This is a genomic window from Nocardia violaceofusca NBRC 14427 (genome assembly GCF_963869435.1).
GTDB lineage: Bacteria > Actinomycetota > Actinomycetes > Mycobacteriales > Mycobacteriaceae > Nocardia > Nocardia aobensis.
Map to the genome: position 1 here is coordinate 1 of NZ_CAWMPM010000024.1, position 115,343 is coordinate 115,343.

A 115,343-nucleotide genomic window follows, 5' to 3' on the forward strand; every position below is an offset into this window, starting at 1 on the left:
GCCGACCGGCCCCGACGGCCGCCCCCTGCCCCCGCCGCCCGGCGCCTGACCGACGTCGTGACCGACCCGGAGCCGGGTGAACCCGCGCGACACGGCTTCATCGTCGTCGTGCCGCGACAAGCACCCGGTTGCCGGTAGGCGGCGGGTTCGCAGTCCGCTAACGGACGATGTCGTAGCGGGCACAGGCGAATTCACCGTTGCGCGCCAGTTCGGTCAGCTTCATCTCGACCCGGCGGGGCAGCAGTGGCTGTCCTGCCCCGAGTGTGATGGGCGCGATCGATACGCACACTTCGTCCAGCAATCCGTGGTCGGCGAACTGTCCCGCCAGCTCGCCGCCGCCGACGATCCAGATGCTCTTGCCCGCGGCGACGTCGGTCATCTCCTTGTGCACCACGGTGATCGGCTGCTGCGTGTACCGCACGTCGGCATCGTCGGTGCGCGGGTCGAAGTCGCGATGGGTGAAGACCCACGCGGGCATCGAGTAGGGCCATTCCATATCGGGATGATTGTCGACGATCCATTGATAGGTGTTGGCGCCCATGGCGATAGCGCCGATATCGGCGATGAACGCCTCGTACCCCATCGGGCCGTCGTTGTCGACCTGCCGGGTCACCAGCCAGTCCAGTTGGTGGTCCGGTGTGGCGATGAATCCGTCCAGGGTGGTGGCGGTGTAGTACACGGTGCGGGGCATGGTCATCCTCTCCTGCGCAACCACATGATGGGGTCGCCGTTGTCGTGTTCGGTTGTCCGATCGGGGAATTCGCTGTCGATCCACTGGCGCACCAGCAGTCGCCGGTAGGCCGAATAGGTGAGCACGTGGGCGATCACGGAGCCGAGGACGAAACTTTCCGGCGGCTCGCACAGGGCGTCGATCAGGGTGTCGTCCCAGCCGCCGCGACGGTCGATGTCGCGGACGGTATCCAGCCACCGCGGCACCGTCTCCTCGAATCGCCGTGTCAGCTCGGGGAGGTCGTCGGATCCGCGGTTGGGTTGCTCGGTGCCTTCGATGGCGGCCAGCCACACCTGTTTGGTCCATACCAGGTGTGCGAGGACGGTCGCGATCGACGCATCCGGTCCGTCCCACGCCAGTACCGCCGCGGTCGAACGCTGCCGCCGGTACCGGTGCTCGTCCAGGCCCTTCGCGATGTCGAGGAGTTCGCGCGTGTCCTCCACGTCGTGGTGCAGCAGCAGCGATGTCGGATCCATATCGTGTCTGCCTTTCGGTTCGCCCTCCACCCACAGCGACATCGGCGGGTGGAAATGGATCCCGTTCACCGCGGGGAGCCAGCGGGTGCGCGTGGCGGCCGGCGTCGCGCTCGGCGGATGTCCGTAGGCGCGGCTGTAGGCCCGGCTGAATCCCTCCACCGAGTCGTATCCGGCGGCGAAGGCGACATCCGTCACCGCCGCCCCGCCACACAACTGCCATGCTGCGCGCTCGAGCAGCACCCGCCGCCGCATCGCCACCGGCGACTCGCCGGTACCGCGCGAGAATTGCCGGGAGAAGTGATAGGGCGAGACGAACGCGCCCTGCGCCATCGCACTCAGCGTGGTGTTGTTCTCGTCGAGAACGGAATCGAGCAGTTCCCGTAATCGGTCACGTCCGGTCGTCACACCGTTCAGTGTGGTCGGCGCGGGTCATGGCGCGCTTGACCGATCTTGCGCATGTCCGCGTGAACCGGCTCCGCGCCGTGCATTCACACCCGGTAGTGCCGGCGGGGGCCGTATCCGGGCGGGCCGTATCCGCGGCGGTGATGGATGAACAGGAAGAACAGCGCCGGGAAGACGAAGAACGGAATCATATGGGTGGTGGCGACGATCACGACCGCGACCACCACGGCGGCCAGCAGCAGCGCCGGGAACACCGGACGCGCGCGCCGGGGCTCCCGCCGCGGTCGGGCCGGCGGGGCGGGTTGCGGACGCGGCAGGTCGCTGAAGAGGACGACCAAGTCGGCGGCGGTCTTCGCCGCGTAGGCACGGCTCACGCGCTCGTCGTATTCGTCGAGCTCGAGGCGTCCGGCCGCGAAGTGGTCGCCGAGGGCGGCCGCGGCCTGTTCACGTTCGGCCGTGCCGATGCGGACGCTCGGCGACCCGAACACCGCGGGGTCGAAATCGGTCATGGCAACCGCCTCACCGGGGAAACGAAATCACGATGCACCCAGCGTAGGACGCTTCGGCGAATCGTGCCTGCGTCCGCGGGCGTATCCGCGGCTACGCCCCGCGACGGATCGGCGTGTATCGCTCGCGCGGACGGTGCCGGCGAACCCCGGATGAGCAACGGAAAATACCCGGAAGCCTTGCCGTGAAACACTATTCACCGCATCGGCGCAGGCCGCGAAAGTGTCGGATTTCGCACAGCCGCAGGCGGCGGCGAGCTGCGGATTCCCTCGGTAGCGTGGCGGAAAGCCCGAGATACGAGCAAGCCCGACATACAGCCGTCGCGAGGAGTTGGAAGCCTTGGAGGAGGTACTTCGGCCGCTGGTGGTCTTCGCCGCGACACTCGCGGTCACCATTTCGATCGGCGCGGTGGTCGACCGCCTGTTGAGTCACGCCGCGCAGAAGCATCCCGCTAACCGACTGCCCGGTCTACTGCGTCGCATCCACCTGCCGCTGCAGGTGTTCCTGGCGACGATTGCCCTGCATTTCACCTATCCGATGGCAGAGATCAACCTGCGCCACGACGCGGTCGTGCTGAACGTCCTCGCCGCGGTGGCGATCCTGTCCGCCGCCTGGGTGGTGATGCGCGCCGTCGACGCGGTCGCCGAGAACACGCTGGACAAATACGCTCATCGCACCAGCGACATCGCCAAGGTGCGGCGGCTGCATACGCAGCTGACGCTGGTCCGGCGCATCATCACCACGGTGCTGGCGATCACCACCGCCGCGGTCGCGATCCTGCTGCTGTTCCCGAACCTGCGTACCCTCGGCACCTCACTGCTGGCCTCGGCCGGCATCATCGGCGTGATCGCCGGTGTCGCCGCACAGTCGACGCTGGGCAATCTGGTGGCCGGCCTCCAGATCGCGTTCGGTGATTCGGTGAAGATCGGCGACACCGTGGTGGTCGAGGGGGAGTGGGGCACCGTCGAGGAGATCACGCTGTCGTTCCTCACCGTCCGCATCTGGGACGACCGCCGGCTCACCATGCCGGTCTCGTACTTCAATTCCAAACCGTACGAGAACTGGTCCAAGGGTGGCCCGCAGATCACCGGCACGGTCTTCCTCTACCTGGACACCAGCACGCCGGTGGCCGAACTGCGGGAACATCTGCGCGACTATCTGCGCACCCGGGACGATTGGGACGGCCGCAGCTGGAATCTGCTGGTCACCGACAGCACCCCCTTCGGCATCCAGGTCCGCGCCTCCATGTCGGCCCGCAATGCCGACGACGTGTGGACGCTGCGTTGTGCGGTGCGCGAGGAACTGCTGGCCTGGCTGCGCAACGAACACCCGGCCGCCCTGCCGAAGATCCCGACCAGCGTTGTCGAACGCGAACATGCGATGGCCGAGTAGCCGCCTATAGAGTCGTGGAGTGCGCGAATTCCGCTTTGGAGTCAACTTCCTCAATCCCGGGTCCGCCGACGAGTGGGCCACGAAATGCCGGCGGGCCGAATCGCTCGGCTACGACGTGCTGTTGGTTCCCGACCACCTGGAACTCCCGGCGCCCTTCCCGTCGGTGCTCGCCGCCGCGCAGGCCGCCGAACGCCCGCGGGTGGGCACCTTCGTCCTGAATGCCGCGTTCTGGAACCCGGTCCTGCTGGCCCGCGACGTGGTCAGCACCGCCCAGCTCACCGGCGGCCGACTCGAGCTCGGCCTCGGAACCGGTTATGTGCGAGACGAATTCGAGGAAGCCGGCATCGATTTCGGCACCCCGCGGACCCGCGTCGACCACCTCGAGAAGACGCTGACCGAACTCCGGCGGCTGCTGCCCGAACCGCATCCCACCATTCTGCTGGGCGGCAGCGGTAACCGCATGCTGCGGCTGGCCGCCCGCCACGCCGACATCATCGCGTTCACCGGTGGCGAATCCGTCCCCGGCGCCACCGACGGCTCGATGCGCCTGTCCAGTGCCGAGACGGTCGACGAACGTGTTGCCGCGGCACGGCGTTTCGTCACCGAGTACGACCGCGATCCGGAATTCAACATCCTGGTCCAGCAGGTTGTGGAAACACATGACCGTAAGGCCGCCGCCACCGAGATCGCCGCGCAGATGGATCATTTGAGCGTCGCCGAGGTGCTGGACGCGCCGACCCTGCTGATCGGCACACCCGCCGAGATGGCCGATCAGGTGCGCGAACGCCGGGAACGCTACGGGTTCTCCTACGTCACCGTATTTGAGCCCGCGATGGAGGGGTTCGCCAAGGTGATGCGGGAAGTGCGGGGCTAGTGCACGACCGACAGGTGCGGACCGACCTGCGCCTCGCCGAGGACTTCGGCGAGAAGCCATGAGGTCCACCGCAGTTCGTCGGTGAGTTCGGCGCGCCCGAACCCCGCGCTGTGTGCCCGCGCCACGGCCTCCGCGAGCAATCCGGGGGCCTCGCCGGGATATTCGGCGACCGGCTCACGGTCGTGATCCAGCGTCCGGGTCGGTTCGAGAATGTGCATGCGGGGCCCTCGGTCCTGGCCGATCCGCCTGATCACCTCGGTCGGCACACCCCACTGCCGTGCCAGCGCCGCCGGGCTGGGGAAGTGGATCGGCGACGGAAACAGCTGATCCATGTCATCGGCGGGAACCAGCAGTTCGGCGGCGAACCGGTCGGCTTCCTCCGCCTGCGTCCGGTCTCCCGGCAGCGGGCAGGGGTGCAGTAGCAGATGGCCGAGTGCGCGCGCACACGCGAACCGGTAGCCGTAGACGCATTGCGTGTGCCGGGCGGCCACGACGATCAGCGAGCGCCCCCAGGTGTGCGCGGCGTAGGTGCCGACCCGAGCCATGGCCGCACTCGTCGCCGGCGCGAAAGCCACCACGATGCCGCGCGCCTCGAGTGTCGCGCCGAGATGCGCCAGCGGACCCGGTGCGATGCCCCAGTGGTCGCGGAGCAGGCGCGCGGCGTCGGCAGGCGCGGTTCCTTCTTCGAAGGCAGGGAGGTCGAGCGCCGGGAACCGCATCCGGCAGGCCAACGTGTACGCCAACTCCCAGAGGTATTCCGCGAATGCCACCGCCTTCGCCCGATCGGATGCGGTGGCCGAACCGGGATCGTCGAAATGCAGGTCCGCGGCGTCGATCCGGCACATCGGGCGTCCGGTGGCGAAGTAGTCGACGGGGACTTTCAACACCCTGGCCAGGTCGGCCGGAACGTCCGGATCGGGCTGTACGGCGCCGATTTCGTACTGTTCGACGACCGCGGCGGACAGGCCTGCCGCGTCCGCCAGTTCGCCGACGGACAGTTCGGCCCAGCGCCGCGCCTGCGTCAGTCGTATCGGCTCGAACGCCGACGCGACGAACCCGAACGGCTCGCCGGCCCGTTCGGTGAGGAGTTTCAGCCCGCGTCGGTCCTGCCGACCGTCACTGTCCACCCGAATTGTTTACCGCATCGCCGGTCGCTGCGGGGGATCCGACCCGAAGAAAAATTCGGTTTCCGGCGAAGCGGACAAACTGCTGCGCGGCGAATCCTCCGGCTATTCAGGACATTTCGCCCGGCATGACCGGCAGCAGTTCAGGGCGTTTCGCCGGCCGGCCGTCACCGGTCGACACGCCGCGCAGCCGCCGCCACACCCACGGGCGCAATGTCGCTGCCACCCAGGCGAGTTCGCCGACCGCACCGGCCGCGCGGAAACGCTCGGAGTCCTCCGGCGGCAGCGCCCAGTTGTGATCGGCGCCGTCGAGACCCAGTGCCTCCGCGGCGGCCAGCGCGAAGCGTTCGTGGCCCAGTTCGGAGCCGTGCAGCCGGTCCGCGCTCCACATGCGCAGATCGACCATCGACGCGGCGCCGAACAGATCGACCAGGCGCAGGCCGTACCGGCTCGCGCACAGGCGAATTCGATCGTTGATCAGGTCGACGCGTGGTCCGATGTAGCGGGCGGCCAGCGGCACGATGCGGCGCACATCGGGAAAGGTCGTCGTCACCACCGTTGCGCCGCAGGCGGTCAGCTTCGCGTACAGCTCCTCCATGAGATCCAGCGCCGCGGCGAAATCGGTGCCGGGAGCCGTGACATCGTTCATGCCCGCGCAGATGCCGATCAGATCCGGGTCCATCGCCAAGGCGGCGTCGAGTTGTTCGTCCCGGACCTCCGCGAGGCGGCGACCGCGCACCGCCAGATTGGCGTACCGGATCTCCGGATTGTCCTGAACCAGGCGCTCGGCCAGCCGATCGGCCCACCCGCGCAGACCGGTGCCGTCGTCGCCGTCCCACAGCCCCTCGGTCTGGCTGTCGCCCAACGCGACGAAGCGTTCGTAGCGGTTCGGCGATGCCGCCGGACCGTCCGAACGGGGCGAGGACAACGTCGTCATGGCAGACCTCCGGGACGTGAAGAGGGTGGTGCGGGCAGCGGCACGGCGGGTCCACGGCCGCCATCGCCACGGCCGACCAGGCTACATCGGCGCTGTTCGGCGGAATCGGGGCGTCAGGGCCGCGGTGATCCGCACCACCGGAACGCTCACCGGGTCCCGATGGCCGGAACGACGGCACCACCTCACCCGGGCGTGCGCTATTACTCGACCCGAGTGGGCCGGACCACCGCTGAATCGGCCCGGCCGCCTGTCCATCGGAAGGATTTCGCCGTGACCGAACTGGCCGAACTGCACCGCCGCCTCGCCCGGATCGAGGACGAACGCGCGATCGAGCGGATCATCGCCTCGTACGGCCCGCTGGTCGACGCGGGCAACGTCGCCGCCGCCGATCTGTGGTCGGCCGAGGGCACCTACGACGTCGAGGACTGGCAGATGCGCGGCCGCGCCGACGTCGCCGCGATGGTCGGCTCCGACGCCCATCAGGGGCTGATCGGGCGAGGCTGCCTGCATTTCCACGGGCCGGCGGTGGTCACCGTCGACGGCGACGAGGCGGTCGCGGTCTGCGAATCCGTCCTCGTGGTCCAGCACAACGGCCGCAATGTCGTGGCCCGCACCGGCGCCAACCACTTCACCCTGCGCCGGATCGACGGCCGCTGGCAGATCACCGCCCGCACCACCCGCACGGTCGACGGAGACCCGGCAGCCCGCGAACTGCTGACCGCAGGAATCGAGGGCGTGGCGCGATGAGTGGACAACTCGCCGGCAAGGTCGCGGTGGTGACCGGGGCCGCCGCCGGTATCGGGGCGGGGATCGCCCGCCGGTTCGCCGACGAAGGCGCGCGGGTGGTGATCACCGACCTCGACGAAACATCGGGCCGCACGGTCGCCGAGGAGAACGGCGGCCGATTCGTCGCGGCCGACATCCGCCACCGCGAGGACGTCGAAAACGTCGTACGGACAGCGGTTTCCGAATACGGCTCCATCGACATCCTGGTCAACAACGCCTGGGGTGGAGGAACGATCGGCCGCGTCGAGAACAAGTCCGACGAACAACTCGCGCACGGCATCGCCCTCGGCTACTACGGTCCGTTCTGGGCCATGCGCGCCGCCTTTCCGCATATGCGCAGCCGCGGGTGGGGGCGAGTCGTGAACATGTGCAGCCTCAACGGCGTCAACGCTCATATGGGTTCGCTCGAATACAACGCCGCCAAGGAGGCATTGCGCGCCCTGACCCGTACCGCCGCCCGCGAATGGGCGCCCACCGGCGTGACGGTGAACGCGGTCTGCCCGGCCGCCAAGAGCCGCAGCTTCCTGCGCGTACTGGGCGCACACCCCGAGATGGAAGCGATGGCGGACGCGGCAAACCCCATGGGGCGCATCGGTGATCCGTACGACGACATCGCGCCCGTGGTCGTATTCCTCGCCTCCGACGACTCGCGGTATCTGACCGGAAACACCCTGTTCGTCGACGGCGGCAGCCACATCAACGGCGTCGCGTGGACGCCGGATCTCGATGCCGCCGAACGGGATCGGCCGACGTAGACCGCTCACGCCGAGCTTCTCCGGCCGTATCCTCTGCACTCCCTCATGCGATGTAATACCTTGATAGACACAGGTTTTGGTAGCCAGGGGTGTGGCGGCTCCACCACGGACCCGCCCGGCTACGCCGGTAAGGGGGCCCGTGATGGCCGATATCGATTTCGAGCGGCGTCGCCACAGAGTGGCGCAACAGCTCGGCGAACTGACCGTACTCACGCCGGCCTGGCGCCGGTTCCTGTCGGTGCCGCTGATGCGCAACGGCTGGCATGTGCTCGTGGAACGCGAGAACAGCCGTTCGGATCGCTTCGACGCCTATGCCGTCGGCCCGGGCGGCGTCTTCGCCCTGGTCCTCACCGAGGTGGTGCCGTCGGCCGCGGAATTGCGCCGGATCCGGTGGCGTGCGGAGGAGACGTTCGCGAATCTCACCGCGGGCCGCACCCGGTATGTGCCGCATATGATCGAGGTGTTGCTGCTGATGGACGAGGCGTCCGACACTCCGGTCGAGGCCCGCTACGTCGCGGTCGATCCGGCCACCATCGCCGCGCGGCTGTTCGCCGAAGCGCGCCTGTCCGGCCGGAGCGCCCGGCAGATCGCGATGACGGTGGCCGAACGCAACACCTGGTTCGCACTGCTGTCCGCGGACAGCACTGCGGCGCCCGAAACCCTGCCCGCCGACGGGCTTTTCGAGACGACGACACTGCGTGCGGACGAACGAGCGCGAGCGTGGAAGCGACCTCTCAGCGAATGGATGACGTTTCTCGACCCGGCCCAACTCGACCTCGTCTACCGAAACTACAACGGCCCCGCGCGATTCAGTGGTCCGGCGGGGACCGGGAAGACCGTCGTCGCCCTGCATCGCATGGCTCGGATGTCCAAAGAAGGCGCCGGGCGGCAGCTCTTCACCAGTTTCGTGCGCACGCTGCCGGCCTATCACGAATCGGGCTTCCGGCGCCTCGCACCGCATGCGGGTGAGCGGGTGGAGTTCGCCGGACTCCACGCCTGGACCACTCAGTTTCTGCGCAGCCGCGATATCGGCTGCCGCCTGGGCAGCGGCGACAACGCCTTTTACCACGCCTGGCGCAACGCTCGCCGCCACCTCGAACCCCTCGAACCGAATCCGAGCTATTGGAAGGACGAACTGCATCGGGTGATCAAGGGCCAAGGTATCGATCGCGACCTCTATCTGAAGATCGACCGGGTGGGTCGAAACGGCCTGCGACTGGACAAAACGCACCGCGAGCTCGTCTGGGCTCACCTGTACCTGCCGTATCAGGCGGCGCTGCAGGACCTCGCGACGGTGGATTTCAACGACGTCATCGATCTGGCGATCGACGAACTGCGCGCGGCGCCGCTGGACGCACCCTATGACCTGGTGGTTGTCGACGAAGTCCAGGACTTCACGCTGATGGAACTCAAACTTGTGCACCAGATCGCCGGTGGTACCTCCACCTCGCCGCTGTTACTGGTCGGCGACGGCCAGCAGCAGGTCTATCCCGGCGGCTGGCGCCTGTCCGATGCCGGCATCCCGATCGTCGGCCGCGGCGCGGTGCTGCGCGCCAACTACCGCAATCGCGCGGCCGTGCACGACTACGCCAAGCGGGTCGACGCCACGAATACGGTCGACGACCTCGACGGCGCACCGGGCTTCGTCCTGCGCGACAGCGAGGTCGTAGTGCCGGGCGGTACCGCCCGCTCGGAAACCTTCTCGCGGTCGCGGGCCGAGGAGAAGGTGATCGCGGCGCTGACCGACTCCGGATATCCGCACTCCGACGTCGCCGTGATCACCGACACCGACCGACAGGCCGAAAGGATCCGAGCAGCACTGCGCCGCAAGCGAATTCCCGCGGTCTCGCTCGAACACTACGACGGCACCCAGCACGATGCGGTGAAGGTGGGAACCGTGCATCGCGCCAAGGGGATGGACTTCGCCGCGGTGTTCCACCTCACCGACGCGCCGACCGCACCCGTCGACCGTTTGCGCGGCAGCGAGCGCGACCGGGCGGAGCTGGCGGCGCGGCAGACCATGGTGGCGCTGACCCGCGCCCGCGACCACATCTGGATCGGGCTGATGAAGAATTGACGCCCACGAGTCGGTCTTTCTCAGCTGAATCGGTTACCTTCGGCATCCATGACCGACGCATCACCGGGTCCGGCCGGGCCGCATGCCCTGCCGGAATCGACGCCCACCGCACCCGCCCGAGATCGCCGGCCACGACGCCTGGGCAAGGTCCGCCAGGTGGTCGTCTCGGTGATGCTGGCGGTGATGACAGCCATGGTGCCGCTGGCCTTCGCGCCCGCCATGCCCGCCTCGGCGGCGGTGGCGAAGCCGGGTGTGGAGAATGCGCCGGCCCGCGCGGCCGTCACCGATCTGGTCGGCGACCACCCGTGGTCGGTGGCCCTGCCCGCTGATTTCGCGGCCGAGGCGGGCTATCGACCGGTGGTCGAGAATGGGATTCTCGTCGATCCCGACGGAGACTGCTCATCGCCGATCCAGCTTCCCGCCGAGTTCACCGAGGCCTGCAAGGCTCACGACCTGGGCTACGACATGCTGCGATACGCCGAACAGCGGCAGCAACCGCTGCAGCCGTGGGCACGCCAAGCCATCGACGCCACCCTGCAGCGCCGCATGCACGCCGCCTGCGATACGCGCGCCGACACCGCCGCCCGCGCCCGCTGCGATGTCCTGGCGACGGTCGCCACCACGGGCGTCGACCTGAATTCCCGGCGGCAGAACTACGCCACCCCGGACCCGGAGTTTCTGTTCGGCGCGCAACTGTCCGGCGAACGGCTCAGCGATCAGCTGCTCCACTTCGGGGGTCCAGCCGCGGTCGGAGCGGTCTCGGCGGCGATCGTCGGCATCGTGGCGTGGCGGCGCCTGCGGCCGGCTCGCCTGGCGGCCCCGAACGCCGTCGCGGAAGCCGGTGCCGCCGGGTGACCGCTATGACAGTGGAGAGCACAACCCCCCGGTCCGACGCGACGACGAAGCCGCGCCGCAATCGGTCCCTCCACGTGCGCCCGCGCATCGATACCGTCGTCGCCGTCACCCTCGCCGTCGTGATGTCGCTGCTTCCGGCAGTCCTGCCGCGCACCTCGGTATCCCAGGCCATCCTCACCGGTGTGCCGGTGGCACTCGCGATCGGAGTGGCCGGTTTGGTGCGAACGACTCTGGGCCACTGGCGTTTCGATATCGATGAACGCTTCGGCCGCCACCGCGTCCCGATCCTGCTGCTCTGCGGATTCGTGGTGACGGCGGTCGTCGTGCGTGCGGCGGCATGGCAGAACGGCCTGCACGCGGCCATGGGTGAGGCCCCGGTCGGCGCGGCGTACTGGCTGCGCTGCGCACTGGGCGCGGTGGCGATCGTGGTGTTCCTGGTCGGCATCGGACGTGGAATGCGCTGGGGGATAAGGAAACTCCTGCGACTCTGAGCCTGAAATCGCCAGGGTGTACCGTGAGAGCCGAATTCGCTGCGCCCGAGCTGACTTACAGCGCTGCCGCGACCTTCCATGCCGAGTGGATCGCGCCCTCGATGTAGTCGACCGATCCGGCGTCACCCACCACATGCACCTCGGGAGCCAGCCCCGCCAGCGCGTCGGCCAGGGGCGCCTGTGCAGAAACACCCGAGGCGACCACGACCATGTCCGCCGCCGCCGTCGAAATCCGGTCGCCGACGCGAAATTCGACGTGCCGCTCGGTGATTCGCTGCACGGTCGCGTGCCGGTGAATGGTGACGCCCGCCTCGCCGGCATGCCGAACGGCCGTCCACCGCCGAGGCATCGCCATCGGCACGCCCAGCTGCTGACCTTCCTCGAGTAGCGTCACAGCGCGTCCGCGTTCGGCCAGGAATTCCGAAAGTTCGAGTCCGACAAGCGAACCGCCGATCACGACCACGTTCTTGCCCATCGGCAGGAATCTGCGCGTCACCGATCGGATCGCGCCGGGGCTCTTCGTGACACCGGAAACCTTGCCCAGCTTCGCGACGGTGCGCAGCAACGGTGGCACCCGGGATACGTCTCCGACACCGGTCATCAAGGCGCGCAACGTATCACCGGTGTGCACGTGCGGCAGATCGCTGCCGGGGACCGCCGGTCGATCCCGCACCGCGCCGGTGGCGACAACGACCACGTCGGGATTCAGCGCCCGGATCAACGGCACGGTCGCCTCGGTCTTCAACCGGATATCGATGTCGAGTTGCTCCACTTGGCTCTTCAGCCAGTTCAGCAGGCGCTCGTTGTCGGGAGTGGTCAGACTGGAGAACCAGAGGGTGCCTCCGAGGCGATCCGCCTTGTCCAGCACCGTGACTCGGTGTCCACGCTCGGCCGCGAGACGGGCTACCTCGAGCCCGCCGGGACCGGCCCCGACCACGACGATACGTTTCGATGTCGTGCCGCGAACCAACGGAAGGACTCGCTCGTCGCCGAGTGCCGGGTTCACCGCACACAGCGGGGTGTCGTCCCAGAAGTTCTCCTGAACGCACACATAGCAATTGATGCAGGGCCGAACGTTCTGCGGTGTCCCGGCACGCAACTTGTTCACCAATTCCGGGTCGGCGAGCAATTGCCGTCCCATCGCCGCGAAATCCGCCTTGCCCTCGGCGATGACCTTCTCACCGATCTCCGGCAATACCCGGCCGACAGTGATCACGGGAATCGAGACGGCCTTCTTCACCTCGCCCGCCAATTCCGTATAGGCGCCGACGCGGTCGGGCAGCGGCCCATCGGTGAAGTTGGAGAACGGGTTTCGGCCCCAGCCGGTGACATGAATCGCGTCCGCGCCGGCCGCCTCGAACAACGCCGATGCCTGCTTCGCCTCCTCGGTGGTCAGCGCATCGTCCTCACCGAATTCACGCCCCGCGATCCGTACCAGAACCGCCAGCGCATCGCCGACCTCCGCCTTGACCGCGCGAATCACCTCGACCGCCAATCGCGCCCGATTCACCAGCGAGCCACCGTATTCGTCGGTTCGCTTGTTGTCCGCCCGGCTCAGGAAGCCGCCGAGTATGTACCCGTGCGCGCAATGAATTTCGACGGCGTCGCCACCGGCCGCCTGCACCCGCCCCGCGGCCTCCGCGAAACACCGCACGACCCAATCGATATCGTCCTGTGTGGCTTCGCGGTAGGTCGCCTGCTTACCGCCCGTGACAGCCGCCAGCTTCTGCAATTCTTCCGGGGTGTTGTCGGCCAGCGCCGACATATCCGCCGAGCCGCGCGGCGCCGACGGAACCAGCAGCGGCCGCCCCTGCACGGTATCGATCCGGGCGATCTTCCCGTGATGCGTCATCTGCACACATAATTTGCTGCCCGCGGCATGGACCGCGTCCGCGAGTGCGCGGAGACCTGGAATGAACCGATCCTCGGACAGCCCGGGTTCCTTGGTGCTCGCACAGCCCACCGGGTAGGCGACGGCACAGCATCCGGTGATGATCAGCCCCGTCCCGCCGGCCGCACGGGCGGCGAAATGATCGATATCGCCCTGCTCGATCTCGCCGTCGTCGCAGAGGTTCATATCCATCGCGGGCAGAACGACGCGGTTGGGGACCGTCATCGGGCCGATCGTCCCGGGGGCGAGCAGGTGGGGAAAGGTCTGGTTGCGCGGCACGCGTCGACGCTAGAACTCCCGTGAGCGGGCCAGGGCACACCTCCCGATCACCGAGACATCGACCGTGTGCCGTCGGCGCCGACCCGGAAACGCACTACCCGATGTGCAGCAGCGCGGCGGCATTCTCCGCGAGGACTTCCGGTGCGCGATCGGTGGGGAGAACAACCCCGCGTTCGGCGGCGTCCAGTGGCTCGAGCGTGCGCAGTTGCGAATCGATCAGGGAGGCGGGCATGTAGTGGCCACGGCGGCCGGTCATACGCTCGATCAATTCCTCGCGATTCGCGGTCAAATGCACGAAGAACACCTCGGGCGCGGCGGTCCGAAAGATATCGCGATAGCTCCGCTTCAGCGCCGAGCACGCGATAACACCACCGGTCTTCTCGACCATGCGCTCGTGCAACCAGCGCCCCACCGCCGCCAGCCACGGTCCGCGATCCTGATCCGTCAACGCAATACCCGCGGACATCTTCGCGATATTGGCGGGGGAGTGCAGATCGTCCGCATCCGCGAACGGAATGCCGAGCCTGTCGGCAAGCAGACGACCGACCGTCGATTTCCCGGTACCGGAGACCCCCATCACCACCACACAGGTCGGGCGCATACGGTCGGTCACCCTGGCACGGTAACCGACCCGGTTTCCGCTGCCGATCATGGGCGGACATTCGTCGAATCCTCCCGCAGGCCGGGGTGCGTCGCTCCCGATTTCGCCGGTGCGTGCGACCGGAGCTGATCCCGGTGCGGTCAGCGAGGTAGCCGATCTCCGCTCTCGCTCGGGTCCGTGGCGCCGGGCTGCCACCCTGGTGGCCCGAACAGATATCCGGCCCATTCGCGAATTCGTCTGGTGGAGCGTATATCTCGCCACAGCGCGCCGAATTCGTAGTACTGGAGTGTGAGGACGTTCGAGCTTTCGATGTTCTTCGTGAGCCCGTAGGTGGGGCGGAAGGTTTCGGCGCGAAAGGTGCCGAACATGCGGTCCCAGAGGATCAGGATGCCGCCGTAGTTGCGGTCCAGATATTCCCGATCGCTGGCATGGTGCACGCGATGATGGGACGGCGTGTTGAAGACGAATTCGAACCAGCGGGGCAGCCTCCCGATGGTCTCGGTGTGCACCCAGAACTGGTAGATCAGGTTGAACGACCAGGCCGTGAAGATCATCCACGGCGGCACGCCCAAGAGCGGCAGCGGCACCCAGGCCAGGAGTTCGAACCACGGATTCCACTTCTGACGCAGCGCGGTCGCGTAGTTGAAGTACCGGCTGTTGTGGTGCACCTGATGCGCCGCCCACACCACCCGGACGCGATGCGCGAGGCGGTGATAGGCGTACCAGAGCAGATCCACCGCGAGCATGACCGCCAGCCACGACAGCGGATTGCGCGGATCGACCTGCCACGGCGCGTGCACGTACAGCACGGCGTAGCCGATGAGTGCGGCGAATTTGGCGGCACCGCTGATGAACAGGGAGACGAAACCCATGGTCAGGCTGGTTCGCGCATCGGTCACGTCGTAGCCGGCGCGGTCTTCGGCATGACCGCGCAGGGCGGCGATCTCCAGGACCATCGCGAGTACGAAGAACGGCACCGCGTAGGTCACCGGCTGGTTGATCTGTTCCCACAGGGTCATCGCAGGCACTCTCCGGAACGGCTATATGACCCTACGGTCACTTCAATGGAAGTGACCGTAGGGTAAGTTCGGGCACATGTCAACGGCCGCCGGACTCGGAACCAAGGGCATGCCCGCGCAGGACCGCCGCGAGAAGATCCTCATCGCCGCCATGCGGGAGTTCGCCGAACGCGGGTTCGCCGCCGTATCGATGGTGTCCATCGCCGGGCGCGCGGGCATCTCCAAGGCGCTGGTCTATCAGCACTTCACCTCGAAGGAACAGCTCTACGCGGAGTGCCTGACCGCCGTGGCCGACCCGCTACTGGAACGCCTCGACGACGAAATGAACCCCGCCACAGCACCTTTCGCGATGCCGGGTAACGCACTGCGCGGCCTCTTCGACACCCTCGGCCCCGACCGCACCGCCTGGCGGATCATCCACGACCCGACCGCCCCGGCGACCGGCGCGGTAGCGGATCTGGTGCACGGCTGCCGCAACCGGATCGCCGCACACGCCGACTCGGGCGTGCGCCGGTTCCTCGGCGCCCTGGGCGACACCGACGAACGCGATATCGAAGCGCTCGCCGGCATCTGGACCGCCGCGGTCGACGCGGTAATGGCCTGGGCGCGCGCACATCCCGAAGAATCCGCCGACGACCTGACCACCCGCTTCACCCGCCTGATCGACATCGTCTTCTCGATCGGCGCAACACGCTGACGAGGCTCGTGTAGAACCGCGGTTCCCGGAGCGCGCGCGTTTCCGGTCCAGGGGACCCGAAACAGGGAGGATCCGATGACGGCAATGGGCCCGGACCCGACGGGCGCATCCCCGCAGGCAGGCGAGGACCGCTCGACAGGAATTCCGCCGCGGTATCGCATGCGCGACCTCTGGATCATCCGCCACGGCGAAAGCCGGGCCAATGCCGCGTTCAATGCCGGTGCCGACGAGCCCTTACCGGGAAACGACTCCGACGTCGAGCTGACGCCCACGGGATACGAGCAGGCCGCTCGGCTCGGACGGTGGCTGGCCGGCCTGAGGCCGGATCGGGCGCCGCAACTGGTGGTGTGTTCGCCGTATGTGCGCGCCCAGCAGACCTGGGCGACGATGGCCCGCGCCGCCGACGGCATCACCGAAGGGGCCGGAGCCGTACCCGCCGTGACCGACGAACGCTGCCGTGATCGCGAGATGGGGATCTTCGAATTGCATACGCCGCAAGCGATTCGACGCCGAGCGCCGCAGGAGTACGAGCGCCGCGCCCGCCTCGGCGAATGGTTCTATCGTCCGCCGGGCGGGGAATCGCCGGCCGATGTCGCGCTGCGGATGCGCGATCTGCTCACCGAACTCGACCGGACCACCGCCGAGCGGATTCTGATCGTCGCGCACGACGCGGTCGTCGTCACCGCCGCGCATGTCCTGGCCGGCGTGGGCGCGCCGCCCCCTGCCGAACTGCCGCCGGTGCCCAACGCCTCGATCACGCACTGGCACAACAGCGAGAGCCGTCTGCGGCTCACCACATGGGGCAGGGATGCGATGCCGGGGACGACTGCCGACTGAGCGACCGAATCCGCGAACGCGCGTTCAGGTGAACAGCTGGGCACGCGCCGCGGTCAGCGCCACCCTCGCGGCGGCATCGGCGGTGCTGTCGTCTACCCGCTCCCCGGTGATCAGTACGCGGAAATAGATCGGCGCCACAAGCGTTTTGATCATCTCCGCCGGATCGGTGCCCTCGGGCAGCTCCCCGCGAGCGACCGCCCGCGTCACGACCGGCAGCGTCTGCCGGATCCGATCGCGGAAGACGTGCCGTGCGGAGTTCGGAGGCGCGGGCAGGCCCGCCGCGGTGGACACCATCACCGCCAGAATGGCCCGGCCGGAGGCGCTGGTGGTCCACGCGACCAGGCTGCGCGCGAGCGCGCGGAGATCCTCGTCGACCGACCCGGTATCGGGGATGGGGATTTCCGTCGCGACACTCTCGGCCAGCGCCTCGGCGATCAGGCTGTCGCGATCGGGCCATCGCCGATAGACGGTGGTCTTGTGCACGCCGGTGCGCTGGGCGACGTTGTCGATCGTGAACGCGGCGTATCCCCGTTCGCTCAGCTCGTCGACGGTGGCGGCGAGCACGGCGGCGCGGACCTTCGGCCCACGTCCCAGAGGCGCGGACGAACTCATTGCAACTCCTAGTTGCGATATCGCGGACGGGCGGGCATCCTGACGATATCGCAACTCGATGTTGCGATATTCCGATGGGAGTCTCGATGCTGTCGAAGTCCATCCGGGGAGCCGCACTCCTGTTCCCCGGTCTCCTGGCCGGAGCGTTCGGCTACGGCGCCGTCAACGTGCTGTACGCGTTTCGTGAAGTGCCTCTCGAGGTCCGGTTCACGTTTCACGTCGCGCTCATGCGAGTCAACGGTCCGGTCATGCAATCGCTGATGGCGCTGGCGGTGCTCGCCACCCTGGTGCTCGCGGTGCGATCGCGGGGAGGGCGGCGCCGGGTCGCCGCGTGCGCCACCGTGCTGGTGGTTCTCTCGTTCCTGGTGACGCGATTCGGGAATGTGCCGATCAACCAGCAGATCAAACAATGGGCGGTGGGCACCGCGCCCGCGGATTACGCCGATACCCTGCGACGCTGGGAATTGTTTCATTTCACCCGAACCGGTTGCGCCGTAGTCGCATTCATTCTGGTGATCGTCGCGGTGGTCGGATTCACCTCGACCGACGACGGTATCCGGCCGATGCGGGAAAATCCGCGCCGGTCGCCCTCCGCGCGACGCGATATCCGCAATCGCATCGTCGTACTCGCCCATCGCATCGGCCTGCCGTTCGGCCCCATTCACCTGCTCACCGTGGCCGGTCGTTCGACGGGAAATCCCCGAACCACTCCCGTCGCCCCGATACAGCTGGACAGCGTCCAGTACCTCGTGCAGGCATACCCCGATGCCGAGTGGGTCGAGAATGCCCGAGCCGCCGGCCGTGGCGTCCTCACGCGCGGCCGCAAGTCCCGGACCGTCGACCTGATCGAAGTGCCCGAACAACATCGCGGGCCCGTGCTACGCGCCTTTCCTAAGCAAAACCCGAGGGGCGCACAGGCATTCGTCAGAAATGGTCTGGTGGAATCCGGCTCGCCGGACAGCTTCGCCGACGCGGCGAGCCGCTGCGCCGTCTTTCGTGTCGACGCCGTCGTGTGACGCCGCATATCGAGAGGGAACGATGATTCGCACTCCGTTGACGCCGATCACCGGGCAAGCCGTCGGCATTCTTGCCGACGGCGCGGTCAAAATACTGCTCGCCGCCGTCTATATCGTCGGTGCCGAATCGCTGAGTCATCGACTCGGCGTCGCCACCTGGCTGCTGATCGCCTGCGCCGCAACTCTGCTCATCGCCGGTGGCGGTGAACTCGCTTACCTGCGCAACCGCCCGGTGAGCACGTATATGCGGCTCATGATCGGCTACGACAGCGGCTGGTCGATCGTGACCGTCGTCGCGCTGCTGCTGGCATGGCAGGGCAACCGGACGGCCGGCGAGCTCTGGATCGGTTATCAGACGATAGCGCCGCTCGCCTTCGCCGCGCTGCTGATCGCGGCCGACGGCCGTGACTCCGCGCCGGAATGAACCGGCGGGGCCGACCGATGGTGACCCGCTGCGCCGATTCAGCCGACGCGCAAGCGCCGGCGGTTTTCCGCGATTGGGGAATACCTGCCGCGCAGTCTGTTTCGAATGGCGTGAGAGCGGACTCGGCTACCCTCGGGATACCGGCGGGTAACTCCATCCGCCTGTCCGCGGGTGGCGTCGAAGAATTGAGGCAATCGGTATTTTATTGTCTTGCAATGCTTTCGAGTGCTGTAAGGTACTGTGCTTCTGGCGCCGGATCGGTGAGGGCGCCGGTTCGCTCGGATAATCGTTGTCTTACAGTGGAATCGAGATACGTGCGTGAATCACAAGCTCTGGTTGCTCGGTCGTTCTGCCACCGTTGGTACCCGGATGCTGGGTGAGAAGATTCGCGGCCCGAGATCGCGCTCCCTGAACGACGTGCCGATCTCCGGAGACCACGTCACCCCCGAGTGGCTGACCGCGGTGCTGTGCCGCGATGTTCCCGGCGCCGAGGTGACGGGCTTCGAGACCTCCAACGGCAGTAGCGGCACCTCGACGAGGGTCGCGATCCGGGTCGAATACAACGAGGCGGGAAGCCAGGCGCAGCTGCCGACCCGGTTGTTCGCCAAGACCACCACCAGTTTCAGCCAGCGCATACTGCTGGGTGGCGGAAAGATGATCGACGGGGAAACCCGGTTCTTCCGCGACTTCCGGCCCGCCGTCGACATCGAGGCGCCGATCGGATACTGGGGCGCGTCCGACCCGGCGTCCTGGCGGTCGATCGCGCTGATGGAGGACATCGCCGCGACCTGCGGCGCCGTGTTCAGCGAGCCCACCGCCACGATCACTCGCGAACAAGCCGAGGATCTGGTCCGCAATCTCGCCCGGCTGCACGGCACCTTCTGGGAATCCGAGGCGATCGACGCCCTCAACACCCCGGCGTACATGCTCGACGTGTACCTCTCCGCGATCGATATGAAGAAGCGGTGCGAGGTGGGCCTTCGCCGCGCGGAGGAGGTCGTTCCGCCGGCCCTGCACGGCAGCAGCGAACGGCTGTGGGCCGGTGTCGAACGGGCGGTGTCCATCGCGACCGAGGAGGTTCCGCCGACGCTGCTGCACGGCGATCCCCACATCGGGCAGACCTACGTCACCAGCGCCGGCCGCATGGGTTTCGTGGACTGGCAGGTCGTCATGCGAGGCGGATGGGCACACGATTTCGCCTACACCGTCAACTCCGGATGCGAGCCGGAAGACCGCCGGGTGTGGGACAGGGACCTGCTCGCGGTGTACCTGGACGAACTCGGGGCGGCGGGCGGTAAGCCGCCGGCCTTCGACGACGCCTGGTTGCTCTACCGCCAGCAGTCGATGTTCGCTTACGCCGCATGGGCTTTCACCATCGGACGCGCGAGCTACCAGCCCAAGATGCAGTCGAACGAAACCTGCCTGACCCTGTTGCGGCGCATCACCACCGCCATCGACGACAACGATTCCCTGGGCGCCCTCGGCGTCTGACGCACCAACGCTGTACCACGAATGATCATCGTGCTGCCGATGGTCGTCCCGGCCAGGGTCGTCCGGGCGCGACCAGCGCAGCCTTCGACGCGCGCGACATCCCCTCGAGCAGTTCGATACGGCGCGCGATACGACAACTGGAGTGGTTGATGACTACGTCGCAGTTCCCGACCCGCCCGACGATGTGTCCCGTTGCCCACGGCTCGCCGACGAGTTCCGACGGCCCGCGCGTCCCGTTGTACACCCCCGATTTCTCCGACGACCCGCATCGGGTCTACCGCGAAATGCGCAGCAGATACGGCTCACTCGCACCCGTCGAACTGGCGCCGGGCGTGCCCGCGACCCTGGTGATCGGCTACCGCACCGCGGTGCGCATTCTCAACGATCCCGAACACTTTCCCGCCGACCCGCGCGTGTGGCAGCAGACGGTGCCCTCGGACTGCCCGATCCTCCCGCTGCTGGAATGGCGCCCGATGGCGAGCAGAAGTTCCGGCTCCGATTTCCATCGGTACCGTGAGGCCATCACCGCCGGTATCGACGCGGTCGATCTGCACTCGCTGCGCGCGGCGGTCGAGAAGGCCACACTTCCCCTGATCAACAGCTTCTGCCAGGACGGCCAGGCGGAACTGATCACCCAGTACATCTATCCACTGGCATTCGAGCTCGTGAACGTCATGCTCGGATGCCCGCCGGAGATCGGCGCGCAGGTCGCGGCCGGAACGGCCAAGCTGCTCGAAGGTGTCGACGCCGAACAAGGCAACCGCATTCTCGGCGAGGCGCTGATGGGCCTGGTGCGCCTCAAACGAGCCACCCCGAGCAACGACATCACGTCGGTCCTGCAACAACATCCGGCCGCCCTCGACGATACCGAGGTCTCGCATCATGTGTCGCAGATCTACGGCACCGGAATCGAATTCGAGCTGAACCTGATCGCCAACACCCTGCTGCTGGTACTCACCGACGACCGTTTCGGCGGCAGTGTGCTCGGCGGAAATCTCTCCTCCCGCGACGCGGTGGACGAGGTGTTGTTCAACGACCCGCCGCTGGCGAACCTGCTGATCACCTACCCCCGCCAGCCGATGCTGATCGACGACGTCTGGCTACCCGCCAATCAGCCGGTCGTGATCAGTATGTCGGCCTGCAACAACGATCCCGTCATTCGCAGCGACGATATGACCGGCAACCGATCCCACCTGGCCTGGGGCATCGGTCCCCACGCGTGCCCCGCCCAGTCGATCGCGTACCTGATCGCCCAGGAAGCAATCGACCAACTCCTCGACGCTCTGCCCGAAATCGAACTCGCAACCGACGCCCCGAGCTGGCGCCCAGGCCCGTTCCACCGAGCATTGACGGCCTTGCCGGTGACCTTCCCCCGCACCGAGCCACTGAATTTGAACAACAAGCCGGCCATGCCGGGGTGACACTCGCACAGTGGCCCACTGTTATTCGGACATGGAGTCCACGGCCTTGCCGATGCGACCGAGACTGGTCGCATAGCGTTCGTCGACACTCGTGCGCGCGCTGACGATCTCGACGATCTTCTTTCCGATGCTCTCGAGTTCCGCCAGGCTCGACAGGATGTCCTGCTTTCGCGCCGAAGCGAATTCGACGAGCGCGGGCCCGGTCTGCCAGCCTTCGTTCGCCTGCCGCGCCGGTTCGATCTCGTCGAATTGTTGCTCGACGCGGGTTCGGGATTCGTTGCTGTTGGTGGAGATGTCCACCCCGGCCTGTTGCGCCGTCGCGGGGTCGATGCAGACGTCTGTCATGGTGAGGTCCTGTCAGAAGAACGCTACGCACGGATGGTAGCGAGGCGAGATCGGTTCATCGGTATTCGGTTGCAGCAGTGCGGATCCCACGACCAGCGCGTAACCGATGCTGATGATCACCGCCGAGGCCGCGACAACGATCCCGAGGACCTTCGCCGGCGTCGAGGAGAAACGCGTGGCGGACACGAGGAACACCACTGCTGCCGCGGCAGCGCAGATCAACAGAACTGTCGCGGCCCAGCTCGAAGCGGTGGCCGCCGCCGGAACGGGAATGCTTCGCGCACAATGCGATTCGAGAAGCGCTTCGGCCCGCTCATTCAGCTTGTGATCGGCAACCGCAAGGAGGAGAACGGCAGCTGCGAAGCAGGCGAGGAACAGTGCGGCTGACACGATCGTGGGGCGTTTCAACTACCAGGTCTCCTTCGGCCGAATGATCCGGACGTTCTGTGTGCCGCCGTCCTGATTCGAGAATCCGATCCGGTCGGTCAGGCTGAAATCCTTCCCGTTCGTCGTGTGCTGGGAATAGAGAATGTCACCGTTGGGAAGTACGGCGGTCACGACCGCCGTGTGGTGCGCTTCGCCCGGCTTGTAGTCGCCGACGTTCTGCGTGTGCTCCCAGTACACGAGATCGCCTGGTTTCGCCCCGGCCGTCCCGACCTCCTGCGCTCCGTTGTTCAGGAAGAAATTCTTCTGCTTCTCCGCATTGAACCAGGTGTCGCTGTGGCTCAGTCCCTGCAGGGAGCCAGGCCCCGGCGGATCGAAGTCGATTCCCGATGCCCGGCTGCGGTTCCAGCCGTCCGAATCGGTGGTCAGAGTGCCTTTGTAATCGAGACCGGCCGACGCGAGAGTGGTGGAGACGAAGTTCGCGCAATTGTTCTGGAACTTGTCGATCGACGTATCGTTCGCGTGGTCGCGAGCGAACTGCACCGCCTTGACCGCGTTGTAGCCGTTGGAACCTTCGAGTTCCTTCTTCACGCTGTCGGGGATCCCGTTGAGATCGTGAAGTTCGACCGGCACCGCCAACATGAGTTGCTTGCGCCGATCGACGGGCAGCGAGTCCCACCATGCCTTGACCACATCGGCGGGCTGACCTTGCGGCAGGGTCTCGCGAATGGCGTCGAGCGCGTCGGCCACCGCCGCGGACTGCTGTTTCAGGGCGTCATCGAGCGAGCTGGTGTCGACGTTGATGTTCAGTTTGCGCAGCGCGCCGGCGACCTCCTGGTCGGCGCGATCCGCCGCATCGATCGCATCCTTGATCAGCGCGTTGTATCGCCGGCAGTCGTCCGCCGCGGTCTCCGGATCGTGATGCCCGGCCGGGACCACGAGAACATCGCCCTCGAGGTCCAGGCCCGCGACCGTTCCCGCCGTGATCGCCGAACCGGCCTGTGCCTGCGCGATCCGTGCCGCATCCTCGAGCGTGTCCAGCGCGGTGACGGCGCCCCGCAACAGGACACCGATCTCCTCCAGCTTCCCCGTGACATCGGAGATCCGCCCGCGCACGAGCTCGCCCAGATAGTCGGTCCAGGATTCCTCGAGCCGCCGCGATCCGTTGGCATGGATCTCGGCGACGGCCTCCTCGCAATCCTTGGCCGCCGCCAGCAGATCGTCGGCTGCGGCTTGCCAGCTGCCCGGATTCGCGTACCGAAGTTGATGTAGATCCACGACCGTCCCCCCGTACCTTCGATGGTGGTCTGAGGGTAGTCAAAACGCCAAAAACGGGCAAATAGAACAAATTTGGTGGCGCGGCGATCTCAGCTCACGCCACCCGGGGCTACTTGCGGTGGCGACCGGTGTATCCGTCGGTCGACGGAGAATCATGAGCCTCGTCCGGGTTGCCGTCGCCGCTTTCGGCACCGGATCGATCACCAGGACCTTTGCCGATTCGGCGCGGTTTGGCGATGCGACGGATTCCGGCGGCGGGGGCGCGTTCACCGGCTCGCTTCCGTCGCAATTCGTCGAGGTCGACGACGCTTGCGTCCTGATCGGCCGGGCCCGCATGAACCGATGCGGGACCTTCATCGGCCACTGCGGGGCCGGTATCAGCCACCGCGGGACCATGCCACGCGGTACTCGAATCCGCCGGCCACGACCCGGTCTCTCGCTGCAATTCCGACCGCATGACGGGCCTGGTCGGCGCCGGATCGTTGACCCGGGCGCCCTCTGAACGCCACGTCTTACGAGCAGGCTTGGCGTCGTCCGCCACCCGTCGGGGACGCCGCGGCAGCTGGACAACTTTCGGCGCGCCCGCCCCTGTTGTCTTCGGCGCGGATCGTGATTCCGGTACTTCGTGGTCAGACATCGAATTACCGGGCGACGAGCGCCGCTGTCCCGGTCGCGGCGCCGGTCGGGTCGCCGAGTCGATGTCCACGCTTGTGGCTGATGGTGGTGCTCACGTCCCCATTGTCTCAGAGTGTCGCGGGTGGGAGCGAGGTCGGTGCTAGCGGGCGCGAGATGGTGTCGAACCGGCTTCGACCGGAGTTCGCGGATATGGTCTGCGTGCACGGGCTCCCATGGCAGCCGCGTCGAATTGTCAGAGGCAGTGCGCGGGCGGAGCCGGGCTCCAGCTGCCTATGCATCCCGCGCCGATGTACGCGAGCAGATCGATCACCGTCGAGCCGGTTTGCAGGACGACTGGCCCGTTGGCAGTGATCTCCTCGGTGTTGTTGTACTCCAAGGGAATTCCGCTTTCAGCGCCGGCGATCCCGGCCGGGGCGATCCCGAAGGCGGCGACTGCGACTACGAGGACGGCAAGCCGTTTCATGGTGATCCTCCCGAACAAACTGCATCAGGTTTCAGTGTTCGAGCCAGCATAGTGTGAAGTGATCATGTTTCGGAGTGGATCGGCACGCCGGCTTTGCCGCTCCGGATGTTCACCGCGCCGGACATCCGCGCGGATCCGACCCACCTCCGAGGGCGAGGCTGGGGAGTTGTCACAAATGCTTACGAACCTCAGCGAACCAACCTGTGCGGCGATAGATTTGAATGGAAGTAATTTAATGTCCTTGTGGGGCGGGAGGATTCGTTGCATCGCATTCGCATGTCCGGACCAGTAGGCCGGGCTGTCACAGTCATGTCTGCCATCTTCGCGCTGGCGATGCCGAGCGCGGGTGCCGCAGCCGAGCCGGCTCCGGGGGAGCCGAACGCTTCACCGGCAGCCTGCTCGCTGGCCGCCACCTCGGAGACGCGCACCATCAACGACCAGCCGTACCTCCTCCGCGTACCCAGTGGCCTGACCAGTGCCGCACCGCTACTGATAGCTCTCCACGGCGGCGGGAGCAATCCCACTACGTATGAGAACCAGTCCGGCTGGACACCATTCGCCGCCCAGCACAAGTTCATCGTCGCTTATCCGCTGGGTGGCAAGAAAGACGTACCCGCACCCAACCGCAGCTGGTACTTCGAAAACGGCAACCGAACGGACGTGGACTTCCTACTGCAGGTCATTGCCGATATCGAGGGCTACCGCTGTGTAGACACCAAGCGGGTCTACATGACCGGACACTCCAACGGAGGCCAAATGACCTCCCGAATGGCCTGCGCCGCATCAGCCCAGCTGGGAGCGGTGGCGATGTACGCCGGCGGCTCGCACGGAGGTTGCGAAGATGGCGTACCGATCCGCAAACTGTCCTTCGGATTCTTCACCGCCGACAACGACTTCACCCAGGCCCCGGTCTACGCGGCGCACCTGCAGTGGCGCGGCACCATCGGCTGCAGTAACGACGCCGCCACCGAAACCGGACCCGAAGTCGCGGAAGGGTATCGATACTCCTGCGAGCAGGGCGCCAACGTCGTTTGGCGCAAATACAAAGCCGGCAGCCATGATTGGCCGAGCGGCGACCGCGGCGCCGATGTGCGGAATCGCATGTGGCAACTGTTCCAGAACCATCCGATAGCGTGACAGCTGGGTCCTGTGGACGGTTTATGCTGCGATACAAAGGATTCCAGCGATGTGAGCGCTGGCGGTCTCCAGCGGGGCGCGTTGACCGTCAATCGTTGATATCGTCCGATCCGGGATTGTCCTTCAGATGATCCGGCCGTCCTGGCCAATTGGGCGAAGTGACAGGTTGTCCCGTCCATGCATCCAGCGGGTGGATTTCGAATATGGAATGGTCGGTGATCCCTGCGGTATTCCAGACGGCTCGATTTCCGAACTGAACCTCAGGAGAGAAGCCTTGTGGGTTGGCGTCGACAAACAGTATCCACCCATTCTTGAACCCCAGTCGAACCGCTCCGGTCTTGAAGAATACGGCCGAAACAATCTTTGAACCCAGGAATTCTTCAACCTCAGCGCGGTTCCAATTATCGATTCGATGTCTGTCGGGGGAGTCCTTGGCGAGGGATCTGGCGGACAGCTCGGCGTCGTACCCGACGAAAATGCGGAAGTAGTTGTCGTCCAGGACGAGTTCGAGGTGGTCCGATTTCCACTCTATCCTGGTAACGGTTCTCCCGCGCAAGGGCTTGAACAGCCAGCGATCCTCGTGCTCAACGATGGCCCGAGGTGCCTCATCGGCTCCCATCAATCCTCCAGTTCGTCCAGGATGTTGCCGATACTATCCTCCGATGGCGAGCCGTCAGGCATCTTCACGTAGACCTCGCCGTCGTCCAAATCAACTACGATGTCAGGATTTCTGCTGGCGCCGTTACCTCGCCACGCGCCCTGGGCTTTAATTTTATGAATTGCGTCTCGCACGGCTTGTGGTGGAACGCCGTAGTGCTGTGCGATTTTGTTGACCTTTGTGGTCATCGAAGCCGTAGTGAATGCGCTCGTCGGACTGTCAGGGTTGACGTCCTCCGAGTTGTCGATGAGTACCTTCATGGCGACAATTGCAGCCAGTTTGACGGCGTCTTTTTCGAGGTCCGCGACGGGGACAGCTTGGAAGACTTTCACGGCGGCAACAGCCGTCACGGCGAGCGCGGTGAAGCCGAGGATTTCAGCCAGAGCGCTCGAGGCGAAGGCTTCCTGGATCGCTCCGACAGTCGCCGTGACGGCGGCTGCTATGCCTTCGCCGGCGGCTTCGACGGACATACCGACGGTGAAGATGGCGAGAGCAATGCCCGCGACGGCTGCAGCGGCGACACCTGCTTCGAGCCAGTTGATCTTGTTCGCAGTGTCATTGCCGAAAGCCACTGTGGCGTCGTGATATTGACCGACCGGTGCCGCGATGTTCTGTGCGCCGGTCATGACGTTGTCGGCACCGGTTTTGAGGGTGGCGAAGTGATCTTGGATCAGTTGCCGATTGGCGGCGTCGTCCATGCCGTCGAAAAGACCGGAAATGGAGGAGATACTGGCCGAGGCACCTGTAAGGGTCTGGTGGTTGGCGAAGGTGTTCCAGGCGGTGTGTGCCTTACTCAGTTTGGCGGCGTCGGCGTTCGGGAGCTTCCCGAACTTGTTGGCGACCTCGAGTATCAGCTTGTCGAAAAATTCTTTGATGCCGCCGTGGTCTTCGAACCCGCGTCCGCCATTTTTCGCGACCGAGGTGGGGAGGGAGACGGTGTATTCACCGACTTGACTGATATCGGGCTGCGGCGGGGGCGGGTTGGACTTGTTGGCGATCCCCCAGTTGTAGCCGTGGGCATAGAGTACGGCGCCGTAGTTGGTCAGGGCGTTGGCAAGGCTCGCGGACGTTTGCAGCGTGTGGTGGACGGCTTGGTCGTAGGAGGCGCCCCATTCCTTGCAGCCTGTCGCATCGCCGGCCATGCCGATGCAGTCATTGCGAATCGCGTCGTGAACGGGCTTGTCCGCTTTACGCAGTTCATCGGCGAGTTGGCGGCATTTCTTGGCAGCGTCGTAGTAGGTCTGCCAGTCGACGTTCATCTACTGCCCGCTCTGCAACATGCGGCGGTTGAGCTCCAGGGCACGGGTGTAGGCGGCGTGCGCCTCCCTCGCTGCGTCGCTCATCTCGCGAACACCGTCTACGAGTTCTTCTGCGCCGCTGATCCACTCGCTGTGAGCGTCATCGTAGGCCCGGGCAGCGACGCCTTCCCAGCCGGTGCCTTGCAATGATGCAACGCGCTGTCCGATATCGGTGAGGTGGTCGCCGATGAAGCCCGCAAGTCCGGACAGGCGGGTGACGATCTGGTCGAGATGATCGAGGTCGACCGAGAATTGTGACGCCATGGCTATGACCAGTTCAATGTCGGAATGCCTAGCGCCGCAGCGCTATCCGCATCCACGGCCTGGAACGTCTCAGCAGTAACGCCCAGCTTCTCTGCCAGTGTTGCCAAGGCGGCGAAGATCTGGCGGCCACCGTCGTGAACCTCGGTCCAACCTTCTGAGAACTCGTCGGCGTAGTCGCCTGTCCAGCTGCCATTGAGCAGCTCCGCGACGTCCTTGGCTGCGGAATCCAGAGCGCCGGAGAGAGTTTCGGCTAGACCGCGGATGTAGATCCCGACGTCGCGGACCTGTTCCGGGACTACTGAAAACGGCTGACCAGGCGCTGGAACGTTTCCCCCACTATCACTCACATGGGGATGCTAAACGACGTCGTTGCCGACCGTCCATCGGAAGTTTGTGGGGGCAACCTCGCATCGCCGGCGGAGGCGCGACGGAGACCGGAGCTTGGCGGATCGTCCGTGCGAGGTTTCGGACGTGCGGGTTCCGGCAACGCCGCAACCGGACTTCGGTGAGCGGGACGCCGCAATTCATCCCACGAGGTCCCTGGCCATGCTTCTCGCACGTGATGTGCCGAGGCATGAGCGGCAGAGTTTGCTCCGCCTGCTCGCGGTCCACGTCGACCCGCACTTGTCGCAGACGCATGCGAGGCCCGCCATGCGCAACCGTGTCCCGTTCGCTTGTCGGCCCGAGCGCAATGCGGCAACGAAGTCTTCTGCCGAGACAATCGGCTTCCCGTGCTTATGCGCCGTCTTCGCTTTGCCGGACATCGTCGCCGGATCCGCGGCGACCAGCACGTCGACCGCCTTGGTCACGGACGGCGCGGGTGTCAGACCGTATTCCCGCGCGAGTTCCTCCAGTTCCTCACGTGGACGCCCGTCATCGCCGGTGAAGCACACAACGGTTCCCGCGCCCAGATCCACGACGACGGACTCTGCGCGGTGCTGGCGCGTTCGCGCGGTGACCACCTCGGCGGGAAGGCCCAGTAGCGCCGCGACCCGCAGAAGTCGGTCGATTTCGTCATCGGTCACGACGGAGTCTTCGAGTGCCGCTTCTATTGCGGCGGTGAGGAAGTGGGTGTGCGCAGCGTGTACCGCGGCGTCGTCGAGCCCCAGGTCCGACGCGAGGCGTTGAAGTTCTGTCCGCTCCTCCGCGGTGAGCTGCAGATCGGCTAGAGCTTGGTCCAGCAGAATCTCGTAGGGTGCAACGTCCGCAGCGGTGTGCAGGCCCTGACTGATGTCGGCGAGGAAGGGGAGCGGCTGGGCGATCGATTCACCGTCACGGGCACAGACCCTGGCACTGTGTGCCTTTCGATACCGGGTGGCGGCGGTGGGGGTCCCCGGCTCCGGGAAACGACCTGCGATGGCCTGCAGCAGACCCGCGGTGGCGCGCGCGTCCCCCAGCGCCCGGTGCTGGTTCTCGTGCTGGACACCGTGTTCGACACAAGCGACTGCCAGCTTGCAGCGGGTCACCGCCAACGTGTCCAGACCCGAGCCCCACTGGACGTCGATGCCTGACCGCTCCATTTCGAAACCCACCATTCGCGTGTCGAAGGGCCGGTTGTGGGCGACGACGATTGCGCCGTCGAGGAGTTCCGCCACCGCGTGCGCGATCTCCCCGAATGTGGGTGCGCCGGCGACGTCGGCCGCTGTGAGACCGTGGATCCACGTGGGGCCGACATCGCGCATCGGGTTGACGACGGTATCGAAGGTGTTCGTGACTGTCCCTGAATGATCGAGGGTGAGCACGGTGATCTCCACGACGCGGTCCGTGTGTCGGAGGCCGGTCGTCTCCACATCCATCACCGCGAAACGTGAGGCGGTGTCGAGAAGCGAAGCCAGCTGCGGCGCAAGGCCGGCCGCCGGTCGGATGCTCGTGGGTGCACTGGCTCCGGTGTCCAGGGGCGCCGGCGGGTGGTGAGGTGCCGGCGGTTGTAGTGCGTCGGCCCACCGTTGCCCGTCGAACCAACGATAGGGCACCTGCTGCCAGGGGTCGGGATACCAGCCCGGGGCGTTGGAAACGGCGTCGGTCCAGCGGAACCCATCGAACCAACGCAGCGGCGAATGACGTGAGGGGTCTGGATACCAGCCGGGTTGTGAGGCAAAGCCATGGCTCATGGTCGACGATTCCTCTCGTCGCGACCCACCGGCCGGACGCGGTCAATGAACTCTGCCGGGAAGATCGCGATCGCCGGATTGTTCAGGTCTTCCGGCATGATCCACGGTGTCTCCCCGGTTCTCGGGTTGACCGTTCGGCGGAGCCGCTGCTCTTCGGTGAATAGCCAAGCCGTCCAGACATTTCCGACGTAGTTGGCGACTGCCAACGCGCGAAATCGGGGCTCGTCCTGCGCTGCGGCCGCAAGCTGTGGAACCGGCTGGAAAACCGGCACGACCAACTTCGACCGCTGGCGCCGGGAGTAGTCGTCGACGGCTTGGCAGATGCGTTCCTGATACGCGGTGGTCAGTTTGATCAGATCCGCGAAAAGGTCGACCTCGACAGCATTCTCGAAACACGGTGATGGTGTGGTGCCTTCGGTCAGCACCACCGATCGCCCCTTGACCAGCCACTGGACCTTCGAGTCATGGTCCGGATCGTCGTGCGGAATTACCACCGCGTTGGTGTTGCGGACGATGGTGGTGTCGGTGCGGCTGGTAAGCCATACCGCAGTGGTGTCAGCGGTCGGCTGTCTGTCGACAATGGCGAAGCCGAGCATTGTTCTCCCGTTGCGTCAGTGGGCTCTCCGGTTGTAACGGTGCCGATGCAGGCTCGTCGGACGCTCCGCGTCGAGCATGTGCGAGCTCATTGGACCGCGTCGAAGCCGTCCTCCACCGCCCTCCGCAACTCATCGAGTTGCGTGATCGATAGCCGCATCGAGGTATCCGCCCGAACTCCGGCTACGAATCGGAGGCCTTCTTGTTCGAGAATCTCTTTGGGATTATCGGTTCGGCCAGGCTCTACCCATCGAAATGAGGGGGACACCTCGCCCTGCGATGTGAGAACGCGGTGAGCATTTGGTGCGGGTGCGGTTGCCAGCCGGTTTCCCAGCGGCTGGGCCGCCGTTCCCAAGACTCTGGCGACATCGCCGTAGGTGGTCCAGTGTCCGGCAGGCAGTAGAGCGAGCAGCCGATTCATCGATTCCCACAGTGGGTTGTCGTCGCCGTTGGCCGTGATATCGGTGAGCGGTCCGGGCCACGCTCCGATGATCAGCTTGGCAAGCTCGCGGCCACGCTGCTCGATCTGCTCAGGACCCCATTCCGAAAAGGTGGCGATCGCTTGATTCATGCGAATGCTGCTCGCCCGGAGGACATCTCGTTTTCGATCGAAGGTGTTGTTGCCCAGGTTCTCGTTGTATCCGGTAAGTGTGAGGTTGCCCAGCGTGTGGACATGGCTGTCGTGCAGGTCGTCAACGTTCTCGATTCCGTATGTCGAACCCACCTCTTTGCGCCACTGCGCTGACAGAGTCTGTGGCATGACATGTTCGACCGTGAGCGATGTCGGCTCGACTTGCTCCTTGGAATTGAACAGCTGCTCGATCCAGATCAGCATGGTCTTGCGCTGCGCGGCACGTCCGGTGGTGTACAGCGGTGAAGTGAGTATCGCCTCGGTGAGCTTCTCGTCGGTGGCGTAGTGCTTGCGCCCGGCCGACAGATACCTATGCAGCGCCTCGTCGACAGGAAGGGATTCGTCGAGTTCCTGCACCGCCGCGGGAAACAAACGATTTAGCCCCTGGGTCACCCGCCCCACCAAGAACCTGCGGACCAGTAGCGACTCGATGTACAACAGGGCGCGGGCAACTTGATCCGAGGTGGCATCACCGCGGTCACGCAGGACCAGCAGATGTAGTACCAACGGTGCCGGAGCGGTGGAATCCCATTCGGCGAGGCGCATCAGACGCTGGCGGACGGCCAGGTCGGGCTCATCGGTTGGATGGAGCATCAATCCATAGAGCCGACCAAGGCCGGCGATCCTCTCGACTTCGGCCACTATCTCGTCCTCGTTGGCGAACCGGTCCAGCCTCGCCTGCTGCCCTGCAAATGTCTGCGTTTGCTTGACCTTCGCCGTGGTCTGCAGAAGGTCCAACCAGAACAGTGTTTCGAGGCGCTCATTGTCAGCAAGCGCGTCCTGGAGAGGACGCCACAGGGTGCGGTAAACCTCCTCGCTGCGGGTCGGCATCCGCATGAAGAGGTAATTTCGCAGTAGGTCGCCCTGAGTCAGCTTCAGTCCGGTGTTGTTCAGAGACTGGAATATTCGGTGGACGTTGTCACCCGGATGGGTGCTGATCGAAACCACCGACAGCCCAGATGTCACTGCATGAGCTATCTGCACCACGTCGTAGCCGAGATCGGGATCTATGGGCTCGGCCAATTGCGCCCGGAAAAAGCGGTACGCGGCCCCGATATTGTCGTCACCACCCGCAGTCGGCAGCCCGTCGATGACTGCGGTGTAGGAAGCCTGGTCCGCTTGCGTGGGTAGCAGTTTCAGCCGGTACGGGTCGTCCTCGTACTGATTTGTCAGCAGCTGATTGTGAATGCGATCCGTGTCGCGGCGCGTGGAAGTGTCGCGTTCGCGAAGGTGGTCACGGATCGCCGCCAGCAACAGGGTGAGGGTGGTGAGGCGCTGCTGCCCGTCGACGACCAGATATCGCGTGATCGAACCTGCGACGCTACCCGGAACCGGCGCCAGCACCACAGAACCGATGAAGTGTGTGGTCTCGACATCCTCGGCTCGGTCCTCGGCCAGCTGTGTGACGTCGCGCCACAGCTCCTTGAAGTTGTCCGGCCCCCACTGGTACGGCCGCTGGTACAGCGGAACGAGGTACTGCGAGGTGCCTTCGAGTATCTTCTGCAGGCTCGTTTCCTGTGCGGCGACCACGGTGGCATCTCCTCGGGAAGTGCGGCCGTGGACAGTGCCAACGGGCCGGAAAGTGATGTGGGTGCTGCCCCACGCGGACATCAACTCTGGCGCATATCGTCGGCGGGGACGTGGTTGTTTCACGATGGCCATGTCGTCGAACCTGTTGCGGCAAGCGGAGTTTGACCGACCAGTATGTTTCGGCTCGCATCGGTAAAGCTCGGCATGACTGCCTGCTGTCGAAGGTGGATCGAGGGAAGCGAGTTCGCCCGGGTGAGCACTCCACCCTTCCGTCTACTCGTCGGTCGGCAGCCGGAAATTCGTTGTCGTATGTGGAACCTCGGCAGGCGGTGTGGTTGCAGGCGGTTCGGGCGTGTCCGAGTCGTCCTTGGGTTCGACCCATCGCGCGACCGCAGTCGCGCCGGCGGACAGTTGCCGTCGGCCCGAATTGGCAGCAGCTACCGTGCGATCTCGAGCCAGTGACCAAGCTTCGCGGATGGTGGCGTTGTCAGCGCCTCCCCAGCTGCCGATCTGGAGTGAGCGGGCTTCGATGAACGAGTCGACCATGTGGCTCAGCGCATCTCGGTTCTTCGTCAGCTTGCGCCCAGCGAGTTGCCGATGCACCTCCGTCACGCGCAGCACCGTATGGCGGTCGCGTACCTCGCGCAATCGGCTTGCCAGGTCATGGTCAGCCTCTAGGTGTTCGCTGAGGGTCGCACGGGCGCTGGCCGCTGTTTGTTCGAGATACTCGAGCTCGGCGGACCGAACACGCTCCAGCCGCAGGCGTTGCCACAAGTACAGCGAATGCTGGGCGAGGAGAAGTAGTTTCAGCGTTTCCTTCAGTCGTCCTTTGTGAACGGCCGATTCGAGCTGGTCGGCACGTTTGTCCGCCGAGTCGTCCGGGTTGAGCTGATCGGTGAGCAGCAAGGCATGCCGGCGCAGTCGCTCGACTCCGACCTCCAAGTCGGCGCCGAGTGCGGCGATACTCGACCAATCGGTGTCGGTGAGTGCGACGCCCGAACCGAGCTCCTGAATGCGGCGTTGCAGGATGCGGCGGTGTCCGTATACGTCGCCGAGTCGTTGTGCGGCGGCCAGTCGGAGTACGTCGTCGACCTTGTCCTCGATATTGTCGAGACGTGCGATGATCCTGTCGGCAAACTGCTCGAGCGCCATCTGCACGGTCAATGCGGCGATGGCGGCCTGCCCGACTCCGGGTACCGCGGCTACCGGAGCAATCCTCGTGTTCGACAGAATCTTTCCCGACTCGGCTGAACGCACGGTCCGGTGGAAGGTGACCACCGTTCCGGGGCGCGGTCGTCCGGACTTCTCCCAAACATCGGCCCCCGGGAGGTAGCGGGCCACAGGTGCGCCAGTGGTGAGCAGCGCGGTCGTGACCGAACCGAGCGTCGTGCCGATCTGCACCGCGGGTAGTTCGCCTACTTCGACGCTATTGTGTTGGTCCCACTCGTCGGCGAAATCAGTGAGTGCATCATCGCTGCCGATGACCAGTGCGCCGAACTCATCGGCGATTACTGCAATCTCAGAGTGGTCCTGCTCATCGGAACCTGTTGCGGTATCGCCCATTTGCGTCTGCAGCCTTCTTGGTTCGGGTCTCTGATGGAATGTATCGGCTCCCACCGACACATGGGCGCCGAAATGCCCTGCGGTTTCGTGCGAGGCCTGTCAGGCTCCGGGGCGTATGTGCGAACCGATTCGGATGAGCGGTCCGTCCGCCAATCCGGCGGCGATGCATGATTCCAATCGCTCCCGGCTGGCGCCGGCGAGGCGACGCTGGTTGAAGATGGCCATGGTCGCGCGCATCAAAGGTTCCGACTCCAGTCCCGCACTCGAGCAGGCCGCCTTCATCGCATTGACGATCTCCTCCGGTGCGATTTCGTTCAGAGAGCGCGTCATGTCATCCGGGGTGGTGCGGTAGCCGGCCCACGTAGCCCTGTCGATCTGATGCGGCCACACGAACGTGCCGAGCGGGCCGGAGTGAACGAGCTCGGTGGGGACGCAGTCGATGACAAACGACTTGCGCGCCGCAGACACCCGGTCGTAGCCGAACCGATTCGCGACGACGCGCGCGAGTCGATCCAAAGCGATGGGTCCCTCGGTCTCCACGGTTTCTCGTACGGCATCGGTGATGATGCGCCGCACCGACGCCGAGTTGGTTCGGTCGAGATCCGTCCGATCGCCGAGCGTTGTCGTCGGTGCGGAGAGATAAGTGGCGCCGCGGCCGTTCCAGTCGCGCGCGGCCGGCTTGTCCACAACATTCGCCGCAGAGCCGAGGCTGCTCGCGATCGGTGCGCTTGCGACGAACTCCGGCTCATCCAGCTGCACCGAGCTGTAGGCCGACCCGACCGTCGAACTGTGTTCTGTCTCAACGGCTACCACATCGAGCTGCCCGCATTCGTCCGCGCTTTCGGCCGCGGCCTCCGCTTCCATCTTCGCGATGAGGGCCGCCCGCTCTTCCGCTGCCGCGGCGAGTTCGGCTTCGAATGCCTCATATTTCGAGCGCGATGTTTCGACCGCGGCGTCGATGCGGTCGAGCACGGCGCTGCGGTTGTCGATCCAATCCGGCAACCACACCCGCAGCGACGAACCCCAATGCATCATCGTTTCGAGCAGCCGCGGTGTCAGATCCCGGTCTGCGGCCGTCGGCCGTTCCGCCCACCGTGGGCCGTCGAGCATGATAGCCACTTGCCAATGCTCACATCCGGTTTCGCGTACGACGAGGTCGAGGACGAAGTCGGAGAGCCCGTAGTTCGTCTCGACCTCGTAGCCACGCTCGCGCAGTCCGGCGCAGATGTCTCTTTGAATGGGGTCGAGCCCGAGGCCGTCGCGGGGGTGTTCACCCGAGCTCGGTCCGTGCGACGCCATTTCGAGGTAACCGCGCAGGTGGGCCATACCAACGGATTTCGTCCGGGACAGGTCGATGTGCGATGGGTCGAACGAGGTGAACACGATGACCTTGCGGCGTGCTCGGGTGATCGCGACATTGAAGCGTTTTTCGCCGCCCGACCGGCTGAGCGGGCCGAAGTTCAGCGGTAGTTGTGTCTCGCCCGGCTTCGTCGAAAAGGCGGTGGTGAACAAGATGACGTCGCGCTCGTCACCCTGAACGTTCTCCAGGTTCTTGACGAATATGCCTTCTTCGGCATTCGGCCGCAGATTCTCGCGGACGAGCGGATCGTCGCACTCATCGAGCAGGTCCTCTACGAGAGTGCGTTGTTGGGCGTTGAACGTCACGACGCCGATGCTCTGGTGCGCCAGATGTGGTGTCGCCAAACGGGTTCGAATCTCCTCGACCACGGCTTCTGCTTCGACACGATTCGTGCGGTGCTCACGGCCACGATCCTCGCGGTTGAACTGCCCGGCGACGCGTCGCCATTCGACGCCCGCGGTGCTGTCTCCGCCGGGGGAGGGCAGGCTAGCGAGCCGCCCCTCGTAGTACTTCTGGTTGGAGAAGCTGATGAGTGTCTCGTCCTGGCTGCGGTAGTGCCACGACAACCACAGGCGCGGAACGCCCGACTCGACACATTCGGTGAGGATGCTGTCCAGATCCTCCGGGGCGAGTTCGCCCTCCTCGTGCGCGTCGTCGTCATCGGACGCGGTGACCTGACCGAATGAGGTCGGCGGCATCTGCTGCGAGTCGCCGACGATGACGGCCGACCGACCGCGACCCAGGGCGCCGATCGCTTGCGCCACGGTCACCTGCGACGCTTCATCGAATACGACGATGTCGAACGTCGCGGAACCGGGCGCTATGAACTTCGCGAGCGAGGCCGGACTGACGAAAACACACGGGGTGGCCGCCAGAATGTAATCGGCGTATTTGTTCATCAATTGCCGGAAGCTGAGGCCGCCGCGCTTCCTGTCCAGGGAACGTCGCAGTTCCCCGACCTCGCCGGTGAGCGAACCGGCTTGGAAGGGCCGCCGCTTGAGCAGCGTTGCAGCAAGGGCCTTGACCTGTTCGTCTCGCAGCAACTCCGCAGCGCGCACGAAGTCGTCGATTTCGCCATCGCGAAGGTCGGAAAGGAAGTTGTTCATGCCGGTCGATCGGCGACGTTCGTCCAGCGATGTAGCAGCGGTTCCACGAATGAAGGCCGCCGTTGCGTCGGCCGCCGGAATGCGCGCGGTCAGAAGTGCTTCCACGAACTCGTCGAGTCCTGCGCGGCGCAGGGGTGCGAGGTAGCTGGACATCCTGGACCAGTCGAGCAGGTGCCGCGCATTGAAAAGCTCGGCGTCTTCGATGAGTTCGCCACTCGTGCGCTTCCACGCGGTGAGCCAGTGTTCGCTGTTACGCCAGCGGGTCACATCGTCGTCGGTGGTGCCGAGACACTGTCGCAACTGGGTCCACGCGTCGCTCACTTCCTCGAGCAACCCGATCTCTCGATCGGCCGGGAAACCCGTAGTTTCGAGCAGACGCCACTCGTCGGGGGAAGAGTCGATGAATCGGAGCGTCGCGGCGATGTAGTCGAAGATCGGCCGCAGTTCTTCCGCGCTGCGGGGGGCGAGGGGATTCCAGCGCGCCGGCATGAAGGGTCCGAGCAGTTCCCCGGCGAGTGTCTGAGTTCGCGAAACGTGCTCGCGCGCACCAGGGATCGCCCGCAGCAGGGGCAGGACGCTCTGTGGTGCGAGATCGGCGCCTGGTTGAGCGAACGGAGCCATGTTGCGCTGAAACTGCTCGGCCTTCTTCTTCCGGCCGAACATCCCTTTGTCGCAGTCTTCGGCCTCGGCAACCATGGGGGCAATATCACCGGTTTCGACGAAAATCGGCGTAAACCTCGCCAGCAGCGGAGCGCAGTTTCGCTGCAGCTGTTCGATTTCCGCCATCAGCGCCTTCAGCGAGCCGGCGAATTGCGGGCCGCGCATCCAAGCAAGCGTGGACGCGTCCGGAACCGGTCGACCGAGCTGGCGCATTGCCGGTTCGATCAAGGAGACGAGCTGCTCAGGGCCGTCGATGGCCGCCAGTAGGGACCGCACGCGATCGCTCGCTTCCGCGGCATCGACTGCGTTGGCAAACCGACGCATGGCAGGCGCGATCTGCTCCGCGCCCACTGAGCTCGGAATGGCGCCTGCCAGAGCCCACGGCACACCGGGAGCGATATCCAGAGGACGGGCCGCCCGCGAGAAGAGGTCGAGGGCAGCCTTGACCGCCGACCAGTTCTCGGAAGGGCGAGCGACATAGGAAATCGGAATGGGGGCTACCGGACCGTCGCCGGTCTCGAGGATCTCCTCGAAGGCGCTCCAAAGCGAATAGTCGATACCGTTGCGCTGATGCAGTTTTCTCGGATAGTCGGAAAGGGGTGCGAGCCTCGCCTGAAAGTCCGCTAGCCGGGCGTCCCACGTGCGCTCGTTGTAGCGGATGGAGTTGTCGATCGCCGCCTTGAGCTGATCGCGAATCATGTTGGGACTCTGACTCTTGCCGTGCAAGTCGAGAGTGAAATTCTGCAGACCCACCCGTTCGAGGCGCCGTTTCACGACGTCGAGCGCTGCCTGCTTCTCTGCAACGAAGAGAACGGTCTTGCCTTGCCCCAAGGCGTGGGCGATCAAATTCGTGATCGTCTGGGACTTACCTGTTCCGGGCGGGCCTTCGAGGACGAATGTGCGGCCGGCCGCGGCGAGCGCGATCGCTCTGAGCTGTGAGCCGTCGGCCGGAATCGGCACGGGCACAGTACTTTCGTCGACCTCGAGGTGCTCCAGACCGGCATCACCGTCCGAGTTCGGGTCATGGAACGACTCGCCCGGATGATGCGTCAGATGCCGCACGATAGGACTCTGCTCGAGGATTTCCCAGCTGTCGCTGAGGTCCTTCCACATGCCGAACGTACCGAATTGGCAGATGGCGAGCGTTGCGACCTCATCCACCCGCAGATCGATGTTGTTCTCGACCAGAGCGCTCCGGATCCCGCGAAGGGCGTGGACGATATCGATTCCGCTGTCGTCCGTTTTCGGTGCTTCGAGTGCCTCGATCGAAACGTTGTGCTTCAGACGCAGCCACTCGACCAGGCAGTAGTTCGGACTCGCGACTTCGGTTGTGTTGGTACTGATTTGGAACGGTTTACGTCCCGTACCGCCAGTGATTTTCACCGGCAGAAGAAACAGCGGAGCCCGCGCCTCGGCGCCCGTGCTCGTGTGGTGGACGAGCGCGCCGAGCGTCAGGTAGAGGTTCGAACTGCCGGTTTCTTCGAACAGCGTCCGTGCGGTCCGGGCGAGCTCTTTGAACCTGCGCGTGTAGGCGGTGTTCGGAACGGCGGCGTACAGCTGGTGGTCCTCGGAGAGATACGCCCGCAGTACATCCGGGTCGATCTCGGCGGCACGCCGCGCACCTTGGAGTTGATGAATGGACGCGAGGTCGTCGTGTGGCGCCAGTGTAAGAGGAGTACCCGCATGAACGATGTCGTCGAGGATCGGCAGGCCGTTGTGGGGGACATGCAAGTCGATTACCTGAGATGACGCCTTCAGGTTCAGCAACCTGTTGCGGGTGCTCAAGTCGAGGAGCGATCGCTTCCACTTTCGGACGCGTGCCGGAGCGGAGTCGGTCGTGTCCAAGATTTCGTCGTTCTGATTCTGAGCCCGAAGCTCATCGGGCAAGTCCAGAACGATTCCGCCGATTTTCGTCGGCTCGGGGGAAGCCGCGGCGGCGACGTCATCGGTGCTGGGCAGGGGGCGTACACCGCTTCTCCTGGCAGCAGCGATGTCGACAACTCCAGCCAGTGCCTCGGGGTTACTGAAGTGTTGTCGCGCCGTCGCTATGGCGCTGGTAAAGCTGCCTTTCGACGACTCCTCGTAGAAGACCGCCTCGACCGGCACGGCGATACCCGACTCGACGAGATTGACGAGAGCGTTCCGCTCGGTCAAGGACGGATGAGCCAAGTTCACTTCTTCACGCAGAAAGCCGGCGAAGGCGTGACCGGTCACCAACCACACGAGCGGGCGCAGACCCGATGCCTCGAGGCACGCCGCATAGGTCACGGAGAGATCGATGCATGTGCCGAACCGCTCGTCGAGAACGCCTGCGGTGGTGCGGATCTTCTGTCCGGTCGCCTCGAACGAAGCAGGAGGGTTGATGTAGCGGATGCGCCGTGCGCGCAGGACCTCGTAGATCGCGGCGGCAATGAGCGCGGCTCGCTCCGGGCCCGCTTGGTAGCCGCTGATCGAGGAATCCCCGGTGTTGGTACGCAGAAGCTCCGCGGCATCATCCAGAACCGACTGAACGGATTTGGTATTCGGTTGGACGAACGCCGCAAGCGAGTCGTAGAAGATCGGCGAGTTGAACCACTCGTTGTGTGCGAGAACCCGGATCGGCGCCGTGAGATGGACGTCGGGTCCCCACATTCGGGTCACGGTGACACTCAGCGTCGCTGGGTGACTTTCGTTCAGCTCCCGGAGGTAGGAGGTCTGCGGCGCGAAGGTGCTGAAATCGTCCCAGAACACGTCCGCGCCGTCGGACAGGTCACCGTCGTAGGTCCGCTGCCATGCCGGGGTCAGTTCGGCACCGTCGCCGTGCAGGCGGACGGTCACGGTCATATCGACCACCGACGAGCCCGAATTGTTCGTGACACGAATTCCGGAGATCAGCGGCACGCCGTTGTGGACGAGCGCCAGATTGATCGCGGGTTGGGTCAGAACCTGAACGGTCAGCCCGGACTCCACTGCGGTGGTGTCCTCCCACAGCGCGGTTTGCGCCACCTCTACCTCCTCTATGCCCCAGAACTCTTCGTAGGCTCGGCCGCGCCCGGATGCGCTCCGGCGATCACCCCAATTGACATCGGCGGATGACCTGAAAATGTGACAGACGCAATCGCTACCCGCGTGTCCCGATATCTCACGCCTGCGGTTGACGCGACGAAGTAGAACACGTTGTAGCGCAACGGTTACCGGCTCGTGCCGGTGTGTGCGCACACTGCCGCGTCGATCGCTGCCACTACACGCTCGGAACTTTCTTGCCACCGCCGCAACTGCTGCACGGTCGGGTTCAGTTCGTAGTCGTGATGATGAGTGACGACCGACAGCTCCGCCCACAGGACACGCGCCTCGCCGGCAGCCTGCGCACCGATGTACTTGGGAAGAACCAGCAGTTGGGCACGCCGCGTTACCGAGGCCATCCGTGGCGATACCGATTTCCACAGTTCGTCGATGGCGTGCTCGACGGCAATGCGCAACATCCATGCTGATGCCCTAGGCCAGAGGCCGTCCAGGTCGGCCGTGGCGTCGGTGATGAGCATGTCGGCAGTGCCGAGCCTGGAGCGGACGAGCGTCAGTTGCTGAGCCATGCCGTGATCCTCTCCGCGCGGTTGATGAGGTCTTCGAGGTCGCCGCGGGTGCTGCCATGCGCGCCGCGATTACACGCCTCGATCACCGACGATGCCCACGGGGCAAGTTCCCGGTCCAGGCGTGCGAGGGCTGCGGCTTCTTTCGATCGGTCCAGAAATAGGGCGAGTGCGAGCTTCTGTTTGGTTCGTTCGGCCGCCGCGAGCTGCTCGTCGATGGCGATCTGGCTGAGGCCGTTCTCACCCAGTATCTTTCGGACTTTTGCGGTGCTGGCGGACTCGATCGCTTGTCGGCAGCACAATGCGATCAGCTCATTGGCTTCGTCCTTGGGCAACCGCGGCGTCGACTGCAATGCGCGGGCATCGGCGAGGTTGCGGCGGATCGGGTCGACCGACACCCGGACTTCCACCACCGACCGCTCCCGCCGCTGTACATCGAGAATGGTGGCCGGAATGTGCAGGCGGCGCACGGCTTCGGACAACCGCAGGTCGTGTGTGAAAACGACTACCTGCCGGGATCGCGCCACCTCGTCCAGCACTCGGGCCAACCCGTCGACCTTGGCGGGATCCATGGACTGAACCGGGTCGTCGATCACCAGGAACCGGAACGGACTCTGCGCCGCCGTGGCACGCGGCAGGAACAGCGACAACCCCAGCGAGTGCAATTCGCCCTGGCTCATCACTCCGAGCGCGGCACCGGCCACACCGTCGACCGTCACATCCAGGCTCACCCGGCGCTGCTGCGCACTGCCCGTCAGCACGACTCCACCGAGCTCGACATTGCTCTGCTGACGCAGCGTGGTCCAAATATGTTGCGAGAGCTCGGCCAATGGTCGCATGCGCTCGGTACGCAGACCGGCGGCGGCATTCTTGAGCCATGCCTCGGCAGCCTTCACGGTCTTCAGTTCATCGGCCGCGGTTGCGGTCGACGTAGCCCGCTCCACCCAGGCGGCGATCCGTACCGCCAATGGCGCCCAGACCGTGTCCAGGCGGGACAGCTCGGCGCGCGCTCGCCCCTGCAGGTCCGACAGCGCAACGGTGAGTCGTTGGTAGTGGTCGCGCATCAGTGTCGGCAGTTGTGCGGCATCTGCGGTGCGCAAATCCGCCCATGCCCGCCACTCTCGCAGCGTGTCATCGGCATCGATCGGGCAACTCGACAGTGCTTGTGGGACAGGTTGAATCAGGCTGCGTGCCTCGGGCACCGCCGCGTTGTGCGCGCGCCTGGCCGCCGCGAGGTCGGCGGTGCGCCGTCGGATGTCGGCGATCTTCTGACCCGTCCGCTCCCTCCACTGCGCGTCGAGTTGCCCTTCCCCGCATACCGGGCAGAGGCAATCGTCGGCGGCGTAGGTGGCGGCGAGGTCCAAGATCTCCAGAATCGCGGTGTCCGCGTCGGCTTCTGCTGTCGCCGCACTGGTCAATTGTGCTACGGCGGCGTCGAGACGGCCGGTGGCTTCCGCCAGCAGAGTTGAGTCGGGGAGCCCGAGCGCAGCAATGCCGCTGAGGGCCGTCGCGGGGCCGGAAGCATCCTCTTCGGCACCGAGCACCGCCTGAGAGATGGCAGACAGGTTGTTGATGCGCCGGTCGAGCAGCTCGAAGACCGCGCGCGCACGGTCGTCGTCGACGGCCGACAATTCCGTCAGCAAAGCCTCTTTGCCTTGTTTGACTTCCTTGGTGGCTTTGTCGATCTCGAGTCGTCGCCGCTGTAGGTTCTGCAGCGCGACGCTGAGATCGTCGAGACCGAGCAGGCGGTGCAGCGCGTCGTACATCGCGGTCGGCGTGCCGTCGATCAGTGAGCCCAGCTCGCTGTAGGACAAGAATGGACGGAACAATTCCAGCGGCCGGGCAAGGTCGTCGCGGTCCAACGGCATCGGCTCACTTGTTTTGCGGCGGGTGGTCCAGCTGCCGTCGTCGAGTCCCGCTCCGGCGCCCCAGGTACCGGTGATGGTGAGCGGGTTCTCTGCGGACTCGGTCTGCAGTTCGACTTCGATGGCTGGTGCCTCGCCGTCGTGCAGATTCCGCCAGCCGTCACGCCAGATTCGGCCGCGGTCGGACCATCGCTTGTTGTCGCCGGTGATCGCGAACTCCGCGGCCTCGGCGAAACTGGATTTGCCGCAGCCATTTCGGCCGACGACGAGCGTTAGGCCGGGTGCGGGCTGGAGGTCCAGCGTTGTCTTCGGTCCGATACCTCGGAAGCCGTTCACCGTGATCGATCGCAGGAACATTCCGGCCAGTACACCGCCGGAGCCGGGGCCGGCGGGGGCGGTGTCGGGGAAGGCTGCCAATATCGTTGCAGCTGCGTCTGGTTGGACCGACATGTCGGCGGAGATCTCGTCGGATACCAGGTCGCGCAGGCACTCTGCGTCGATGTCGGAGACTTCGACCGTGGATGGTGTGCTCTGCATAAAAGATCCCCCGATCAATACGAATGCTTATGTCGCACAGGCGAGGAACGCAGACTCGCCGAACACGCGAGAGGTAGAAGTCTATCGAGAATTCGGCCGCCGAGGGGCGGTTCGACCAGCGGGGCCCAGTTTGCCGACCTACACTTATCGACCGGGAACGCAGCCCGCCGGTGCCTGATAGGCGTTGTAGCCGAGGGCGGCGCCGGTTCCGGCTCCGATAGCCATACCGAGCGGAACGGTAAGGGGCGCAGCGAGTCCCAGAGTCATGGCGCTCGAACCGGCTCCTGCCGCCGCACCTGCCAGCAGGCCGAACGCGAGGCCGAGTCCCATCGATTGGTTGCGCTCCAAGATCGCCAGAGGCTCGGGCTGGCCCGGTAGGTAAGTGCAGCCGGCCGCAATGGATTCGATGGCCGCGGGAGTTGTTGCCGTGTTCGGTTCCGCTGTGTCGGAGTATGCAGTTGCTGTGGAGACGCCCACCGCGGATCCGCCGATGTGGTCGGCATGCGCCGGCGTAGCGGCGATGGCTGTGGCGCCGGTGACGATGGCGGCCAGAGCTGTGCTGGATGCGATCTGCCTGATATTCATCGGTCCTGCTTTCCGTTCCGAATCGATTGGCACGAGCCAACATTCGGGTCAACGAGTGTCGGCGGACATCCGGGCGGCTCGCCCGCTGCGATTCGTTGTATAACGTAGATTAGGGTGAAAACATTGTCAACGAGTTTCCGGAAAAGCAGGCTCTAACAGAGCCGTCGAGTTCACATCAGCCGGATGGGCGGCGCTCGTGGGAGATCACACCTGGGTAGGCCAGGCGTCCGGCATGCCGGGCCGCCCGAACCTACCCAGCTCCGAGGAGTGCCGAGGCCTGCCCGCTCCACGTCACGACCAGCTCGTCCCGAGCCCGGCTCGCCGCCACATACAGCAGTGACCGCTCCCGCAGTTCCGCCTCCGCCCGTTCTTCTTCCGGGACGGTCCGCAGGGCCGCCTGCGACGGGACATGGGCGTCGTCCACCCCGGCGAGGATGACCCGCGAGAACTCCATGCCTTTCGACCTGTGCATGGTCAGCACCTGGACGTGCCCAGTCGTCGCCGGATTGTCGTCGAGTGCGCGGGCTTCGATCCCTCGTTCGCCGAGTGCCCGAACGAACTGTGTGCGTTCGTTCTGGCCGCGGGTAAGCACCGCGATCGTTTCGGGTTCGGTTCCTTCGTCGAGCCACTGTCGGACAATCCGTGCCACGTAGTCCAATTCATCTGCGAGGGAGGAACATTGGTGGCGATCGGGGTCGGGTCCCAGGCGGGCGGAGCGGTAGCCGAGCGTGGACTCTTCGCCTTCCTCCAGGTCGTGATAGTCGGCGCCGGAGAGGATTCCGACCGCGAAGTTCAGATTCTGCGCGGTGGTCCGGTAGTTCAAGGTGAGGCGGCGCGAACGGCCGACGATCTTGATTCCCATCCGCCCCAAGACAACCGGCTGCCCGTAGATACGCTGATGCGAGTCTTCGGCGATGAACAGATCGTTGCGGCCCTCGGGCACGAGTGCGCGCAGCAGCGCCCAGTGAGTGGCATGAAGATCCTGGGCTTCGTCCACGAGCACGTGGTCGGCGACGAAGGATCGGCCGGCCGATTGTTCGAGAGTCAGGTGTTCGGCAGCGATAGCCAGGATTTCCGGGAAGCTGAGGCTGCCGTCGGTTCGGCTGTGCCGGCGGAACGCTTCGATCAATTTCCAGACCGCGATGCGCTGTGCCCGGCTCAGCCGTACGCCGCGCCCGGCGCGCGCAACCCGGAGGTACTGTTCCGGTGTCGTGACCTTGTTGGCCAAAACAACTGAGACGTACTCGTTTTCGAGGAAAGCCGGCGTGGCCAGCCGCTGGTCGAGACCACTGCCGCCGGAATGGACGATCTCACGCCAGACGCGGTCCTGGACTGTGCGTTTCGAGGCGACATCGACGGGCGCGCCGAAGATCGCCATGGTGGCCGCGGTCAGATCGCCCGCTCGATTCACGATGTCGTTGGCGAGCTTATCGATACCCGCGACATAGATCCCCGGATCGCCGGGACGCTGTGCGATGGTGACGCCAGGATCGAGAATTCTCAGATCCGCCTCGAGCCCCTTGGCGAGCGTTTTGTTGAACGTGGTCAGGATGATTCGCGCCTGCGGGTCGTTCTTCCACAGCCGGTGCGCGCGATGGATCGCGACGACGGTCTTACCCGTGCCCGCGCCGCCGGACAGCCGAAACGCACCGTTGAAATCCTTCTCCACGTAGGTGCGCTGTTCGGGATGCAGGAACGTGCGCCATGCGGCGAAATCGCCGCCCTCGATTACCCGGCGAAGTTCTTCGGTGTCGTCGATGTAGGTGAACTGCATCCGCGAGGCGGGCCGATCGAGCGCGGCGACGATCCGACTGTCCTCGTCCAACGTCTCGTCCGCGGAAACGTCGGTGAACGAGTACTTTTCACGAATGTCGTCGATGGAGGTGCCGCAGGCGAGGTCCAGCAGCGCATCCGCCTGCCATCCGTCGACGGCGGCCGCGATCTCATTGATCGCGTAATCATCGGCCGCTGTCAACGCCCGCTCGGCGAGGGCGGGATCCAGTCCCAGCCGATCGACGAGGTCGGTCACGGTGAACCCGGCATCAGCGAGGTAGGAGGATTTGTCGGCTGCGGCGGCAACGCGAGCTTCGGAACGGGGGAACGGGGAACGCCTTTCGACGGCACCGTCGATCTCCCCGATGATGCCCTCGACCGTGCCGTTGATCTTGTTGACCCGCAATGTGGACTGCTCGGCGAGCTTGTTGGCCTCGTCGTGCTTCCACGTTCCCATGTAGACGTAGGTGGTGTCGCCGCCTTCGGGATCGAGGCGGAACAGGATAGCCCGATAGTTCAGATCCACCCGCCCGGTCCGGACCCGCGCATCGCGGGCTCCCTTGATGGGCTCGATATGCAATCCCGGTGTGGCGTCGTCGTTTTGGAGCTTCTCGAGAAAGTCGTACACCTTGCGCTTGACGGAGCCATCGAGCTTACCCATGGCCTTGGTCTTGGTCGCCATGACGATATACGGCATTACTTCACCCCGTTCGTGTTCAGCGTCGCAACGATTTGCCCGGGGTCGGGCGGGCAGACGGTCCAACCGTCCTCCGCCATCAGCCGCGCGGTTTCGGATTCGGTGTCGAAGAACATCACGACCCGCTGCTGCGGCCACGCGATGTCCAAGACATAACCGTCGTCGTTCTCGCCGCCGATGACCGGCAGCGGTGTCTGGGCGGCGGCGAGAGCGAGCACCAACTCCTTCTCGGCGGGGGAGAACGCCTCGCCGTAGACCTGCTGCCACTGCGGCGACAATGCCGATGCGGTGAGCGCCGGCTGCTCCTTCGGAATCTGCACGTCGGTGGCGAGCAGGCTCCGTGTGGTGATGGTGTGGTTGTCGCACAGCCCGAACCAATTCGACAGTCGCAGCCATTCTTTCCACGCCTGACCGTCGAGCGTCTCCAGCTTCTCGTCGCGATCGTCGAGGGCAAGCACGGCGTGCATCGTCTTGGTATCGGTCCGCAGGGCGGCGGTAATGGCAAGGGGCCCATCGGCATAGGACCAGCACGCGTAGTTCCCGTCCGGCACCGACGGCGTCCGCCCGTCCAGCAGATCGAGAGCCCACGGCACCACGGCGGTCAGATCGCCCGGGGTTCTGTTCTTGCCCATGAACATCATCGGCAGCCAGTGCCCGACGGCTTCCCACGCCTCCAAGTCGGGGTCCTGCATGAACTCCAGCAGCTGGGTGATCGGGTCCGCGGTGATCAAATTGAGCAGCGCGGGCCGCAGGTTGCCCTGCTGCATCGTGGCCTTGGCCATTCTCTGCGAATACCACGTCGGAGTTGCCGGCGTGCCCTCCTCGAATCGCACCACATCGTCGTAGCCGAACGACCACACGATGTGGTTCGCGGTCCGCAGGTTTTCCCGTTTCAACGCATCGTCGGCGACGCGATTGTTGCCGGGTGTGGCGTGAAAGCGGCGGCCATCGGCGAAGATGGCGATGATCGGAACGCTCGAATCGAATGTGCTGAGTTCGTAGTCGGGAAGACTGTTCTCCATCCGCACCTGAGGTTTCAGTTTCCAGGTGCGAATCACCTTGCCCGGCATCGTGATCGTCGCCGCGGGGCTGTAGGTGCCGGGCGTCTCCTTGATCGTCGCGCCCATATTCCGCAGTCGCTCGAGGAAGGCGACGTAGAACCTGCCCTCGAGCGCCGACTCGTCGCTCTCGACCCGCCGCCGCGGCTGCTGGGTGGTGAGCACGTTCTCCCAATCACTCCATACCGGTTCCGATTCCTGCTCGACACCGAGCAGCTCATCGAGAATCCGTGCGGCGGTCTTACGCGACACGTGGTCGAGTTCGTGGGGTGCGGCGAAGGGCAGCAGGCATTTGTGGCAGGCAAGGCGCTGTTGCTCCGCGCATTCACAGGTGTGAACGACCTCCCGCGCTGCCCTCAGCACCGACCACACCTTCGCGGCGTCGGCGAACTCGGCGAGATATCCGGTGCCACCCGGCACGGTGTCATGGATCAGTAGGGCCTGCTGACTGGGCGCATGCAGGGCATCGGGGATGATCGCGACATCCAGATGTTCCGGCGACCCACCGATAACCTCCCGAAGACCCAGAAGGATCGCGGTCTTGAGGCTCGGGTAGGTGAACGAGTCGTATCTGAGCCAACTGGGGACGTGCAGCAGTACAGCTTGGGTGTTCAGGGTGCGAGCGAGCGCGATCTCGCGCACGTGCTTCTCGTCGGTCGCGTTGCGGAATTTGCACCAGCTCCGATGTTCGTGGGTGCGGTTGTGGCCGGCGATGCGATCGAGTTGGCCGCAGCCCGAGCACACCCGGAACAATGCGCTGGTGGTTTCCTGACCGGCGATTTCGCGCTTACCGCCTTGGGAGGTCCGCTTTCCCATGTTCAGCCAGCGAATGTCGATGCGCTGCAAGTATTGCGCGCCGAAATCACGGTCGGTGACGAACCATCGCTGCGCCACATCGTCGGGATTGATATCGGCGGCCGTGATGACGTTGAACGATTCGCGCTTGCGATCGTCGCGGGCATCGTTGATGGACGCTTCGTCCCGGCGAACCTCCGCCGAGACCCGCGACATCTCGACGACCTGGAGCTGCTGGCTCACATCGGCGATGGCGGGGGTGTTGCAGCGCGGGCAGTGCGCCGGTGGCGGGCTGGCGTCGGCGGCATGGGAAATGCCGGCCCACCCGCATTGCGGGCACATTCGCCAGGTATGGATATTCGCTTCACCGGGGCCGAGGTCGACCGCGTCGATCTGTACCGCCAGGCCCTGCGCGTAAAACGTTGCGCCCGGCGCCAATTCGGTCAGTGCGACTCGAGAGCCGCGCTGATAGCTGTGAGTGTCTCCGGCGTACTGATTGGTGTCGGGATCGATCCAGGTGATTCCGACATCCAGAGTTACCGAATCGTCGAGCAGTGTGTAATTGGGCAGGACGCCGTAGCGTTCCAGAACACCGACCCAATGCTCGGTGGTCAGATCCTTGATGTGCCGGCCGAGCAACCGCAAAGTCCCTCTGGCCGTGCGTAGTTCACGCCGGTCGTCGTCCGTGGCCGCGGGCGAGGCGGCACGCTTCTCGAATTCGGGTATGGCCGCGTCGACGGCCTTGCGCCGGTTGGTCAGTTCGGTGACGTCGCGATTCCAGCGATGAACCACTTCCCGCAGATGTGACACCAATCCGCTGGGCGCACCGTCTGTCTCGCTGGTCGCCCAGGTGCGCAAGATCTCTTGCGCGCGGGTGTCGAGCAGACCCTCGAACTGGGCTAGGAAGCTGTCCAGCAGTTGCTTCGATTCGGTGTCGGCGAGGGCGAGAAGCCTTGCCATCCAACTACCTTCGTCGAAGGTGCCCACCACTGTCCGGGCCTCGATGGGGTCTTCCGCACCGGGTTCGCGCGCGATTTTGTCGATGATATGCGCGACGTACTGGCGTTGCAGGATCTCCTCGGCCGTCAGGAAGGTGGCCGGTGGACGCACCTCTCCCTGGATGACGGAGGTGGGGTCGTACAGCTTCGGCAGGTGTTCACCCCGTCCGCGCACGAAGGCGAGCACCAGCGAATTACCGGTGAGACGTCCGGCGCGGCCGACGCGCTGCAGGTACGAGGACACGGTGCGCGGCATCGACCCGAGCATCACCGTGGACAGATCACCGATATCGATGCCCATCTCCAGCGTCGGGGTCGCGACGAGCACGTTGGGCGCGGTGGGATCGGAGACCGCCTGTTTGAACTTCGTTTCGTATTCCAGCCGAACATCGGTGGGCAGCAGGGACGTGTGCTCGCGGGCGACGACGCGTTTCATCTCCGAGTCGTCGTAGAGCTTGCGGTAGAAGTTCTTACCGCGTGGTGTGCGGTGCAGGGTTCCGGGGCATCGGTCGAGCAGGCAGCATGCGCCGTCGAGTTGTGCTGTGACCGTGGCGGTTCCGGGGTTCGGTGTCTGGCACACATCGCAGGTGAGCAGGTTTCCCCCCGCCTCCAGATCTTCCAGCTCGGTGGCGCCGACGAGGACCGACGCCGAACCCAGTTGATAGACGGTGAGATCCTTCTCGCTCGTCGTCGTGGTGAGGATCCGCTGCTCGGCCAGCGCCGCGAACAATGCCCGGGCCGCGAAACCTCCTTCGAAGGCCGAGACGCCCAGGCATTTACTGGCCCAGCGGGCGTACCAGGAGGCGGGGGAGGTGATCGCGTCGAAACCTTCGGGGATCGTCCGGGAGCCGAGGGCCGGAAAAGCCGGCGCTGGTCGGCCCTTCGGAAATGCCGGCATCCCTTCGTGTTTGGGCCGCCCGCCCCACACCCACCGCCGGTTCGCATCCTTGGCGATGTATTTGTCGAGCCAGGGATGGGCGAGCGCACCCTGCGTGCGCATGCGCTCGACGGTCCCGCGTACCCACTGGGTCACCGCGGCGGGATCGATCTCGGCGAAGGTCAGCTGGTGCTCGGTATTGCCGAGCGCGAGCATGCCCAACTGAAGCACTCGTTCCGGTGCTCCCAGATCTACTTCCGCGACAACACTTCCGGTGAGCTCCAAGGTGCGCCCCAGCCGCGACTGCAAACCGAACTCGAGGTTGATATCGAACTGCAGTCGCTTCCGCACCAAGCGCAGTGCTTTGGTCCGTGCGGCCGACGGGGTCCTGTCGTCCCAGAATGCCCGGAACTCGTCGCGTTCGACGATATCCGGCGCCAGCAGGTGATACCGCCGCATGACATCGGACTGCGCCCGGTCGATCACCGCGTCGCACAGATCCGTCAGCGGCACCAGCCCAGTGCCGGAAGGGGTTGTGCCGAGGGCATTTCGGAGCGTCGACCGAAGACTGAGGGTATGTGAGCGTGCCTGCACGAATCCGGCACGGTGGGCCGCGTCCTGCACGCTGTCGGTGAACATCAGCGCCTTCTTCTCGGCGGCGTCGAGCCCGGCATCGCCGAACATGCTCGACAGCGCGACCGAGAGTTGAGTGGCCACCGCGCTTCCGAGAAACCGGATTCCGTCCGCGGACCGGCAGGCCGGGCACATATCCTTCTGCGAGTTGTCCTCGGCGTCGGGTCCGGTGAGGATCAGGATCGGCAGTACCCGCCCGTCCAGAACTTCGGGGCCTTCGGGATCCGGTGTGTCGTCGGTGATTTCGCGTTCGTCGACATGCAGCCACCGCAGGCCTTCGACATCCTTGCCGAGTTGCGCTTCGACCGGTGCGGAGATCAGCGCGCGGAAGCGCTGGCCTCCGGCTGCATGCTGCCGGCGGATATCCTCGTCGGTGACATCGAGGGTCATACCGGTCGGCGCCAGCCGCGCACCCCATCCGGAACGTCCGCAGTGCCGGCAGTACACGGCCGGCAGATAGGTGGTCCCGGGCGTATCGACGGCGCCGTCGTCGGCCCAGTGAAAGACGGTGGCGGCGGCAAGGTTTCGGTCGATGCGCGACAGTTCCCGAACCCACAGGTGGACATCGACGTTCAGCGCACTGCGCCCGATTCCGGCGCGCAGATGCGACAACGCCGCGAACAGATAGTCGAGATAGCGTTGCCGGCGAGCGATATCGCGCGGTTGCTCCCGGGTGCTGGTGGTGGTCTCCAGGACGGTGTCGGCCAGCTCGGCCAGCGAAACCGCCTGCACGCTCGTGCGGAGCAAGCTCCGGAACAGGTCGTGGCTTTTCAACAGGTCGAGAAGTTCGGTATCGCCGAGCTTGCGCAGATCCGAGGCGCGCTCGCCTAGCCCTCCTTCGAGGCCCACCCGTTCGAACAATGTCGCCAGAATCAGTGCGGTCGCCGCGGTATTGTTCGGCGCTGCGTTGACCCGGTCCTCCAGATCGCGCAGATTCGCCTCGTCCAAAGCCGGATAGCGGATCGGGCGATACAGATGGTCGAGAGCGGGACTGCGGTCGGCGAGCCATTCGTCCGGCGTCAGCCTGGTCTCGCCGACCACGGCGTCGGCGGTGAAAACCTCCCCGAAAACCGTGTGCGCGAAGTCCAGCATCGCGGTCGGCGCCTTCTCGGAGCCGAGCGTCGCCGATGTCGCGACCGGGGTGATCCGCCCCAGTGGACGCGCGCGGTCCGCGTCGGTGACAGCCGAGTCCGCGGTCCAATACGACTTGATGGTCAAACCGAGGCGCCGCAGCAGCATGGCCACATCGGTGCCCTGGGCACCGTCGTAGGTGTGGAATTCGTCGAGCACCACGTACTGCAGGGATTCCGCCGACTGCCGCCACATCGGCGCCCGATCCGGGCGCAGCAGCATGTGGTCGAGCATCTTGTAGTTCGTGAGCAGGATGTCCGGCGGCGAATCGTGCATGATCCGGCGGTCGGTGATCAGCCCGTCCGCCGAAACCAGTGTTCGGGAACTCGACGACGCCTCGCCGGTGTAGAGCCCGGCCGTCACCCCCGAGAGCTCCGGATTCTTGATGATCAGCTCGGCCAGACGCCGCTCCTGGTCGTTGGCGAGAGCGTTCATCGGATAGATGATCAGCGCTTTCATACCCGCGACGCCGGCCTTCTTCGCCCGCAGCACGTGATCGAGGATCGGAATCAGGAACGATTCGGTCTTACCCGAACCCGTGCCGGTGGTGACCAGCGTCGGCTGCGGCCTCGACTGAAACTTCGTCGACAGCCGCTCGAACGCCTTGGCCTGGTGCCCGTAGGGCACCCACCCTGGCGGCAGCCAGTCCAGATGCATCCCCCAGTTGCCCGTGGCCTGCGCGAATGGCAGTCGCAACCGCACATAGGGCCCTTTGAACATCCCATCTCGCGGATGATCGATGAAGTCGACCAGCGCACCCTTGGTATCGGCATCGGTCAGAGCGAAAGTAGTGGCGAGGTAGTCGGTCAATCCCTCCCGCAGCCGACTGGCCTGCAGTGTGGGGAGTAGTGCCCCCATGATCGACTCCCCTCCGCTGTCCGGTCGCTGTGTACGTTTGCTGTGACTTGGATTCGCCGTATCCATGCCACGAATAGCTTTGTGGGTCAATCCTATTCGGTGCCCCGCCGGGCGGTCGCCCGAACAGGCGTGGACCAGTCTGCAAACACATCGTTCGGCGCGCGGATTTGGTTACGTGTGCTCACGAAAGGCGGGCACAGTGTTCATCCGCAAGGTTGCCGACCACCTACACGATGCCGGATGTGCCTTGGCTGAGGTTGACGATGCATGCCTCTGGAACCGATCACCCGCCGAAACCGTCCTATAGTTTGTACGCGTTGATCATGAGGTCCGGACAGGGGGAGCCACGTGGCAGACCGGGTGAACGCAGATCCCGCTGCGATGCATGCGACTGCGGACTGGCTGCAGGGCACTGCCGACGAGCTCGCCGATGTAGTGGACACGCATATGCGTGCGGTGTGGGCATTTCTCGGTGGCGACTGGCAAGGCACGGCGGCGGGTTCGCATGAAGGGCCCTGGTCGGAATGGGAAGAGGGGGCGCGCAGGATAATCGGTTCATTCTTCGCTGACGTGGGAGCTTTGCGCAGCGCGGCGAGCGTGCTCGCCACGACGGACTCCGGCTCGGCGGAATCGATCGGCCGCGCGAGCGCCACGGACAGCCCGGGGCCGCAGTAATGCCGGCGAGCTACCGGGTAGATCTCGATGGTATGCAACGGCTGATCGACGCCACCGCGAGGCTCGAGGCCGCGCTCGAGACGAAGGCCGATGAGATCGCCCGGCGCATCGACGAGTTGCACGTCGATTGGACTGGTGATGCGGCGAAGGCGCACAGGGAGGCGCATGACGCACGGATTGCGGCGGCCGCCGAAATGCAAGGCGCACTTAAGGCGCTACGGCAGAAGCTGGCTGCCGCTCGAACGGCCTATCACGGTGTCGGACCTGCCAATACCGGAATGTGGCCGCAATGAGCCCGCCGACGGTACCGATCATTGTTTGCCGTGGCGATGAATATCAATCGGCCGCTGAAGTTTTTGGTCAGATGGCCACCGACACTCAGACCACCCACGGTGGTTTGATGACCGTTCTGTCCACGTATGCGGGTATGGCTGGTGACGACAGTGTCGGAGGGCAGTGGGCGGCGTCGTACGATCAGGCTGCGCAGCTCGCGGTCTCGACGTCGGCCAAGTTGGCGACAGCTTGCGGGCAGACCCGGGATCTGATCGCGATAGGTGCCTACAACCATGAGGTGGCCGAAGTCGCTGCAGATCACCGCGACCTGCCCCCACCGACGCAACCACAGCTATTTCCTGACCCGTGTCTCGCCGAAACGGTGCCGTCTGCGGCGGGTAGCGGCATCCCGGAGCCCTTCGGCTGGTCATTCATCAAAGATCTCGTCGGTTGGACATGGCCGAACGGGCATCAGGACCAGCTGAACTCAGCGCAGACGGCCTGGCATACAGCAGCGGCTGATTTCCGCACGATCGCCGGCGAGGAACAGCAAGCCGTCGACCTCCTCAACAATCAGCAGTCGCCCGAGATCGAAATATCCGTTCAAACGTGCAGCGATCGAAAGGACGATTTCAACGCTCTTGCCGATGCATGCCAGACGATTGGCGATGCGTGCGGAAACTATGCTCACTACCTCGACGAGGCACACCACAAGATCCTCGATGAACTCAAGGAATTCGCGATCGAAACTGCCGCATGGGAGGTAGGCTTCGCAATTCTTGCTCCGATTACCGGATCGTTGTCCGAGTGGGTCGGAAACTCGGCTCTCGCCGGGCGGGTCGCAATGAAGGCTCGCCGTGTCGCCACGATCATCGCTGATCTTGCCGGGAAGGTAGCAAAGATTGTCACTGATGCAGTTGCCCCGCTGATCGAGCGGATGAAGCCGCTGCTCGAGCGCATTCGGAAATGGGTCGAGTCCGCCAAGACGAAGCTGCCTCGACCGGGTGGCAAACCGCCTGTGCCGCGGACAGGTCCCGCAACGACGGCGGCGGAGCGGGACGAGATGATTCGGCAACTGGAGCAAGAGGGGGTCAAGTTCGACCCTGACAAGATCGTGCAGATCGGACGTGATGCGGACGGAAAAGTGATCTTCCTGGAAGAAGGCAACAAGAGGGCAGGACTTCAACACATCCTCTCCCATTCCGGAGACTTCGCGAACAAGGGTGTGCCCGAGGGAGACATTCCTGAGTTGGTGATGCGGGCGGTCACGGAGGGGGAGAAAGTTGGCGTCTCGGGCCGCGACCGCCCCATTTACCAGATCATGCACAACGGCACTATGCTGAAAATCGCTGTTACCGTTGGGAGTAACGGGTTCATCGTGGGCGCCAACCCCGTTTCGTAAGGAGCGCAATGCAGCAGCTGAGGCTTCGTCCTGAGATTCAGTGCTATCCGACCTGGGCCTACCGGAACGGGATGTATGACAACGTATCTCCGGAGTCCTTGGGGATCTCAGTCGATCTTGCGCATGCTCTGAACGAGTGGGCGGATCGGTGGGACGCCACCTACGACCTGGCGAATGACCCTGGAAACCCGCAATTCGAGTCGCCCTCCGACGGGCGCCTTTTCTGGGAGGACGGCGAGCGGCTCGCGGAGCGTTTGCGGGCGGAGTTGGGATCGGAGTGGGCGGTCGACTTCAATCCCGAGAGTTGATCGGACCAAAGGAACGACGGTGAGCGAGAGAACTTAGGTTCGGAACCAAGTCGAGGAGTACGCCGTAACGCTGATCGGCGGGGTGACATGACAGATTTCAAGTCGTGGGAACAACAACTGCAGCAGAGCCTCGAGCAGCTTCGTCGAAACGGTCAGCAGTTGGCAGAGGCTGCGGCCGCAATCCGGGGTCGTGGTGAAACCCAGGGCGTCTTGGTCGAATTGGATGCACAGGGCGACATCACCTCGTTACAGATCGCGCCCGGTGCGATGCGCTGGAGCAGTGCACAGCTGACCAGCGCTCTGCTCGACTGCCACCGCAAGGCGCGTGCCGAGGTCAAGGTGAAGGTTGACCGGCTCATCGCCGCCGCCGATCCGCGTATCAAGAAGCAGGTCGAGCGGGTTCATCCTGCCGCAGTCGGGCCTAGCGCCCAGCGATCGTCCATGACCGATGAAGACATCGTTGCGGCCGACGATGCGTACTTCGAACGGCGAAACCGTTACGGCGGTTGGACCGGCGGATAGCGCAACCTCAGGAGCAGGCCAGCGCGAGCGCTGTCGCGCGAATGCCGTTCGACTTTGGTCAGAGAGGCGGATTCGAATAGGTGCTCGCTGTTGTCGATGTCGATCAGAACCTCATGGACCACGTGCAACTGGTGGTCGTCCGCGGGATCATCGGGACGATGCACGGTCGCTGTCGCTATATGGCGAAATCGCCAAGTGTCGCCGTATGACGACAATGGGATCGGTCCGGCCTACCGCTCGCACGCGATCCCGTCGCTGCCCCGGTCCGGCCCCAGCCGGTACCAACCTCGCCGCCGTAGCGGTTGCCGCACCGGCCGCGTTGGCTGCCCTCAGGCGACGTTCAATCCCTCGCCTTCAGACTTCTTGGTTGCGTTGGCAGACAACGGCGTCTCATCGAGTCATTTTCGCTTGTTGGATTTCGGCGAGGACATTGATCCGGCGCTGCAGATACCGCGTCTGCGACGCGAACCATGCGGGCGCCCAGAACCACGTCACGAAGGGCGACACACGCACATCGGATCCAACCTGCGTGTGAGCGTCGTTGAGTAGCTTCGCCATTCGATGAAGCCCGATCAGGTTATAGATCGGGATCAGCTGCGCCCACCACTGCGCCCATGCCGCATGTGGCCTGTCGGTGAATGCCGTCAGCTCCAATCCGGTGCGGCGATACCAGATGAAGTAGTAGACGCCCAGGGTGACCACGCAGAGCCACCACAACGTCCACGCGCCGTGACGTCGAATCGGTGGCGGTGACTCGGGGTGTAGCGGAGGAGTGTGACGAGCGTTACACCACCTATTAGCTGGCGCCGGACTGGGGCGGGGTGCAGATCCCGCGCAAGATCGAAAATGCGAATCGGCGTGGATGTCGGTGGTGGTGGAGCATCACCCTGACCTCGGCTGTTCGCTCGAGTACCGGTCGATTTCGGCCAGGGACGGGTATTCGAAGAGGCGTTCGCCGGCGTCGATGTCGACCAATACCCAGCGGTTGCTCTGGTTGGGTTCGGCGATGAGTTGGTAGCCGGCGCGGCGGGCGCGGGCCATCGGCGTGAGGTCAGGCTTCGCGTGTGCGCCGATGTGTTGTTCCCGTTCGTGCAGATCTGCCATCGGACGGGCGCTCCTCCTCACCGAGTGGAACCGGATTCGGGGCTGCTACCTCAGGCGCCACTCCTTCGAAGTATCGATAACAGTCAAGAGGCCGCCTGTCCCGCGCCTTCCGTGCTGCGCGAGGACGTGAAAGTTGCGGTGATGCGACCACTTCTGGAAGTCGCCGACAACGACGAGCCGCCGACGGGCGCGGGTGACAGCCACATTCAACAGGTTGGGCGTCTTTGCGGCCCACGTGCGCGATCCGTCCTGATCGGCTGCGGTGCCCAGCACCAAGATCACGATGTCGGCCTCTTTCCCCTGGGTGGTGTGGACCGTGCCGACACGGTCCGCTCCCTTGGGAAAGCTTTTGGCCACCGACTTCTGTAGCGTTTGCGCAATGTCACGGAACGGGCTGACGATGAATACGGCCGAAGCGAGGCGCCGGGCCAACTCATCGGCGCGCTCCGTATCGTCGACCGCCCATTCGGGCAGTTTCAGGCCCGCGTCGGCGAGTTCGTGGTCCATTTGACGGGAGATCCGCTCGACAATTCTGTTCAGCGTGGCATCGACATACCGACCCTCCAACGGATTCCATTTACTACCGCTCGGTCGAGCGCCGACGTCGAGCCACGTATTCTGCGTGAGCAATTCGAACGGCTTGCGTTCGGTGACGCCGTAAACCATCAGACCGTCGTACGCGATCTCGTTGCTGACCTCGAACATGAGCCGATCGCAGCGCCGGTGTACCCGAAGCGGTGACCCGACCCAGGTATACCCGGCATCGCCGGTGTTGGGAATCCAGGTGCCGAATCGATTGATTCGGTCCGCGAGTGACTGGACCGACGTGTTCTGCGGTGTCCATTGCGGGTCGACTCCGAAGTGTCGACACAGGCGCTTCTGCCCCGACCAGGGCAGATTCACGACCGGTTCCAGTTGGAGCGGATCTCCGACCATCACCGCGCGTTGTGATCGCCAGAGCGCACCGACCGCTGCCTGCGGCGCGGCTTGACCTGCCTCGTCGATGAAAAGCCAGCCCAACGACTCGCGTCCGAGGGAGGTGAACATGCGCGACATCGAGGCAAAGGTTGTCGAAATCACCGGCACCACGAAGAAAATCATCTGCCACGCGGCGAGCTTGATCGCGGGTCGCAGATCGGATGGTGCGGCACCGCTGACAACATCCATCGCTGCCAGGAGATTGCGCCGTGCGCGGGCCGGCTGAGTGGTGAGCGCTGCGCGATGCAAGTCCAACGCAGCGAGGAAGGCTCGTGACCGCGCGTCGGCGAATTCGGCATCCATCCACGGCGAGGACGTTTCCCGATACTCCATCGCGCCGCGATCGTCCGGATCGGCTGTCCATTCCGCTCCCGGCACAGAGCGGGGCCACCGGCGCCGCGCCTCATCCAGAAGGTCGGCGTCTCGACGGAGCCGTGCTTCTCGATCGGACACCGCTCTGTCCGCCGAGCGAGCGTTCTCGGTTGAGCGCTCGATGTTTCGGTCGCATTGCGAAAGTTGTTGGCAGTATTGGCGTTCCGTCTGAATCTTAGTGCTGAGGGTTCGCCTTCGTGCGGTCAACGCGGCCTCGGCAGCATCGAAGTGCGCCTCGGCGCTCGACAGTGCGGCGTCGGCGATCGCCAGTGCTTCTTTGAATGGACTCGCTTCCTTGTTCCACTCGTCCAAAGCATTGCGTGACCAGAATCGTCGGAGCCTCCCCGGCTTTCCCGCGAGATGTGTATTCAACTGCGCACTGGCAAATTGAACCTTTGTGTTGGCGCACGCCACACCGTTGGCCGCGGCATCCCGCGCTTCGAGCGCATTGCTGAGCTCCGCTTCGGCTCGTCTACGTTCTGCCTGGGTGTTGTCGGCGAGCCGTTGCAGTTCGTCGCGATACTGGCGAAGACGGGCGACGTAATCATGGTGTCCCTGCGCGTCATTGCGCAGTGCGATGAGTCGAGGATCCGACTCGGACTCGCGAATGAGGATGTCGGCGATGCGTTGACGTTGCTGCGCAAGCTGTTTCACGCTCTCGAGCGCGGCATTGAACCGGTCGACGGCCTCGTTCCATGTCGGCAGATTCGAGTCTGACTCCACTGAGACGGAATGCTCGAGATCCATCAGGATCTGATGCAGCCCGACCAGCTCGGAGGGTTCCTCCCGGTTCTTACTCCGCTTGTCCGTCCCCCACCAGAACCGATCCACGAAATCTTGCCGAAAACTTCGCCGGCCCAATCGGGCGGCGACTGCGCCCCAGCAGGAGGTTCCCGTCAGGATTGTGGCGGGGCCGGCCAAGTAGTCGGCGTCCGGGAACGTCTCCAGATCAATAGTTTTCGACGCTGGTACCTCTAGTGTGATGTTCTCTACGGCGCCGTTGTTGGAAGACGCGACCACAATCTCGAAGCCGGTCAGATCGGCACGCAGCGGATGCAGCTTCCGATGGTACTTCTTGACGGTTTCCTCGGTCGTCCATGCCAGGGGCGTCTTCTGGAACACTTCGGATGCGGACTTCAACCGTGCCAACCTGGTCGCTCGCGCCACGACGATCGCGGCGATCAGATCCCGGAGCATTGTCGTCTTACCTGTTCCGGGCGGTCCGTTGACCGCGTACAAGCCACGAGCGGCTGGATCAGCAAGGCTGTTGAAGATCTCGTTTATGGCGAATTGCTGGCTCAATGCCAGTGGCTCGGTCGGCGGGGAAGGCCAGCGCCCGAGGGGCATGGCGTCCGGCGCCAGCGTACGCAACACCGTTGCCGGCGATCTCCGCAGGTCGACACGTTGTGCCATATCGATCGATTCGTCGTCGCGGAGATAATCGGTGAGTGCTTTTCCAGCGTCTCCGGCGGCCAGTGAGTTTGCGACCAGTTCGAGGTCCGGGGCGTAGAAACTGTTCAGGAACTCATCGCCCGCCGCATCGTCCGCTGTGCGCAATGGGATCTGGCGGCTCTTGACACGAATGTTCCTCGGCTCCAGCGCTTCTGCCAGCCCCAGCGTCTCTGCAACCCATCGGGTGATCGCGGCAAGGTCGTCGACGGTGAGCACTTTGGTGCCGAGCCCGGTCGGGGCTGAGCTGTCATCACCCTCGGGGCTTTCAGGTTCCGTGTCTTTCCCGTTCCTGCTCAGCTTCGGTTTGACGGTCGCGTTGATGGTGTCGTTCGCGTCCTTGGCGAGCGAATCGCCGATCTTCTCGATCACCTTCGCGGCGATCGGGCCGACCGTCGGTGCGGCGATTGTGCCGACCACGGACGGTAGCGCCGAGATTCCGCCGGTTGCGACATCGAGCGCAACCCGTGCTGCTGTGCCGGCGACCAAACCGAGTCCGCGGCCGGTAGTTTCTGACGTCGAACTGATCGGAATGCGGCCGTCACCGATTTCGAAGAGATAGCCCAGCAGCTTCTCCTGGTCGTCGTCGAAGCCGTCGAGCCACGCATCGTCGTCCGGGCCAGGGGTGAGAGTTCGGCTCACTGCCCACGCACACGAGGACAACGTGATGCTTTCTTTGATCAGATGGCCTGCTTCGTCGACTCCGAAACTCAGCAGCGCACTCGTACCTTTGACCCGGCCGTCGAGATCGTGCTCGGATTCGGGCGCGCGCAGCGCTTCCTGGAGCACCTCGCGCACCTTGCGCGTTTCGAAGATTCCGGCGTACACGGTGTGTCGCCAAATTCGGTCCTTGCGCGGGGTCGCCAGCACCCCCGCCTCCCACGGAAGCGGGCGTCCCTTGCTGACTGCTCGAACGTCGTTCTTGGGGTCGACCGCTTCGACTTTCGGTGGGCTGAAGTACTCCACGGCGCGCCAGTACCGCACGATCTGTGCTCGGCTCTCGGCATCACTACGATTGTGCACGCTAACCCCCACCGGCTCGAAACCTGTTGTTGCACTGTAGAAAAGGTACCTCATCGCAGATGGGTGGTAGCGGTGATCGCGCAACCATGGTTCCTCGACACGGGCGGACTGTGAGAAGGTTGTGCCGGCCCGAGATCAGCCCGTGTAGCAAGTCCCCGCGTGCCCGTCCCACCGCCCATGTGCTGTCGCGGTGTGAGAACCGTTGTGCACCTTCGTTTCACATGCTGGTAGTAACACGCGGCCGTGGGATCGGGGGCCTTGTCGCGCGGCTATTTTTCACGACGTGCACCTGGTGGTCGTCCTCGGGATCATAGAGTCGATGCACAGTCGCTGTCGTCATATGGCGACAGCGCCAGGTGTCGCCATATGACGACAATTGGATCGGTCCGTCCTACCGCTCGCGCGCGCCCCCGTCGCCGTCCCGGTCCAGCCCCGGCTGGCACCCCGGCTCGACGCCGTGTAGCGGTGCCGCACCGGCCGCGTTGGTTGCCGGCAGGTGACGCTGAATCCCTCGACTTCAGACTTCTTGGTTGCGTCGGCAGACAACGGCGTCTGTCCTGGCTCGCGACCGAATGCCGTTGCGACTCGGGCGGTTCGATTGTGGAGCAGATCTGCACCGAGTGGAACCGGATTCGGGCTGGTTGTGATCGATTCGCCGGCTACAATGTGCGTATTACGTCCCCGGGTTCTGCTCGTTCGGATATTTCTCGGGAAAACGCAAACGAGTACTGGCCGGAAGGGGAGCGGTGAATCTCAATACCCACCAGAACGCCCTGAACGGTTGACTCATCTCCTTTGAGTAGCTCGACCTGATCTCCGACCGAGAATTTGTCGCCAGTTCTGCCGACAATAATCGGATTCGGGCGAAAGCTCACCCGGTAGATGTTATCGACCCGGAATTCGCTCAACCGAACGCCCTTCAAGTCGACTCCCGCACGGCGAGGGTCGGCACCTCTCAGTCACCACTGAACCACAGGTAACCCTGCTGCCGGATCGCCGATTCCGATGCTCGCCGCAGGACGGAGAAAAGTTCTCGCTCCGCGTCGCTCTGCGGATTCGCGGAATCCAGCTCCTCCAGAAAGAATTTCAACTGGTATGAATTGAACATGGTGTCGGCGTATTTATGAATTCCGCGCATCATCGGACCCGTGGGTGAATCCAAGACTATATCCGAGAGCGTGTCGGCGACAGCGCCGAAGAATGACTCTGTCTCGTTGTGGTTCATGTTCTGCACGCTGATCGTTATTCCCAACGCATCCTCCTTATTCGGGGAACATGTTTATGACGGTACCCCACCTGTCCGTGATCACCTTGTACTTGTTTGTCGGTTGGCCGCCGTTGTTCTGCGACCTGTTTCCGACCGGGTGACCGGCATCCACCTCGCGTTCGTAGTTGCCGTAATCGTTCGGTCCGCGAGCTGTGACGTTCTCCGCGGCCTCAGCCAGTGCATCGAGGTCGGTACCCTCGGGGAAAGTGCTCTTGTCGGGCGTGACGTTGTCGCCGCCCCGAACATGCTTCCCCTTGATGTACTCCTCGGATTCATCGGTGAGGCCGCCGAGTGGAATGCCCGGAGCCTGCGGCAGATCTTCGTATTTGGTCGCCACGGTCATCGCGCCGTCCGCGGCGACGATGACCTTCATCGCGATGATGGTGGCGAGGTTGGTGGCGGCCTTGTCCAGGTCGATCGTGGGCAGGGCGTGGAAGGCGTCGATGGTGCCGGTGGCCCCGGCGGCGAGGGCCGCCAGGCCGATCACGGTCTTCATCCGGCTGGCTTGGTAGGCGGCCTGAATGGCCTCCATGGTGGTGACGACATCGGCGTCGATGGCCGCAGTCGCGGCGACCGCGGAGGTACCAGCGCTGAACAGAGCCAGCAGACCACCGGCGATCGCAGTGATCGCGATGGTCAGTTCGAGGGTGTTGATCTTGCTACTGGTGTCGCTGGCGAGCGCCACCGTGGCGTCACGATAGTCCGCGACGGGAGCAGCCATCTGCTGGGCGGAGGTGGCGACGGTGTCAGCGCTGGTTTTCAGGGTGGCGAAATGGTCCTGCAGCAGACCCCGGTTGGTGGCGTCGTCCATCCCGTCGAACATCGCCGAGATTCCTGAGATACCGGCGGCGGCGCCGGTGACGGTGGCGTGCTTGGCGAAGGTGTCCCAGACGGTGTGGGCCTTGTCGAGCTTGTTTTTATCGCCGTTGGGGAGCTTCCCGAAGGTGTTGAGCACCTTGGTCAGCAGCTTGTCGAAGAATTCCTTGACCGCACCGTGATCGTCGAGGCCGGGGCCATTGGGAGCTACGGAAGACGGGAGGGAGACCTTGTATTCGCCGACCTGAGTGACATCAGGTTGTGGCGGGGCGGGATTGGATTTGTTGGCGACCCCGTAGTTGTGGCCCATCGCGTACAAGACCGCACCGTAGTTGGTCAGCGCATTGGCAAGGCTCGCGCTGGCCTGCAGCGTTTGTCTGGCAGCTGTGTCGTAGGCCTTGCCCCAGTCCGCGCAGCCAGGGGCGTCGCCGGCCATGCCTAGGCAGTCGCCCTTGATCGCGTCGTGGACAGGTTTGTCGGCCTTACGCAGTTCGTCGGCCAGGTCGCGACATTTCTTGGCGGCGTCGTAGTAGACCTGCCAGTCGACGATCACGGTTGCCCGCTCCGTAACATCCGCCCGTTGAGTTCCACTGCCGTGCTGTACGCAGTGTGGGCTTGTCTGGCAGCGTCGCTCATGTCCTTGACGCCTTCGACGAGTTCTTTTGCGCCACTGATCCATTCGCGGTGAGCGTCGTCATAGGCGCGGGCGGCCACACCCTCCCAGCCAGTGCCCTGGAGGGCTGCGACACGGTGTTCGATATCGGCGACATGGTCAGCAATGAAGCCGGCCAGACCGGACAGTCGGGATACGATCTGGTCGAGGTGTTCGAGGTCGACCGAGAACTGCGAAGCCACCGGACTACGTCCAGTTCAACTTCGGGATATCCAGCGCCGCAGCACTGTTCGCGTCCACCGACTGGAAAGTTTCGGCTGTGACTCCAAGCTTTTCCGCCATGGTGGTCAGTGCCGCGAAGATCTGCCGTCCGCCGTCGTGGACCTCGGTCCAGCCCTCGGAGAATTCGTCGGCGTAGTCGCCGGTCCAGCTGCCGTTGAGCAGTTCGGTGACTTCCCCGGCCGCGGAACTCAGAGCTCCGGACAGGGTGTCGGCCAAGCCGTAGATGTAGATCCCGACATCACGCACCTGTTCCGGGATAACCGAAAACCCCTGGCCAGGACCTGGAATGTTCCCCCCACTATCAGTCACAGTGCGATGCTAGGCGATCAGCGGTCCGTCCGTCCATCATGATCGCGTGTGCCGACCGACGCGTGAACACGCAGCTGATCGGCCGCGCGGTGATCGGCTTCGACTGGTCACCAGGGCGCTTCGAGACGGTCGATCGGCGCGGGAGTCCGCCTGGAGGACACGGTCTTCCGGAGTCGCCGACCCGGGCGGCACATCTACCCTTTGGCTACGTCGGGGTTCCGCTCCCAAAGCGGATGGCCGGGGCCGCCACCCGCGCACTGGCGGCCCGCCGGCTTTCGTCCCATGCCGCTTGGTAGGCGTCGAGTACCTGCCGCACAGCGTCGGTGACGGGTGGATCCTCGGTGAGCGCGGTCCAGGCGTAGGCGTCGTGTTCTTGCAGCTGCACGGGTTCGGGTTTTTCGACGTCGACGGCGAAGTTGAATTGGCGCGATGGTTTCCCGCTGCAGGATCGGTAGTCGAAGCTGCCGAGGAAGGTGCGCACAGTGGTGACACTGAGCCCGGTTTCTTCTGTGACCTCGCGGATCAGGGCTTGGGTGAGTGTTTCGCCGGTTTCGACCTTGCCGCTCGGCAGTTCCCAGATGCCGCCCATGAAATCGTCTTCGGGGCGTTGCAGCAGGAGGACTTTGCCGTCGTGGTGAATGACGGCGCCCACAACGAGTTGCTGTATGCCGTCGGTCGAAGCTTCTGTGGTGAGTCGCTCGATCAGGGCTTCGTCCATGGTCGCTATCCTTTCAGTTCATCGATGTGGTGGAACACTTTTCGGATCGCCTCGACATAGCGCATCGTGATCGCTACTCGCTCAAGTACCGTTCGACCTCGGCCAGGGAAGCGGTTTCGAAGAGGTGTTCGCCATCGTCGACGTCGACCAAAACCCAGCGGTTGCTCTGTTTGGGTTGGGCGATGAGTTGGTAGCCGGCGCGGCGGGCGCGTGCCATCAGGAACCGCAGGCGCGCGGTGTCCGGGTTGATATGGCGGGCGGTCATCGTGTCCGTCGGCTCTCTGTGCGGGGGCGCCAGTCGCGCAGGGCGTCAGCGAATCGCGTCAGTGCGGCGATGCTCGGGGTGGGTGGCTGGGGCAATCGGTAACGGGGGCGTGGAATTTGGGTGCGTCTGGGTTCACGGCGGGGGAGTTGGTCGTGCACGATTTCCTCCGTGGCGTCGGTCAGTAGCCCATGTGCGGCCGGTTGGCGGGGATCATGCGTTTGGCGGCGACGAGGTGGGCTTTGGCTTGCTGTTTGATCGGGCAGACGGTGATGGGGCAGTCGATATGGCGTTGCATGATCGAATGGGCGAGCGTGGTGGTCATGGCCGGGACGCGGTGGTGATCAGTGACGGGTAGCCCGAATGGCTCCGGTGTCGTGAACACACCGACGTGAAATGCGGGCATCGGCTGGTCAAGGATTGTCAAAGCGCTTGTCCCTTCGTTGTTTTGAGATCGAGCGGTGGTCACTGTGTGGCCTCGATGTACTGTGCGGCGAGCCGGAATCGGGGGCAGCCGTGCTTGGCGTGGTCGGCCATGACATTGATGGCGTGGGCTCGTCCGCGGATGGGTTCGGTGTTTCGGCAGGCCGCCGGAGGATCGAGGTGGCGGAGGCCGGCGGCGACGCGTTCGAGGAGGTCGCGGTTGCGGGTGTGCCACAGGCGTAGGGTGGCCGCCATCGACCTGTTATGCGTGCGCCGGGGAAGTTTCGGGCGGTCCTGACGCATGCACTCCTCGACCGGGTGGCCGCCGGTCGGGGTCGGCTCCGCGTCGATCGGTCCACGGGCACTCGTGGCGGGTGTAGGCATTGCGGTCGGCTCCGGAATCTGTCGGGGCGAATGTCGAGCGTGCGCCTGTGCGGTAATTGGTTGCTTCCAGCTTTGCCGTGTCGCCGCGTCGGAACGACGCACCGAACCCGTACTGAGCCCGTACCCTGGCGGTACTACAGCGGAGGGGAGAACGCCGAGAGATGACGATCGTCAAGTGGACCGGCCTCGAGGTCGCCGCGCTGCGTACAGCATTGCGAGACACGCAGATTCAGTTCGCGGACCGGATCGGGTGTTCGCTGGAAGCGGTCGGCAAATGGGAACGCAGAGGTGCCAACATCACATTGGGCACGAAGTACGCCGAATGCATGGACACCGCGTGCATGAGGCTCGATGATGAGCAGAAGGCGCGCTTCGATCAGTTGATAAAAGGAGGAAGGTCCGTCTGGAGGGGACGGAATTCCGGAGCTGACGGTGGTCCTCCAGGTGACACATCTACCCCTGCGGTCGCGTCGGACTTCCGCTCCCGAAGCGGGGGCGGGTTCGCCGTTGCCGACGTCGTTCCTGATGGTCACGTCGGCGTGGAACCAGGAATTCATTTGCGCGATGGAGGTGATCCCACGAACCGTCGAGAAGCGCTGCGCGTGTTCGGCATTTCCGCAATGTCCGGTCACGTCGCTGGCATGGTGAACAACGCCGCGCGGGAGTCTGCGGAGTTGATGAGCACGATGGAGCGCCCGCCCGTCGATCCGGATCTGCTTCACGATGCGGCCGCAGACCTGTACCGGCTGGCGTCGGATTATGCGATCGATCCGGATGTGTCGCGGATCTTTGTTCGGCTCACGGCTCTGCGTGACCAGATCGCAGCAGCGATCCACCGGACGGGCCGCGTCGCCGATCTTCGTGATCTGTACGTCCTGTTTTCGGCCACCTGCGTATTACTGGCATCGGTTTCCCACGATCTCGCTGAGCCACAGGCAGCGATGACGCAGACGCGGGCCGCGGCCTGGTTCGCCGAACTCGCCGGCAACCGCTCGCTGCTGGCGTGGGTGTACTGCACTCGGGCGATGATTACCTCTTGGTGGGGTCGACCCGAGCAGGTCTTGCGCGAGACCGACAGGGCCGGCGCCAAGTACGGTGTCGCCAGTCTACGGTCGGGCGGCCTCGAAGCGCGCGCTCATGCGCAGTGCGGCAATCGTGAACCGGCATTGGCGGCGCTGTATGCGGGTCGAATTCAACGGGAACGCTTGTCCGACGTAAGTGAGTTGGCCGATCTCGGTCCGATCTTCACTTTCTCGTCCGCGCGCCAGCACTACTACGACGCAACGACTTTCGCGAGCCTGCACGATTGGACGAATACCGAACGGGAAGCGGAGGCTGTGATCGGTTGCTATGGACCGAACTTCGACTCGTCCTGGCCGGTCACCCTCACCCTGGCCCAGACGAATCTGGCACGGGCGCGGCTACACCTCGAAGGCCCGCGCGCAGCTTTCGATACTTTGCTGCCCGCACTGAAAGTCCCAGTGGTTCAGAGTCTGCCGCAATTTCACGCCGCACTCCGAGCGATACAGAGCGATCTGGCGGCTCACCCAGCTGCAACCGGTCCCGACGGGCGGACGATGCAGGAAGCCATCCGATCGTTCGCGATGGATACGACAAGGTAAACGATGGCAGATTCGGTCGATGTGGCACACCGGCTACTTGCGCCGCGGATCGCCTACCTGATCGGCACGACGGACGAAAACGGCAACGCCAACCTGATTCCCGTTTCCAATCTGACATCGGTGTCCACGAAGCCACAGCAGGTGGCGCTAGCGGTGCTCAAGCAGTGGCGGACGTACGAGAACTTGTTAGCTGCCGACGGATTCACGGTGACAGTCCCGACTATCGAGCAACTGGAATCGGTGTGGAAACTGGGTGCGCGTTATTCGAAGTTCCCGGTGGTGGATCCGGTCGAGAAGTTGGCATCGTGCGGCCTAGAGTTGGACTACGACGCGTCGTCTTACGGACCGATAGTGCCCTCCGGGATCGGTTCGCTGAGTTGCCGAGTGGTGGCGCGAATCGATCTGAACGGTGACCACGGCATCACGGTCGGCGAGGTTGAGCAGGTGTGGTTCAATGCGGAATATCTCACGGCGGAGGGCAAACCGAAGGCGACGACGCACCCGCTGATGCAGCAGACAGGCAATCTGTTCACGACTTCGGCGGAGGCAATGGCAACGGTGGATTACTATTGACAGCTATTGTCGTTCGGCTGGACCACATGGCTGCTTTCAGCATTGTTGTGTTGTCGCGTCAGACACGACCAGGAGCCCGCATGAACCCGTACTTTGACGGTACTCAGCGGAGGGCAGAACGCCGAGAGATGACGACCGTGAATTGAACTGGACTTGAGGTCGCCGCGCCCTGTATAGCCTTGCGGACAGTCGGATTGAGTGTGCTCATCTGGTTCGGGTGTTCGCTGGAAGCGGTCGGCAAATGGGAAACGCAGCGGCTCAGGCATCATCACCTTGGCGCGAAGTACTCCGAATGAATGGACACGGTCCACAGACGGCTCGGTGACGAGCGAAAGGACGGCTCGGCGACGAGTGAAAGGCGCTTCGATGCTGCTGCACTACTCCTGCAAGCTCCAGTGCAAGTTAGCATTTCTGCGCCTTACATATCCACGGCCGCCAAATGCTCGACACTATCATCGAATAGGTTGAGGTCGACCCAGGCTGCCAGCGGTCAGCGGGCCAGTTAATATTCAGGAAGGTAACGTGGAACTTGACACTATTATCTGCTCTGCGATGAATCGAATCAATGTCACCTCTCGTATCAATTGTTTATCATGCGAGAATGGAACGAACTTTGCCTTGGATCCGTCTTTACTGTGAACTAGCGCGTTCCTAGTCTTATATATTCTCCTAGCTAGTGCGGCAAATACAGTCAAGGAGTCGGATCCGGCGAGGTCAACGAGGTCTCCTTCGCAGAAATCCACTGTATTATCTGCGTAATATTGAACAAGTCCGCTTTCGAACTCGTCAAGGTCCGACATTAGTGTCCCCAAATCTAGGTAGCGCTGTAACGTAAGCTTCAATGCGACCTCTTCGCTAATGATGAGTTCTTCTTTTCGAAGCTGCACCGCCTTCGTTACAGTGCGAATTACACGCCGCATGTCTGCCGTTCGCTTGTATGAGAAGTTGGGACCAGTAATCTGAGCCTGCAGTTTCGCAACCAAATCTTCCTCGAAAACAGACTCAAACCAGTGCTCGGCAACATGGTAATATGAGATATACTCAAGCATCGGGCTTTCGACCGAAACTCCGAGTTGATAGTGATAGACCAAGTCTGGAACATAGTACCGTCGCGGCGCATCCAAGTCGTTAATGGTGGAACGTCGCAGGCGGGAAATCCGGGACGGGCGTATAAGCTCTTCGACGTAACGCTCCTGGGTTATTGCCACATCGAGGTTGTATCCAAGTTGAAAAAAGAATGCATCGGCATACCGCTGCCATTTATCAGATGGTGTCGCTGACTTCGATTCCAGCCTCAATGTCATAATCTGCAGATACCGCCCAAGTACCTCCAAAATGTCAGTCGGTGGATTCTCTTGCCGGTGAAGTCGATCCATGAACATATACAACGGTAAGGCGGAAGTTCGAAGGTTTCGAAGGTTAGCGCCTTCTGGAATGTTTAGCAGCAGAAATATGAGATACGCGTCGCTTGCCAGGCTAACTGTATATGATATCCCTTGTTGGTCATCGGAGACAGTCAGGGCCTCTCGTCCAGGTCGAAGCAAGTGTCGTGTATTAATCGAGCTATCTCGCCTAAGGAGGACTTCGAAACTCTTTCCAAGGACTACGGCAGTCTCGTCAACCTTCTTGTAGGACTGTACGTGGGCAAGCGTTTCAGTCAGGCGTTCATGACTGAGATTTAGCAGAGTTTCGTGCCTATCGATGCGGAATTCATAGCCTTCGTCAATAGCGCGCGGCGGTGTGCGAAATATTTCTCCAATCATCTCCGCGACGCGGTCGTGCGATATATTCATTAACTCCTCAATCTCCTTCACTTGAAAACTTTCACGACAGCCCCGCGCTGCGCGTATCTCTGGGTCGCTGGAACTGATTGTGAATAGCTCGTGAGATCGCTGGCAACCATGGCTCTCGGGCCAGTCGGAATCTCAATCGGATACGGTCGCTCGGGTCATTCTGTAACAGGCGATATGGCAGAGAAGTACTTATGGGCGAGTTGCATGTCGCGCTCGCGGTCGACGCCGACGAACGGTTCGGCGTAGGTGATGCCGGCGACGGTCAGTTCGGAGTAGTTGAGGTTGCCCTTGTTACAATATTCGGAGGCTAGTTTGGTGGGAAGTTGGCGGCCGTTGGCGTCGTAGAGGGCTTCGCGTTCGTATTTTTGTAGGACGGGGAATTGGGTTCGGTAGATGGTTAGAAGTTCTTCGGCGGTTATGCCGAGCATAATGGCCACTATGGCGTCGATTTCTACCTGAGCTTGCCGGCGGTCAGCGGGTTTGCGGAGGGGGGTTTGCCAGGCCCACTTGTTTTCGACATCCCCAAGGTTTCCCTTGCTGGGGTAGGCGGTGCCGATGTTGGGGATCCAGGAATCTTGCTGCCATTCGTCTGAGTACAGCCCCTCCCAGAGTGGGGCGTATTCGCGGACCATGCAGTTGAGGCGGAGCGTGCGGAGGATGAGATGGGGTTCCAGTGGATGGTTGCGTATGAGGGGGATTCGGCCGACACTGGCGGCCTTCAACTCAGACATGCCGGCCACCTTGACGAAAAAGTCGGCGACAATTGACGACCAGATTCCGCTGGTCACAACGAGATCCGCAAATGTTGGGAAGGCCGCGCTGCGGAGAAGATCGACGTGGCATGGGCCGGGTGGGATGATGGCGCTGTGCAGTGTCCGTACGGTGGCGGGATCAGCCATGCGACGCCAGGCGAGCCGGAAGTAGGTCGAGCTGGGCTCGTTGTTCCACTTCGGGTAGGCGGCCAGGTAGTCGGGGAGGGGGCGGGCGACCTGGTAGTTGGTTCTCGGGATGAACGTTTCCGGGATCGACTCCAGATCGATGAGGGAGTAGTCGACGTTGCTGCGCATCGTCGGGTTGCCCTGTTGGTAGATCGGGGTGGCGACGGTGAGGTGTGGGCCCTGGAGGATCGTCTCCTGCCAGGTTGTGGGGACGGCCGAACGCGACTCGAAATAGCCGAGTTTGCGGTCAGTCGTCTCGTTCCATCCGGAGGTCCAATCGAACTTGATATCACCGAGTCGTGGTGCGGCGGCGATCTTGTCGAGCACGGCGGCGCTTGCCCGGTTGACCGGATACAACATGCGCGCGGTCTCGGCGGCTGTGCCTGGTTCGTCGACGAGTGCTGCCCAGGCGGCGAGCTCGGTCTCGGTGACCTCGATGATGCGTTCCGGGTGGGGGCGCACGTCCCAGTTGCCTTCCGGGTCTTTCACGCCGGGCGCGATATCAGCGGGGGCATGACCGGACTCACTTGCCATGAGTGACCGGGCGGGAACGTCAGGGTGGTACAAAGCGGAGCCCTGGAGGAACCGTACGGGAGAGTCGGCGCCATAGACGTGAACGCCGTACTGGCGGGTGTTGTTGATCTCAGAGAAGAGTTTGAACTCATTGCGAAACTGCCAGTGGCGCTTCAGGTGCCGGTACGTGGAACGTCGAAGTTCTTGGGCCCGGGCTTCGGTGAAATGGCTCTCTGGATGAATCAGGGAGACGATGCCCTCAGCGCTCGCGGACCGCCAGGTGCGCTCCATGAAACACCGATAGAGGTCAGGACGTAGTCCATCAAGCACCGGACGGTCAACCGGCGATCCTAGGTGAGCACTCTGTGCGGCTTGGGCAGCCCTCTCGTCCAGAAACATCTGACGGACCGCTGGAATTGTCAGCGCTTCCTCGGCCTTCCGCTGCTTCTCCGCCTCCGATGGTTTGTGCGCCAACTGCCACCACGGATCATGCTCGGCCAATACCCCGGCCTCATCCCAGTCAGGCCGCACCCAGGGCGGATTACCGACCTGAAGATCGAAACCACCTCGCGCAAACACGGGCGCGAAGTCCAGTTCCCAATGGAAGTAGCCGTCCCGCTTGGAGATGCCATCAGCGACTTTGAGCCACTGGTAGCGATCGAGCGCGGTTGCGATCGGCCGGGCGCCGGCGAAGGAGAGATCCACTTCTTCGGATTCGTCGAGGCCGTTCCAGTCGAGGTCGCCGACGAAGTTCATCTGGTTTGCGGACGGTGCCTTGTGCTTGGGCACATTCGAGGTCTTGCCGTGGGGGATCTGGCCGAGGATGGCTTCCAATCCGCCGATCCAGGAGTCCCACGAGGGCGGGGCGATCTCGGTGGTGAGCGGCCAGGACCACAGGGCGCACCAGGCGTCCATTGCTCGGCGCAGGCGTTGGAAGACTCCGTCGGGGTCGTTGAGGACGGTTTCGATCTGTTCCCGAGTGACGGCTGGCGTGTGGGGCGTGGGCTCGGAACCCCATAGCTGGATGTCGCGGCGGATTTCGGATTCGGCGATGGTCAGGCGGCGTTGCGCGAATTCCCATAGCGTCTCCACCCGTTGCGCCAGGCCCTGCAACCTCGCGACTTGATCCTTTGCGGGTGACTTGCGAATCTCGTTGCGCCACAGCCGAAGGGCTTCGCGTTGGTCGGGTGCGTAGGTCTTGGCTTCGCTGGTGTCGACCACGGCACCCCACCCCTCGGATGGGAGTAGGAAGTGGTGGATGCCCGCCCCGACCTCGGTGCCGAGCGGAACGTCCTTGGGGACGGTCTTGAGCCATGCCTTCTTGGCGAGTTCGTTCGGCATGTAGACCGCGCGACGGGCGCCGATCAACGAGTTCCCTCGGCGCAGGTGCAGGCCGAACCAGGGAGCCTGCAGACCGGCGACCATCGTGTCCAACCACAGCGAGATTTCGGCCAGCTCGACAGCGGTCGCATTGAGGTCGACTCCGTACACCTGGTGAAGAGCGATGTGCGCCTTCACCTTCTGCAGCTCAACCGGATACTGATCCGCCTCGATCAGCTCCCCAAGCTCTTCCTGCTTCCGCGTGAGATATTCACCCGCAAGCTGTCGGACGGCCTCGATGGCGAATGCGCCGGACCCGAGCGCCGGTTCGCAGATGGTGAGCTGAAGGATCCCGTCGGCAGTGGTACGAGTGTCGTTCTGGTCGAGGAGTTCCTCCAATGCCTGAGACACAACGAACTTCGTCAATACCTCGGGCGTGTAGTACGACGCCGACTGCTGGCGCTCGCGGCCGGCGAGGCGGAAGACAAAGGTGCCCTCGCGGTGGATCACCGGCTTCAGCTCATGCGTATCCGGATCTTCAGCGCGGACGAAATCGGATTCGGAGAGGTGGTCAGCGCGGCCGACGGGAACTACCCACGAACCCTTCTCGGGATCACCGTTCTTGGCGACCTCGTACAGGTCCTCCTCCGCGAAGAACCCGGTGTAAGACATCAGCCCCTCATACACCGCCCCCAGCTGGTTGATGCCGAGTTCGGCGTAGCTGATGAAACCGCGGTCGCCGCCTTTGCGGCCTTTCGACTCCTTCGTGAGCAGCAGGTGTTCCAGCACGCGTTGGGTGGCTTCGTTGCCGAGGCCCACCTCGTCGATGAGCGCGGTTGCCTTGGGGGAGAACAGGTCCGCGCGCAGCGGGTTGAATTCGAGACCTGGCGCCGGATCGTCGAGAACGTTCTCCCGCACGGCGGGGGCATGGCCGCGATCAACTAGGTCGAACAGCTTCTTCAGCGAGTCGTACAGATGCGTCCCGTTGCGGGCGCGGTGGGAGACCAGTTCGGTGAGGGTGAGTTCGCGCAGCCGGTCGAGTCCGTACCCCTCTTCGTATTCGGCGGCTCCGGTCGGCAGCACCTGCATCTCCGGCGACGCCTCCGCGTACAGCAGGAACAGGATTCGATACAGGAACCGCAGCGAGTGTTTGGCGAGTTCGTTGCCGTCGATGCCGTCCATCGTGAGCTCACGCTCGCGGCGCCGCCGCACCACCTCGTTGGCGATGATTTCGATGGAGAGCCGGATACCTTCGCGGAGGTCCTTGGAGACGCCGACGGTGTGTTTGACGGAATCTTCGAGGACGCCGGTCCACCAGATGCTGCCGTCGGCGTCGGCCTTCAGGGACTGGTAGCCGAAGATGGCTGCGGCGCGGTCGATTTCGCCGCCGCGGGCTTCGTGTCGGCGTTCCACCACGACCAGTAGGTCCACGGCCAGGTAGCGACCTTCGGCCCAGCGTTCGGCCTCGGCGAGCAGCAGCCATTGGCCGGCTTGGACCACCACGAAGGCGGGGGGAGTGTCGGAGCGGAAGGCGGCCGATACTGCCTTCGAGGCCGACTCGATCGGTTTGCCGTCCTCGGTGGCCGGGGTGATCAGCAGGCCGGTTTCCGGCGCCAGCAGATCTTCCAGGGAGTCGACCGGGTTGGCTTGCAGGAATAGCACATCGGGGATGTCGGGTAGCTGGGCGTCGGGGATTTCCAGTTCGGAGCCGGCGCGCTCGGCGGTGAACGAGGTGAGTTCTCCCTGGTAGCCGAAGGCGGCGCGAACCTGGGCGTGGGCCTTGGGGGCGGCCTCGGGGTCCTCGGCGAGGGCGGCCAGTGCGGTTTGCAGGTCGCGGGCGGCCGCGAGCAGGGTGCTGCGGACCGTCGAGCGTCCCTCCTTGGCTTCGGCGTCCCAGGTTTTGCGCAGCTCCAGGACCTTGCCGTGGAAGGACTCCTTCACCGAATCGGTGGTGAAGTAGTGCTCGCTGATCCAATCCTCGCCGACGACGATGGAATCGAAAGAGGGCATGGTCACTGATCCTTTTCGGGGACGATCACGAGCAGGGGACGCACCAACTGCTGTGTGGGAGCGAGGGACTCGGCGAGACGCTGTTCCTCGAGGATGCGCTGCGACAGTTTCTCGACCTTCTTCTTCTGGCCGCTGAACAGCTCCAGCTGTTCGGCTCCGGCGTGCCAGCGGTCGGCGCGTTGCCGCCAGGCGTTCAGGCGCTCCTGTGCGGAGGCCTTCTGTTCATCGAGAACCACCTTCATCGACTGGGCCGCCTCACGGACCGCCACCGGGATGAGGGGTTGTAGTTCTTCGAGGTCCTGGAGTGGTCCCGGATTCGAGGTGCCGGGCCGCAGGCCGGTGTCGGTGGTCAGGAAGTTCAGATCCTCGATCGGTTCCACCAGGCAGAAGGTCGGGTTGGCAGGGTTGGGGAATTCGGCGGTCGAGAAGACTCGGGAGACGAGTTGGCCGCGCCGGTTCATCAGGGTGCCCATCAGCAGCACGGTCACCGCGTCGACTCCGCCGCGGATGGCGAAGATCTGGTTGCGGCCCAAGGCGCTTAGCGCGCGATCACTCGCCCAGTCCAGGACCGGGTGCAGCGGCCCGAGGAAATGGGCCTCCGGCCACGTTGTGTCGTTGACGCCCTTACCTTCTCGCGCCGCACGCAACTGAGCGTCGCCGACTGCGGGGGAGGTGGCGAGCTTCAACCGTTCCAGCACGCGGCCATCGGTGAGATAGTTCTGCGGGAGCTGGCCCAGCCGCTGCTTGAGATCGCGGGGCGGAATCAACTCGGCGATACCGTGATTGGTGTGCCGCGTCCAGCCGACGCCACCGGCGGCGGGATCGGCGTGCGGGACGTCGTGGAATGCGGCACGCAACGCCTCGTCCAGGAAGCTGATGTCATCGGCGTACAAGCTGTGGCGCGGTTCCTCGGGGAGGGTTTCGGGTTCGTCGTCGGTCAGATCGAATTGGGCGAAGAAGGCGTCGAGATCGTTCCCTTCGGCCACCTCCTCGATGTCGCGGACTGTCTCGTCCAAGCTGGACTTCCCGGCCAGGACGTCCCGGATCGCCGATTCCTCTTCCCCCACACTGTGTTTGCCCATCAGCGATGCCACATCACCGAGGGTGCCGTGCGCCTGATTCTCGCGTTCGAGCAGACGTGACAGCACCCGCAGATCGCCGGAGAACTCCGGATCCGAGGGCGCCAGGATCAGCGACGAGATCACCGGCGGATGCTTCTGGCCGTAGCGGTCGATACGGCCGTTGCGCTGTTCGATGCGGATCAGCGACCACGGAATGTCGTAGTGGATGAGGTGATGACATTGTGCGTGCAGGTTCACGCCTTCGGAAGCCACGTCGCCGGTGACCAGCACGCGGATCGGCGAGGTCTCCAGTTTGAAGCTATCGACGATCTGCTGCTGCTCCACGTCGGAGAGGCCGCCGTGCAGCATCGCGACCGCCTCGGGCTTCAGGCCCAGTGCCGTGGGCAGCAGGTCGGTGAGCCATTTCAAGGTCGCCACGCGCTCGGCGAAAACCACTGCGCGCGTGCCGGATTTCGGACCTACTCCGATTTCGCGCAGACGATCGACGAGGGCTGCTTGCTTGCCGGCGGATTCGGTGAACGCTTTGTCGTTGAGGTCGGCGAGCCGGTTCAACGCTTCCAGTTCGGCGCGCTGCTCGGGGGTATGCGGGCCGCCCTTCTCGCGGAGTTTGTTGCGGCGCTGGTTGATCGATTCGCCGAGGGCGGCAGGGGAGGACAGGAATGCCTTCGCCAAGGTCCAGGGGAACAATGCCTTCGTTTCACCCGAGTACGGCGAGCGGCCCGACTCCGGATGCAGCCATACCTGCGAAAGCTCCTGCGCCACCAGCTCTTCCACGGGTGAGGGCGTCACCAGACGGTGCACCGGCTCGGCGCGTTCGGCCCAGTCGCTACCGACCTCCGCGGCTACCTCGGAATGATGGCGATGTCGGCGGATCAGCAGTGATTGCACGTCGTCCTTGGTGAACGAACCATCGGCCGCGACCGCGGTGGGGTCCAGGAGACGCAGCAGTTCGGCGAAGGACTCCTCGCGCCCGTTGTGCGGAGTCGCCGACGCCAAGATCAGCGCCTCGGTGTTCGGCGCCAGGATGCGAGCCAGCTCGTTGTTGAGCGTGCCGACGTTGGTGAGGTTGTGCGACTCGTCGATCACCACCGCATCCCAGTGCTGGCGTTCCAGATGTGCCTTGTAGCGGGGGCTTTTGAGGGTGTCGATCGAGATGATCGCGCGCTTGTAGTAGGTGAACGGGTTGCGGGTCGCGGGCAGTTTCTGCCGGACCTTCTGAATGCCCGCCGAATCCAGGCGGACGAACGGGAGCGCGAACCGGCACCACAGTTCGTGCTGCATCTGCTCGAGGACGTGGCGCGGGGTGACGATCAGGATGCGTTCGCCACGTCCGCGTCTGACCAACTCGGACAGGATCATGCCGATCTCGAGCGTCTTACCCAAGCCCACGGCGTCGGCCAGCAGGATTCTCGGTCGAATATGTTGCGGGTCCAAAGCTTTCGCCACCGCAGCACGCTGATAGCCGAGGGAGTCGGCGAGCATGCGGGTCGAGACCGTCAGCGTCTGATCGCCGTAGGGGAACGGCGTCTTGCGGAGCAGCGACTCCAGCCACAGCCGGGAGTCGCGGTAGCCGGAGGAACCGTCGGGGACCACCTGCGCCTTGGCCGGATCGAGGACTTCGATGTCGTCGAGACTGCGGTAGAAGGTGGCGGTGGTGTCGGCGACCAGCTCCGACAGCCCACGCACCCGCAGCACCCACCCATCGGAGCCCTGTTCGGCCGAGGTCACCAACCATTCCTCATCACGGACCACCACGATCGAGCCGGGGGCTACCTCGAAGGTATCGGGCGGTTCGACAGTGGTCATCGACAGTGCTCCTGGGGTCGGGGTCGGCGGATCAACCTAGTATCGGCGGTGACGGGCGGGATGTGACACACGACCGGTCCTATTCGGCTCGCGTTGTGGCCCGAGTGCCGAACCCTCGCTACAGCCGCGGGGGAGGTGGTTGCGTGAATTCGGTCCACTTCTGGCCGTCGAACCACCGCAGCACACCAGCCTGATCGGGATACCAACCCGGCGGTGGCCCCGCAGCCGACTGCGGCGGCAGGCCCACCGGCGGTGGCCGCTTGTCACCGACGCGCACCAGCGCTCGAATCACCAGCACCAGCAACGCGATCGGTGCGGCGGCAATCGCGATAAGGATCAGCGCGTGCGCCGGCGACATGTCCATGTCGCCGGCGAACCAGCCGAGTGCGGCCAGCCCGGCCCCGATCACGAGCAGCTTGACCCACCACTGTGTCGGCCCTGTCGGGCGGTTGGGCGGAATTGAATTCGACATATGGGCTACGGAAAGTCACGCTGGTTGCGATCAGGAGCAATCTCCCGGTTCGCCCTTCTTCACCACCGACAGCACGGCGTCGCCCTCACCGATCGGGACGCCGGCGGCAGGGGTCTGTGCGACGACGACCCAGTTGCGGTCGAGAATCTGCATTCGGCCGGCTCCGGTCGCATCCTTGCTTCGAGAGAAGAACACTCCGGCTTTTTGGATGAGGTCCTGTGCGGCCTGCAAATTCATGCACACGACATTCGGCATCGGCACTGTCACGGCTTGCGTGGCCGCCGGCGCGCTCGAGGGCGCCTGTGCCTGGGGTGTTTGTGTTGGAGGTGTCGTCGTCGGCACCGGGACAGTGGTCTTCGTATCGGCGATCGTCGGCTGCGTGGTCGTCGTTTCCGTCGCTCCGCAGGCGGTTGCTGCCCCGATGGCAGCGATAGCGAGGTATGTCGCGATTCTTTTCAAGGCACGGTTCCTTCCGGCGGGGGATGTGTCTCAGTAGACGAGGTATCGGTGGGGAGCGGGTCGCTTCGGGCTCGGCGCCGGGGTGGGCGCGTGGGTGCCCACCCGGCGCCGATCACCCGGTCAGCGCAGCGAAACCGTTGCGCCGCCGGAGAACATGGAGTCGTGCAGAACGATCCGGTCCGGTTGGGAATCGGCCGGGAGGTCGAAGACGACTTTGGCGGTAATCGTGTTGCCAGGGTTGATGTTTGCGTACATGCTCGTGTCGGCTTGCAGATTGATCGCGGCCGCGGTGTCGTTGCTGAACTTGCGGTCCTGGGTGTCGTAGAGGTCCTGGTTGCCGGGGGAGAAGCCGTAGGGGACCTTCGAGGTGTTGAGCACCGTCATCGTGACGATCGTGTACGCACCCTGGGCGGTGCGGCGTAGGTAGGGGTTGTCGCCGACCTCTTTGACGCCGGTCTGCACGTCGGTGACGGTGAATTCGAATTTGCCGTCGCGGACCGGAGTATTGATGCCTGGTGGCGGCGGCTTCGCGGCCTCCGGCGCGCTAGCAGAGTCACCCGCGGTGGTGCTGTGCTTCGAACCGGCCGAGTCCTTGCCACCGAGGCCGGCGATGCAACCGCCGACACCGCACAGCAGCACAATGCCGACAACCACGATCAGTAGCGCCTTCGGCAACTTGGACTTCTTCTGCTGGATTACGTACTGCGGCGGTATCTGCGGATGCGGTCCGGGTTGGTAGGTCATCGCGTCCGCCCTACTCGTGGGTCCAGGTGCAGCCCTCGACGTTGATCACGTCGCCGGCCCGTAGTTGTACGTAGGAGGCGCCCGAGTACGACTCCATATCGGTGGCCTCCGAGGATTTCGCGCCCTTGTACGGCAACCACGTGATGAAGCAGTAGCCGTAGTCGTCGGCACCCGGGCCGGAGGTGTAGTAGGTGCCCTCTTCGACATCGGTGCCGACCACCTGCATGCCCTCGTGCAGGGTGGTGGCGGGCGCGGCGGATGCTGTGGCGGCGGCGACGGTCAGGGCCGCCGAGGCGATGAGCAGTGCGGGAAAAGTTTTGCGGAACATGGTCGTAACTCCTTGATCGTGGGGGAGAGGATCAGAGCTCGTACTGCGGGCAGTAGGCCTCGATGGCGGCGTCGAGGAAGATGTAGGGGTACTTCACGGCGCCGCGGGATTTCTCCGCGAGCACGATCTGGTTGTGCGCGGAGTTGCCGTAGGCGTCCAGCCAGTGGCACTCCGCCTGCGCGAGCTGGATCGCCGAGTCCTGGCCGCTGCAGGTGTCGTCGTCCTCGGCGTAGTTGCTGAGGAAGAGATTGTCGGCGCCGCTGCGCGGACCGCAGCTGCTACCGGCCGAGCCCGACGCGGAGCCCGAGGAGCCGGTGTCGGGGGCTGCGAACGTCGCCGGCGCGGCGACGGTGAGAACGGCGGCGGTGGCGCCGGCGGCCAGGAGGGACGCGACGATACGAGCTGTGTTCATGATGCTTCCTGATGGTGAAAACGGCTGTGGCCGTGCTGGTTCGGGGATGAGGTTCAGCTGTTGTCTGCGAGCAGGTAGTGGACCAACCAGATCGGCGACCACAGCCCGCAGGTGATGAGGGTGAGCACGAGATGCAGCCCGTGCGGGAAGGACCGTTTGACGACGATCTGTGCGCCCGGCGGGTACTGCTGGATCACGTGCATGATCGGCGGCGAAACAGGCTGGGGGACAGCAGTTTGCGGGTATCCGGTGAGGTGATCCATCGGGTGGTACTGCGGGGCGGCCGGAGGAAACGGCGGATACGACTCGCTCAGCGATCCCGCACTCGGAGGGTAGGGCGGCATCGGCTCCGATGCGGGCCGCTCCGGCGGTGATGGGGCCGGCTTCGGGGGCTCCCATACATCGATAGGTGTGTCGGGTTCGTCAGTCATGGGGAAGTCCTGTCGTCTGCGAGCAGCGTCGATTCGCCCCGCGGAGACGGGACTGCTGCGGAGGGGCCGGGGTGGTGCGGTGGTCCACCGGCGCGCCTTTCATTTCTGAGGCTGATGCAAACAGTAGAATGGAGTGAAAACATTGTCAACAGAGTTAGGAAGATTGATTTTTGCTCAACTGTCCAGCAGGGTGTGAGCAGGCCTATGAGAGGAGGGGTATGTCGAAGCCCGTGTCGAAGGTGAGTGCCGCGGAGATCTCGCGCCTCGCCGGTGTTACCCGTGCCACGGTCAGCAACTGGCGCCGCCGCCACGACGACTTCCCCGATCCCATCGCCGGGAGTGAGACCCGGCCGCTGTTCGATCTGCACGCGGTGCGACAGTGGCTGGTGGAGCACAACATCGAGACGGCGCAGTCGCCCGAGGCGGAACTGCGCACGCTGGTGCGATCTCATGCCACCCCGCTCGCCGTCACACAGGTCATGCAGACACTGCGGCGTGACGGTGACGAGTGGACGGCGCCGGACGCGCACGATCAGGAGCTCGCCGCCCAGGTGGCGTCGGCGTTGCGACTCGCATCGACAGCCGAGGGCGTCCGCACCGCCTTGGACATCCTTTCCGAACACGCGATGGGCGACGCGACCTCGACCGGTGTTTACATCACGCCGCAGACGGTCGCGACAACGATGGCCGCGTTGGCGCGTTCGTCGACCACCCCCGAGGTGCACAGCGTGCTCGATCCGGCCTGCGGCAGTGGATCACTCCTGCTGGCCGCGGCAGATGATGGTGCGGGCGAGCTGTACGGCCAGGATGTGGTGCCGGTGCAGACCGAGCGGACCCGGCTGCTGCTCCAGGCGCAGACCACGGTCGAGCCGGACGTGCGGACCGGGGACAGCCTGACGGCGGACGCCTTCCCCGACCTCCATGTCGACGCGGTGCTCTGCAATCCGCCTTACGGACAACGTGATTGGGGATCCGGCGAACTCGCCTTCGACACTCGATGGGACTACGGACTACCTCCGCGCGGCGAACCGGAACTGGCGTGGGTGCAGCATGCGATCGCGCATCTGCGGCCGGGTGGCATCGCGGTCCTGTTGTTGCCGCCTTCGGTCGCGACTCGAACCTCCGGACGAAAGATCCGGTCCAATCTGGTGCGCACCGGAGCCCTGCGCGCGGTGATCGGGCTGGCGCCCGGGGTCGCGCAACCGCGACATGTCGGTCTGCAGATCTGGGTCCTGCGTCGACCGGAAACGGATGCTGCGGTGGCGGATTCGATGCTGTTCATCGACAGCACCGGATCGGCGGTGCATGCCGAGGGGGACCGGCTGGACCGCGACGCTGTAGTCGAGATGTGGCGCGCTTTCGACGGTGACAGTCCCGATTCGGCGCAGGAATCCGGAGTCTCGGCAGTGGTCCGCCTGGTCGATCTGCTCGATGACGACATCGATCTCACCCCGGCCCGCTACGTCAGGTCCGCCTTGGACTCCGGCGCGATATCCGAGCAGATCGCCGCGTCGCTCGACCGCCTGACCGCGGCGGCATCGGAATTGAATTCCGTGGTGACGACGGTGCCGGACTGGTCGGAATCGACGGGAAAGTCCTGGCGCTTCGTCACTGTCGCCGATTTGGCTAATCATGGTCAGCTGCAGTGGTTCCGGGCGGCCCCGCCCGGCGACGAACCGGCCGCCGGGAGCCGCCGGGTATTGACCGCACCCGATGTCGCCACCGGGAATCACGCGTCGGGAACCATGGATATGGTGCCGGCGGTGCCCGTCGAGGTGCGCGAAGGTGATGTCCTCATGCCGGCCGTGCGCAGCGATCGTGGTGGACGCAGCGCGCGGGTCGCCACACCGGAAGACGCCGGTGCGCTGCTCGGGTCGCATGTGCATGCGCTGCGCGTCGATCGCGACCGTCTCGATCCGTGGTTCCTCGCAGGATTTCTGACCGGCGCCGAGAATGTCTCGGCCACAAGAACATCCACTGTGCGATTCGACGCCAGTCGCCTCCGGATACCGGTATTGACGCTGGGCGAGCAGCGACGATACGGCGCATTGTTCCGGCAACTGTTCCTCCTGCGCACCGTGGCGCGGCGGGCTTCCGAGACGGCCGGACACACCGCTGAGCTCATTACCACGGGACTCACAGCGGGCGCCCTCGAGCCGGGTCCGGAATCGATCGGAGGAGAGGAGCTGTGACCGGCCGGGCTGCGCACGGATATCCCGAGTTGCGGACCGAATTGCTCGAGCTACCGGTTCCCGCGCCGCCGCCCCTCGAATCCGAAACCGTTGCGCACGATACTGTTTCGCTGGAAGACCTGGTCGCTGCCGAGGCGCTGAGCGTGTACGAGGCGCCACCGTCCGTTGGCGTCGGAAACGGCGAGACGCCGATGTTGACGGCCAAGGATGTTCGGCTCGGGCGCCCGGCATCGCGCACCGGCAACGGGGCGGTGGCCGGTGCGGTCGTCGTCCGTGCCGGGGATGTGGCCGTGGTGATGGGTTCGGAGCCGGCCGTCCACGTGTGCCCCGACGATGGGGCGCTGTTGGGTGCCGGTATCCATCTGCTGCGCGGGAAGGCATCGGTCGTCGACCCGGACTTTCTCGCCGGGGTCCTGCAGGCCGCGATCGAGGAGGGACCGGTCGACCTGTACCGGGTGCGGATACCGCGGGTGCCGCCGGCCGAGCAACGCCGGATCGGCGCCGCGTTCCGGCAACTGTGGGAGCTGGAGGTGGCGTGGCAACGTCGGCGCACCGCGATCGAGCAGCTGGTGCGCACGGGCGTGAGGGGCCTGGCATCGGGCGGTCTGCGACCGGCTACCGTCGACGAGTAGGTTGACGTGTCGGCTGTTGGAGTATTCACGGAGGTAGCGGTGGAGAAACCGCAGATCGACGGCGGCCGGTACGAACTGGTCCGGGAGATCGGCGCCAGCGGGATGGGGCAGGTCTTCAAAGGCTACGACAGCCACCTCAAACGCCGCATCGCGGTGAAACTCACCCATGCCAATCTCGACCAGGACCCCAACTGGACGAAGAGGTTTCTGCGCGAGGCCGAGCTGATGGCGCAGCTCAGCCATCCCGGTATGCCCGCGATTCACGACGCCGGCATCTCCCTCGGCCCGCCCGAACGCCCTTATCTCGTCATGGAATTCGTCGATGGCATTACCCTGGATGCACTGCTCGCGCGGCGCGGGCCGCTGCCGGTGGGGGTGGTCGCGGCGCTGGGTGCCCAGGCGGCCGCCGTACTGGCCGCGACACATCGCAACCGGATCTATCATCGCGACCTCAAGCCGTCCAACCTCATGCTGTGCGCGGACGGGACGGTGAAGGTCCTCGACTTCGGCCTCGCCGTCACCACCGACACCGACATGACGCGCTACACCAGTACCGGAAACACGCTCGGCACACCGGCATTCATGGCGCCGGAGCAGGTCGAGGGACGCGCCGTGGTGGCGCAGACCGACCTCTATGCGCTCGGGCTGGTGTTGTACGAGCTGCTCACCGGCGACCGCGTGATGACAGGAAGTTCGCCATATGTGGTGTGGCAGAACCAGGTTCACTCGGTCCCCGCCGAGATTCGGCGGGAGCGGCCCGAGGTTCCGGCGGACATGTCGCGGTTGATCATGAGCATGCTCGCCAAGTCGCCTGATCGTCGGCCCGAGGACGCCGCCACCGTCCACACCGTGCTGATGCGCCACGCCAACGGCCTTGGCGACCTGGCGGAAGTGGGCGACTTCCATGGTCCCGCCCGGATGTATTCGGCCGCGGTGAGTGCGGCCGCCACGTCGCGCACTGCAGCGACGATCGTGGCACCGACGAAGATCATCGCCGTCGACGAAACGACTGCCGCCCCGCCTCGCAGCACGGACTTCAGCCGGTCCGACATCCAGCGCGCCATCCGCCGCGCTCGCGATCTCGCCGCCGAATCCCGCTACACTCCCGCCATCAGCGACCTCGAAACCGTTGTAGAACAGGCAGTTTCACAGTTGGGCGCCCGGGACGCGGACGTGGTGGAGGCACGGCTGAGCCTGGCAGCTCTCCGCTTCGACAGCAACGACTTCGCCGGCGCCGCAGCACTTTTCCGCACACTCGTCGACGACCTTACCGCCGAACGTGGCCCCTACGACGAACAAGTCATGCATTGCCAACGTCAGCTGGCCACCTGTGATGTGCAGAACGGTGACATCGATGCGGCGCTGAAGCGGCTGCGCCGGCTGCATAGCCAGATGGCGGTGCGGTATGGGGAGCAGGATCGGCGGGTGGTTGATCTGGCGGCGCAGATTCGGCATATCGCGGCCGGGTGATCGGTGGGGAGCGCTGCGGGTCCGGCAGGGAATCCAACCGACGAGATGCAGCCGGGAGCTGATTTGCTCGGCAACCAACGGCAGGTCGATGCTGACTCGAACCGCCGAGGCGTCGATGGATTGCGGGCTCGCTGCTGAGGTTCGCTCGACGCTGCTCATCTGCTGTCGAACACCCTCGCCAACATCGGATTCCGACAGCGTCGGCCGACGCCAAGTGAACGTGGGTATGGAGCTGCGGTCTACGATGGTGTCCTGTTGTGTCGAAATTGGTGTGTTCCAGGATGTTTCGACTGCGCACAGATCCGAGGCTGGATCGATGTTCGAACGGCGATGGAGTACTTGATGCAAGAACCCGACGGCACAGTCGATTTCGCTCGGCTTCATGAAATCGGCAGCCTCCCTGGCCTGGACGTGCGTGGCCGGTGGACGCGAACCGCCCCTTGGGGGCGGTTGAGCACGCCGATCGGAGTGGCGATGAACGGTGCGCCGGTGGTGCTGGATCTGAAACTCGGCATCGATGGGGGCGACGGACCGCACGGCTTGGTATTCGGTTCTACCGGATCGGGCAAGTCCGAACTGCTCCAGTCGATCGTGCTGGGTCTCGCCGTCCAGAACGCTCCGGAGGAAGTGAATTTCATACTGGCTCAGTCCATGGGCGACGACACATTCCATTCCATTCGTGGCCTGCCCCACGTTGCCGGCTATTTCCCGAACTTCGACTGCGACGACGAGAACCCCGACCTGGGGAAGCGCCTGCTCGATACCGTGGCGAACGAATTCACCAGCCGTATCGAGCACGTGGATTCTTGTGGAGACTTCGACACGTTCACCGAGTACCTTTGGGCGATGAAGGCCACAGGGGCGGCGAAGGAATCAATTCCGGCGCTCGTCGTCGTCATAGACGAGTTCTCGATACTGGCGCGAACCCACCGCCGCCACTTCTTGGATCTGGTCGCCGGCATCGGCCGGCTGGGCAGGGTCGCCGGCGTGCATCTACTGCTCGCCACGCAAGGCTCGAATCCGGAGGCGCTGCGCGCGATCAGCGACTTCCTGGCCTATCGCGTCGCTCTGAAGAGCTTCTCCCGCAACGCGTTCCGAGAAGTTCTCCACGATGACGGTGCGGTCGATGTGCCGACAGTTCCCGGCGAGGCGTACTTCCGATGTGGTTACGGGCCGTACTCGCACTTCCGCGCGGCCTACGCGTCCTACCACATCCACGCCGCGGACACCGACGACGGTCATGGCGTTCCGTTCGCGGCGGCCTTGTCGGCCACACTCGCCCAGGCGCACAGCCCGCTCAGATGACTAGGGTGAACCGCCGCGATGTGATCACGCCATCGGCTACCTGCGTCGGGATGTCTCCGGCGTGCGTCAACCGTGGGATGAGGCCCAGATCCGTTCGCTGGCAAAACGACTCGGCTACAACCTGCGCAAGATCCACACGTTTACGACTGAGGTCGACAACGTCGGGCTTCGGGTCCGCAACATCGCCGAACGGCTCGGAGTCGAGGCCGTGTTCGTGCCCAGCGTCGTCCACTTCGAAGGCGGTGTAGTCCCCGCCAAGCTGGTGGAAGTTGTCGATGTAATCACCGTCGAACCCGAATACACTTATGCGCGATGGGCTAACGGAGAACTGCCGGCCGAGATCGGGCGCGACCAGTGACGGCAACGTTAATGCGCGGCCATGGCTCGGTCCGCTCCAACAACGGGGTGCCCCTGGCGAAGGTTTCGAGGTGCGTTGGTGGGTTTGCCTTGGCAAGTGCCGGTTACCCGCCTAGCCGAATGGCGTTCCGGGGCGCGCGGGTGATTCCTCCAGGAGCTGATCGAGTCCGGGCCGGGTGACCATCAGGAGCCCGTGAGTCGCGCGAGTGCAGGTGACGGCCCATCGGCCGAAAGCCGAGTCGAATTCGTCGAGCGCCGGTCTCGATCCGCTCGGTGTTCGCGTATCTGCTGAGGTCGAGGCACAGGGTGCGGGCGACTCAGCCGGAATCGACGCGGAAACCGAGACGGTGGCGGGGCTTCCAGCCGCTATCGCTGCTCGGGGCGATGGCCGGCCACACGATTGCGTTCGCGCACATCTCGCCACCGGACGGCCGTCATGAAGTAATTTTCGTCGTCGTCAGGGCCGATGCCGTCGCCGAGGATGGCCAGCGGGAGATAGGCGTGGAACAACCAGGTGGCCAGGAGGCGGCCGAAGGTCGGATAACGATCGGTATCGGGTTGTATGGCGACAAGCCCGAAGATCGCCTTACCGACGGTGGTGTGGACGATCGACTGGATGACGACGCGGTCTACGAACGACGCCGCCAGCCAGCAGCCGAGGGCGATAAACGGGTTGAACTCGATCTGCTGGATCTCGTGGGCGCGCAATGCTTCCGGAGAGAACCCGGGCGCGACCACCAGCGCTATCGCGATGCCGGAAAGCAGATGTAGCGCGAAGTCGACGATGAATGCGCACGTCCGCCGCAGCTTGCGAGGAGACGGATAGCCGGAATCCTTCAGGCTGCCGTATCTGATCCGCGGTGGGGTGGATTCCGCGGTCGGCGGCTTCATGACCACCGTGCCATTTTCGCGGCTCAGTTGGTAACCAGCGCTGTCGGGAGTCGAAGGATGTACTGGGCCACGCCGTGGTCCCTCGGCGCGATCGGTGAATGTGAACCGCGGTGGTTGCCTTGCCCTGGAGTAATAGGCGTAGCGCAGATCCTCCCCGCCGGGCCGGGAAACCACTCCATACTTTTTCGGATCACCGGCGAACCAAACCTCCGGAGTGTTGTGGTTGATCAACTTACCGAGGTCTTTCGGCCAGGTACTGAGAATGAGGGCCGAAACAGGGGTCCGATGGTGATCGAGTAACGTGACCCATTCATACCGTCCAGCCCTGGTGTATTGGATTTCCCATCTTGTCCACGCGTGGCGCGAAACCGACCGTCGGCGCCGGTGTCCGATCCAGACGAAGGTTCCGCCCAAGATCGTGCATAGCGTGAATATGACGGCGGTGGGCGCGATGAGCAGTCGGCCGATTCTTTCCGCGCCGTGGATCCCCGGCCGGTCGAACTCGTTGATGAGTAGGAGACACAGGCCACCACACGCGATGCCGATGAGTAGGAGTGGCCAGCGGAAGAACCAGTTCCTTCGCAGGGCGGCGCGGGTAGCGGGCCACTCGATGGCCGGACTCGATTGTTGCCCGGCCGCCTGATCGAGAGGACTTTCCATCGGCGATCAACCTTCGTTTCACATGTTCAGCGTGGAGGGTCGGCTTGGTGTCTTGTCGAGCTTTGCCGACGTCGCGAGCAGGAAGAACATATCGCGGAAGTTCGGACCTTCAGACACCGAGATGGTCGAGAACTCGATGGCGGCAATGGTGGTCCCATCCTCCGAAGGGATGAAAGCTTCGAGCTGAAAGACGGCTGTAGAACCTGATTCTGTTGCCAGATCAGTGATTTCAGGTTGCGGTTCTGTTCGGATCGACTCTGTGAACAGGGTAGGTCGGCCTTCGATGTCGACCGGTTCCACGATGAGGGATGGATCTTCCCACTTCTTCGCAGTCGCGATATCGGCCAGAGTCAGTCGAGGATTCTGCGGTTTGCCGTACTTCATCACAGAAATTACGAGCCACGAGGCGACACGTTCCCCCGTGTCCGAGACATGCTGTCCGAGGCCACAATAGCGAGTGTTGCCGGCGACCAGAGCATTGAGGAGAAATTTCAATGTGCCCATGACGTCGGCGACGGCATCTGCCGGTATCCCGTCGCTGAAATTCTCGACAAATGGAAGAGCCGCATCGAGATGGTTATCGATGTTGTGCAGGGGGAGTTCGAAATATCCCGGAGGAATCTCGATGGCGACTTCGTATTCGGCGGCCGAGCCGACGGGCTCCTGCACTTATCAGTCCTCTCGCCATTGGTTGTAGCCCCAGTGTCCGATATCGGACACCGAGGTCTTGACTCCCTTCAAGACCTTCAACGCGACCGCTGGATCGGGGATGCTGTGCGCCCCTTCCACTTTGGTGAATTGCAGCACTTTGTGTACGCCCGTTGCCGCGCCGGAGTTGTTGATCGTGTCGGCAAGCCCGAACCAATTGCCGTCGATCGTCTTCTGGTTGAGCCAGCCGGGTGCGTGCGCTGATTCGGACCAAGCGCGTGCCATCCCCTCGAACCTGCCGACGTCACCCGCTGCGTCGCCGAGAAGCGCGACCTTTCCGGCCTTTCCCAGCGCGCCCACACCTGGGATCAGGCTCATCGCATCGCCTCCGATCGTTCCCGCAGCCTTGAGCTTCTCCTCCCAGCTGCCGTGCAACAGGGCGTCGCGCATGTCGGCGTCGGTCGCGTCCAGGGCGAGGGCGCCGGCACCTGCTGCGAGTGAGACACCCAGTGCGATCGCATCGATCGGTGGCGGCGTGACGATTGCCAGCAGTCCGGAGACGGCCGAAATCATGGAGAGAGCTTCGTGTAGGCCTTTCCGATGGTCGTCGATCCACTTGCCGACATTTTTCACCGCGTCGGTGATCGTGTCCCAGATGCTCTTGTCGGGCGGAGTCGGCGCGAAATCCTTGGCGTCCGTGTCCAATTCGGCGGCGATCCGTTTCGCGAGCCCGTCATGCTCGGTTTCGAGATCGTGTGCCCGTTTGATTATGGCGTCGATGGTCGCTTGTGCATCACCTACGGCGGTGCCGGCGGTGCGGACCCGCGCGGTTGCCGCGTCCAACCGGCGTTGAGCATCAGCCAACTGATTGTCGTCGGCAAAGCTCATATTCGCCAGTCCTAGATCAGGATTGGCCTGAGCCTGCTGGAGAGCGGTCTGCGCCTTCGAGTGTTCGTTGCGCGCTGTGGCCGCCTCGGTCTCGAGGCCCTTCGCGGTTTCCTGGTAAGCCACCAGTCCGGTGTGCCATTCGTCGAGCAGGCCAACTGCGCGCTCGAGCGAATTCTGGGCGTAGCCGAGGTCCTGCGCGAGCGTCGCATCGAAAGATGCGCGAAAGGCATCGCCGCCTTCTCCGACCCACACGCTGTCATTACTGTTGCGCAGCCGTGTGAGCAGGCCGTTGGTCTCCTTCACCCCCTCGTACGCCGAGTTGATCTGGCCCCGTAATCCGGCCACGTGATCGGCCGCACCGGGGACCGGGTTGAACCCCAAGTTCGGATACGGGTTTGCGGCCGCCTTCACGCCGTCGTCTCCGGCGTTGTCGCCTGAGGCGGCGCCGTCTGCGCGATCAGCTGGGCAAATTGCGTATCAACCTGTTGGTACGCGTCGTGGCACTGAGATATGCCATCCGCGGTTGTGGTGGCGGCCTCGCCTATACGCTGGATTCCGAAGTGCCATCTGCGTTGAAAGCTGTCAGCGGCGTCGTCGAGCGTTTTCGTACCGATATCGGTATGGCCGTCGTGGGCCATAGCCTTCATGGCATCGTTCAGCATCTGCTCCGAGTTGCGCAGCAGCTGAACCGCTTTGCCCAGCGCCTCGATATCGACTTGCAAGAGCCCGGCCACCGGACACCTCCTCGTCTGCCGACAGCCCGACGACGGGTGTCGGCAGGCGAGCGGACGTTATGGTCGCTCGAAAATGAAGACGTACGCAACTCCGGAACGGTTCCGCAGGGAGACAAGTTGATCTCCATGGAGGAGGGTGGCAAGCACGCGTACTCAGAACGCCGAAACCGTTCGGCGGTTGGACCAGCCGATAACGCTACCTCAGGAAGGACCCGAGCGTGTAGCGCTATGCGCGCGAGTACCGTTCGGCTTCGGCCAAGGTAGTTGGTTCGATTTAAGTTGCTGCACAGTAATATTCACGTGCCCGTCTACAACAGACCTGATTCCTCGAGTCCGGCACGCAGACGTTCCTGATGCTCCGGCGGGCCCTGCCGGTATGGCATACGCAGCGCGTCGGAGGAGATGACGCCGAGCATCTTCATCGCCGCTTTGGACTGGATGGCGCCTTGTGAGACGTGCATGATCGCGTCGACTGCGGGGATGAGACGGCGGTGGATCTCGCGTGCTCGAGACAGGTCGCCGCGGTCGACGGCTGCGATCATCTCGGCGTAGTGATCGCCCGCGACGTGGCCGACCACCGACACGATGCCCGTCGCGCCTTGGGCGAGGTGTGGCAGGTTGACGACGTCGTCGCCGGAATACCAGAGCAGGTCGGTCTGCGACATGAGCCTGCTGGCCTCGAAGAAATCGCCCTTGGCGTCCTTGACGGCGCGCACAGCGGGGATGTCGGCCGCGCGGCGAATGGTGTCGGTGCTCAGTGCCGTCCCGGTTCGGCCGGGGATGTCGTAGAGCATGACGGGCACACCGCCGCCGGCCTCGGCGACCAGGCGGAAGTGTTCGAGGATGCAGTCCTGCGGCGGCTTGTTGTAGTACGGCGTGACGACAAGAAGGGAATCCGCCCCGCAGGCGACCATCTCGCGCGCCGCGCGAGTGGAATGCTCGGTGTCGTTCGTACCGCAGCCGGCCATCACCTGGACGCGGTCGCCCACGGCCTCGACGACCGCCCGCACGCAGGCGTAGTCCTCCTCGTCGGTGGTGGTCGCGGACTCGCCTGTGGTCCCGTTGACCAGCAGTCCGTCGTGGCCGTGGTCGGCGAGATAGACGGCGAGGTTCTGCAGGCCGTCGTAGTCGATCGAGCCGTCGGCGTGCATGGGCGTCACCATCGCCGTGACGACTCGGCCGAAGGGGGTGTCCACCATGATCATGAGATTACCTTCGCCCAGCACCTCACTACTGTCCTGGTCGAGCGCGGCGTAGGTTGGTAGCTAGAGGTTTGCCTCATGCGACAGCGATGGTGGATGTGGATTGCGGCGTTCCTGACGGCAATGGGGATGTGCGCTGTAATCGGGTGCGTCAGCGGCACCCGGCCTGAGCATGCCGCCCCCGGCTCGGACACATCCTCCCCGGTAGGGGGCTCGGGCACATCCTCCCCGGCAGGCGGCTCGGAAGCACCCTCCCGGGTAGGGGCCCCGGTGTTGGTCGTGAAGGTGGACAACAGTCCGCAGGCACGGCCACCGGTGGGGCTCGGAGCCGCCGATGTGGTGTACGTCGAGCCGGTCGAGGGTGGTTTGAGCCGGTTGGCCGCGGTTTTCTCGAACAACAAACCCCCGGTGGTCGGACCTGTCCGAAGCGCGCGGGAGACGGATCTGACGCTGTTGGCGCAGTTCGGTAACCCGACGTTGGCATCCTCTGGTTCCGCACCTGAGCTGATTCCCGCCATCGATGGCTCCTCGCTCCAGAACGCCTCGGCCGATCGGCAACCCGCGGCGTACTTCCGCGACTACAGTCGCGAGGCGCCGCACAACATGTTCGTCCGCCCCGATCAGTTACCCGAAGGCGGCGGCTGGCCGGCGGCTTCGCAACTGCACTTCGGTCCTGCGCCTGCCGGTGGCCGGCCCGCGCAATACGAGGAAGCGCGGTATCCGGGCGCGGTGATCGGTTTCGACTGGTCACCCAGCAACCACGGGTGGCTGGTCTCCATGGATGGTGATGCCTACACCGATGCCGATACCGGACGGCTCACGGCAAGTACGGTCGTGCTGCAGAGTGTGCCGGTGCAGAACTCGGCCATCAGCGACGTCGCGGGCAGCGTCTCACCCCGGGCGCAGACGACCGGTAGCGGTCAGGCACGCGTACTTCGCGACGGTCGAGAGTTCCCGGCCGTGTGGTCCCGGCCCTCCCCGGAGGCGGGCACGACGTATACAACACCGACTGGTGCAGCCATCCCCTTCGCGCCGGGGCAGGTCTGGACTGTTCTGGTTCCAGAGCAACTCTGGTGAGCCCTGTCCTCGCGGTGTGACCGTTGAGGCCGAATTCGGAGATGTCAGCGACGTACCGACCGCGGGCCAGGGGAGTGGGCGCCAACGCTGCTCCGACCCGAGGGCTGCGGCGAGATCGAGTGTCCGCCGCATTCGATGTCGCGCATCCCGCTCATGTCGAAGCGCTGCGGAGATTCCGAGAGTGGTACTGGTTTGCGACCTCATGGTTTGTCTCATCGTCGGCCAGTGTGACCACCAGGATCAGCATTGCCAGCGGCGCGCCGATCGCGAGGACGTGCTGATTGTCAGTTCGACGAAAGTCTCCGATCCCGGGCGCGGTGACCGAGCGCTGGGCTGTGTCCTGCGGAGACCGAGGAGACTTCATGGCGGGCAGTCGCAACCGACAGAGTTCGACTCCACCTGCCTATGCCAATGCTGTTGGGGCCAGCCCTGTCGCGTGCCTGGATCACCAGGAACGTCTGGTGTCCGTCGTCGCGGACGTGCGAGGCGCGGATCCGGCCGAGCCTTTCAGCGACGACATCAGGTGAGGTTTCGCGTACGAGTATGGCCCCGGAATGAATCGTGACGTGTGGGGCCGACAGGAATACTCACCATCGACATCGGCGCCCGTGCATACTTGAATCCTGGTGTCATTAGGGGGTTTTCGATGCTGCCGGGAAGTGAGCGCGCTCGGATTCTGATCACCGTGAAGGCTTATCCTGCGCCGTCGGAACGGTACGGCGAGACGGTGTGCGTCGCGGGTGTTCGTATCGACCGACTGCCGCCGACGTGGATACGGCTGTACCCCATGAGATTCCGTGGAATGGGGCAGGAATTTGTGTTCCACAAATACGACATCGTCGAGGTCGACGTTCGGAAACGTCGCGGGGACGATCCACGAATCGAGTCGTATCAACCGGATCAGCAGTCACTGCAGGTCGTCGGGCACGTCGATACGAACGGTGGGCGGTGGACGCAGCGGCGGACACTGATCCGGCCTCTGATCGGCGCGACGTCGACGTGCGAGCTGATTCGCGCGAATCCGAAAGGAGAGATGGCCGTGCCCGCGCCGTCGCTGGGCATGATCAAGCCGATCGTCGACGCCGTGACGGTTGAGCGCGGAAACGGCTGGACACCACAGCAACGGAGGAAGGCGCAAGCGGCGGCCGCGCCGAGTTTGTTCGACGATGCGCAGCCGGTGCTCGAACCGATGCCGTATCGGGTCATCTACCGCTATCACTGCACCGACATTGAATGTCCCGGTCATCGGCAGCAGTGCTTGGACTGGGAGATCGGTCAGGCGGGACGGAAATGGCAGCAGACGTATGGAGTTGCCGGAGCTCAGCAGAGGTTACGAGAGAAATGGGAGCAGGAGATCTGTGCTCCTGATCGGGATCTCTACTTCTTCATCGGGAACCAGGCTCTGCACCGTAGGTCGTTCGAAGTGCTGGGCGCGTGGTACCCGAAGGTGAGTTCCGGTGCCGAGCCCGACCAGCTGGCCATGCTGTAAGCCGTTGTGTCACAGCTGAATTACTCCGGCTGTGGCATCCTGTACAGCATCGGCGACCATTTGTCGGTGGCATGTGGCGTTATCGTGCTCGAAGCAGAGCAATGCGACCGGGCCCTGCGCCATGAGCGTCCTGACCGAGTGCAGCGCCTCGGCTCCTTCCGGGCTCTCGAGGACACTCGCATATCGGTCACGCGCATCGGCGTCACCGACGCGGAAACCGTCGCGATTGTCTCGGGGATTGCCGAGCTCCCTGAGATGCACGTAGCGGATGCCGGCCTGGCTCAGGGCCGCCGACAATTTGGTCTTCGACAGGCCGGGCTTGCGCGAGATGGGGGTAAGTCGCACGTCCACGACGGTCGCGACGCCGGCCTCTGTCAGGATCGCGACGAGCTCGTCCGCTCGCCGACCCTCGTAACCAACGGTGAACAGGCAATTTCGTGTACTAGCGGGGCTCGCTACAGGCACGTGGTCATACTTGCACGTCGCGCCCGGAGTGGAGTGGTCGGCTCGGTTACTGCGCAGCCCAGGTTGGGCAGGACTCTCGCCAGTCGTCCAGTCATCCTCCGTTGCGTCGCGGACGTAAACAACTCTCCCTCCGATTTCTCGGGTGTGGGCCCTTCTGAGCACGTGGCCTGGGCCCGCCGGATGGTTATCACCCGCTGCACTGCGGCAACGGCGACACATCTGACGAGTGGCCGGGAACCCGTGCCGTTTGGACGTCGGGCGGCTGTCTGCACCGTAGTTGAGTACTGCCCGGCATTCGGGCCGACGGCGCACCTGTCACCCCACAGTTCGATCCCGATCCCATACCTGGGTATGACATGAAACGAGAACCCGGCCAATAGCTTTGGTGTATCGAAGTCGCCACACCGACCCACTGACCAGTGCCCGCCGAATCTCCAGCGAGTCGGGCATCGAGGGCGGGCCGAGGTGGTATCCGCGCCTGCTCTGAGGGAGAACTATGACGACACCGGCCTTGGTTCCACACTCACGCTCGCGGCGCACCGGAGCCGACGGTGATTACGCCGGACTACTGCGTCGTGTCTCCGACGCGGGCTTGATGGACCGCCGTCCCGGCTACTACGTCATCCGGCTCGGCCTCGTCGGGATTGCCTTCGTGGCCGGCTGGGTGGCGTTCGTGCTGGTCGGCGACTCGTGGTGGACGTTGATGGTCGCGGCGTTCATGGCCGTCACGTTCGCTCAGGTCGCGCTCGTTATGCATGATGTCGCGCATCGTCAGGTCTTTCGCCTTCGGCGGCCGACCGAGATCATGGGTCGGGTCGTGGGGAATGCGGGGATCGGGCTGGGGTATGGGTGGTGGCAGGACAAGCACACGCGGCATCATGCCAATCCGAATCATGAGGAGCTCGATCCTGATGTCGCGCCGGACATTCTGGTTTGGTCGCAGCGGCAGGCGCGGGGTAGTCGTGGGTTGCCTCGGCTGATCGGGCGGGCGCAGGCATTTCTGTTCTTCCCGCTGTTGATGTTGGAGGGGCTGAATCTGCATGTGGCCGGAGTGCGTGCGCTTCGGAGCCGGGCGGTCAAGCGTCGCGTGTTGGAGGGGGCGTTGCTCTTCGGCCACTTCGCTGCCTACCTGGGCGCACTGTTCGCAATCTTGCCTGCCGACAAGGCTTTTGCGTTCTTCGCTGTGCATCAGGCGTTGTTCGGTCTCTACATGGGATGCATCTTCGCGCCGAACCACAAGGGGATGCCGACCTTCACCGGGGACGACCGGCCCGACTACTTGCGCCGACAGGTGCTGACCTCGCGCAACGTGCGTGGTGGTGCGTTGACCGATATCGCCCTCGGCGGGCTCAACTATCAGATCGAGCACCACCTGTTTCCGAGCATGCCGACTCCGAATTTGCGGCATGCCCAGGTCATCGTCCGTGATTACTGCGCCGAGATCGGCGTGCCGTATCACGAGACGGGGCTGCTCTCCTCGTATCGGGAGGCGCTGAGGCATCTGCATCAGGTGGGTGCGCCGCTGCGCAGCGGTGAGGCCGCCCGCGAAGCCGCCGCCCGGGGCGTTGGGTCCAGCGAAGATGCACACCGGGAAGCGGATGAGTGAGCGCCCCGACGCGGCGGACCGGGGTGGGTGAACTAATCGTGCAAACCTCGCCCATTTTTCGAGTTTTCTCGCATTCTTGTGGAGGTTTGCACGGAAAATTCACCTCCCGCGATCCTTCAGCCACCGGAGCCGGGCAGTTCGGGCGCGAACCCGTCGTCGGCTGCGTGACGACAGCCGCCGAATTCCGGCAAGCGCACAATGGGCCGTGCGAGGATCGGAGCATCCAACCACGGGAGATGTGATGACGACACTGGAACAGGCGGTGGAACTCGGTCGTGCCGAGAAGGGGCTTGCCGTCGTCTCCACCCTGAGATCCGATCAGACGATCCAGTCGACGCTGGTCAACGTCGGGTTGTTGGCTCATCCTTCGACGGGTGAGCCGGTTCTGGGGTTCGTGACCTACGGCAAGGTGAAGCTCGCGAACCTCCGCGCTCGGCCGCAGGTGAGCGCCACGTTCCGGCAAGGGTGGGCGTGGGCGACGGTGGAAGGGCGGGGGCAGATCGTCGGGCCCGACGACCCGCAGTCGTGGATCGACGCCGAGGGGTTGCGCCGGCTTCTGCGTGATGTGTTCACGGCCGCCGGCGGCGAGCACGACGACTGGGACGAGTACGACCGCGTAATGGCGGCGGAGCGCCGCGCGGCGGTTCTGGTCGAACCGACCCGGGTGTACAGCAACGGCAGCTAGTTCGACGAAAGGGATTGGGCCATGCGGGTACTGAGAACCCTCGACGAGCGCTTCGCGGGACTGCCCGACTTCCCGTTCGAACCGCATTACGTCGAGGTGCCGGCCGACGACGGGACCACGTTGCGGGTGCACTACCTGGACGAAGGGCCGCCCGACGGTGAGGTCGTTCTGCTGTTGCACGGTGAGCCGTCGTGGTCGTATCTGTATCGGCGGATGATCCCGGTTCTGGTCTCGGCCGGGCTGCGGGCGGTCGCGATCGATCTCGTCGGATTCGGCCGCAGTGACAAGCCGGCGGACCGCGCCGACTACACCTATCAGGCACACGTCGACTGGACCTGGGCGGCGATCGACGCCATCGGCCTCGACCGGATCACTCTCGTATGCCAGGACTGGGGCGGCCTGATCGGGTTGCGCCTGGTGGGTGAGCATCCCGAGCGTTTCGCGCGTGTGGTCGCGGCGAATACGTTCTTGCCGACCGGTGATCGCCATCCCGGCGACGCGTTCCTCGCCTGGCAGCGCTTCAGCCAGGACACCCCCGACTTCCGAGCCGGGAAGATCGTCAACGGCGCATGCCAGACCGAGCTTGCTTCCGAGGTGATCGCTGCCTACGACGCCCCCTTCCCCGACGACACCTACAAGCAGGGCGCCCGCCAGTTCCCGCTCCTGGTTCCGACCAGTCCGGAGGATCCTGCCGCACCCGCGAACCGAGCCGCGTGGGCAGTCCTGGAGACGTTCGAGCGGCCGTTCCTGTGCGCGTTCTCGGACTCGGATCCGATCACGCGCGGCGGCGACAAGGTCCTGTGGTCGAAAATCCCTGGCGCCGCGGCGCATGCACCGGTGACCATCACCTCGGCGGGGCATTTCCTCCAGGAGGACAAGGGCGAAGAGCTCGCTGCAGTGGTTGTCGACTTCGTCCGTGCGACGCCACTGGACAAGTCGCCTGCTTGAGGTAGCCGGATCGGTGTCGTGCCGACTCGGCCGCTGCCGCTGTCCGCGTGCAACCGATGGCCGCGGTCCGGGGCGGCGAGGTCGCCTACTCGCGTGCGGTGCGGCCACCGAATCACATTGCCGGGAAACGTCTGAGGTGTGCCGGTGCCGAGCTGTGCGATTCACGTCAGAACTACCGACGAAAAGTGCTGGCCGACAAAGCCATACGACGTTCATGGCCGTTAGATGTGAAGCCCTGCGCCTCTGCAGCCGTCGTAACGCGCCATGAACGATGTGTTCCCTCGCAGGTTCGCCGACAGCGACGGAGCGGGCGCTGGGGGCGCATGCATCCGAGCGGGTTGACCGGCGACCACGCAATGTCGAACTCTACGGTGAACCGCTCGACGGCGGCGCGTACGCGGTGATCCACTACGGTGCGGGTGCGGGTTCGCAGCGGCCGAGACCGATTGCGCCGCATACGATCCAAGCGATCTCGACCGCCGTGCGATGCAGCTGTCGTCTCCCTCCGCGTCACGCTGCGGTGCGCGGAACCGTGCGGCCTGCACACGCCCCGAGGCGGAAAAGACAAGTTTCCTTGACATTGGATGTCAAACATCCTTAACATTTGTCTCGTGGTCGGCGAGCAGCAGGAGCATCCGGTACGTACGCGGCGGCGCGAGTGCCGGATGACCCAGGCGCAGTTGGCGGCAACTGTCGGCGTCAGCCGGCAGACCGTGATCTCGATCGAACAGGGCGACTACGCGCCGAGTGTCTATCTCGCACTGCGGATCGCCCGTGCGCTGGGAACGACGGTGGAAGACATTTTCTGGACCGAGGATCTGGAGGGGACATGGCCAAAACCACTGCATTCGAAGACATCTTCCTAGCGCCCGACGAGCCGGCCTGGGGAGACGAACGCGCCCGCGAGGAGTTCTATCGGGGCTCGACGATGGCGCTGTGCGCGACGATCTACGGCTGCTATGCGATCGCGATCGTCGCCGCGGCGGTGGATGCCAAGTGGGTCTCACTCCTGATCTTCGTGCTTCCCAGCCTCACTTCGCTGCTGCTGCTCCGCTATTGCGCGCGGCGCGGCATTGATATGCAGACCCTGCTGAAAGGCTTCCCGCTGCGGCGCAGACGGATCGCCTATGCCACGACGTATCCGTTGATCGCCGCATGGCTGATCGTTTTCCTGTGGCGCACGTTGCCGTCGGATTCGTTGCCGCAGAGTCTGTTGGGCGCGGTGGTGGGCGGTGCGATCGGCGCGGGAGTTGCCGCAGCCATCGGCAGACGATTTCGCCGGCGCTCCGCAGCCGAGAATCTGCCGGAGGACGACAGCTTCGACTAGCGCGAGACGGGCGTCACAACCACGCCGCCTACCCGATCTGCACCTTTGAAGCGGGCGGCGACGTGCCCTGGTTCGATCCGATCCCTTCAGAGCTGCGGAAGTCAGCGCGAAAGCTCAAGTGCCGCAGCGCGATAACGACCCGGAGGAGTGCTGTACTCACGCTTGAATGCCTTGGCGAAGGCGAATTCGGAGGTGTAGCCGACTCGTTGGGCCACAGTGTGCAGCGGCGTGTCGTCGGAGCGGAGCAAGCGGCCGGCGAGGGTCATGCGCCACCAGGTCAGATAAGCGAGTGGGGACCGGCCGACCGTGGCGGTGAAGCGGCGGGAGAAGGCGGCGCGCGACAGACCGCCGAGGGCACCGAGTTCTTCTACGGTCCAGGGCTTTTCGGGGCTGGTGTGTATGGCGCGCAGCGCGGTGGCGACGGGGCGGTCGGCCAAGGCGGCCGCCCAGCCGTTACGAGGGGTGCCGTCGTCCTCGGTGTCCAACCACCAGGCGCGCAGAATGTAGAGCAGCAATGTGTCGAGCAGGGACGTCACGATGGCGTCCGAACCGGGCTGAGACTCTTCGAGTTCGGTGCCGAGTAGTTCCACCGCCGCACGCAGGGAGCGGTGGGTGCCGACTCTGGGGCGTAGATGGACCACATCGGGCAGATCGGTGAGCAGGGGATGGGCACGCCGACGATCGAGTTGGTATGCGCCGCACAGTAATAGCGTGATGGGCGCGCCTGGTGTGTGCGGGTCGGGTGCGGGTGGTGGCCAGGATCCGTCGGGCCGCGGGTTCACCGCTCGCAGCGGCGCCGTCGGACCGCTGGCCAGGGCGTGGCCGCGGCCGTGCGGCAGGAAGACGATATCGCCGGGGCCGAGCGGAGTCGGCTCGCGGTTCTCGAGGATCAACCATGCCGAACCTTGCAGCACGACATGGAATCCCGTGCCGTCCGACGCGGGGAAACGCATTCCCCACGGGGCCGACTTGTGCTGACGCGACGAGTGTGGACGCCCGGTTCGCATCGTCGCGACGGCATCGCTGAGTACGTCCAAGCCCATATCCGCATGGTAGCCGCAATCCTGGTAGCGAGACGAATGGACATTTCCGCAAGACTTTCACGCATAGATCATCTCTCCGCTGGTGAATAGCGTCAGTGGCATGACAACCGACGCGATTACCGCACGCACCGTCGTCTTCCACGAACTCGGTGATCCCGAGGTCTTGACCATCGAAAATCTCGATCTGCCGGCGCCCGGACCGAAGGAGGTACTCATCCGCATCGAAGCGCTCGGACTCAACCGGGCGGAGGCCTTGTTCCGGGCCGGCACCTACTACTACCTGCCGACACTTCCGGGATCCCGGCTCGGCTACGAATCCTCCGGAGTGATCGAGGCCGTCGGCGACGGCGTCACCGAATACGCTGTGGGAGACAAGGTCTCGACGGGCCCGAACATCGAGATGAGCTCGGCCGGAGTGTATGCCGAGCGGGTGGTGCTGCCGGTGGAGTCGGTGGTCCCGCGTCCGGAGGGCCTCGACGCGGTCACCGGTGCGGCCACCTGGCTGACCTACTCCACCGCATACGGCGGCATGATCGAAACCGGTGGCCTGCGTCCGGGCGACCACGTCCTGATCACCGCGGCGTCCAGTGGCGTCGGTATCGCGGCACTGCAGACCGCTGCCCGCATCGGCGCCATCCCCATCGCGGTCACCCGAACGGGCGAGAAGAGCCGATACCTGCTCGACAACGGAGCAGCACACGTCATCGCCTCGGCCGATACCGATGTCGTGGCCGAGACGCGACGCATCACCGACGGCGTCGGCGCGCAGGTGATCTTCGATGCCGTCGGCGGGCCCGGCCTGGCCGAATTGAGCACGGCCGCAGCGCATAACGGCACGGTGGTCGTTTACGGCTGGCTCGACCAGCGCCCGATGGCCATGCCCATGAACTGGCCGCTCCGAATCCTCGGCTACGCCAACATGGAACTGTCGGTTACCGCCGACGGCCGCCGCCGCATCAATCACTGGATCGCCTCCGGCATCCGCGACGGTGTGTTCCGCCCCCACGTCGGCGCGGTCTTCGACGGCCTCGACAGCATCCGCGAGGCCCACCGACTGATGGAGTCCAGCACCCACACCGGCAAGATCGTCGTCAAACTCTGAGAAGCCCTTCGTTTCGCCTCGCCACCGGATTTCCCCGGCAACCGTCACCGGGTCGCCCGGAAGCACCCCGGCCCCGGCGAAACTGGTGCGCTGTGCGATGTCTGCCCACAGCCCTTCGAATTGCGGGCTGGACGCCACGCAGGGATTGGGTGATCGTCGTAGGGGTGGGCGGAGGGAACACAGCACGAGAGCAACGCCGCTTCGGCCTTCGCGCATGGTGGTTGGGCGGTGCTCTCGTGCTCATCGCGGCGGTGGTCTTCCGCGGCTGGTGGTGGGAGCTGTGCGTGCGGTGGTCACGCGGCCCGCTGCCCGAAGCGAATCTTCTACTCGGACATTCGGTTCTTTTCTGGGGTCGTCTCGGGAAAAGTCTTCAGTTCGTGGCCGGCCTGCCAGTGATCTTCGATCTGATCGGCGCTGCCGCGTTGAACGAATTCGGTAGACGGAACGTGAAGCGTCTGAGTAGAGCGAAAAACAGAATCACGGCAACCCGCGACGCGGCCCGGTTACTCGAACGCCTGCGCGCACTGGAGTGTCGCGTGAAGTCGGACCTTACGGTAGGGCAACGAGGACGCGATACTCCGGAGTACGAGTCGCTGCTGGCATCGCTGGTCGAGACATTCGACGGCGAGCTCATCTGCGCATCGTGCAGGTATGCCATGCCCCCGGTCTCGGTCGCCGACGACATTGTGGTCGTCGGGCCGGATCCGGTTGTATACAAATGGGAATGTCAGCATGGCCAAAAGATTTTCGAGAGCCGGGTCGAAGCGGCTTTCGTCAACACGTTGGACGGAAGCGAGAAAACAGCGTGGCGTAATGCCGAATACGTCGACCGGCGGGTGGAGCGAATCGGCTCGGTCCTGCTGGGAGTCCTCGTCCTCGCCGCCCCGACTTATCTCATCGCCCAGTGGACGGTGGGATCGCACCTGCCAGGGCTCATGGTGGCGATCGCAATCGGGCTGGTGATACTCGCGCCGTTGACGTACCTGACCACGCAACCCGATCAACGTCACCGTGCCGGGGCTGTTCTGGCGTGGCTCTGGGCGGTCGTGTGCTGGCTCCCGGTCCCGATAACGCGTTCGATCGTCTGGGTCATGCACCGCGAACATCCGGCCCATCCTCTGCGCTGGATTGCCCTGGGTCTGTTCATCTTCGGCTCCCTGCTCGACCTGCTGGCCAGCTAGGTCGAAGGCTTACAGCGGCCGGTCCGGTCCTCGGAGGGCGCAACGACGCGATCGATGTCTTAACCGGGAAAACCCACGACTGAAAGCTCGACCGTATCGGAATGTGGAACCGCGCGTTCTAGGTTGCGAATCTGCCGGAGACACTGGGGATTCGGCGGTGCACCCCGATTGCTGCCTCGGAGTAGCCTCGTCGCAGGAGGGGCGGGCGAAAGGCGAAATGTATGTCCAGCGGGAATGGGAATATGTTCAGCGTCTACGGGCGAATGACCGCTCTGCCCGGGCGGCGCGACGAGTTGATCGCGGTGCTCCTCGCCGGACTTCGCGCCGGCGGTGACGATAGCGGCCTGCTCCACTACAGCATCAACACCGCATTCGACGACCCGGACACGATCTGGCTGACCCAGCTGTGGCGCGATAAGGACGCACACGATGTCACCACCCGTTCCGAGCCGGTCGCCGCGGTCTCCCGCCAGGTTCCGCCGCTTCTTGCTCGGCAGCCCGACGGCGGTTACGGCAACGCCGTCCATGTCGGCGGCCGAATCACCGAGGAGTGATTCGTCGCCTGTGCGGCCCGCTCAGCCGCGAATCGCGAATCGCGACAGCGCAAATCCGCGCTGCGCCGACTTCGTATCGGTTGGGCTCCCGGCTCGACTGCGCCCTGGTCAAGGGCGAAAACCGGCACGATGCGGGCGCCGACCACGGCCGTTCCAGAACCCGCCCGCGGGATCGCCAGGGCACAGGAACGGTAGAACGACCGGAACAGTACGACGGTCGTCGCCTGACAACGAAGGACCTACGCGCGGATCGCCGTGGTTGCCGTGTACCCCTTCGGATCTCGCCACGGCCGGCCCGGATTGGCTGCGAACCAGCGGTGCAACTCGGCCTCCACCTCGGCTCGGACTTCGGAGTATCCGGGCGCGGCCGGTGCGACGCCGTAGAAGCCGAACAGCGACTCCGCGAACCGAATTGCGGGTTCGGGTTCCGGGATGACCAGTGCGTTGTCGAACGATCGGACTTCGGCGTTGCCGAAGACGTCTCGCATCATGGCGGGCACGGTGTCGGAGTCGACGGTGGGGTTGAGCATCCCCGGCGGCTCTCGAAATCCGTAGCGGGCGGAGACGGCGGCCACGAGGTCGCAGGTCCGTGCGCATGCTCTGGCGTGGTTGACGACGACACATACCGTGCCACCGCAGCGGACGACCCGCCGGAACTCGCGGAGGGCCCGGAGCGGATCGTCCAGGTGATAGAGCATGTGCCGGGCTGTCAGGCAATCCCATGCTCCGTTGCGAGCGGGTATCCGCTCCGCTGCGGCGCGGATACCTGCCACCCCTGAAAGCCGGGCTGCCGCGCTCGCGGCCGAGTGTGAGGCATCGAGTCCGCACAACTGCCCGGCGTGCCCACGCTCAGCGAGCAGAGCGAGGAACTCACCTGTCCCGCAACCGATATCGATCAGCTGCTCAGGTTTGCGTACTCGGAGGTGAGCGATGGAGTCGTCATCGGTGCCTTTCCGGATCGGCGCTTCGGCCCATTCTGCGGCACCGATGCGGTAGCGAGCTGGAAGTTCGGTCGCTCGGCTCCTGGCCCGGGACCGGAGAATGCCTCCGGTGCGATCGAAGCCCCATCCGACGAACCGCGTGTTCGCGCCGGCGGGTAGTACGCGGTCACGGTGTCGACACCGCGACCACCGGTCGGTAGAGCAACCCACGACTAAAATCGCCCATTCGTGGTAGCCGGGGTATATGGCCACGCACGTGAACGAAAGGGAACGGAAGTACCAGTTGCCGATCACGGGTGGGGTGCCGCTGGATGATGTGCCCGGTATGACCCTGGACCCGCTGAGCGAGGAGCAGGTACTGGACGCCGTCTACCACGACACCGCGGATCTGCGGTTGGCGCACAAGGGAATTACGCTTCGGCGGCGGACCGGTGGGGAGGATGAGGGGTGGCATCTGAAGTTGCCGGTGGGGGAGGATACCCGTGAAGAGATTCAGGTCCCGCTGGGACGCGGGGGCAAGTCGGCGCCGCAGGAGCTGACCGACATGCTCGCGGGGATCACCCGGGGCCGGCCGCTCGCACCGGTGGCGCATATTCGGACGAAACGGCGGAAATGGCGGCTGTCCGACGATCGGGGCGCGGTCGCGGCGGAGATCGTCGCCGACAGTGTGTCGGGTCAGACCCTCGGTGAGTCGTCGTCGGTGATGTCGTGGGAGGAGATCGAGGTCGAGTTGACCGGCGGTGGTCCGGATGTGTTCGACACCGTCGAGAAGAGACTGGGCAAGCCGTCGGACGCGCCGCCGAAGGCACTGCGCGTCCTCGGTGTCCGTACGACGCCGCGTCCACCCGAGCGGGGTCTGCAGGGCTATATGCGCAAGCAGGCGGACAAGATGATCGAGCAGGACATCCTGATCCGGCGCCGCAGCCCCGACTCGATCCACCACATGCGGGTCGCCGGTCGTCGGCTGCGCAGCATTCTGCAGGCCTTCAAGGGCTCGCGAGATCTGCGCAACGAGTTGAAGTGGCTCTCCGGTGTCCTCGGCGATATGCGTGATCTCGAGGTTCTGCACGACCACCTCGTCGCGGAGGTCAGGGCCCTGCCGGACGAACTGGTGATCGGCGAGGTACGCCGGCGGCTGACCGAGTCGTTCGTCCCACGCCGATCGGCGGCCCGCACCGACGTGCTCGAGGCGCTCAACAGCGAACGATACTTCGCGCTGCTGGACTGCCTGGAAACCAGTCACCGACTCCCGCTGCACCGCAAGAAGGGCAAGGGGCTGCGCAAGACCCGCCGCCGCGTCGACCGTGCGTTCGACGACATCGGGCGGCTCGGCACCGATCGCGGCCTGCACGAGGTGCGGAAGGCGGCGAAACGCACCCGCTACGCGGCCGAGGCGACCGGCAAGAAGAAGCTGGCCCGCCGCATGAAGAAGTTGCAGAAATCCCTCGGCGTCCACCAGGACGCGGTCGTCGCGCGCGCCGAGGTGCGCACCCTCGGTGTCCAGGCGCACCTGTCCGGGGAGAACGCCTTCACCTACGGATTGCTGTACGGCAGGGAGGTACAGCGCGCCGAGAAGGTGCGGCAAGCGCTGCGGCTCGGGGAGCGATAGGTCACCTATCAGACGTCGGTTTGCGCGAAGCGGGCGATGGCTCGGGCGATCGCTTCGCTCATGGCGGGGCTGCCGGTGTGGCCTGAGTCGTCGATGACGTGCAGGCGGGCCTCGGGCCAGACTTTCGCCAGTTCCCAGGCGGTTTCCAGGGGCGCGCTGAGATCGAGGCGGCCGTGGATCAGTTCACCGGGGATTCCGGCCAGGCGCCCGGCCTCGCGCAGCAGCACGCCCTCGTCGAGCCACGCCGCGTGCGCGAAGTAGTGGGTGCAGATCCGGACGAAGGTGAGCATGGCCGCGTCCGGCTTGGCGCTGTATTGCCCTGGGCGGCCCAGGGATTCGTGGGCGATCACCGCGTCCTCCCAGCGGCACCACTCGATCGCGGCGCTGCGGCGCACCTCCGGGTCCGGGTCTTCGAGTAGTCGCCGGTAACCGTCGACCAGGTCACCGTCGCCGGGCAGCCCGGCCCGGAACCGCTCCCACTCGGCGGGCAGCAGCTGTGCGACACCCCGATACAGCCAGTCGATTTCGCGGCGGCGAGTGGTGGTGATGCCGACCAGCACGATCCCGGTGACCCGCTCCGGGTACCGCTCGGCGTAGGCGAGGATGAGCGTCGAACCCCAGGATCCGCCGTACAGCAGCCAGCGGTCGATGCCGAGATGGGTGCGCAGCCGCTCCATATCCGCGATCAGGTGCTCGGTGGTGTTCACCGACATGTCGGTGGCCGGGTCGGCGGCGCTCGGAATGCTCCGGCCGCAACCGCGCTGGTCGAACTGCACGAGGCGAAAAACGTTCGGGTCGAACGACTTTCGTGGCCCCGGACTGCTCCCGCTGCCCGGTCCGCCGTGCACCACCAGCACCGGCCGGCCCGCGGGGTTGCCGCTGGTGCACCAGTACACCCGATTTCCCTGGCCCACCTCGAGCAGGCCGTCGGCGTACGGGTCGATCGGGGGGAAAGGGGGCACGGTCGCCGAGGTTAGCGGAACAGGGGTGCCGGCGTCGACGACTCAGTCGGGGATCAGCGCATACACCTGCACAACGAACTCCTGCGTCGCGCCGGACGGGTCGGCGATGTAGAAACCGCGGCGCGACAACGACTTCCGTTCCAGTGGCATGCGGGTTCGGCCGCCGGAGACGATGTTGGAGAGGACGCGCTGGTCGTAGTTGGCCCGGACGTCGACCATCACGCTGAATTTGATCACTTCGGTGCCGGGGCCGGTCCGCCAGAGCAGTTCTTCCGCCTCCGCCGGCACGGACGCGAACGAGAAGTTGTCACTCGCTCGCGCCTTCTGATTGCGCCGTGGCTCTGAATCCGACCGGACTTCGGCGACCAAGACCTCTCGCATCGCTGCCCTCCCTGTATGTCTTGTGCCGCTTCGGGGATGTTCTCGAATCTTAGCGGCTGCGGCTGTCCGATCGTCGGTTCGTGATGTCATCGGTGTCGTGGGACCGCGCGAGGGCGGATGAGCGTCCCGGATTCGTACTCCTCCATCGCGTGAGCCAGCCAGCCCGCCGTTCGCGCGACGGCGAAGATGATCTCGCCCGCACCGGGAATCATGCCGAACACCGTGGCGAGAACGCCGAGGCCGAAATCGCTGTTGACCGCGGGTAAGCGCCGGTGCCGCAGTTCAGCCGAAATTGCCTCGGCCACAAGCAGAGCCGGATGATCCGGTGCGAGCGTGCGGATCGCATCGACCAGGTAGGTGCCGCGTGCGTCGCCGGAGCGGTAGACGGCGTGGCCGGCGCCGGGAATGCGTTCACCGCGACGCAGACGCTCGTCGAGCGCCGTGGGTACGGCGCGGGGGTCGGTGATATCGGCGAGCATCCGCTCCACCGCCAGCGAGGCGCCGCCATGCATGGGACCACCGAGAACCCCGAGACCGCAGCCGACGACGGCGTACGGGTCGGCGTGCGCCGACGCCGCGATCCGGGCCGCGAAGGTGGAGGACGCCAGCTCGTGATCGGCCAGCAGCACCATTGCCGCGCACAGTATTCGCAACTCGTCGTCATCGGCGGGCGCGGTGGCGGACAGTCGTGACCAGAGCATCGCGGCGGCGGAGCGGCCGACCGGGAGGGACAGCTGCGGGAGGGCCCCGATCATGCCGGCGATCACGGCGCGCGCGATGGTGACCACGGTCGCGCGATCGCGGTGGAAACGCAGCGGATCGCCGACGGCCAAGGTGGTGACGATGAGTTGCAGCCGGTCGATCGGCAGCAGGCCCTCGGGCAGGCCGGCCTGGGTAGCGCGGGCAGCTGCCACCGCCTTCTCGGAGGCTTTCCAGGGGCCGCTGTCGGTGAGGTCCCCCTCCCACAACCACTCGGCGACGGCCTCGAAGCTGTGCGATGCGGCCAGTTCGACGGCGTCGCGACCGCGGAAGTACGGCCGGTCGGCGCCCAGGGTGGTGATGCGGGAGGCGATATCGATTTCGGTCGGCGCGGGCTTACGGCGCGGTTTACCCCGCCGGGCCAGCTCCTCGATCTCCGCCGGATCGAACAGGCTGCGCCGCCGGACCGGGTCGTAGCGACGTTTCAGCACCCCGCGGCTGACGTAGGCGTACAGGGTCGCTGGCTTCACCCCGAGCCGTTCGGTCGCGTCGGCGGTGTCCATCCACTCCATGGGTTGACCATAATCAATATTGATTACGGCTGTGCGGCGGCGCACAGTTCACTCATGCATCTGGTATCGCAATTCGAGTTGCAAGCCAAGGCCTGCGACAAGCTCGGTTCACCGCTGTACGGCTCCCTGCTGCGCGACATCGCGCGCGATATCGACGATCGCGGACCCTGCGCCGCGGTTCTGGAGGGCTACGAGGACATCGACTTCGATTCCGCGGTGCCGTTGCGCTTGCTGGCCGGCGTGCACGCCTTGGTATTGTCCGGCGCCGCAAGCGATCTCGCTCCCTTCTATCCGAGCTCGGGAGCGTCGGTGCGGGCCCACGATCCCGCCGGCGCGTGGGCTCCGTTCCGGCAGGTCGTGGCCGATCGGGCCGAGTGGATTCGCGACTGGCTGACTCGTCCGCCGCAGACCAACGAGGTCGGGCGGGCCGTTCCGCTGCTGGCCGGGCTGCTCGCGGCGGTCGATGCGATGCCGCTGCCGATCCGATTGCTCGAGCTGGGTGCCAGCGGCGGACTCAACCTGCGCGCCGACCATTTCCGCTGGGACAGTGGCGATATCGGCTGGGGGCCGCAGGATTCACCGGTCACGATCGCGGACGCGTGGCGGGGGCCGGTCCCGCAGTGGCTGGCCGGTGCGGTGCGACGCCATCCGCAGGTCACGGTCGTCGAGCGACGCGGGTGCGATCCGACGCCGCTGGATCCGTTGTCGCCGCGCGACGCGCTCGCATTGCGTGCCTATGTCTGGCCGGATCAGCAGGCGCGGGCGGCCCGGCTCGACGGAGCGTTGCGACTGGCGGAGAAGATCCCCGTCGATATCGCCGTGACCGGGGCCCGGGACTTCCTCGCCGGCATCGAGGTGGAGCCCGGCACGCTGACCGTCGTGTGGCATTCGGTGATGCGTCAATACGTCGGCAAGGACGAATGGCAGGCGGTCTCCGCCGAGCTGGACCGGCTGGCTGCCGCCTCGCGCGCCGACGCCGGATTCGCTTGTGCGGCTTTCGAACCCCAGAACAACTCCGACGATCGCAACGGCTTCCGGCTCACCGTCCGGATCGGCGACAACGAGCCGGTGATCCTCGCCCGTGCGATGCCGCACGGCGTCCCCACGTTCGCCTACCCGCTCGACGATCCCGGCACGGTGTAGTGGTGGGAGACGGCACGGCCGGCCCCTTCGGCAGGGCGATGCGGCGCTCGGTGCAGCGCGGCCGCCGCCCATTCCCCGGCTGCACCCCTCCGGCAGCCGAGGAGGCGGCTGTTCCATTGAACGGGAAATACTCAGGCCCCGTGAGTGTTTCGCACCGAATGATTCGCGTGAATGACATCCGCGGCGTCCCAGCGGTCCTTCGCGGCTACCCATCGCGGCAGGTCGGAGCCGAACAGGCGCTCCGGGGCCGCTGCGCTTTCGGTGAAGCTGCTGATGTCACGATCCGATCGGACGGTGGCGACGGCAGCCGTCAGCGCCCGGAACCCGGTTGCGGCCGCTTCGGCCGCGCCCGGGGCGGGAACGACGGCGACGGCGAACAGGAGTGCGGCGGATCCGCGGGTCGGGCTCGCTTCGGTGCGGTCGAGGGCGCCGCCGAGGTGGCGCAGTTCGATCGAGGTGAGTATGTCGGCGGGACCGTCGGTCACCGCGGTGACGATCGCGTCCACCACCTCCGCGGGGAGCGTCCGGAGCAGCGCGCTGCGCCCGAGTGCCGGGACCGGAACCGGCGGATCCATATGCAGACCGGCGAGCGTCGACGGTGCGACGACATCGAATGTGTCGACAAGCGGGGACAATTCACGTAGCGGCGCGAGCAGATCGTGTGCCGTCGCCGCGTCGGCTTGTATGACGGCCTCGATGATCGCGAAGGCCCGTCCGGCGAACATCGGTGGGGCGTCGGGAGCGTCGGGGAAGCGCAGTACTCGAACCACGGAGGTCACGGTTTCGGGCATCGTCGCGGTCCATGCCGTCCAGGCGTGGAAGATGTCGCGGGTCGATTCGACCGGCCAGAACAAGGCGCCCGCGACCACGTCATCGATGGCGTGCAGTCGCAGTGTGAGCGCGGTGATCACCGCGATATCGGCGCCGGCGAGGGCCGAATCGAACAGGTCGTCGCCGGCGCGAACACGGCGGATCACCCCGTCGCCGGTCACGAGTTCGAGTTCGAGAACCGAGGCTCGGGCGGGGCCGTGTGAGCGCGCGAACCAGCCGAGGCCGCCGCCCAGCACGAGGCCGACCACGCCGACGTCCGCGGCGAAACCGCCGATCGGTACGAGGCCCGCGGATGCCGCGGCGGCCGTGAGATCGGCGCAGCCGGCGCCGGCGTCGACATGTGCGATGCGTGCGTCGGCGTCGATCTCGATCCGGTCGAGTGCGCCGGTGCGCAGCAGGATCGTGCGTGTGAGGTCGCCCAGCGGGGTGGCGTTGTGGCCGGTGCATTGCGGCGCGACCCGCAGTCCGAGCGCTGCGGCGGCGCGGACGGTGAGTGCCACGTCGTCGGTGGTCGCCGCGGTCACCACGGCGATCGGTCGCTGGTCGGCCAGCAATTGCCATGCGGCGCGGGCCTGATCCCATTCGGCATCCGCGGGTCGGATGAGGGTGCCGGACAGTGCCGCAGCGAGGTCGTCGAGGCCGCGAAAGATGTTCGGTAACTCAGCGTTTCGATCGGCGACGCCGGGTCTGCTGTTCGCGCGGCGGAGGGCTTCGTGTGGGAGGGTCATGATTTCTCCTGTTGGGTTGCGGTCCGAAAGGGTGCGACGGATCGTCCGGCCTGCTGCGGAAAGTGCGGGTCGGATGAAGCGAAAGATCATGTGGTCGAGTAGAACTGGCCTTGTGCGGCGATGTGAGATATGTGGTGCCTTGCGATGATCGGTTTGTCGCAGGTTGCACGGCTGGACGGGCAGCATCGGCCGTGGTGATTCAGGGCGGTTTCGAGCCGGGAGTCCTCGCGAAAGGATCGTCTACGTCCGGGCGCGGGCCGGCGCTTCTGAGGCGGGAGAAGAGGATTGGGAAGCAAGCGGGGGACAGTACGAGTGGCGGACGCGTAAACCGCGTGGGGTTCTCAGTCCGGTCGGCTGGGCGTCGAGCGACCGGATCCAGCTTCCGAGGCTGATTACTCCGGTATTTCACCGACTCGTAGCAACCAGGTCCGCGCCGCCATGGCCGGTGATCTCGAACGCCGCCACCTCGACTTGATAACCGGACGCCGGTAGCTCTACGCCCGCTGCCGGCCGGCGGACCGCACAGCGTCGGCGATGATGTCATGCACGGCGTCGGGACCGGGCGACCGACGAATCGAGTCGCCGATCTCCTTGGCGCGCAGACGATAACGCTCGTCGGTAAGCGCGGTGCGGACCGCGGCGGCGACCTTGTCCGGCGTGGGATTGTCGGTGCGCAGGTCGATGCCCACGCCGGTCCAGGCCACTCGCGCACTGACCTCCGCCTTGTCCTCGGTGCGGCCCGCGATCACGATCGGTACGCCGTGCTCGAGCGCGTAGTGCACCCCTCCGTAGCCTCCGTTGGTGACGAAGACGTCGGTCTGCGGCAGCAACCGGTCGTAGGGAAGGAATTCGGCGACGCGCACATTGGCGGGCAGGTCGTTCGGCAGTGTGTCGACCGGTCGTCCGCCGGTGCTGACCACGACGATCACAGCGTCGTGGGCGAGTGCGCGCACCGTGGGTTCGATCAGATTCCATTCGCCGGTGGCGACCGTGCCCTGTGTCACGTGCACGACACGGCGGCCGGCGAGATCGTCCCACCACTCGGGCACCGGGATCGCCGACGGCCGCGACCGGGCCACCGGCCCGACGAAATGCACGGTGTCGGGCAGGCCGCGGCGCACGTACTCGAATTCGGGGACGGTGAACTGCACGATGTGGTCGGCTCCGGCCGGCCAGTCGAGGAAGAACCGCGGCAGTGCGCGACCGGTCTCGGCGCGCGCGATCTCGTTCGCGAAGCGCTGAACGGGAGCGAACACGCCCTTCTCCGCGCCGAGGGTGAGTACCGCGTTGCGCAGGCGCCCCAGCGGTCCGCGCATCGGTGCGATCCCGAGACCGAACGGCGCGACGTCCGGATGCTTCAGCGCGAGCGGCAGAATGCCCAGATTGACCAGCAGTGGCCGTTCCGCGCGCGGAATACCGCTGAACACCGCGGCGGCGGCGAACATCGACTCGGCGAGAACGGCATCCGTGGGCTCGGCGGCGAGGGCCTCGCGGACCGCTCGCAGCTGGGCGGGCACCGGACGGAGGAAGATCTCGATCATGTCGTAGCGAATGCCCGCGGGGCCCGACAGTCCGCGACGGCCCGGGAAGGCCGCGTCGATATCGCGATCGTCGTAGTCAGCCTCGGGTGGAAGGGGCAGGAATTCGGCGCCGGTGGCCAGGACGTCGTCGCGGAAGCGGGTGCCGGTGAGGAACCGCACGCGGTCACCTGCGGCGATGAGTGCCTCCGCGACGGACAGCAGAGGCGTGACATGGCTGCGCACGGGTGTGGCGGTCAGGAGAACGGAGGTCATGGGCAGGTCTTCCCGAGTGTGAAGCGAAGTAAGATTGGTGACACCAGTGAAGTATTCACTACCTCGCCGGGGTAGTCAATTAGGAATTGAGATGAGCGACAAGACCGCAACACGGACCTATCGATCCGCCCTGCGCAGCGAACAGGCCGCGGCCACCCGCCGCCGTGTGCTCGAGGCCGCGGCCGCCTGCTTCGTGGAGCGCGGCTACAGCGGCACGTCGCTGTCCGATATCGGGTCGCGCGCCGGAGTGTCGACCGAGACCGTGAAGGCCAACGGTCCCAAGCGCAATCTGCTGCTGGGCGCCTTCGAGCAGGCCTTCGCGGGCGAGGAGGGGGAGGCGCCGGTATCGGACAGCGATGCCGCGGCCGAGGTCAACGCCATCGCCGACCAGGAGGGTTTCCTGCGGGCGGCCGCCGGGTTCGTCGCCGCGGCCAACGCCCGCACCAGCGTGCTGTGGACGGAGTTCCTGAGCGCCGCGAACGCCGATACCGCCGTCGCCGAGGCGCTGGCCGGACTGCTGACGCGCCGCAAACAGGACTACCGCAACGTGATCGGCATGTTGCTCGAACGCGGAATTGCCCGAGACGGCATCGATCCCGAGACCGCGGCCGACGAGCTGTCCTTCCTCTGGTCGCCCGAAAGTCACCAGCAGCTCGTGCTGCAGGGCGGATGGAGTATGGAACGCTACGAACAGTGGCTCGTCGCCGCGGTCCGGCGCCAATTCGGCTGAGGTTCGAAAGCCATTGCTGTGCAGTGATCTTCGAGTCGGGATCGGGTTGCGTTTCGATAACGTCTGCTGCCGCGGCGATTACCGGCGATGAATTCCGGGGACCGGATCCGTCTATCTCTTCGAGGCCATACGTCTCGTGGAGATAGGAGGGCGCGATGTCGTCAACTGACCGGGAGCCGACCGAGGCAGGGCGTTACGCGGAGCATCCGACCGTGAAAAACCTTGCCGCCCAAAGGCGAAAGGCACCCGATCCGGTGCTGACCGCCGCGCGGCTGCGCGAGATCTGTCTCGCCGCCGGTGCCGACGACGTGGGCTTCGTCTCCGTCGAGGATCCGAAGGTCGCGGAGGAGCGCGAGCACGCGCGCGGCATCCTGCCGTCCGCCCGCACCTTCGTGGCCTTCTGCATCCGGATGAACCGCGACAATCTGCGCAGCCCGATGCGTAGCCTCGCCAATGCCGAATTCAACCATGCCGACGACGAGTCGAACGTGGTGTCGCGGCGCATCACCCGGGCCCTCGAGGAGGCCGGCTATCGCGCGGTCTACCCGGCGCCCGGCTATCCGATGGAGGTCGAACAGTTCCCGGGACGGATATGGGTGCTCGCGCACAAGGTGGTGGCCGAGGCCGCGGGCCTGGGCGTCATGGGCATTCACCGCAACGTGATTCATCCGAAGTTCGGCAACTTCATTCTGCTCGGCACCGTGGTGACCGACGCCGTCGTCGACGAGCCGAGTACGGCACTGGACTTCAGCCCGTGCCTGGAATGCAAGTTGTGCGTCTCCGCGTGCCCGGTCGGCGCGATCACCAACGACGGTGGTTTCGATTTCCAAGCCTGTTACACCCACAACTATCGGGAGTTCATGGGCGGCTTCACCGACTGGGCCGAAACCGTCGCCGACAGCGCCGGCCGCGACGACTACCGCGAGCGCGTGACCAGGGGCGAGTCGTTCTCGATGTGGCAGAGTCTGTCGTTCAAACCCAACTACAAGGCCGGCTACTGCATGGCCGTATGCCCGGCCGGTGAAGACGTGATCGGTGCCTTCATCGACGACCGGAAAACGCATCTGGACGAGGTGGTGCGTCCGTTGCAGAACAAATCCGAAACCGTCTATGTGCTACCGGGATCCGCGGCCGAGGAACATGTGACGCGCCGGTTCCCCAACAAGACGCCGAAGCCGGTCGGCAACGGTTTCGGCGACGAGGTCAACGATCTGCTCGATCAGATCGGGCCGCGCCCGCGGCGGGGGAATACCTCGGAATGACTTATGCGCGTTTACGCAGCTGCCCCAGCAGCGGCAGCATCGACACCACGACGATGACCGCGACCGCCGGCAGCAGATATTTGTCGACATTCGGCACCGACGCCCCTAGCCAATAACCCAGCAGGACCAGACTCTGCGACCACACGATCGCGCCGACGATCTGCCACAGCGTGAACGTGCGGGTGGGCACGTCGAGCACACCGGCGACGGGGCTGATGACCGTCCGGACCATCGGCACGAATCGGCCGATCACGATCGCCCGGCGCGCGCCGTACCGGTCGAGCCAGCGTTCGCCGCGGGCCACGACGGTGTGCAGGCGGGAGTTCGACGTGCGCTGGAGAACGGCGCGGCCGCCGTGCTTGCCGAATGTGTACCCGACCTGCGCTCCGACGATCGAACCTATTGCGGCACAGAGCAATACCTGCCACAGGATGAGGTGGGGTCCGGAATGGGGCCCGCCCGCGCACA

103 protein-coding genes and 1 pseudogene (1 of these 104 running past the window's edge) are annotated in these 115,343 nt (G+C 64.8%); 41 read left to right on the forward strand and 63 right to left on the reverse strand.

All coding sequences use genetic code 11. From position 1 onward, the window contains the following. Window positions 1-157: 157 nt before the first annotated feature. From AC5592_RS19595 to AC5592_RS19605, 3 genes are all read right to left on the reverse strand, one after another. A complete protein-coding gene (locus AC5592_RS19595; RefSeq protein WP_063065151.1) occupies window positions 158-691 on the reverse strand; it encodes a dihydrofolate reductase family protein in 534 nt (177 codons plus the stop codon). Between the two features lie 2 nt (window positions 692-693). Further along, a complete protein-coding gene (locus AC5592_RS19600) occupies window positions 694-1,611 on the reverse strand; it encodes a helix-turn-helix domain-containing protein (RefSeq protein ID WP_232329448.1) in 918 nt (305 codons plus the stop codon). A gap of 83 nt (window positions 1,612-1,694) precedes the next feature. After that, window positions 1,695-2,117 carry a DUF1707 SHOCT-like domain-containing protein gene (locus AC5592_RS19605; RefSeq protein ID WP_051025451.1) on the reverse strand — a complete coding sequence of 141 codons (423 nt, stop codon included), beginning with the start codon at window positions 2,115-2,117 and terminating at the stop codon, window positions 1,695-1,697. Between the two features lie 337 nt (window positions 2,118-2,454). On the opposite strand from AC5592_RS19605, the gene AC5592_RS19610 reads away from it, so the two are divergent. Together AC5592_RS19610 and AC5592_RS19615 are read left to right on the forward strand one after the other, a co-directional pair. Beyond that, window positions 2,455-3,507 carry a mechanosensitive ion channel family protein gene (locus AC5592_RS19610; RefSeq protein WP_063065152.1) on the forward strand — a complete coding sequence of 351 codons (1,053 nt, stop codon included), beginning with the start codon at window positions 2,455-2,457 and terminating at the stop codon, window positions 3,505-3,507. Window positions 3,508-3,526: 19 nt separating this feature from the next. Next, window positions 3,527-4,381, forward strand: coding sequence for a TIGR03621 family F420-dependent LLM class oxidoreductase (locus tag AC5592_RS19615; RefSeq protein WP_063065046.1), 855 nt, complete (start codon window positions 3,527-3,529; stop codon window positions 4,379-4,381). Here AC5592_RS19615 and AC5592_RS19620 read toward each other — a convergent pair. Then, the gene (locus AC5592_RS19620) at window positions 4,378-5,508 is read right to left on the reverse strand and encodes a helix-turn-helix domain-containing protein (protein WP_063065047.1); all 1,131 of its coding nucleotides are present in this window, start codon (window positions 5,506-5,508) and stop codon (window positions 4,378-4,380) included. The two genes, AC5592_RS19615 and AC5592_RS19620, sit on opposite strands and share 4 nt — an antisense overlap. 106 nt (window positions 5,509-5,614) lie before the next feature. Beyond that, window positions 5,615-6,442 carry an SGNH/GDSL hydrolase family protein gene (locus AC5592_RS19625; protein ID WP_051025453.1) on the reverse strand — a complete coding sequence of 276 codons (828 nt, stop codon included), beginning with the start codon at window positions 6,440-6,442 and terminating at the stop codon, window positions 5,615-5,617. Between the two features lie 270 nt (window positions 6,443-6,712). On the opposite strand from AC5592_RS19625, the gene AC5592_RS19630 reads away from it, so the two are divergent. The 5 genes from AC5592_RS19630 to AC5592_RS19650 all read left to right on the forward strand — a co-directional run bounded on the left by AC5592_RS19630 (window position 6,713) and on the right by AC5592_RS19650 (window position 11,406). Beyond that, a complete protein-coding gene (locus AC5592_RS19630; RefSeq protein WP_063065153.1) occupies window positions 6,713-7,189 on the forward strand; it encodes a nuclear transport factor 2 family protein in 477 nt (158 codons plus the stop codon). After that, on the forward strand, window positions 7,186-7,983 hold the full coding sequence (locus AC5592_RS19635) for an SDR family NAD(P)-dependent oxidoreductase (RefSeq protein ID WP_063065048.1): 798 nt from the start codon (window positions 7,186-7,188) through the stop codon (window positions 7,981-7,983). Before AC5592_RS19630 ends, AC5592_RS19635 begins: the two co-directional genes overlap by 4 nt. Before the next feature lie 142 nt (window positions 7,984-8,125). Further along, the gene (locus tag AC5592_RS19640) at window positions 8,126-10,060 is read left to right on the forward strand and encodes a UvrD-helicase domain-containing protein (protein ID WP_063920348.1); all 1,935 of its coding nucleotides are present in this window, start codon (window positions 8,126-8,128) and stop codon (window positions 10,058-10,060) included. Window positions 10,061-10,108: 48 nt separating this feature from the next. Further along, window positions 10,109-10,915 (forward strand): hypothetical protein, encoded by an 807-nt coding sequence (locus AC5592_RS19645; RefSeq protein ID WP_051025454.1) that lies wholly within the window; start codon window positions 10,109-10,111, stop codon window positions 10,913-10,915. A 5-nt stretch (window positions 10,916-10,920) separates the two neighbouring features. Then, entirely contained in the window at window positions 10,921-11,406 is a 486-nt protein-coding gene (locus AC5592_RS19650; protein WP_083871445.1) for an alpha/beta-hydrolase N-terminal domain-containing protein, read from the forward strand. Between the two features lie 55 nt (window positions 11,407-11,461). Here AC5592_RS19650 and AC5592_RS19655 read toward each other — a convergent pair whose 3' ends face one another. The 3 genes from AC5592_RS19655 to AC5592_RS19665 form a co-directional block, all read right to left on the reverse strand. Beyond that, entirely contained in the window at window positions 11,462-13,576 is a 2,115-nt protein-coding gene (locus AC5592_RS19655) for an oxidoreductase (RefSeq protein WP_157122035.1), read from the reverse strand. 94 nt (window positions 13,577-13,670) lie between these two features. Further along, entirely contained in the window at window positions 13,671-14,177 is a 507-nt protein-coding gene (locus AC5592_RS19660; protein ID WP_036509280.1) for a gluconokinase, read from the reverse strand. 140 nt (window positions 14,178-14,317) lie between these two features. Continuing rightward, a complete protein-coding gene (locus tag AC5592_RS19665) occupies window positions 14,318-15,196 on the reverse strand; it encodes a sterol desaturase family protein (protein ID WP_063065049.1) in 879 nt (292 codons plus the stop codon). A 76-nt stretch (window positions 15,197-15,272) separates the two neighbouring features. On the opposite strand from AC5592_RS19665, the gene AC5592_RS19670 reads away from it, so the two are divergent. Both AC5592_RS19670 and AC5592_RS19675 read left to right on the forward strand, forming a co-directional pair. Further along, window positions 15,273-15,893, forward strand: coding sequence for a TetR/AcrR family transcriptional regulator (locus AC5592_RS19670; protein WP_063065050.1), 621 nt, complete (start codon window positions 15,273-15,275; stop codon window positions 15,891-15,893). 75 nt (window positions 15,894-15,968) lie between these two features. Continuing rightward, complete coding sequence (locus tag AC5592_RS19675; protein WP_232329449.1) at window positions 15,969-16,730, forward strand: histidine phosphatase family protein; 762 nt, start codon at window positions 15,969-15,971, stop codon at window positions 16,728-16,730. A gap of 24 nt (window positions 16,731-16,754) precedes the next feature. Here the strand turns inward: AC5592_RS19675 and AC5592_RS19680 are convergent, their stop codons facing one another. Beyond that, window positions 16,755-17,342, reverse strand: a complete 588-nt coding sequence (locus tag AC5592_RS19680; protein WP_051025457.1) for a TetR/AcrR family transcriptional regulator — start codon at window positions 17,340-17,342, stop codon at window positions 16,755-16,757. A gap of 86 nt (window positions 17,343-17,428) precedes the next feature. Between AC5592_RS19680 and AC5592_RS19685 the strand changes: the two genes are divergently transcribed. From AC5592_RS19685 to AC5592_RS19700, 4 genes are all read left to right on the forward strand, one after another. Beyond that, a complete protein-coding gene (locus AC5592_RS19685; RefSeq protein WP_084506932.1) occupies window positions 17,429-18,358 on the forward strand; it encodes an anthrone oxygenase family protein in 930 nt (309 codons plus the stop codon). A gap of 22 nt (window positions 18,359-18,380) precedes the next feature. Beyond that, window positions 18,381-18,782 (forward strand): hypothetical protein, encoded by a 402-nt coding sequence (locus AC5592_RS19690; RefSeq protein WP_051025458.1) that lies wholly within the window; start codon window positions 18,381-18,383, stop codon window positions 18,780-18,782. A 318-nt stretch (window positions 18,783-19,100) separates the two neighbouring features. Then, on the forward strand, window positions 19,101-20,273 hold the full coding sequence (locus tag AC5592_RS19695; RefSeq protein ID WP_063065051.1) for an aminoglycoside phosphotransferase family protein: 1,173 nt from the start codon (window positions 19,101-19,103) through the stop codon (window positions 20,271-20,273). 149 nt (window positions 20,274-20,422) lie between these two features. Then, a complete protein-coding gene (locus tag AC5592_RS19700; RefSeq protein ID WP_063065052.1) occupies window positions 20,423-21,694 on the forward strand; it encodes a cytochrome P450 family protein in 1,272 nt (423 codons plus the stop codon). Window positions 21,695-21,715: 21 nt separating this feature from the next. Here AC5592_RS19700 and AC5592_RS19705 read toward each other — a convergent pair whose 3' ends face one another. The 3 genes from AC5592_RS19705 to AC5592_RS19715 are packed head-to-tail and all read right to left on the reverse strand — an operon-like array spanning window position 21,716 to window position 23,701. Next, complete coding sequence (locus AC5592_RS19705) at window positions 21,716-22,039, reverse strand: hypothetical protein (RefSeq protein ID WP_036509238.1); 324 nt, start codon at window positions 22,037-22,039, stop codon at window positions 21,716-21,718. Between the two features lie 12 nt (window positions 22,040-22,051). Continuing rightward, a complete protein-coding gene (locus tag AC5592_RS19710; RefSeq protein WP_063065054.1) occupies window positions 22,052-22,447 on the reverse strand; it encodes a hypothetical protein in 396 nt (131 codons plus the stop codon). Next, a complete protein-coding gene (locus AC5592_RS19715; protein WP_063065055.1) occupies window positions 22,448-23,701 on the reverse strand; it encodes an amidase domain-containing protein in 1,254 nt (417 codons plus the stop codon). 154 nt (window positions 23,702-23,855) lie between these two features. Here AC5592_RS19715 and AC5592_RS19720 point away from each other — a divergent pair, with 154 nt between their 5' ends. Then, a complete protein-coding gene (locus AC5592_RS19720; RefSeq protein ID WP_157122038.1) occupies window positions 23,856-24,203 on the forward strand; it encodes a hypothetical protein in 348 nt (115 codons plus the stop codon). A 366-nt stretch (window positions 24,204-24,569) separates the two neighbouring features. Here the strand turns inward: AC5592_RS19720 and AC5592_RS19725 are convergent, their stop codons facing one another. Then, a complete protein-coding gene (locus tag AC5592_RS19725; RefSeq protein WP_157122041.1) occupies window positions 24,570-24,800 on the reverse strand; it encodes a hypothetical protein in 231 nt (76 codons plus the stop codon). Between the two features lie 309 nt (window positions 24,801-25,109). Between AC5592_RS19725 and AC5592_RS19730 the strand changes: the two genes are divergently transcribed. Then, window positions 25,110-25,937, forward strand: coding sequence for a CE1 family esterase (locus AC5592_RS19730; protein ID WP_063065057.1), 828 nt, complete (start codon window positions 25,110-25,112; stop codon window positions 25,935-25,937). A gap of 88 nt (window positions 25,938-26,025) precedes the next feature. Here the strand turns inward: AC5592_RS19730 and AC5592_RS19735 are convergent, their stop codons facing one another. The 14 genes from AC5592_RS19735 to AC5592_RS19800 form a co-directional block, all read right to left on the reverse strand. Further along, window positions 26,026-26,556: a DUF6188 family protein gene (locus tag AC5592_RS19735; protein WP_063065058.1), complete on the reverse strand. Its 531-nt coding sequence runs from the start codon at window positions 26,554-26,556 to the stop codon at window positions 26,026-26,028. Next, window positions 26,556-27,854, reverse strand: coding sequence for a hypothetical protein (locus tag AC5592_RS19740; protein WP_232329450.1), 1,299 nt, complete (start codon window positions 27,852-27,854; stop codon window positions 26,556-26,558). Before AC5592_RS19740 ends, AC5592_RS19735 begins: the two co-directional genes overlap by 1 nt. Further along, a complete protein-coding gene (locus AC5592_RS19745) occupies window positions 27,855-28,157 on the reverse strand; it encodes a WXG100 family type VII secretion target (protein WP_063065059.1) in 303 nt (100 codons plus the stop codon). A 2-nt stretch (window positions 28,158-28,159) separates the two neighbouring features. Further along, window positions 28,160-28,504, reverse strand: a complete 345-nt coding sequence (locus AC5592_RS19750; RefSeq protein WP_063065060.1) for a WXG100 family type VII secretion target — start codon at window positions 28,502-28,504, stop codon at window positions 28,160-28,162. Between the two features lie 177 nt (window positions 28,505-28,681). Next, entirely contained in the window at window positions 28,682-30,268 is a 1,587-nt protein-coding gene (locus tag AC5592_RS19755; protein WP_084506898.1) for an exonuclease domain-containing protein, read from the reverse strand. Then, entirely contained in the window at window positions 30,265-30,864 is a 600-nt protein-coding gene (locus AC5592_RS19760) for a hypothetical protein (RefSeq protein ID WP_063065062.1), read from the reverse strand. Before AC5592_RS19760 ends, AC5592_RS19755 begins: the two co-directional genes overlap by 4 nt. 86 nt (window positions 30,865-30,950) lie before the next feature. After that, window positions 30,951-33,023 carry a GmrSD restriction endonuclease domain-containing protein gene (locus tag AC5592_RS19765; protein WP_063065063.1) on the reverse strand — a complete coding sequence of 691 codons (2,073 nt, stop codon included), beginning with the start codon at window positions 33,021-33,023 and terminating at the stop codon, window positions 30,951-30,953. Between the two features lie 273 nt (window positions 33,024-33,296). Next, a complete protein-coding gene (locus tag AC5592_RS19770) occupies window positions 33,297-34,586 on the reverse strand; it encodes a hypothetical protein (RefSeq protein WP_063065064.1) in 1,290 nt (429 codons plus the stop codon). Between the two features lie 99 nt (window positions 34,587-34,685). Next, window positions 34,686-40,697 (reverse strand): anti-phage protein ProA, encoded by a 6,012-nt coding sequence (gene proA / locus AC5592_RS19775; RefSeq protein WP_157122045.1) that lies wholly within the window; start codon window positions 40,695-40,697, stop codon window positions 34,686-34,688. Window positions 40,698-40,882: 185 nt separating this feature from the next. Beyond that, complete coding sequence (locus AC5592_RS19780; RefSeq protein ID WP_063065065.1) at window positions 40,883-41,281, reverse strand: hypothetical protein; 399 nt, start codon at window positions 41,279-41,281, stop codon at window positions 40,883-40,885. Beyond that, a complete protein-coding gene (locus tag AC5592_RS19785; RefSeq protein ID WP_063065066.1) occupies window positions 41,266-43,680 on the reverse strand; it encodes an ATP-binding protein in 2,415 nt (804 codons plus the stop codon). Before AC5592_RS19785 ends, AC5592_RS19780 begins: the two co-directional genes overlap by 16 nt. A gap of 144 nt (window positions 43,681-43,824) precedes the next feature. Next, window positions 43,825-44,265: a hypothetical protein gene (locus tag AC5592_RS19790; protein ID WP_063065067.1), complete on the reverse strand. Its 441-nt coding sequence runs from the start codon at window positions 44,263-44,265 to the stop codon at window positions 43,825-43,827. A 250-nt stretch (window positions 44,266-44,515) separates the two neighbouring features. Continuing rightward, the gene (locus AC5592_RS19795; RefSeq protein WP_063065068.1) at window positions 44,516-46,735 is read right to left on the reverse strand and encodes a 3'-5' exonuclease; all 2,220 of its coding nucleotides are present in this window, start codon (window positions 46,733-46,735) and stop codon (window positions 44,516-44,518) included. Beyond that, entirely contained in the window at window positions 46,735-53,085 is a 6,351-nt protein-coding gene (locus AC5592_RS19800) for a DEAD/DEAH box helicase (RefSeq protein WP_063065069.1), read from the reverse strand. The genes AC5592_RS19795 and AC5592_RS19800 overlap by 1 nt, the downstream gene beginning before the upstream one ends. Before the next feature lie 360 nt (window positions 53,086-53,445). Here AC5592_RS19800 and AC5592_RS19805 point away from each other — a divergent pair, with 360 nt between their 5' ends. The 5 genes from AC5592_RS19805 (at window position 53,446) to AC5592_RS19825 (ending at window position 56,265) form a co-directional block, all read left to right on the forward strand. Beyond that, on the forward strand, window positions 53,446-53,760 hold the full coding sequence (locus AC5592_RS19805) for a WXG100 family type VII secretion target (protein WP_157122048.1): 315 nt from the start codon (window positions 53,446-53,448) through the stop codon (window positions 53,758-53,760). Beyond that, complete coding sequence (locus AC5592_RS19810) at window positions 53,760-54,053, forward strand: WXG100 family type VII secretion target (RefSeq protein WP_063920349.1); 294 nt, start codon at window positions 53,760-53,762, stop codon at window positions 54,051-54,053. The genes AC5592_RS19805 and AC5592_RS19810 overlap by 1 nt, the downstream gene beginning before the upstream one ends. Next, window positions 54,050-55,435, forward strand: coding sequence for a WXG100-like domain-containing protein (locus AC5592_RS19815; RefSeq protein ID WP_198163885.1), 1,386 nt, complete (start codon window positions 54,050-54,052; stop codon window positions 55,433-55,435). The genes AC5592_RS19810 and AC5592_RS19815 overlap by 4 nt, the downstream gene beginning before the upstream one ends. A gap of 8 nt (window positions 55,436-55,443) precedes the next feature. Then, window positions 55,444-55,743, forward strand: a complete 300-nt coding sequence (locus AC5592_RS19820) for an immunity protein CdiI family protein (RefSeq protein WP_063065073.1) — start codon at window positions 55,444-55,446, stop codon at window positions 55,741-55,743. A gap of 87 nt (window positions 55,744-55,830) precedes the next feature. Then, window positions 55,831-56,265 carry a YbaB/EbfC family nucleoid-associated protein gene (locus tag AC5592_RS19825; RefSeq protein WP_063065074.1) on the forward strand — a complete coding sequence of 145 codons (435 nt, stop codon included), beginning with the start codon at window positions 55,831-55,833 and terminating at the stop codon, window positions 56,263-56,265. 390 nt (window positions 56,266-56,655) lie between these two features. Here AC5592_RS19825 and AC5592_RS19830 read toward each other — a convergent pair whose 3' ends face one another. The 12 genes from AC5592_RS19830 to AC5592_RS19885 all read right to left on the reverse strand — a co-directional run bounded on the left by AC5592_RS19830 (window position 56,656) and on the right by AC5592_RS19885 (window position 66,136). Further along, the gene (locus tag AC5592_RS19830) at window positions 56,656-56,967 is read right to left on the reverse strand and encodes a hypothetical protein (RefSeq protein WP_063065076.1); all 312 of its coding nucleotides are present in this window, start codon (window positions 56,965-56,967) and stop codon (window positions 56,656-56,658) included. Window positions 56,968-57,147: 180 nt separating this feature from the next. Further along, window positions 57,148-57,369, reverse strand: coding sequence for a hypothetical protein (locus AC5592_RS19835; protein WP_063065077.1), 222 nt, complete (start codon window positions 57,367-57,369; stop codon window positions 57,148-57,150). Between the two features lie 45 nt (window positions 57,370-57,414). Beyond that, window positions 57,415-61,134 (reverse strand): DEAD/DEAH box helicase, encoded by a 3,720-nt coding sequence (locus tag AC5592_RS19840; protein ID WP_198163886.1) that lies wholly within the window; start codon window positions 61,132-61,134, stop codon window positions 57,415-57,417. A 448-nt stretch (window positions 61,135-61,582) separates the two neighbouring features. Next, window positions 61,583-61,699, reverse strand: coding sequence for an excalibur calcium-binding domain-containing protein (locus tag AC5592_RS19845; RefSeq protein ID WP_371507342.1), 117 nt, complete (start codon window positions 61,697-61,699; stop codon window positions 61,583-61,585). Between the two features lie 447 nt (window positions 61,700-62,146). Continuing rightward, window positions 62,147-62,443: a hypothetical protein gene (locus AC5592_RS19850; protein ID WP_157122050.1), complete on the reverse strand. Its 297-nt coding sequence runs from the start codon at window positions 62,441-62,443 to the stop codon at window positions 62,147-62,149. A gap of 10 nt (window positions 62,444-62,453) precedes the next feature. Continuing rightward, entirely contained in the window at window positions 62,454-63,827 is a 1,374-nt protein-coding gene (locus tag AC5592_RS19855) for a hypothetical protein (RefSeq protein WP_063065080.1), read from the reverse strand. Then, the gene (locus tag AC5592_RS19860) at window positions 63,824-64,129 is read right to left on the reverse strand and encodes a WXG100 family type VII secretion target (protein WP_063065081.1); all 306 of its coding nucleotides are present in this window, start codon (window positions 64,127-64,129) and stop codon (window positions 63,824-63,826) included. The genes AC5592_RS19855 and AC5592_RS19860 overlap by 4 nt, the downstream gene beginning before the upstream one ends. Before the next feature lie 4 nt (window positions 64,130-64,133). Further along, window positions 64,134-64,478: a type VII secretion target gene (locus AC5592_RS19865; RefSeq protein WP_269750201.1), complete on the reverse strand. Its 345-nt coding sequence runs from the start codon at window positions 64,476-64,478 to the stop codon at window positions 64,134-64,136. A gap of 205 nt (window positions 64,479-64,683) precedes the next feature. Further along, a complete protein-coding gene (locus AC5592_RS19870) occupies window positions 64,684-65,196 on the reverse strand; it encodes an NUDIX domain-containing protein (protein WP_084506904.1) in 513 nt (170 codons plus the stop codon). 73 nt (window positions 65,197-65,269) lie between these two features. Continuing rightward, window positions 65,270-65,461: a hypothetical protein gene (locus tag AC5592_RS19875; RefSeq protein WP_063065082.1), complete on the reverse strand. Its 192-nt coding sequence runs from the start codon at window positions 65,459-65,461 to the stop codon at window positions 65,270-65,272. Window positions 65,462-65,639: 178 nt separating this feature from the next. Beyond that, the gene (locus AC5592_RS19880; protein ID WP_232329452.1) at window positions 65,640-65,927 is read right to left on the reverse strand and encodes a hypothetical protein; all 288 of its coding nucleotides are present in this window, start codon (window positions 65,925-65,927) and stop codon (window positions 65,640-65,642) included. Beyond that, a complete protein-coding gene (locus AC5592_RS19885; protein WP_063065084.1) occupies window positions 65,924-66,136 on the reverse strand; it encodes a hypothetical protein in 213 nt (70 codons plus the stop codon). Before AC5592_RS19885 ends, AC5592_RS19880 begins: the two co-directional genes overlap by 4 nt. A gap of 290 nt (window positions 66,137-66,426) precedes the next feature. Here AC5592_RS19885 and AC5592_RS19890 point away from each other — a divergent pair, with 290 nt between their 5' ends. Continuing rightward, window positions 66,427-67,887 carry a helix-turn-helix domain-containing protein gene (locus tag AC5592_RS19890; protein ID WP_157122053.1) on the forward strand — a complete coding sequence of 487 codons (1,461 nt, stop codon included), beginning with the start codon at window positions 66,427-66,429 and terminating at the stop codon, window positions 67,885-67,887. A 3-nt stretch (window positions 67,888-67,890) separates the two neighbouring features. Continuing rightward, window positions 67,891-68,460, forward strand: a complete 570-nt coding sequence (locus AC5592_RS19895) for a flavin reductase family protein (protein ID WP_063065086.1) — start codon at window positions 67,891-67,893, stop codon at window positions 68,458-68,460. A 509-nt stretch (window positions 68,461-68,969) separates the two neighbouring features. On the opposite strand, the gene AC5592_RS19900 is transcribed toward AC5592_RS19895, so the two are convergent. The 9 genes from AC5592_RS19900 to AC5592_RS19940 form a co-directional block, all read right to left on the reverse strand. Further along, a complete protein-coding gene (locus AC5592_RS19900; protein WP_157122056.1) occupies window positions 68,970-70,274 on the reverse strand; it encodes a hypothetical protein in 1,305 nt (434 codons plus the stop codon). Window positions 70,275-70,408: 134 nt separating this feature from the next. Further along, complete coding sequence (locus tag AC5592_RS19905) at window positions 70,409-75,034, reverse strand: DNA methyltransferase (RefSeq protein WP_063065087.1); 4,626 nt, start codon at window positions 75,032-75,034, stop codon at window positions 70,409-70,411. A 2-nt stretch (window positions 75,035-75,036) separates the two neighbouring features. Further along, window positions 75,037-77,922 (reverse strand): helicase-related protein, encoded by a 2,886-nt coding sequence (locus AC5592_RS19910; RefSeq protein ID WP_063065088.1) that lies wholly within the window; start codon window positions 77,920-77,922, stop codon window positions 75,037-75,039. A 118-nt stretch (window positions 77,923-78,040) separates the two neighbouring features. Continuing rightward, entirely contained in the window at window positions 78,041-78,394 is a 354-nt protein-coding gene (locus tag AC5592_RS19915) for a DUF2510 domain-containing protein (protein WP_063065089.1), read from the reverse strand. A gap of 30 nt (window positions 78,395-78,424) precedes the next feature. After that, a complete protein-coding gene (locus tag AC5592_RS19920) occupies window positions 78,425-78,853 on the reverse strand; it encodes a PASTA domain-containing protein (protein WP_083871417.1) in 429 nt (142 codons plus the stop codon). Between the two features lie 120 nt (window positions 78,854-78,973). Next, complete coding sequence (locus AC5592_RS19925) at window positions 78,974-79,597, reverse strand: DUF4352 domain-containing protein (RefSeq protein ID WP_063065090.1); 624 nt, start codon at window positions 79,595-79,597, stop codon at window positions 78,974-78,976. Window positions 79,598-79,607: 10 nt separating this feature from the next. Next, window positions 79,608-79,925 carry an Rv1352/Rv1906c domain-containing protein gene (locus tag AC5592_RS19930; RefSeq protein ID WP_063065091.1) on the reverse strand — a complete coding sequence of 106 codons (318 nt, stop codon included), beginning with the start codon at window positions 79,923-79,925 and terminating at the stop codon, window positions 79,608-79,610. 31 nt (window positions 79,926-79,956) lie between these two features. After that, window positions 79,957-80,337, reverse strand: a complete 381-nt coding sequence (locus AC5592_RS19935) for a DUF732 domain-containing protein (RefSeq protein ID WP_063065092.1) — start codon at window positions 80,335-80,337, stop codon at window positions 79,957-79,959. Between the two features lie 53 nt (window positions 80,338-80,390). Next, window positions 80,391-80,768, reverse strand: coding sequence for a hypothetical protein (locus AC5592_RS19940; protein WP_157122059.1), 378 nt, complete (start codon window positions 80,766-80,768; stop codon window positions 80,391-80,393). Between the two features lie 218 nt (window positions 80,769-80,986). Between AC5592_RS19940 and AC5592_RS19945 the strand changes: the two genes are divergently transcribed. From AC5592_RS19945 to AC5592_RS19965, 5 genes are all read left to right on the forward strand, one after another. After that, window positions 80,987-82,960, forward strand: coding sequence for an N-6 DNA methylase (locus tag AC5592_RS19945; protein WP_198163887.1), 1,974 nt, complete (start codon window positions 80,987-80,989; stop codon window positions 82,958-82,960). Beyond that, window positions 82,957-83,592: a restriction endonuclease subunit S domain-containing protein gene (locus AC5592_RS19950; protein WP_063065094.1), complete on the forward strand. Its 636-nt coding sequence runs from the start codon at window positions 82,957-82,959 to the stop codon at window positions 83,590-83,592. Before AC5592_RS19945 ends, AC5592_RS19950 begins: the two co-directional genes overlap by 4 nt. Before the next feature lie 39 nt (window positions 83,593-83,631). Further along, on the forward strand, window positions 83,632-85,062 hold the full coding sequence (locus AC5592_RS19955) for a serine/threonine-protein kinase (protein ID WP_232329453.1): 1,431 nt from the start codon (window positions 83,632-83,634) through the stop codon (window positions 85,060-85,062). 342 nt (window positions 85,063-85,404) lie between these two features. Next, window positions 85,405-86,367 (forward strand): FtsK/SpoIIIE domain-containing protein, encoded by a 963-nt coding sequence (locus tag AC5592_RS19960; protein WP_198163888.1) that lies wholly within the window; start codon window positions 85,405-85,407, stop codon window positions 86,365-86,367. A 61-nt stretch (window positions 86,368-86,428) separates the two neighbouring features. Then, the gene (locus AC5592_RS19965) at window positions 86,429-86,725 is read left to right on the forward strand and encodes a hypothetical protein (RefSeq protein WP_232329454.1); all 297 of its coding nucleotides are present in this window, start codon (window positions 86,429-86,431) and stop codon (window positions 86,723-86,725) included. Between the two features lie 365 nt (window positions 86,726-87,090). Here AC5592_RS19965 and AC5592_RS19970 read toward each other — a convergent pair whose 3' ends face one another. From AC5592_RS19970 to dapA, 5 genes are all read right to left on the reverse strand, one after another. Then, window positions 87,091-88,275, reverse strand: a complete 1,185-nt coding sequence (locus AC5592_RS19970) for an RDD family protein (RefSeq protein ID WP_157122062.1) — start codon at window positions 88,273-88,275, stop codon at window positions 87,091-87,093. Window positions 88,276-88,293: 18 nt separating this feature from the next. After that, window positions 88,294-88,944: a hypothetical protein gene (locus AC5592_RS19975; RefSeq protein WP_063065098.1), complete on the reverse strand. Its 651-nt coding sequence runs from the start codon at window positions 88,942-88,944 to the stop codon at window positions 88,294-88,296. Window positions 88,945-88,947: 3 nt separating this feature from the next. Further along, window positions 88,948-90,222, reverse strand: a complete 1,275-nt coding sequence (locus tag AC5592_RS19980) for a hypothetical protein (protein ID WP_063065099.1) — start codon at window positions 90,220-90,222, stop codon at window positions 88,948-88,950. Next, window positions 90,219-90,545: a hypothetical protein gene (locus tag AC5592_RS19985; RefSeq protein ID WP_063065100.1), complete on the reverse strand. Its 327-nt coding sequence runs from the start codon at window positions 90,543-90,545 to the stop codon at window positions 90,219-90,221. The genes AC5592_RS19980 and AC5592_RS19985 overlap by 4 nt, the downstream gene beginning before the upstream one ends. 308 nt (window positions 90,546-90,853) lie before the next feature. Beyond that, complete coding sequence (gene dapA, locus AC5592_RS19990; RefSeq protein WP_063065160.1) at window positions 90,854-91,744, reverse strand: 4-hydroxy-tetrahydrodipicolinate synthase; 891 nt, start codon at window positions 91,742-91,744, stop codon at window positions 90,854-90,856. A gap of 132 nt (window positions 91,745-91,876) precedes the next feature. Between dapA and AC5592_RS19995 the strand changes: the two genes are divergently transcribed. Further along, the gene (locus tag AC5592_RS19995; RefSeq protein ID WP_269750202.1) at window positions 91,877-92,824 is read left to right on the forward strand and encodes a DUF3048 domain-containing protein; all 948 of its coding nucleotides are present in this window, start codon (window positions 91,877-91,879) and stop codon (window positions 92,822-92,824) included. Between the two features lie 646 nt (window positions 92,825-93,470). Beyond that, the gene (locus tag AC5592_RS20000; protein ID WP_232329456.1) at window positions 93,471-94,313 is read left to right on the forward strand and encodes a DUF8757 domain-containing protein; all 843 of its coding nucleotides are present in this window, start codon (window positions 93,471-93,473) and stop codon (window positions 94,311-94,313) included. A gap of 9 nt (window positions 94,314-94,322) precedes the next feature. Here AC5592_RS20000 and AC5592_RS20005 read toward each other — a convergent pair whose 3' ends face one another. Continuing rightward, window positions 94,323-94,778, reverse strand: coding sequence for a DUF488 domain-containing protein (locus tag AC5592_RS20005; RefSeq protein ID WP_063065103.1), 456 nt, complete (start codon window positions 94,776-94,778; stop codon window positions 94,323-94,325). Window positions 94,779-95,274: 496 nt separating this feature from the next. Here AC5592_RS20005 and AC5592_RS20010 point away from each other — a divergent pair, with 496 nt between their 5' ends. From AC5592_RS20010 to AC5592_RS20030, 5 genes are all read left to right on the forward strand, one after another. Further along, on the forward strand, window positions 95,275-96,384 hold the full coding sequence (locus AC5592_RS20010) for a fatty acid desaturase family protein (RefSeq protein WP_063065104.1): 1,110 nt from the start codon (window positions 95,275-95,277) through the stop codon (window positions 96,382-96,384). Between the two features lie 241 nt (window positions 96,385-96,625). Beyond that, window positions 96,626-97,069 carry a TIGR03618 family F420-dependent PPOX class oxidoreductase gene (locus AC5592_RS20015; protein ID WP_063065105.1) on the forward strand — a complete coding sequence of 148 codons (444 nt, stop codon included), beginning with the start codon at window positions 96,626-96,628 and terminating at the stop codon, window positions 97,067-97,069. 21 nt (window positions 97,070-97,090) lie between these two features. Then, window positions 97,091-98,017, forward strand: coding sequence for a haloalkane dehalogenase (locus tag AC5592_RS20020; protein ID WP_063065106.1), 927 nt, complete (start codon window positions 97,091-97,093; stop codon window positions 98,015-98,017). 584 nt (window positions 98,018-98,601) lie between these two features. Then, window positions 98,602-98,883, forward strand: a complete 282-nt coding sequence (locus tag AC5592_RS20025) for a helix-turn-helix transcriptional regulator (RefSeq protein ID WP_063065107.1) — start codon at window positions 98,602-98,604, stop codon at window positions 98,881-98,883. Next, entirely contained in the window at window positions 98,847-99,344 is a 498-nt protein-coding gene (locus tag AC5592_RS20030; RefSeq protein WP_157122064.1) for a hypothetical protein, read from the forward strand. Before AC5592_RS20025 ends, AC5592_RS20030 begins: the two co-directional genes overlap by 37 nt. 101 nt (window positions 99,345-99,445) lie before the next feature. Here AC5592_RS20030 and AC5592_RS20035 read toward each other — a convergent pair whose 3' ends face one another. Further along, window positions 99,446-100,387, reverse strand: coding sequence for an AraC family transcriptional regulator (locus tag AC5592_RS20035; protein ID WP_232329457.1), 942 nt, complete (start codon window positions 100,385-100,387; stop codon window positions 99,446-99,448). Between the two features lie 100 nt (window positions 100,388-100,487). Between AC5592_RS20035 and AC5592_RS20040 the strand changes: the two genes are divergently transcribed. From AC5592_RS20040 to AC5592_RS20050, 3 genes are all read left to right on the forward strand, one after another. Next, a complete protein-coding gene (locus AC5592_RS20040) occupies window positions 100,488-101,489 on the forward strand; it encodes a zinc-dependent alcohol dehydrogenase family protein (protein WP_036500091.1) in 1,002 nt (333 codons plus the stop codon). 236 nt (window positions 101,490-101,725) lie between these two features. Beyond that, window positions 101,726-102,670 (forward strand): hypothetical protein, encoded by a 945-nt coding sequence (locus AC5592_RS20045; RefSeq protein WP_063065109.1) that lies wholly within the window; start codon window positions 101,726-101,728, stop codon window positions 102,668-102,670. Window positions 102,671-102,891: 221 nt separating this feature from the next. Beyond that, on the forward strand, window positions 102,892-103,224 hold the full coding sequence (locus AC5592_RS20050; protein WP_084506912.1) for a putative quinol monooxygenase: 333 nt from the start codon (window positions 102,892-102,894) through the stop codon (window positions 103,222-103,224). Window positions 103,225-103,463: 239 nt separating this feature from the next. Here AC5592_RS20050 and AC5592_RS20055 read toward each other — a convergent pair whose 3' ends face one another. Together AC5592_RS20055 and AC5592_RS20060 are read right to left on the reverse strand one after the other, a co-directional pair. Beyond that, window positions 103,464-103,799 (reverse strand): hypothetical protein, encoded by a 336-nt coding sequence (locus AC5592_RS20055; RefSeq protein ID WP_232329458.1) that lies wholly within the window; start codon window positions 103,797-103,799, stop codon window positions 103,464-103,466. Between the two features lie 48 nt (window positions 103,800-103,847). Then, window positions 103,848-104,459, reverse strand: a pseudogene (locus tag AC5592_RS20060) (class I SAM-dependent methyltransferase); the annotation flags it as partial. Here AC5592_RS20060 and AC5592_RS20065 point away from each other — a divergent pair. Continuing rightward, complete coding sequence (locus AC5592_RS20065; protein ID WP_063065113.1) at window positions 104,410-105,774, forward strand: CYTH and CHAD domain-containing protein; 1,365 nt, start codon at window positions 104,410-104,412, stop codon at window positions 105,772-105,774. The pseudogene AC5592_RS20060 and the gene AC5592_RS20065 overlap by 50 nt on opposite strands. 8 nt (window positions 105,775-105,782) lie before the next feature. Here the strand turns inward: AC5592_RS20065 and pip are convergent, their stop codons facing one another. The 3 genes from pip to AC5592_RS20080 all read right to left on the reverse strand — a co-directional run bounded on the left by pip (window position 105,783) and on the right by AC5592_RS20080 (window position 108,388). Continuing rightward, a complete protein-coding gene (pip, locus tag AC5592_RS20070; protein ID WP_063065114.1) occupies window positions 105,783-106,736 on the reverse strand; it encodes a prolyl aminopeptidase in 954 nt (317 codons plus the stop codon). A 42-nt stretch (window positions 106,737-106,778) separates the two neighbouring features. Then, the gene (locus tag AC5592_RS20075) at window positions 106,779-107,105 is read right to left on the reverse strand and encodes a hypothetical protein (protein WP_157104176.1); all 327 of its coding nucleotides are present in this window, start codon (window positions 107,103-107,105) and stop codon (window positions 106,779-106,781) included. Between the two features lie 98 nt (window positions 107,106-107,203). Next, window positions 107,204-108,388 carry a citrate synthase gene (locus tag AC5592_RS20080; RefSeq protein WP_063065115.1) on the reverse strand — a complete coding sequence of 395 codons (1,185 nt, stop codon included), beginning with the start codon at window positions 108,386-108,388 and terminating at the stop codon, window positions 107,204-107,206. Window positions 108,389-108,442: 54 nt separating this feature from the next. Between AC5592_RS20080 and AC5592_RS20085 the strand changes: the two genes are divergently transcribed. Further along, window positions 108,443-109,531 (forward strand): DUF2332 domain-containing protein, encoded by a 1,089-nt coding sequence (locus tag AC5592_RS20085; protein WP_036500110.1) that lies wholly within the window; start codon window positions 108,443-108,445, stop codon window positions 109,529-109,531. A gap of 131 nt (window positions 109,532-109,662) precedes the next feature. On the opposite strand, the gene AC5592_RS20090 is transcribed toward AC5592_RS20085, so the two are convergent. Both AC5592_RS20090 and AC5592_RS20095 read right to left on the reverse strand, forming a co-directional pair. Next, the gene (locus AC5592_RS20090; RefSeq protein ID WP_063065116.1) at window positions 109,663-111,090 is read right to left on the reverse strand and encodes an FAD-binding oxidoreductase; all 1,428 of its coding nucleotides are present in this window, start codon (window positions 111,088-111,090) and stop codon (window positions 109,663-109,665) included. Window positions 111,091-111,584: 494 nt separating this feature from the next. Continuing rightward, a complete protein-coding gene (locus AC5592_RS20095) occupies window positions 111,585-112,883 on the reverse strand; it encodes a glycosyltransferase (protein ID WP_063065117.1) in 1,299 nt (432 codons plus the stop codon). A gap of 91 nt (window positions 112,884-112,974) precedes the next feature. Between AC5592_RS20095 and AC5592_RS20100 the strand changes: the two genes are divergently transcribed. Together AC5592_RS20100 and AC5592_RS20105 are read left to right on the forward strand one after the other, a co-directional pair. Continuing rightward, entirely contained in the window at window positions 112,975-113,613 is a 639-nt protein-coding gene (locus AC5592_RS20100; protein WP_036500113.1) for a TetR/AcrR family transcriptional regulator, read from the forward strand. 155 nt (window positions 113,614-113,768) lie between these two features. Further along, on the forward strand, window positions 113,769-114,875 hold the full coding sequence (locus tag AC5592_RS20105; protein WP_084506916.1) for a 4Fe-4S binding protein: 1,107 nt from the start codon (window positions 113,769-113,771) through the stop codon (window positions 114,873-114,875). Window position 114,876: 1 nt separating this feature from the next. On the opposite strand, the gene AC5592_RS20110 is transcribed toward AC5592_RS20105, so the two are convergent. Next, window positions 114,877-115,343 carry the 3' portion of a DedA family protein gene (locus AC5592_RS20110; protein WP_036500115.1) on the reverse strand. It continues 160 nt past the right edge of the window, so 467 of the gene's 627 nt are visible here — the last part of the coding sequence; its start codon lies beyond the right edge, outside the window; the stop codon is at window positions 114,877-114,879.

What these genes read in the sequence shown, in the direction of transcription:
- AC5592_RS19635 (WP_063065048.1), top strand. Translation starts at nt 7,186, where the DNA reads ATGAGTGGACAACTCGCCGGCAAGGTCGCGGTGGTGACCGGGGCCGCC.
- AC5592_RS19960 (WP_198163888.1), top strand. Translation starts at nt 85,405, where the DNA reads ATGCAAGAACCCGACGGCACAGTCGATTTCGCTCGGCTTCATGAAATC.
- AC5592_RS19940 (WP_157122059.1), bottom strand. Translation starts at nt 80,768, where the DNA reads ATGACTGACGAACCCGACACACCTATCGATGTATGGGAGCCCCCGAAG.
- AC5592_RS19945 (WP_198163887.1), top strand. Translation starts at nt 80,987, where the DNA reads ATGTCGAAGCCCGTGTCGAAGGTGAGTGCCGCGGAGATCTCGCGCCTC.
- AC5592_RS19690 (WP_051025458.1), top strand. Translation starts at nt 18,381, where the DNA reads ATGATTCGCACTCCGTTGACGCCGATCACCGGGCAAGCCGTCGGCATT.
- dapA (WP_063065160.1), bottom strand. Translation starts at nt 91,744, where the DNA reads ATGGTGGACACCCCCTTCGGCCGAGTCGTCACGGCGATGGTGACGCCC.
- AC5592_RS19885 (WP_063065084.1), bottom strand. Translation starts at nt 66,136, where the DNA reads ATGGCGGCCACCCTACGCCTGTGGCACACCCGCAACCGCGACCTCCTC.
- AC5592_RS19760 (WP_063065062.1), bottom strand. Translation starts at nt 30,864, where the DNA reads ATGCTCGGCTTCGCCATTGTCGACAGACAGCCGACCGCTGACACCACT.
- AC5592_RS20105 (WP_084506916.1), top strand. Translation starts at nt 113,769, where the DNA reads ATGTCGTCAACTGACCGGGAGCCGACCGAGGCAGGGCGTTACGCGGAG.
- AC5592_RS20085 (WP_036500110.1), top strand. Translation starts at nt 108,443, where the DNA reads ATGCATCTGGTATCGCAATTCGAGTTGCAAGCCAAGGCCTGCGACAAG.
- AC5592_RS19895 (WP_063065086.1), top strand. Translation starts at nt 67,891, where the DNA reads ATGGCAGATTCGGTCGATGTGGCACACCGGCTACTTGCGCCGCGGATC.
- AC5592_RS20035 (WP_232329457.1), bottom strand. Translation starts at nt 100,387, where the DNA reads ATGGGCTTGGACGTACTCAGCGATGCCGTCGCGACGATGCGAACCGGG.
- AC5592_RS19800 (WP_063065069.1), bottom strand. Translation starts at nt 53,085, where the DNA reads ATGGGGGCACTACTCCCCACACTGCAGGCCAGTCGGCTGCGGGAGGGA.
- AC5592_RS19815 (WP_198163885.1), top strand. Translation starts at nt 54,050, where the DNA reads ATGAGCCCGCCGACGGTACCGATCATTGTTTGCCGTGGCGATGAATAT.
- AC5592_RS19755 (WP_084506898.1), bottom strand. Translation starts at nt 30,268, where the DNA reads ATGAGCCATGGCTTTGCCTCACAACCCGGCTGGTATCCAGACCCCTCA.
- AC5592_RS19810 (WP_063920349.1), top strand. Translation starts at nt 53,760, where the DNA reads ATGCCGGCGAGCTACCGGGTAGATCTCGATGGTATGCAACGGCTGATC.
- AC5592_RS19970 (WP_157122062.1), bottom strand. Translation starts at nt 88,275, where the DNA reads ATGGAAAGTCCTCTCGATCAGGCGGCCGGGCAACAATCGAGTCCGGCC.
- AC5592_RS19745 (WP_063065059.1), bottom strand. Translation starts at nt 28,157, where the DNA reads ATGGCGTCACAATTCTCGGTCGACCTCGATCATCTCGACCAGATCGTC.
- AC5592_RS19720 (WP_157122038.1), top strand. Translation starts at nt 23,856, where the DNA reads ATGAGCCTCGTCCGGGTTGCCGTCGCCGCTTTCGGCACCGGATCGATC.
- AC5592_RS20015 (WP_063065105.1), top strand. Translation starts at nt 96,626, where the DNA reads ATGACGACACTGGAACAGGCGGTGGAACTCGGTCGTGCCGAGAAGGGG.
- AC5592_RS19685 (WP_084506932.1), top strand. Translation starts at nt 17,429, where the DNA reads ATGCTGTCGAAGTCCATCCGGGGAGCCGCACTCCTGTTCCCCGGTCTC.
- AC5592_RS20010 (WP_063065104.1), top strand. Translation starts at nt 95,275, where the DNA reads ATGACGACACCGGCCTTGGTTCCACACTCACGCTCGCGGCGCACCGGA.
- AC5592_RS20025 (WP_063065107.1), top strand. Translation starts at nt 98,602, where the DNA reads ATGTCAAACATCCTTAACATTTGTCTCGTGGTCGGCGAGCAGCAGGAG.
- AC5592_RS19735 (WP_063065058.1), bottom strand. Translation starts at nt 26,556, where the DNA reads ATGGGAGCCGATGAGGCACCTCGGGCCATCGTTGAGCACGAGGATCGC.
- AC5592_RS19785 (WP_063065066.1), bottom strand. Translation starts at nt 43,680, where the DNA reads ATGCAGAGCACACCATCCACGGTCGAAGTCTCCGACATCGACGCAGAG.
- AC5592_RS20040 (WP_036500091.1), top strand. Translation starts at nt 100,488, where the DNA reads ATGACAACCGACGCGATTACCGCACGCACCGTCGTCTTCCACGAACTC.
- AC5592_RS19625 (WP_051025453.1), bottom strand. Translation starts at nt 6,442, where the DNA reads ATGACGACGTTGTCCTCGCCCCGTTCGGACGGTCCGGCGGCATCGCCG.
- AC5592_RS19730 (WP_063065057.1), top strand. Translation starts at nt 25,110, where the DNA reads ATGTCTGCCATCTTCGCGCTGGCGATGCCGAGCGCGGGTGCCGCAGCC.
- AC5592_RS19875 (WP_063065082.1), bottom strand. Translation starts at nt 65,461, where the DNA reads ATGACCGCCCGCCATATCAACCCGGACACCGCGCGCCTGCGGTTCCTG.
- AC5592_RS19725 (WP_157122041.1), bottom strand. Translation starts at nt 24,800, where the DNA reads ATGAAACGGCTTGCCGTCCTCGTAGTCGCAGTCGCCGCCTTCGGGATC.
- AC5592_RS19905 (WP_063065087.1), bottom strand. Translation starts at nt 75,034, where the DNA reads ATGCCCTCTTTCGATTCCATCGTCGTCGGCGAGGATTGGATCAGCGAG.
- AC5592_RS20030 (WP_157122064.1), top strand. Translation starts at nt 98,847, where the DNA reads ATGGCCAAAACCACTGCATTCGAAGACATCTTCCTAGCGCCCGACGAG.
- AC5592_RS19825 (WP_063065074.1), top strand. Translation starts at nt 55,831, where the DNA reads ATGACAGATTTCAAGTCGTGGGAACAACAACTGCAGCAGAGCCTCGAG.
- AC5592_RS19670 (WP_063065050.1), top strand. Translation starts at nt 15,273, where the DNA reads ATGTCAACGGCCGCCGGACTCGGAACCAAGGGCATGCCCGCGCAGGAC.
- AC5592_RS19930 (WP_063065091.1), bottom strand. Translation starts at nt 79,925, where the DNA reads ATGTTCCGCAAAACTTTTCCCGCACTGCTCATCGCCTCGGCGGCCCTG.
- AC5592_RS20000 (WP_232329456.1), top strand. Translation starts at nt 93,471, where the DNA reads ATGCTGCCGGGAAGTGAGCGCGCTCGGATTCTGATCACCGTGAAGGCT.
- AC5592_RS20090 (WP_063065116.1), bottom strand. Translation starts at nt 111,090, where the DNA reads ATGACCCTCCCACACGAAGCCCTCCGCCGCGCGAACAGCAGACCCGGC.
- AC5592_RS19595 (WP_063065151.1), bottom strand. Translation starts at nt 691, where the DNA reads ATGCCCCGCACCGTGTACTACACCGCCACCACCCTGGACGGATTCATC.
- AC5592_RS19915 (WP_063065089.1), bottom strand. Translation starts at nt 78,394, where the DNA reads ATGTCGAATTCAATTCCGCCCAACCGCCCGACAGGGCCGACACAGTGG.
- AC5592_RS19870 (WP_084506904.1), bottom strand. Translation starts at nt 65,196, where the DNA reads ATGGACGAAGCCCTGATCGAGCGACTCACCACAGAAGCTTCGACCGAC.
- AC5592_RS20095 (WP_063065117.1), bottom strand. Translation starts at nt 112,883, where the DNA reads ATGACCTCCGTTCTCCTGACCGCCACACCCGTGCGCAGCCATGTCACG.
- AC5592_RS19935 (WP_063065092.1), bottom strand. Translation starts at nt 80,337, where the DNA reads ATGAACACAGCTCGTATCGTCGCGTCCCTCCTGGCCGCCGGCGCCACC.
- AC5592_RS20100 (WP_036500113.1), top strand. Translation starts at nt 112,975, where the DNA reads ATGAGCGACAAGACCGCAACACGGACCTATCGATCCGCCCTGCGCAGC.
- AC5592_RS20050 (WP_084506912.1), top strand. Translation starts at nt 102,892, where the DNA reads ATGTCCAGCGGGAATGGGAATATGTTCAGCGTCTACGGGCGAATGACC.
- AC5592_RS19700 (WP_063065052.1), top strand. Translation starts at nt 20,423, where the DNA reads ATGACTACGTCGCAGTTCCCGACCCGCCCGACGATGTGTCCCGTTGCC.
- AC5592_RS19645 (WP_051025454.1), top strand. Translation starts at nt 10,109, where the DNA reads ATGACCGACGCATCACCGGGTCCGGCCGGGCCGCATGCCCTGCCGGAA.
- AC5592_RS19675 (WP_232329449.1), top strand. Translation starts at nt 15,969, where the DNA reads ATGACGGCAATGGGCCCGGACCCGACGGGCGCATCCCCGCAGGCAGGC.
- AC5592_RS19770 (WP_063065064.1), bottom strand. Translation starts at nt 34,586, where the DNA reads ATGGGCGATACCGCAACAGGTTCCGATGAGCAGGACCACTCTGAGATT.
- AC5592_RS19640 (WP_063920348.1), top strand. Translation starts at nt 8,126, where the DNA reads ATGGCCGATATCGATTTCGAGCGGCGTCGCCACAGAGTGGCGCAACAG.
- AC5592_RS19680 (WP_051025457.1), bottom strand. Translation starts at nt 17,342, where the DNA reads ATGAGTTCGTCCGCGCCTCTGGGACGTGGGCCGAAGGTCCGCGCCGCC.
- AC5592_RS19890 (WP_157122053.1), top strand. Translation starts at nt 66,427, where the DNA reads ATGACGATCGTCAAGTGGACCGGCCTCGAGGTCGCCGCGCTGCGTACA.
- AC5592_RS19795 (WP_063065068.1), bottom strand. Translation starts at nt 46,735, where the DNA reads ATGCCGTATATCGTCATGGCGACCAAGACCAAGGCCATGGGTAAGCTC.
- AC5592_RS19925 (WP_063065090.1), bottom strand. Translation starts at nt 79,597, where the DNA reads ATGACCTACCAACCCGGACCGCATCCGCAGATACCGCCGCAGTACGTA.
- AC5592_RS19740 (WP_232329450.1), bottom strand. Translation starts at nt 27,854, where the DNA reads ATGAACGTCGACTGGCAGACCTACTACGACGCTGCCAAGAAATGCCGC.
- AC5592_RS19910 (WP_063065088.1), bottom strand. Translation starts at nt 77,922, where the DNA reads ATGACCACTGTCGAACCGCCCGATACCTTCGAGGTAGCCCCCGGCTCG.
- AC5592_RS19705 (WP_036509238.1), bottom strand. Translation starts at nt 22,039, where the DNA reads ATGACAGACGTCTGCATCGACCCCGCGACGGCGCAACAGGCCGGGGTG.
- AC5592_RS19605 (WP_051025451.1), bottom strand. Translation starts at nt 2,117, where the DNA reads ATGACCGATTTCGACCCCGCGGTGTTCGGGTCGCCGAGCGTCCGCATC.
- AC5592_RS19650 (WP_083871445.1), top strand. Translation starts at nt 10,921, where the DNA reads ATGACAGTGGAGAGCACAACCCCCCGGTCCGACGCGACGACGAAGCCG.
- AC5592_RS20020 (WP_063065106.1), top strand. Translation starts at nt 97,091, where the DNA reads ATGCGGGTACTGAGAACCCTCGACGAGCGCTTCGCGGGACTGCCCGAC.
- AC5592_RS19665 (WP_063065049.1), bottom strand. Translation starts at nt 15,196, where the DNA reads ATGACCCTGTGGGAACAGATCAACCAGCCGGTGACCTACGCGGTGCCG.
- AC5592_RS20080 (WP_063065115.1), bottom strand. Translation starts at nt 108,388, where the DNA reads ATGGAGTGGATGGACACCGCCGACGCGACCGAACGGCTCGGGGTGAAG.
- AC5592_RS19835 (WP_063065077.1), bottom strand. Translation starts at nt 57,369, where the DNA reads ATGGCAGATCTGCACGAACGGGAACAACACATCGGCGCACACGCGAAG.
- AC5592_RS19780 (WP_063065065.1), bottom strand. Translation starts at nt 41,281, where the DNA reads ATGGCTCAGCAACTGACGCTCGTCCGCTCCAGGCTCGGCACTGCCGAC.
- AC5592_RS20065 (WP_063065113.1), top strand. Translation starts at nt 104,410, where the DNA reads ATGGCCACGCACGTGAACGAAAGGGAACGGAAGTACCAGTTGCCGATC.
- AC5592_RS19995 (WP_269750202.1), top strand. Translation starts at nt 91,877, where the DNA reads ATGTGCGCTGTAATCGGGTGCGTCAGCGGCACCCGGCCTGAGCATGCC.
- AC5592_RS19790 (WP_063065067.1), bottom strand. Translation starts at nt 44,265, where the DNA reads ATGAATATCAGGCAGATCGCATCCAGCACAGCTCTGGCCGCCATCGTC.
- AC5592_RS19660 (WP_036509280.1), bottom strand. Translation starts at nt 14,177, where the DNA reads ATGCGCCCGACCTGTGTGGTGGTGATGGGGGTCTCCGGTACCGGGAAA.
- AC5592_RS19820 (WP_063065073.1), top strand. Translation starts at nt 55,444, where the DNA reads ATGCAGCAGCTGAGGCTTCGTCCTGAGATTCAGTGCTATCCGACCTGG.